The following is a 114,458-nucleotide window of genomic DNA, read 5'->3' as shown; positions in this document are numbered from 1 at the left end:
CGGACTGCGCGAGATCCCCACCGACCGGGTGCAGTTCCTGACGGTGCCGAGAAAGTCGTACATCTACGACGCCAACCGCGATCAACTGGTGGAGCCGGAGGCCGAGAAACTGTTCGGGCGGCTGCGGGACGACCAGCCGGTGGTGGTGGGCCCGGAGAATTCACAGGATGTTCCCGGCGGGGACACAGCCACGGGCGGCGCGGACGGCCCCTCGCCCGCCCCCACCTTCCGCGGAAACACCGCCGCCGACCCCACGTGCAGGTAAGGCGCGTACCAAGAAGGCGAACTTTCGTTCAGAAAATGAGGGGGATTGCCCGTTGTAGGCAGGTGGAATTTGTCACCGACGTCGCTCGACGCTGAACTGGGCGGATAGTGTGAGCGATCCGGTGCACCTGGCCGCGAGGTCCGTCCTGGGTCGTGCACTGATTCACCGAGACCCGAGCGCCTTTGAGGGGGAAGGCGCCGCGTGGCCCCGACGGAGGATTCGGACAACCGTGGACGCGCAAGGCCGTGGGCGGGCGGACAACATCGACCCCGCAGACCAGTGGGTACTCAATCCGAACACCGGCGAATACGAACTGCGACTGAGCCCTTCCGCAGCGCAGTCGCCGGTACCCGGACCGCGCAGACCGTCCTCGGGGGACGGCCCCGGCGGAACGGGCGGACGTACGCGAAGGCCGGCCGGGGAGACCCGGCAGGAGCCCCGGACGGAGACCCGGCAGGAGAGCAGGACGCGCGGCGACGAGGTGCCGCCGCCGCGCTCGGCCCGGCGCCGGGGAGGCGAGCCGGAGGCGCCCCAGGGACGCCGTGCGGCGCGGCGCCCGGTGAAGAAGAAGTCGAAGGCGAAGAAGATACTGCTGTGGACCGGTGGGTCCCTGGCCTTCGTGCTGGTCGCGGCGACCGCCACCGGCTACCTCTACATCAAGCACCTGAACGACAACATCACGTCCGTGTCCGACGACGGCGCCAGTACCGGCGGCTTCAGCAAGGACAAGGCGATCAACATCCTGCTGATCGGCACCGACAAGCGCACCGGCAAGGGCAACGAGGGCTACGGCGACTCGGGCAGCGTCGGGCACGCGGACACCACCATCCTGCTGCACGTCTCGCAGGACCGCTCCAACGCCACCGCGCTGAGCATCCCGCGTGACCTGATCGTGGACATCCCGGACTGCCCGACGACGCAGGAGGACGGCTCCCAGAAGGTCATCGCGGGCACGGACGGCGTCCGGTTCAACACGAGCCTGGGCCAGGACGACCGCACACCGAGCTGCACCATGCGCACGGTGACGCAGCTGACCGGGATCACACCGGACGACTTCATGGTCGCCGACTTCAACGCGGTCAAGACGCTGACCGACGCGGTCGACGGTGTGGACGTCTGCCTGGCCAAGGACATCGACGACGCGGACTCGCATCTGAAGCTGTCCAAGGGCACGCACACGATCCACGGTGAGCAGGCGCTGGCGTTCGTGCGTACCCGGCACTCCGTCGGCTTCGGCGGCGACCTGAGCCGGATCGGGCTCCAGCAGCAGTTCCTGAGCGCGCTGATGCGCAAGCTGAAGGGCAACGCCACGCTCACCAGCCCGACGAAGATGCTGAACCTCGCCGAGACCGCCACCAAGGCGCTGACCGTCGACGACAAGCTGGACAGCATCGGCAAGCTGAAGGACCTCGGTCTGGAGCTGGGCAAGCTCAACCCGAAGAACCTGACCTTCACCACGATCCCGGTGGTGGACAACCCGGCGGAGAAGGTCAAGGCGACCGTGGTCCTGGACCGGACGAAGGCCCCCCCGGTCTTCGAAGCCATCCAGAACGACGTCTCGTTCAGCGACGTGAAGAAGAAGCAGAAGGCGCAGAAGGACGCCCAGGCCGCCCGGCTCAAGGGCTCCAAGGCGGACGCCGCCGACGTGCGGGTGCGGATCCTCAACGGCGGTGCCGAGGGGGGCAGCGCCCAGGCCGAACTCAACTGGCTCCAGAACGACGAGGGCGTGACCAAGTCGGAGAACGGCGGCAACGCCCCCGCCGAGCTGGCCAGGACCACCCTGGAGTACGCGCCGGACCAGGCGGCGCAGGCGCGTCGGCTGGCCGCGATCATGGGCCTGTCCGGGGCCGCGCTGAAGCCGGGCAAGAGCGTGACCAACTCCCAGGGGCTGCCGACGATGACGCTGACCCTGGGCAAGGACTTCAAGGGAGCCGGGGTCTCCCTCACACCGCCGACGAAGGCGCCGGCGGTCGACAAGTCCACGGCCGACAAGGTGAAGTGCGCCGCGTAGGTAACCCTTGGGGCCCGTCGTGCGTCTAACCGGACGCGGGACGGGCCCGTTGGCGTGGCGCAAGGGTGGGGAGGGCAGCGGGTTTGGCGCAGAGCGAGGTGCGCGGGCAGGCTCCGGCGGTCGGGGACACGGTGTCGTCCCCGGCCTCGGACGCGCCGGCGCGATCGGGGCGGCACGGTGGCGGACGGCGGGCAGGGGGCCGGAAGACCGACGGACGGCGGCGGGGACGGCGCGCGCTGCGCTGGTCGGCGACGGTGCTGGCGGTGGTGATACTCGGCACCGCGGGCGCCGGTTATCTGTACTACCGCCATCTCAACGGCAACATCCAGAAGGGTGCGCGCGCCAACGGCGACGACTCCAAGGCCCGCAGGACCGCGCCGAACGCGGCCGGCCAGACCCCGCTGAACATCCTGCTGATCGGCTCCGACAGCCGGAACTCCGCGGAGAACGTGAAGCTCGGCGGCAGCAGGGACCACGCGGGCGATCCGCCGCTGGCGGACGTGCAGATGCTCATCCACCTCTCGGCGGACCGCAAGAGCGCCTCGATGGTCAGCATCCCGCGGGACACCCGGGTGGACATCCCCGAGTGCAAGGACCCCCAGTCCGGCAAGGTCTATCCGCCGACGAACGACATCATCAACGTCACCCTGGCCCGCGGCGGCGCCGGCTGCACGCTGCTCACCTGGGAGAACCTCACCGGGGTCTACATCGACCACTGGATGACGATCGACTTCGCGGGCGTGGTGCGGATGGCGGACGCGATCGGTGGCGTCGACGTCTGCGTCAAACAGAACGTATGGGACCACCCGACCCCGCAGGTGCCCGGCGGGTCCGGGCTGAAGCTGAAGGCCGGCACCCGCAAGGTGAAGGGCAAGCAGGCGTTGCAATGGCTGCGCACCCGGCATGCCTGGGGCGACGACCTGATGCGGGCCCGCGCCCAGCACATGTACCTGAACTCGATGATCCGCACGCTGAAGAAGCAGAACGTGTTCACCGACACCGGGCGGCTGATGGACCTGGCCGAGGCGGCCACCAAGTCGCTGAAGGTGTCGGAGGAGATCGGCACGGTCAAGAAGCTGTACGACCTCGGCATGCAGTTGAAGTCGGTGCCCTCGGACCGCATCACCTCGGTGACCATGCCCAACAGACGGGACCCGCAGGACGGGAACCACGTGGTGCCGGACCAGTCCAACGCCGACAAGATGTGGCAGATGCTCCAGGACGACGTGCCGTTCGACAAGAACGGCGGGGCGTCGGGGTCGAAGGCGGACGCGCACAAGGACAAGCCGGCCAAGAAGCCCTCGGTCGACGCGGGCGGGCTCGGCGTGCTGGTGCAGAACGCCACCCGCGGCTCCACCGAGGCGGCGGTGCCGCAGCGGGCCTCGGCGATCGGCCAGGAGCTGGTGCGCAAGGGCTACGCGCGGGCGCAGGCCGACACCTCCGGGAGCCTGGCCGAGGACAAGACGGTCGTGCGGTATCCGAGCGCGGACCTGGAGGGTGACGCCCAGGCCGTGGCCAAGGCGCTGGGGATCCCGATGAGTTCGGTGCAGAAGTCGACCGACGTGTCGGGGGTCACGGTCGTCGTCGGCGCGGACTGGCGCACGGGGGCGTCGTACCCGAAGAAGTCCGAGCCGAAGGCGGGCGACCTGCCCGAGAACTCCGATGCCGTCAACGGCTCGGACACCTCGAAGTGCATGGATGTGTACAGCGTCTACCGCTGGTAGCCGGTGACATGGGCGAAGGGCCCCTCCGCGGTGCGGAGGGGCCCTTCGGGCGTCCGTCAGGCGGCGTCGACGACCGCCGGCCGCCGGGAGGCGATGACCTTCTTCGCCAGCGCCTTCGGGCTGGTCAGGAAGCCCCAGCCCCAGGACATGTGCATGGTGGCGAGGGCGACCGGGATCTGCAGCCGGGCCTTCAGGGGCAGCCCCCTGCCGGCCGGGACGGAGCCCGCGGCGATCGCGGCCAGATAGCCGCCGGGGACCACGAGGCCCCACGGGGTCAGCGCGGCGCCGACGACCAGGCCCGCGGCGATCGCGCACACCGCCGTGGGCGGGGCGAGGTAGCGCAGGTTGATGGAGCCGGAGTGGTAGCGGGCGACGACGTGCCGCCAGCGGCCGTAGTCCTTGTACTGCTTGGCCAGCGCGCGCACCGACGGGCGCGGCCGGTACGACACCTTCAGCTCGGGCGAGAACCAGATGAGCCCGCCCGCCTCGCGGATGCGGAAGTTCAGCTCCCAGTCCTGGGCGCGGATGAACTCCTCGTTGTACCCGCCCTGTTGCTCCAGGGCGGCGCGGCGGAAGACACCGAGGTAGACGGTCTCGGCGGGGCCGGCCTGGCCGCCGGTGTGGAAGGCCGCGTTGCCGACACCGATCTTGGAGGTCATCGCGGCGGCGACGGCGTGCTCCCAGGCGTTCTCGCCCTCGGCGTGCATGATGCCGCCCACGTTCTGCGCGCCGGTCTCCTCCAGGAGCCGTACGGCGGTGGCGATGTAGTTCGGCGAGAGCATGCCGTGGCCGTCGACGCGGACCACGATCGGGTGCCGGGACGCCTTGATCGCCGCGTTCAGCGCGGCCGGGGTGCGGCCGGTCGGGTTCGGGACGGTGTGTACGCGCGGGTCGTCACGGACCAGCTCGGCGGCGATCTCGTCCGTGCGGTCCGTGGACGGACCGAGGGCGATCACGACCTCCATCTCGCCGGCGTACTCCTGCGCGAGGATCGCTTGGACGGCCCCGCGCAGATGCCGTTCCTCGTTGAGGACGGGCATGATCACGGACACAGCGGGGAGCCGCACGTCGGGCTTGGCGTTCATAGGGGCCTCACGTTACCGCGAACGGGGGACACGGGTGCGCGCCGCCGTGCCTGCGGCGCGGGCTGGAGATCGTATCGGCCTACTGTGCTCCCGGATCCCACGTACGGCCCCGTCCGGAGGTGTCCTCCTTGCCCACCCCGCCCCGGTCCACCGCGCGTCCGCAGCAGCGCGCGCAGCCGCCCCGCCGTGTGCCGCGGCCGCCCGAGCGGCCCGCGCGGTCCGTCCGGCCGCCCAGAAGGCCGCGCTGGGCCATGCGGGCGGTCACCACGCTGTCGGTCGTGGTCCTCGCCTCCGCCGGGATCGGGCACGCGGTCGTCACCAGCCTGGACGCGGGTATCGCCCGGATCGACGCGTTCAAGGACATGAAGAACCGGCCCCGGGCCGGGCACGGCATGAACGTCCTGCTGGTCGGCACCGACGGCCGCGAGAAGATCAGCGAGCGGGACCGGCGCACCTACCGGCTGGGCGGGCAGCCCTGCCACTGCACCGACACGATGATGATCGTGCACATCTCGGAGGACCGGGAGCGGGCCACCGTGGTGAGCCTGCCGCGCGACTCGTACGCCGAGATGCCCGCGCACGTCGACCAGAACACGGGGCAGCGGCACGGCCCGCACCCGGTCAAACTCAACGCGGCCTACGCGGAGGGCGGCCCCCAGCTGACCATCCGCACGGTCGAGAACATGACCCATGTGAAGGTCGACCACTATCTGGAGGTCGACTTCACCAGCTTCATGAAGACCGTGGACGTGCTCGGCGGGGTCAAGGTCTGCACGCCGACGCCGCTGCGGGACCGGTACACCGGGCTCGACCTGGCGCCCGGCACGCACACCCTGGGCGGCGGGCAGGCGCTGCAGTACGTGCGGGCCCGGCACATCGACGGGGCCAGCGATCTGGGCCGGATGAAGCGGCAGCAGCGGTTCCTGGCCGCGCTGATCGAGAAGGCGACCTCCTCGGGGGTGCTGCTGAACCCGATGCGGTTCCGGGACGTGACCCGGGCGGTGCTCGGCTCGGTCCGCGCCGACGCGGGCTTCGGCACCGACGAGCTGCTGGACCTCGGCCGGGCGATGCGGGGCTTCTCGCCGTCCTCGTCCGAGTTCACCACCGTGCCCATCGGGCAGCTGAACTTCCAGGTCAAGGGCATCGGCTCGACCCTGAAGTGGGACCAGGCGAAGGCGGAGCAGCTGTTCGGGGCGGTGCGGGACGACAAGCCGCTCACCGTGGACCGCCCGCGCCGGGCGCCGGGCTCGGCCCCGGCGCCGGTGGAGGTGGCGCCGAGCGCGGTCCGGGTCCAGGTGGCGAACGGCACCGGCACGGTCGGGCTGGCCAAGCGGGTGGACGCGGAGCTGGCGGCGACCGGGTTCGCCACCACCCGCCGGCCGGTGACCGCCCCCGCGCACGTGCCGCGCACGGTGGTCTACTACGACCCCCGCTGGGACCGCTCCGCCCGCACCCTGGCCGCCGCGCTGCCGGGCAGCGAGGTGCGCGCGGTGCCGGGCCAGGGGCCGATGCTGAAGGTGACGGCGGGCGCCGACTTCAAGGCCGTGCGCAAGGTCCGCTTCGAGGACCCGGGGCGGCCGGAGGAGACCGTGGTGCGGGGCAGCGAGGTGGTGTGCTCCGGGAGCGCCTGACCGCACGCCCGGGCGGTTCCCGGGGGCCCGCCCGGTCCGCCCGGACCACTGAGTCCGCCCGGTCCGCTCAGTCCGCGAGGCCCTCCGCGATGCGCTGCTCGCGCAGCTCGCGGATCGCCCGGCGGCGGGCCAGGCGGTGGGTGCGGCGGATCTGGGCCTCCTGGTTGCGGCGGCGGTCGCGCTCGGTCTCCGGGATCACCGGCGGCACCCGGCGCGGCTTGCCGTCGGCGTCGACGGCGGCGAAGACCAGGTAGGCCGAGCCGACCTGGGTGGCCGGGGCCGACTCGTTCCAGCGCTCGGCCAGGACCTTCACGCCGACCTCCATCGAGGTCCGGCCGGTCCAGTTCACCTGCGCCTTCACATGGACCAGGTCACCGACGCGGATCGGCTCCAGGAACGCCATCTCGTCCATGGACGCGGTGACGGCGGGGCCGCCGGAGTGCCGGCCCGCCACCGCGCCCGCCGCGTCGTCGACCAGCTTCATGATCACTCCGCCGTGCACCGTCCCCAGCAGGTTGGTGTCGGCGTGGGTCATGATGTGGCTGAGGGTGGTGCGCGAGGCGGATGTGAGCTTGCCCGGTATGTCCGGCTCCATGTCCGGATCCCTCTCCGTGGCCTGGTCTGTCATGCCCCCACCCTATGCCGTGCCATCGTTCGCGGACTTTGTGTCGGGTTCGCAACAGCAGCGCTCTTATTTTCCGACATCCCTTGTAAGGCCCATGGCGCCTCCCTGCACACTGGGGCGCATGAATGACTGGCCCGAGGGATGGTCCGACGACAACCGCGGCCCCCGCTACGGACGCGGCAGTGCCGGCGCGCAGCCGGAGGGACCCCGCGTGATGCGTCAGGTGCGGCGCGGCCCGGCGGTACCGCCCGGACCGCGCTCGGCGTACGGCACCCCCGGCCCGGCGGCGCCGCCGCACGGGGCCGGCGTGCCGCAGCAGCCGTCGTACGTCGACGGCCGGGGGCACGACGACGGCTCCGGCTACGACGACTACGACAGCGGTTACAACACCGGCCAGGTCTACGGCAGCCCCGGCGGCCGGGGCCCCGGCGGTCCTGGCGACCCCGGGGGCACGCCCACCCGCGCCCCGCGGCCGGCGCCGAACTGGCGGCGGCGGATCAAGTGGACCGCGATCACGGTGGCGACCGTGGTGGTCGTCACGTCCGTCGCGACCTACTTCTGGGCCGACTCCAAGCTGCGCCGCGAGGTGGACCTGTCGACGGTCATCGACCGGCCGGAGGCGGGCGACGGCACGAACTACCTGATCGTCGGCTCGGACAGCCGCGAGGGCATGTCCAAGGACGACGAGAAGAAGCTGCACACGGGCGGCGCCGAGGGCAAGCGCACGGACTCGATGATGATCCTGCACGTCGGCGGCAACGGCGACACGCTGATCTCGCTCCCCCGCGACTCGGACGTCGTGGTTCCCTCCTACAAGGGGTCGACGTCCGGGAAGGTCTACCCGGCGCAGGGGCGGCACGCCAAGCTGAACGCCACCTACGCCGAGGACGGCCCCACGCTGCTGGTGCGCGCGGTCGAGTCCAACACCGGTCTGCACATCGACCACTACGTGGAGATCGGCTTCCAGGGCTTCGCCAACATCGTGGACTCGGTGGGCGGTGTCGACATCGACATCGACAAGGCGTTCAAGGACAAGTGGTCGGGCGCCGACTTCAAGGCCGGCAAGCAGACCCTGAACGGCCAGCAGGCCCTCGCCTTCGTCCGCACCCGGCACGCGTTCGCCGCCTCGGACCTCCAGCGCACCAAGAACCAGCAGAAGTTCCTCGCCGCCCTGGCCCACCAGGTGGCCACCCCGTCGACGGTCCTCAACCCGTTCAAGTTCTACCCGACCATGGGCGCGGGCCTGGACTCCCTGATCGTCGACAAGGACATGTCCCTGTGGGACCTGGCCTCGATGTTCTGGGCGATGAAGGGGGTCAGCGGCGGTGACGGCACCTCGATGAACATGCCGATCTCCGGCTCCGTCGGCGGCAACCTCGTCTGGGACAAGACGAAGGTGAAGACGCTGGTGGACCAGCTGAACAACGACGAGAAGGTCACCGTCTCCGGCAACTGAACCGCACCGCGGCACGGTGCGAGGGCACCCGCACGGGTGCCCTCGGCCGCTGCGGCGCCGGACGTCACATGGTGGCGCCCGCCATCGCCCGACAGGTCTCCGCGCAGCGGCGACACGCCTCGGCGCAGCGCATCATCTGCGGGTCGTCCGGCATCGACATACACGCCTCGGCGCACATGTCGCAGGCCTTGGCGCACATCGCGCACATCTCGGACGACATGGGCGAGCGGCGCATCATCATGTCGGCGCACATTCGGGTCATCTCCGAGCAGTCCATGAGCGCGCGCATGATCTGCATCTGGACCTGCCCGCCCATCTGCATGCAGGAGCTCATGGTCTCCTCGCAGAGGGTGTGGCACTTCATGCAGGCGTCCACGCACTCCTGCATCTGCCGGGTCATGGGGGTCATGGTTCCGGGCTGGGGCATGGCTGCTCCTCGGAGCGCGGGGGCCCGGGCGGGCCCCGTGTGCTTCCGTCCTACGTCGGCCGGCGGGGTCCCGCATGTCGGGCCGAGGCGTCCGTACGACGCAAGAAGGCGCCCCGAGGGGCGCCCTGACATCGCTTGTCACGTGAGGGCGGCCACGGCATCCGCTATCAGGGAACGTGCCGCTGCACCCCTTGCGGCCACCTGCGAGAGCCGGTCAAAGGCTCGGGCGTACAACTCGACCTGGCTGGGCTGCGTGAGGGTGGCAGCAGCGTCCAGGGTGTCCGCGTGCACCCTGGTGTCGTCGAAGATCGTGAAGGTCGGCATCGGCCACACAGTCCGCTGCGCCGAGAACGGCACGATCCCCACGGCAACATTCTGGAGATCCATGGCCCCGAGCAGATGACCAAGCTGCGCTGCCATCGTCTCCGCACTGCACAGCCTGTACCGCAAGACCGACTCCTCCAGTACGAAGGAGAACCGGCGTGCGCCGTTATTCAGCACCGCGTTGCGCCTCATGCGGGCTGCTACAGCATCGCTCACGTCGTCCGGTGTTCCCCGGAAGTCGGCGATGGACGACAGCAGGGCAGCGGCGTACCCGGGTGTCTGGAGGAATCCGGGGATCACGTCGGAAACGTAGACCCTGAACATCTTTGTTTGTTGGTACAGATCACCTGTGGACTCTTGCAGGCGACGAAGACCGCTCCGCTGGAGTCGCCTCCACTGCACATGAGCATCTGCGGACTGTCTGTTGGCAGCGATCAGGTCGGGAGCGTGGTCCTCAGCCGCGCAGGCTCGGCACCACGCTCTGATATCCGCGTCAGAGGGCGGTGTCCTGGCGTTCTCGATCCGGGATGACTTCGACTCCGACCAACCGCACCTGACGGCCAGCTCCCGCCCGCTGATCCCCGCATCCTTCCGGATCTCACGCAGACGGCCGGCCAGCTCTTCGCGGGCCTCCTGAACGCGTGAGGAGGGATGTGGTGGCATGGAGCCGGCTTTCGTCAGATCTCGTACAGGTCGTGCGGGATCGCTCGCTCCCAGACCGCTTCGAAGGCGGCGGAGCACAGCTTCACGGCTTCGGGGTCCGCCGTGATCTCGTTTTCCACCACCACTCCGTCACCTGAGAAGTGATGCACCCGGAGCAGGGTGCCGTCGAAGAGCCAGAAGTCATTGCCCGGCAGGGCGACAGTCGTAGCCCGTCGCCGTGGCAACCACCGCACTTCCTCGCCCGCAGTGACGTTGGCGCGGGTGACGTAGTGCTCCCAGCGGATGTAGTCCGATACAGGCTCGGAGACCACCCGGGCTCGGCGGATCGCCACGCCCCGGGCCACGGTGTCCATGATCAACTGGTCGTAGGAGTGCCACCAGGACGCGCGGTCCTCCCAATCGATCCGCTCGCCCCTCCTCCACGCCTCGAACCGGTCCGTCGGGGCATAGTAGTCACGCAGTTCCAGGTGAACGGCGGACCGCTCGCACTGGCCAAGCAGCTCAGCGAAGCTGGGCACGCTCGACGGCATCACACGCCTCCCTGATCATCGGAATCATCCGGGCCGGAATCCTCACGATGGCCTCGCTGTCGGGCACCGCGCCGTTCGCGGGGCTGCTCGTCTCGCACTCCGCCTGAGTTTCCGCGCTCGGCTTCCACCCCTGCAACAAGATCTCCTGAGCGTCCGCGTCCGCCCACACGGTGGGGCAGTGATCCCGGTCGGTGTCGGGGTCGATTCCGACGAACTCTACGGCCATGGCTGGCTCCCTGATCCAGGCGCTTGCTCGGGCTTGCGTCAGCATCCTTGAACTGCGGAGACAGCGTCAATAGCCCTACCGGCCAACCGAATTGCCGTGCAAGCTCATGCAAGTTCCTAGAGCCCGACACCCGCCGCTTCCTACCGTCGGCACATCGACACGGAATCGATCAGGAGGGTGCGGTGCGATGGGCGAGAAGGCGCAGGACACCGGAGCCGCTGATCATCTGGGCGGCAGTGAGGCCCGGCAGTTCCTCTCCCGTCTGTCCGGAGCGTTCGGCGTCGGCGGCGTGCTCCTGGTGCAGAAGAGCGCCCCTGGCCCCGAGGGTGCGGATATGGCCCCCAGCTCTGCCCTGCACTGGCCTCGGTGCGAGTGCGGGAGCCCGAAGTGCCCGGACTACAGGCTCCCGCCGAATGGCCCATCCCTGAACTCCCGCCCCGAATCGGGCGGCGGCGGTCAGCCATGACCGCGATTAGTTGAGCAGGAAGGTGCAGTGATGCAGAACGGAACCGACCTGTACGCGCTCGATGTCAGCGGGGCCTCGTTCGTCCAGGCGTGCGGCGGCCCCTGCACGGAGGGGTGCGTGACCCTGGCCCGGATCGGCGATGGTCTCTGGGCGCTCGGTGACAGCAAGCGGCCGGAGGCGCAGCCGCTGCGCTTCACCACGGAGGAGCTGGACGCGGCCGGTATCGACCCGGCGCGCTTCGGCCTGAACGTCTGATCCTCCGCATCCCGTCAGCCGGACCGGGCCCGCCCCCCGTCCCTGGGTCCGGCCCGGCTGGCGCTCATGAACGGGACGACTGGTGCACCACCACGGCTATCTATGGACCGGCCCGAAGAAGAGCTTCGACAATGAAGCTCTGCGGCGCCCCCCACACCCTGACCCTCCTCCGGCTCCGGTTTCCGATGAGGACGTCAAGGCGGAGCAGCTGCTCAAGCGCTACCGGGAAGTGACGGCCGAGTTCCCCGTCGCCGACCTCCCGCCGATTGAAACGGCGTACTGGCTCATCAAGCCTCGCTCCCTGGTCCGTGGCACGTGGGATGAATCCAAGGAAGCGGCGGGGTGGATCGGCGAGCGGCTGTCCGAGTACGCGCCCCGGTTCGCCGCGGAGACGGCCCGAGACACCACGCGCCTGGCTCGACTGGTGCACGTTGCCGCCGAGCAACTGCACGCGGGTGCTGATGTGTCGTACGGCTTCTACCTGGAGCGCCCCTCGTATCTGTCCCTGGCGGTGGTGACGTGCTCGCCTAATCTCTCGATGCCTGAACTGGCCTGTCCAGTCGCGTAGTCGAGGCAGCGAGCCGGCCCGGTGACTGGGCTGCAACGCGGAGGACCACCGACCCCGCGGAGGCGTCAGAGGTCGCCTGATCCGCGTACGACAACAGCCCCCGGCGTCGCGCCGAGGGCTGTGTTGTTTGTGCAGGCCAGAAAGCCAAGAGCGCCTCTCGGACCCTTGAAATGGCTTCTGACCTGCAAAAACCCTGCTAGGGAAGGTTCCTTGCCATGACGATCCGCTGGACCTGGTTGGTGCCCTCGTAGATCTGGGTGCTTTACAGGTCATACGGCGTTGACCTGCATGAACAGCCCTCTCCGGGGGTGCCTCCCCAGCATTTCCCCATGATCGCCAGCAGTCTGCGCAGGTCGGCCCAGCCGCCTGAAACCGAGGCTGCGACGGCAACAGACGAGCATGCTTGAAGGGCGTTACGCGGTTTCCCGTTCCGTCAACCGTGATCGCTTGACCCGCTGCCCGGCCGTCGGGAGCATCAACCCAGAAGCAAGTCACTGACAGCGGCATGGGAGGGGAACCCAGACCATGAGGGTCACCAAGCTGGTCAGCACGTGCGACATCAAGGACTGCCCGACGATCTACGAGACGGATCGCGGCACCTTCTTGGTACAGGGCGAGACGCCAACGGACCACGGGCTTCAGATTCCCGCTCACGAAACCCTGGTCGAGATCCCGATGGAACTGCTCCAGAAGGCCATCCGTGACAAGCTCATCTAAGACCCTTGGCGACCTGTTCGACTCCTTCCAGCGTGAGGCTTTCCGTCTGGAAACCCTGGATGACTACAGCAAGTCCGGGAACGTCGACGCGTATCACGCCTACCTGTCAGGGGAGCCACAGCCGGATGACTACAACGCCGGATGGGTGGAAGAACTCCGCTCGCACACCGAAAACGGGAAGCGGATCTATAGGGTGCACGTTCTGTCGCGCCCACTCACGGACTATCTTTGCTTCGAACTTGGGTGGGGCTACAGGAAGAACATGACCGGGGGCGAAGAGTTCTTCATCCTCGACGTCACCGGGGAACCCAATCCTCTGGCCGGCGTACCGGACTTCTGGTGCTTCGATTCCGAGTCCGTGGCCGTGATGAACTACGACGATGCGGGAAAGTACCTGGGCTCAGAAGTGCTGGAGTCGGAACGGGTGGCGGAGTTCACTGGGTACCGTGACACGGCACTCGCCCACGCGGAACCATTCGTCGAATGGTGGGCCAAGTACGGGGCGTGAACAGAGCACAGCTTGGGGCCGCCCTGCGGGCGCTGCGAATGGCATCGGGAAAAGAAGCCAAGGCAGTGGCCCGCAGCGCCCTCATGTCTCCGTCCAAGTTGTCGAAGATCGAGAATGCCAAGCTCGCACCGAGCGCCACGGATGTTGAACGCATCCTGACCGCCATCGGCGTCTCGGATGAAGTCAAGGCCGAGTACACGGAGGCCGCCCGCGCATCGGCGACCGAAGCGACAGCGTGGCGGCTGCTGAAGCGCATCGGCGTCCACAAGGGGCAGCAAGCCGCCAAGGCTCTGGAAGCCCAGATGTCGACGCTGCGGCTCTTTCAACCAGCGCTGGTCCCCGGCCTGCTCCAAACTCCGGAGTACATCCGCGCCGTTCTGAAACGGCACGATCTGAGTCAAGACGCCCTCACACGCACGATCAACGGACGGCTTGAACGGCAAGCGGTTCTCTACGACAACACGAAATCGCTTCAGTTCGTCATCACGGAACCCGTGCTGAGGTGGAAAATCGTCCCGCCGCAGATGATGGCGGCGCAGCTCGACCGCATCGCCTCCATATCGCGTCTACCTCACGTAGATATTCGGGTGGTGCCGCTGACGATTCAGCAGCATGACATCGCCAATCACGCGTTCGTCATTCGTGATGACCACATGGTGACGATAGAGACCGTGCACGCTGAAGTGGTCGTTACGGACCCCAGAGACGTTGGACTGTACGTGGATAAGTTCGACGGGTTCGCGGCCCTAGCTTTGGCGGGTGACAGAATGCGGGGCCTGCTCGAAGATACCCGCAACGACTTCTTGCGGGAACAGGAAACAGCCTAGATTCGTGCTCCCGGTCACCCGAAGATGACGTCATGGGGAGCGAAGAGAGAACTTCCGATCCAGATACGACCGCATCGGCAGTCAGCCTGATAGAGGGGACAAGTGAGCCGTCCCCTAAGCCTGGTTGCCGTGCGTGCCTCTCGCTATCGGTCGCTCGCGAAAACGCGCGATCCGTAGGGGACTACAGCGGGGTTTCAGACGGCAACGTGAGACTCCGTCGCCACCAAGCTGAGGTACACGCGTGACGCGCAAGGAAGCGGCACAGCGGCTCTTCGCTGACCGGCCGCTGATGACCATGCGTGTTTCCCGTGACTCCGGGCGGTCGTGGGAGCCCGAGCGGGCAGTGGCGGCGAGCGAGGATCTGGCACCTCTCATGTCTTCCGCGTGGCCGCCGTGCGAGTGCGCGCGGTGCGCCGAGTCCGGCAAGCGTTCCAACCGCTGAAGCGCGGCTCTCTCCCCTTTAGCTCCCGCCCCTCCGGGCGGCGGCGGTCAGTCATGGCCGCGATTAGTTGAGCAGGAAGGTGCAGTGATGGAGAACGGAACTGACCTGTACGCCCTCGACATCAGCGGGGCCTCGTTCGTCCAGGCGTGCGGCGGCCCCTGCACGGAGGGGTGCGTGACCCTGGCCCAGATCGGCGACGGTCTCTGGGCCCTCGGTGACAGCAAGCGGCCGGAGGCGCAGCCGCTGCGGTTCACCACGGAGGAGCTGGACGCGGCCGGTATCGACCCGGCGCGCTTCGGCCTGAACGTCTGATCCTCCCCCCTCCCGCCAGTCGGGCCGGGTCCCTCCCCCGTCCCTGGGTCCGGCCCGGCTGGCAACACTCGAACGGGAACGACTGGTGCACCACCACGGCTACCTATGGACCGGACCGAAAGAGCGCTTCGACAATGAGGCTCTACGGCGTCCCCCGCATCCTCAGCCTCCACCGGCTCCAGTGTCCGATGAGGACGTGAAGGCGGAGCAGCTACTCAAGCGCTACCGGGAAGTGGTGGCCGAGTTCCCGACATCCGATCTGCCGCCGATCGAAACGGCGTACTGGCTCATCAAGCCCCGTTCCTTAGTTCGTGGCACCTGGGACGAGCCCAAGGAAGCGGCAGCATGGATCGGCGAACGGCTGACCGAGTACGCGCCCCGGTTCGCATCGGCGAGGGACCGAGACACCACGCGCCTGGCCCGACTGGTGAGCGTTGCTGCTGAGCAACTGCACTCGGGTACGGATGTGTCCTACGGCTTCTATCTGGAGCGCCCCTCGTACCTGTCCCTGGCAGTGGTGACGTGCTCCCCGAATCGCTCGAACCCTGAACTGGCCTGCCCGGTCGCCTAGTCGAAGTAACAAAGAAGCCCCGGCTCAAAATGGCCGGGGCTTCGTCAGTTCGTTAGAGCAGCGCCAGGAACGGATTCGCGTCACCGAGCGGTTCCGACCGCTTGGGTTCGGTCGCAGGCTTCGGGGCCTGCTTGGGTGTCTGGCGGTAAGTGTCCAGACGGATGACCCGGGCGCGGTTCTGCTCACACTCCGCGCTTGCCGGCCGCACCTCTGCGTGACTGGAAGGGCTCCCGTTCTGCTCACCCTCCGCGCTGGCCGGCTGCGGCACAGAGTCACCAGAACTGTCCCCGCGGAGCGTGAAAACGGTGGCCGGTCGGCCGCTCCTCCCGGACCGTTCCACGGTTACGACGATGCCGGGCAGTTCCTTGACCTCTGCTGCGGTCGCTCCCACGTACGGGAGCACCTGAGAAGAAGTGGCCCGACCGCCGTGCATCTCGATCCGGGCCCGAACCTTGTCCTCAAGGGTGAGCGGCTGCCGCTTCATCTTGGGGGAGGTCGCTCCCTTGGTGATCCGTACGGCGTCCTGCACCGACCGGCGAACCAAGCTGAATGCGGCCGACAGCATCTCTTCCGTGATCGTCTCCGAGCACTCGGACGCTGCCAGGCAGGCCGCGACTCTGAGCGTCTGCTCTGCCGTCCGCTCGATGAACACTGCCTGCCCTTCGGGCAGAGTCCCACCCAAGATGCGGGCGTACCGGCGAATCACCCGCCACAGCGGCCGGGCATCTTCCGCAAGCGTGATCACACGCGGCCTGGCCGTGGCCCACCCGTAAGCGTCGGCCAGCTCCCGCCCGTCCACGTCGGGCAGGCTCACCCGGTCGTCATCCAAGAGCGGCACCGACCCGAGCAGGAACGGAAGGATGCGGTTGTACGACCCTCCCGCCGCTTCCGACTCACCGACATACTTCGACCAGTCAGACGGCGTGACGTGACAGTGCAGAACCATTGCAGGGTCCCGTATTTCCTGCGCCTCATCCTTGGTCGTGTTCCGCAGCGTCGACCCATCCCATGCGGTCCGCAGCTTGGTCGTAAACGATGCATCCCGCTTCACCCTGCGGAGCACTTCCGACCACTCTTCTTCGACCACGAGAGTCCGCACGTCACGCCCGTGCTCGGTCTCGGCCGTCGCTTCCTGCTGCTCCCACAGGTGGTTCACCATGCTCGCCCCGGACGTGATGCCGGACGTGGTGTGCGTGGCCAGGAAGCGCCCAAGAGCCTTGTCCAGGACGTGATGAGCGGCCCTGAGCGCGGTTCCCTTACCGCGTCCCGTACCGGCCACCAGAGCGGACCACAGCAGCACGGGCCGGGGACCACGGGAGGACACCTTTACCGAGCCACCGATAGCGGCCGACCACATCGACAGGGCGGCCACATACACCCCCAACGGGTCCGCCTCAACGAACGGGGCGATCCTGCGAACCGCGCGACCGATGGGACCGTACAGAACGGGCGTGCTCATGCTGCCTCTATCTCGAACAGGGTTGGTTGGGTGGCCATTGGCCGGGGAGGCCGGGCGCACTCGACGCCCGGCACAAAGGGGGCGGCGGTCAGGCCGCTGCCGCTTTTCCCTCGGATGCGTCCCGATGGGTCAGCTCGTAGGCGTGACGGACATGCATGGGGATGCGTCCCTTCGTGGGCACGGCATAGCCGTTCTCTCGTGCCCATGCCCGGACGGCACGGTTGCGTTCACGCTCGCTCATCCCCGAGCGGTCGACCTTGGCAGGCTCCGGAAGCGGGTCGCCACCGACCAACTCACCCGATCGAACAGCCGACTTGAAGCGTCCCACTTCCCGCACGTCCATCACAGGGATGGCACGCTCGGAAGCATCCCGCAGCTTGGTGGCGTTCCGGTCGCCACCCTCACCCAGGATCAGCAGGACCGTGCTGTCATCGGCACGGCCGACCACCTCATAGCCCAGGTTGCGCACCGCTTCTCGCGCGTCTTCCCAGTCATATCCCGGAACCTCACCAGCGATCATCACGGACGGCACCGGCTCAGGGTCGGGGTCCTCCGCCACGGGCACCGCTTCCGGCTCCGGCTCCGGCTCAACCTCAACGACCGGCACGAACTCAGGCGCAGTCTGTACGGCCTCTCGCTCAGACGGCGCGCCCAAAGCGTCACAGAGGTACCTGCCGAACGAAACATCGTGTTCAAGGCACAGGTGCCAGGTGTCCTTACCCAGTGTCAGTGATGAAGTGGCCTCAACCTCAGAACCGTCACGCGCAATGTGCGCATCGCAAAAGGTGTACTCAACCGGCACAAGCACCGTCTTACGCATAGCGCTGCATTCCTTCGTTAGTACGGAAGTCTGAGGGAGGGTCCGGAGCGTTGCTCTACGGCTTCCCCGCTTGACCACCATTCTTCCGCACCCCTATCACGGAACGGTAACTAACGAATAACTGAAGCATTACTCAAATGTTTATGAATACCGGGGGTAATGCTTGGATTTGATAAATGCACCCCCACCGGGGGTGCTGTCCTTCCATCGTGTACGGGTTTCAAATTTTCGCGGCTCCCCGATTCTCAGGCCCAGGGAATCTGGATTTCCTCAGATTTGGTTCCGCGATAAGGCATTTTGGTGGCCAAAGAGGCGAAAACGAGAGAGGTCCGTCACATTTCTGGCGGCTGGTGTACCAGAAACCAGAAATGGACACCAGTTGCGCATCCTGACTCTTGGTTCTCGTCACAGCGAATCGACGGCCGGCGCGCCTCTCGGTCGACGGATAGTGAGAGGAACGGGCCCCTGCTAGGTACAGGGGCCCGAACTAACCCTGTTTACGCAGTGGGCCAGGTGACAACAGCCTTGACGATTCCCTTAGTGGGCTTGGACTCATCAAAGGTGCTATCCGCCTTCTTGGTATCCAGCTCCGGATAACGCACGATCTTGCCGCCGTACAGGTGCAGGGTGTCGATGTAGTCAGCGCGGTACTTCTCCGACTGTCCCTCGCGGAAGCCGGTGAACTGGCTAGCGTAGGTGGCGAACTCCGAGTGACCTGCCACGATGTCCACACCAGCGGGCATGGCCGTGGTCGTCAGGATGGTGAACCCGGCAAGGCGAGCGACGACGCCATTGGCAGTCACGCCACCTTCGCCGTACGCGGCAGCGTTAGCCACGGCCGGATGCTCGATGAGGTATCGCTTCACACGCGGCGAGACGACCACGTAACGGCCTGCCGGGATGTCGTTGTCATCCAGGGCCAGCATCATGTCCAGGATGGCGCTGTAGAGGCTCTGAGGGACGTTCTCGGCTGTCGGCGTGATGGCCGGAAGCGCCGTCGCCCCGGTGGCGATGATGTTGCCCATGAAGGCGTCAGCCTCGCGGGCCAGGGCCCGGATCATCTGCTGGTTGATCGGCGAGTCAAGGCCGCCAGCCAACTGGACCCGTTCCGCATCTTCCACCAGAACCTGAAGGTACTTCGCCTCAGTAATGGTGAGCTTCTGGTCCACGGTTTCCGGCCGCTGGGCCGTCATCCCATCAGCGATCGTGTAATCGCCCACGGTGGGCCGAAGAAGGCTGTTGATGTGGACCACATCGCCCTTCTGTCGGATCTCCCCGTCGTACTTGTTGTTGGACACGAACGGAGACGCCCAGACAAGAAGTGGGTCAAACTGCGTGAGAAGTTCTGCGTCCCAAATCTCAGGGATGAAAGTGGTGGTGCCGGGCTGCTGATAGGCAAGGCTCATAGAGGTACTCCTAGTTATCGCTTACGAACGTCGAGAGAAACGCGGCGGGGCTCAGGCAGAGGACCGCCACTGCGATTGGGGCTGGAACCGGCAAGATGGGGGAACGCCGGGTCCTTGGGCTTGAAAGGCGCAAGGGCCTTGTCCATCGCCTCGGCTGAGGGCCTGCCGTCTTCACCAAGCAATTTGGAACCATCAAGGTAGTCGGTGAATCCATCCGGGAGAGTTATTCCGGCCTGGGCGGCGTAGCCCTTAAGTTCAGCCCGTGCCAGCTTCCCGGAATACTCCCGCTCGACCTCCGCTCGGACTGAAGGGGAAGGGTCGGCCGGCACGGCCTGGGGGGTCGGTTGTGTGTCGCTCATGGCGACACCTCCTAACTAAGGATTCGGGTTTAGGCAGCCTGGTTGCTCTCTGCCTCACTCATGAGTGAGGACAGGGGGATACGGAGATGCCTGGCGGCCAGTGCAAGAGTGCGAAGACTCGGACACGTCTCACCGGACTCCCAGCGGCGCACTGTGGACGGGGCTACGCGAATCCCCTCAGCCAGGGCTTCGACAGAAAGCCCTAGAGCAGCACGGCGGGCCGCGAAGAAGTGACGATCAAACATTGATGACTCCATTCCAGTCATGCAGGAATGCGCGACGGCAGGCAAAAGGAAAACCCCGGCCTCTGCGGCCGGGGTCGATCAAGTCCCGTGAGGTTGACTCTCACTAATGATGTATGTGTCCTGTCGCGCACTTCCGCCCTAATGAAGGGAGAAGTGAGACGGACCCCACAGCGACCTGCTCTCACTAAAGATGTCGGTGTCAAAGCGTCCGGTCTGGGACAGCACCATCAGCAATTGAGGCGCATGTCACCTGTTTGTAACAGTTACTGGAGGGCAAGTGCCCCTCGTCGGACCGTGGCCGCTCAGGCATACTGCTACTCATGAGTCAAGGTGAGAGGCATGGTGAGCAGGCAGACCCGCAGCTCAGCGGGGCCACTCCGACGTCCGCTGGCGTCGTTCAGTACGAGCTGAACGGGGCGTGGGTAGTCGTCGCTCACGGGGAGTACGACATGAACACGATCGCTCCCCTCGCCGATGCCCTGGAGGCCGCCGCGCGTAAGCATTCGATTGTGGTGCTGGACGTCGCCGGAGTTACCTTCGGAGACTCAACATTCTTGAATCTACTGCTTCGCGTTCACTCACAAACCACTCTTCGGCTCGTTGCTCCCGCACCGCAGTTTCAACGGGTGCTTGAGATTACCGAAGCTGATTCCGTCCTAGATGTACGCGCGTCCCTGGAAGACGCTTCCATGGCCGAGAAGTCTTAGGTGTCGTTGGCAACCAGTTGCCTAACTCCACTTGCCTTGGCTGACTCAGGACCCCGAAGGTCCTGAGCTGAACAGGAAATGAGAGAGGGCCCCGGCAGAGGGGCCCCTACTCACTACTACCTACGCTCTATGAGCTACGTACTACCAACTACTAACTAAGTCCCCGGTTCAACGGGAAAATGAGCACGCTAGACGCCAAGGGCAGCTCGACAGACCACCGGGCCCCAGGGTGGTGCCGCGCTGAACGGGTCGGTGGGATCAGGGCAGTCCCCTCCCGGGTGGGCCGGGCAGACCTCGGCACTTCCCGTCTCGGAGGGTTCAGCCGGCCGTGACGCTCCGTTTTTCGGCGCTGCCTTCTTCCTCGGCTTGCTGGGCTTGATGTCGGTCACGGTGATGACCTCGCCCTGAACGGAGTTCGCCAGCACAGGGTAGGTCTGCTCGTCGTCCAGCAGTGCCACAGGCACCGACGTGTAGAGGTTCGCTGCCCGCCCCACCTTGCCCTCCTGCGTGAAGAACCCGAGTCGTGTAAGGACGTCCCGGCATCGCTTCCCAGGGTGGTCGTTCGTGTTGTAGCCCAGCTCATCCGCGATCTTCGTGTCCCCGGTGAACATCTGCCCGGTACGGCCGTTTGCGTGCCGGAGCTGGGCCAGGGCCCACAGCAGATGTTCACGCCCGAACTCGGGTGCCTCTCGGGCCAGTAGGCCACCCGGCCCGAAGGCATTGAACAGGGCTCGGGTCCACTCGGTCTTCACGTCATGCGTCGCAGCAACCAGGCGGCGCGGATAGACCTCGGTCACTCCGCCCCCTGCTCATCCAGCCAGCGGTCCAGGTCCGCAGGACGGCACCGGAGCGACTGCCCCACCTTGCGGAACGGGATCTGTTCGGCCCTCCAGTTCCCGTACACCCAAGAACGGGGCTTGCTCAGGTAGTCGGCGACATCGTCAACGCTCATCAGCTTGGTCAATGCCTCTCCCTTGCTGGCCGGTGGGCGGTGGTTCCGCCCGTTCTTGTCCGGCCCTACTTCCAGATGTACGCCTGACCACCCTGTCTGTCAAACCTAGGTATGCCCACCCGGGGTGGTATGGTGAGGGTGTGAGTGAATACATCGAGATCACGCAGGACGTAGGGCCGTGGCGGGTGCTCATGCGCTGGGCAGCCGACGCCGACCCGGCCAGCGGCCCCACACGGGTACTGATCACCCCGCACCCGGACGCCGACCCCGCTTCCACGCAGGGCGGCGTGTCCTCCACCGTGCTGCGTCAGGTCGACTTCAAGAAGGCTGGCGACCAGTTCCGCGCCGCCCGGCCGGCCGACCCTGAGCAGCAGGTCACACAGGATGCAGAGGGCAGCGCGCTGCGGTGGCTGCTGGGCTCCGAGGGCATCTCAGATGCCTACCTGGCCTTCCTGGCGGAGTCCTACGTCCGGGCCGTTGCACGGGCCGTGCCCAACGTCACGGCGCACCTGGCCGAACTAACCCAGAAGCGTCCCGAGACGATCCGAAGCCACCTCAAAGAGGCCCGGAAACGGGACCTGCTCACCACCGTGCCCGGCAAGGCCGGGGGGCAGCTCACCGCGAAGGCAAGAGAGATCACGAACGGTGAGTACCTGGACAGAGTGACTGCTCACTTGATGGGCGAATAGCAAAACAGCCAAGGGGAGGGCAAGTGGCAAGGGCATGGGTTGCGCGGTCTACGGACGACCCGAAGAAGTGGACTACTTACTGGTACGACCCGGACGGCAAGCAGCGGCAGAAGACGTTCGAGACCAAGAAGCGAGCCGACGACCAGCGCAAGCGTAAGGAACAGGAACTCGACGCCGGGACCTACCTGGACGACAGGTTGGGCAAGCAACCGGTGACGGCCGTCTGGGAGCAGTGGACGAATCAGAGGAAGCTGGAGAACAGCACCAAGAAGCAGTACCGGTCGATCCTCAACACGACCATTGAGCCGTTTTTCAAGGCGCGTTCCATCGTGTCCCTCAAAGTTGCTGACGTTGAGCAGTGGCTCTTGTGGATGGAGCAGGACCGGAAGCTGTCCGCTCGCACACGGCGTCAGCGGTTCTCGTTCTTCTCCGGGATGATGGACTGGGCCGTCGCCAACGAGATCATCGGCCGGAACCCGTGCAAGAAGGTCAAGGGCGCGGGCAGTCGCGCCAAGGAAATTCGGGAGCACAAGAGCACCGCCCGGCGGCTTACGACGCGGGAAGTCCTGGCGATGCTGGATGCCGCCTCTCCGCGTTACCGCGCGATGCTGTGGCTCATGGCCGGGTGCGGCCTGCGGCTGGGTGAGGCCATGGCGGTGTCCCGCGATCAGATCGACTTCAAGGCCGAGACGCTTCGGGTCGACTTCCAGATTGCGGAGGACGGGGACACCGAGTCGGGGAAGAACAGCGCGATCCAGCGTCGGCACATCAAGGCTCGTGATGAAGGTGAGCCAGGGCGTACCGTCCCCCTCCCGCCGAACGTCGCCTTCGAGCTACGGCGGCACATCAAGAACCACGGCGTATGGGGGCCAGAGCGACTTCTCTTCCCCAACGTGACGCGGACCGGCTACCTCTACGCGTCGTACTTCTACCCGAAAATCTGGATGGAGGCTCTGGGCAAGGGACAGGTGAAGTACTGCAAGGCCCACTCACTCCGGCACTACTACGGATCGCGGCTGCTGTACGCCGGAGTCCCCGAGAATGATGTCGCCGACTGGATGGGCCACAGCAGTACGGACGTGCTCAGGGAGCACTACCACTACATCTTCGAAGGGGCCGAGCAGCGCGGCCGGGCCGCCATCGCGACGATGTTGACGCCCGGAGCCGACGACCCGACGGAGGCATCAGAGGTCGCCTGATGCGCGTACGACAACAGCCCCCGGCGTGACGCCGGGGGCTGTGTTGTTTGTGCAGGTCAGTGGCTGTTTTCAGCCCGGCATCTGCCCAGGATTCCCCCAGCATGACGCCCAGGAACGGCCCTGATCGGGCCACAACGGGCGGGAAGCCGAGGGTGCCCCGCAGGACCTTCGAAACAGCTTCTGACCTGCAAAAACCCTGCTAGGGGAGGTTCCTTGCCATCACGATCCGCTGGACTTGGTTCGTGCCCTCATAAATCTGGGTGATCTTGGCGTCGCGCATCATGCGCTCCACCGGGTAGTCGCGGGTGTAGCCGTAGCCGCCGAGGAGCTGGACGGCGTCGGTGGTGACCTCCATCGCGACGTCCGAGGCGAAGCACTTGGCGGCGGCGCCCAGGTAGGTGAGGTCGGCGTCGCCGCGCTCGGAGGCGGCGGCGGCCTGGTAGGTGAGGGCGCGGGCCGCCGAGATCTTCATGGACATGTCGGCGAGCATGAACTGGATGCCCTGGAAGTCGGCGATGGCCTTGCCGAACTGCTTGCGCTCCTGGACATAGCCCTTGGCGTAGTCGAGGGCGCCCTGGGCGACACCGAGCGCCTGGGCGGCGATGGTGATGCGGGTGTGGTCCAGCGTCTTCATCGCGGTGGCGAAGCCGGTGCCCTCCGCGCCGATCATGCGGTCGGCGGGGATGCGGACGTTGTCGAAGTAGACCTCGCGGGTCGGGGAGCCCTTGATGCCGAGCTTCTTCTCCGGGGCGCCGAAGGACACGCCCTCGTCCGACTTCTCCACGACGAAGGCGGAGATGCCCTTGGAGCGCTTCTCCGGGTCGGTCACGGCCATGACCGTGTAGTACTCGGAGACGCCGGCGTTGGTGATCCAGCGCTTCACGCCGTTGAGGATCCAGTGGTCGCCGTCGCGGACGGCCCTGGTCTTCATGCCGGCCGCGTCCGAGCCCGCCTCCGGCTCGGAGAGGCAGTACGAGAACATCCCGTCGCCCTTGGCCAGCGGGCCCAGGTACTTCTTCTTCAGGTCCTCGGAGCCGGAGAGGATCACCGGGAGGGAGCCGAGCTTGTTCACGGCGGGGATGAGGGAGGAGGAGACGCAGACGCGGGCGACCTCCTCGATCACGATGACCGTGGCGAGCGCGTCGGCGCCGGCGCCGCCGTACTCCTCGGGGACGTGCACGGCGTGCAGGTCGTTCGCGACCAGGGCGTCGTGCGCCTCCTGCGGGAAGCGGGCCTCCTCGTCCACGGCAGCGGCGAACGGCGCGATCTTCGCCTCGGCCAGCGCGCGGACAGCGTCCCGGAGCATGTCGTGCTCTTCGGACGGGCGGTACAGGTCGAAGTCAGCCGATCCGGCCAAGGTCTCTCACGCTCCAAGGACGCAGTGATACTGGCGCTAGTTACCGTTAAGTAACTCAAATTTTAATGGTCCGCCCGCGGCACGCCTACGTGAGCTACACGACAGGCGGGGAAATTGCCCGGTGGGCGGCCCGACTATGCTCGGCTCCGCATCACCGACGTACCCGATCTGGAGCACATCCATGAGCCTGAAGATCACCGTGATCGGCACCGGCTACCTCGGCGCCACGCACGCCGCGGCAATGGCCGAGCTGGGCTTCGAGGTGCTGGGTCTGGACGTGGTCCCCGAGAAGATCGCCCTGCTGGAGCGCGGCGAGACGCCGATGTACGAGCCGGGCCTCGACGAGCTGCTGCGCAAGCACGTGGCCGGGATCGAGGGATCGAGCGGGCGGCTGCGGTTCACCATGGACTGGGCCGAGGCGGGCGCCTTCGGCGATGTGCACTTCGTGTGCGTGAACACCCCGCAGAAGCACGGCGAGTACGCCTGCGACATGTCGTACGTCGACGCCGCGATCGCCTCCCTCGCCCCGCATCTGCGCGGTCCGGCCCTGGTCGTCGGCAAGTCGACCGTGCCGGTGGGCTCGGCCGACCGGCTGGCCGGGTACCTCGCCGAGCACGCCCCGGCCGGCGCCGACGCCGAGCTGGCCTGGAACCCGGAGTTCCTGCGCGAGGGCTTCGCCGTGCGGGACACGCTGCACCCGGACCGGATCGTGGTCGGCGTGCGCAGCGAGCGCGCCGAGAAGCTGCTGCGCGAGGTGTACGCGACGCCGGTGGGCGAGGGCACGCCGTTCGTCGTCACCGACTTCCCGACCGCCGAGCTGGTGAAGACCTCGGCGAACTCCTTCCTCGCGACCAAGATCTCCTTCATCAACGCGATGGCGGAGGTGTGCGAGGCCGCCGGCGGCGATGTGGCGAAGCTCGCGGAGGCCATAGGCCACGACGACCGCATCGGGAAGAAGTTCCTGCGCGCCGGGATCGGCTTCGGCGGCGGCTGCCTGCCCAAGGACATCCGGGCGTTCATGGCCCGCGCGGGCGAGCTGGGCGCCGACCAGGCGCTGACCTTCCTGCGCGAGATCGACTCCATCAACATGCGCCGGCGCGGCCAGATGGTCGAGATGACCCGGGAGGCGCTCGGCGGCGGCTCCTTCCTCGGCAAGCGGGTCGCGGTGCTCGGCGCCACCTTCAAGCCGGACTCGGACGACGTCCGCGACTCGCCGGCGCTGAACGTCGCCGGCCAGATCCATCTCCAGGGCGGCCAGGTGACGGTGTACGACCCGAAGGGCATGGCCAACGCCCGCAAGGTCTTCCCGACCCTGGGCTACGCCGACTCGGCCCTCGCGGCCGTCCGGGGCGCCGATGTCGTGCTGCATCTGACCGAGTGGCAGGAGTTCCGCGAGCTGGACCCGGCGGCGCTCGGCGAGGCCGCGGCGGCCCGGGTGCTCCTGGACGGGCGCAACGCCCTCGACCCGGAGCGGTGGCGCCGGGCCGGGTGGACGTACCGCGCGATGGGCCGGCCCACCGCGTAGCGCTCCGCGTACGTCTCCGGACGGGCGCCGGTTCGGCCGAGGCTCAGTCGGCCGAACCGGCGCCCGTCGGCATTCTGCCGCAAACCACGGGCCTCACGGACCCTTCGCCCGGTACCGGCGCATCTTCGCGCGCGCCCCGCACACCTGCATCGAGCACCAGCGCCCGCGGCCGGCCGGGCTGCGGTCGTAGTACGCCCAGTGGCAGGTCTCGGACTCGCACGCCTTGAGCCTGGCCCAGGTGCCCGCCACGAGCGCCTCGGCCACGGCGGCGGCGACCCGGGAGAGCAGCGGGTCCGCGTCGGTCGGGGCGAGGCGGGCGGAGCCGTCGTGCTCGTCGACGGCGATGTACAGCGGGGCCCGCGCCAGCAGGGCGCCCAGCGGGGTCACCGTACGGTGCGGCGGATGGCCGGCGTGGGCGAGCAGCGCGGCGCGCAGCGACTCGCGCAGCTCCCGGGCGCCGGCGAGGGAGTCCGCCGTGATCCCGAGGGCGCCACGGCCCTCCGGCGTGTCCAGCGCGTCGGCGCCCGACTCGATGTCCAGCGTGTTCACCAGCGACTCGACCAGGGCCAGGCCGCCCGGAGCGGCCGATCTCTCGCTCATGCTTGCGACGTTACCTCTTGTACGGGAGTATGCAGTAACCGTTACTGGTTACCCGCCCTTATGGGTAACGCAAGGAGGTAGTCATGGCACTCGCCAAGCTCGACGTCGTGGTCCTGGACTGTCCCGACCCCCGCGCGCTGGCGGAGTTCTACGCCGGTGTGCTGGGCGGCACGGTGGAGGTGAACGAGGGGGACCAGGAGTGGGTGGACCTGAAGGTGCCCGGCGGGCCCTCGCTCGCCTTCCAGCTGGCGCCCGGGTTCGTGCCGCCCGAGTGGCCCGCGGCGGCCCGCTCCCAGCAGTTCCACCTGGACCTGGCCGTGGCCGACCTGGACACCGCGGAGAAGGGGGTGCTGGAGCTGGGCGCGCGACCGCTGGACACCGAGGACCGCTCCCGCACCTTCCGGGTGTACGCCGACCCGGCCGGGCACCCCTTCTGCCTGTGCGCCTGCTGAACCGGGACGCGCCGGGCGGCTAGGAGGCGTCCAGGTCGCCGATCCGCGCGGTCGACGCCTCCCGGCGGTGCTGTGCGGCGCGGGCCGTGAAGTCCGCGCTGCGCAGCACCCGCTGCACATTGCCCCAGGTCAGCAGGGCCAGCTCGGCCTCGGACCAGCCGCGTCTGAGCAGCTCGGCGATCAGGTGCGGATAGCGGGAGGCGTCGGCGAGGTCACGGGGGTGCACGGCACCGGAGTCATAGGTGCCGGACAGGCCGACGCACTCGGGGCCGGCCACGTCGCGGACGTGGTCGAGATGGTCGGCGACGTCCCGGACCGTCGGCCCGGTCTGCTCGGCGGTCAGCGGCACCATGCACAGGCCCTTCGCCGCGCCCAGGGCGGCGAGCAGGTCGTCGGGGAGATTGGCCGGGTGCGGGCGCAGGACGCGGGCGGCCGAGCGGGAGCACAGCACCGGCGTCTTGGACAGGGCGAGGGTCCGCGCGGCCGTGACCGCCGAGGCGCCGGTGACATCGGCGATCACCCCGAGCCGGTTCATCTCGCGCACCACCTCCTCCCCGAACCGGGTCAGCCCGGACGCACCCGCCCAGGCGGTGCCCGCGAGAGTGAGCACGCGCAGCCCGAGGGTGTGCAGGATCCGCAGGATGCCGAGGGAGTCGTCCACGGCGGCCCCGTGCGCGGGGCCCAGCAGTACGGCGATCCGGCCGCAGTTGCGGGCGTCGATGACCTGCCCGGCGGTGCGCGCCAGCCGCAGCCCCTCCGGGTGGGCCTCGATGACGGCACGCGCCTGGTCCAGCTGCTCCAGGGTCGCCGCCGCCGCGCGCTCGCCGCCTGACCCCTCGGGCAGGTGCAGCGACCAGAACAGCGCGCCGACATGCCCCTCGCGCATCCGGGGCACGTCCGTGTCGATGGCGGCCTCGCCCAGTTCGAGGTCGTACCAGGACAGGTGGCGCAGGGCCCAGGGCAGGCCGCTGTAGCCGTCGGCGACGGGGTGGGCGGCGAGCAGTTCGTGCGCCTGGGCCAGCAGCTCGGCGACGGGCCGCCGCGGGAAGGGGTCGTCCGGCAGGCCGTCGTCCGCGCCCACTTCGATCGTGGGGATGTCGTTCTGGAGGTCGGCCATGGCGGGCTCCGTGCGTCGTCGTGGGCTACGTCGGTCGTGAGCTACGGCGTGGGCTGGCGTACCGACACGGTCGCACGGAGCGGAGGGAGGCTTCCTGATGAATGGGGCGTTCGGGGGTATTCCGACCGACCCGGCACAGGCCCGCGGCAGTCTGGGCAGCCACTTCGGGGGGCGGGTCGGGACAGCCACTCCGGGGAGGGCGCGGTCCCGACAGCCACTCCGGCCGGGGCGCGGTCCCGACAGCCACTCCGGCCGGGGCAGGGTCCGGACAGCCACTCCGGCCGGGGCGCGGTCCGGACAGCCACTCCGGCCGGGGCAGGGTCCCGACAGCCACTCCGGCCGGGGCGCGGTCCGGACAGCCACTCCGGCCGGGGCAGGGTCCCGACAGCCACTCCGGCCGGGGGCGAGGCCCCGACAGCCACTCCGGCCGGGGCGGGGTCCCGACAGCTCTCCGGGGGACGAACGCCGGCCCGGCCACCCCCTCCGGAGCAACCCCGAAAGGCCCCGGACGCCCGTCGGAGGCGAGGCCGGGAAGCCCTTCGGAGGCGGGGCCGGAGAGGCCGGGAAGCCCTCGGAGCCGGGGCGGAACGAGAAACCCGGAAGCCGCCTCATAGGCGAGGCCGGGCGCCGGGCATCCCCTCGCAGGCGACGCCGGGAAGCCCGGACGCCCCCTTGGGAACGGGGGCCGAAAGAGCCCGGAAGCCCCCGCCGAGGCGAGGCCGCGCGCCGGGCATCCCCCTCCGAGGCGAAGCCAGGAGGCCCGGGACACCCCCCCAGGAACGCGGCCGGAAAAGCCCGGAAGCCCCCGCCGAGGCGAGGCCGCGCGCCGGGCATCACCCTCCGAGGCGGGGCCAGGGGGCCCGGGACACCCTCGGTAACGGGGCGGAGGGTCGCGGAAGCCCCGTGCGGTCACGGCCGGTACGGAACCCGGGAGCCGTCTCGGGCGCGAGGCTGGAGGAGCCGGAACCCCCGAGGCGAGGCCGGGCGGCGGGTGTCCGCCTCGGAGGTGGCGCCGGGAGGGGCGGAGGCCGGTTCGTCGCGGCGGGTCAGCCGGTTGTGCCGTCCAGGGCCTCGATGGTGGCGAGGGACGGGGCGCGCGTGGCCTGGAGATCCCGGGCCACGTCCTCCGCAGCGCCCAGCACCCGCACCGCGTTCTGCCAGGTCAGCTTGGCCAGATCGGCCGTGGACCAGCCGCGCTCCAGCAGCTCGGCGAGCAGGTTCGGGTAGCCGGAGACGTCGTTGAGGCCGTCCGGGGTGAACGCGGTTCCGTCGTAGTCGCCGCCGATGCCCAGATGGTCGATGCCGGCCGCCTCGCGCATGTGGTCCAGGTGGTCCGCCACCGTGGACACCGTGGCGACCGGGCGCGGGACGCGCTCCTCGAAGGCCCGGTGGATCCGCATCGCCTCGGGGCTGGTGTCCAGGTGGTGCAGGCCGTGGGCGCGCATGTTCTCGTCCGCCGCGGCCGTCCAGTCCACCGCCGCCTGGAGCACGAACTTCGGTACGAACGTCACCATCGCCACGCCGCCGTTGGCGGGCAGCCGCTCCAGTACGTCGTCGGGGATGTTGCGGGGGTGGTCGCAGACCGCCCGCGCGGAGGAGTGGGAGAAGACCACCGGCGCCGAGGCGGCGTCCAGCGCGTCCCGCATCGTCGTGGCCGCCACGTGCGAGAGGTCGACCAGCATGCCGAGGCGGTTCATCTCGCGGACGACCTCGCGGCCGAAAGCGGACAGGCCGCCCGTGCGCGGCGCGTCGGTCGCGGAGTCGGCCCAGTCCACGTTGGAGTTGTGGGTGAGCGTCATGTAGCGCACACCGAGCGCGTACAGGCCGCGCAGCGTGCCCAGCGAGTTCGCTATGGAGTGGCCGCCCTCGGCACCCATGAGCGAGGCGATCCGGCCGTCCCGGCGGGCCGCCTCCATGTCCGCCGCGGTCAGCGCGGGCGCCAGCTCGGCCGGGTAGCGGTCCAGCAGCCGCCGGACGCAGTCGATCTGCTCCAGCGTGGCCGCGACCGGCTCCGGCTGCTCGGCGGGCACGTACACCGACCAGTACTGGGCGCCGACCCCGCCCGCGCGCAGCCGCGGCAGGTCGGTGTGCAGGTGCTCGTGCTGGTCGCCGGCGATGTCCAGCGCGGCCAGGTCGTACCCGGCCTGCTTGCGCAGCGCCCAGGGCAGGTCGTTGTGCCCGTCGACCACGGGGAACTCGCGCAGCAGCGCGCGTGCTGCGTCCAGGGCGGCCACGGCGGTCACTTCCCGAAGCCGAAGCCGCCGGCGCCCTCGACCTTGGCGCGCAGCCGCTTGCCCTTCTCGGTGGCCTGGTCGTTCAGCTCCTGCTGGAAGTCGCGCATCCGGTGCAGCAGCTCCTCGTCGTGCGCGGCGAGCATCCGGGCCGCGAGCAGACCGGCGTTGCGGGCACCGGCGACGGAGACCGTGGCGACCGGGACACCGGCCGGCATCTGCACGATGGAGAGCAGCGAGTCCATGCCGTCCAGGTACTTCAGCGGCACGGGGACGCCGATGACCGGCAGCGGGGTGACCGAGGCCAGCATGCCGGGCAGGTGGGCGGCACCGCCCGCGCCGGCGATGATCACCTTCAGGCCGCGGTCGGCGGCCTGCTCGCCGTAGGTGATCATCTCGCGGGGCATGCGGTGCGCGGAGACGACGTCGACCTCGTAGGCGATCTCGAACTCGTCCAGGGCCTTGGCGGCGGCTTCCATGACGGGCCAGTCGGAGTCCGACCCCATGACGATGCCAACAACGGGACTCATTCGGTGATCGTGCCTCTCAGATAGCCGGCTGCGTGACGGGCGCGCTCCAGCACGTCGTCCAGGTCGTCGCCGTAGGTGTTGACGTGTCCGACCTTGCGGCCGGGCTTCACATCCTTGCCGTACATGTGGATCTTGAGCTTGGGGTCGCGGGCCATGCAGTGCAAGTACGCGGAGTACATGTCCGGGTAGTCGCCGCCCAGGACGTTGACCATCACGGTCCACGGGGCGCGCGGGCGCGGGTCGCCCAGCGGCAGGTCGAGGACCGCGCGGACGTGGTTGGCGAACTGCGAGGTGACCGCGCCGTCCATGGTCCAGTGGCCCGAGTTGTGCGGACGCATGGCCAGCTCGTTCACGAGGACGCGGCCGTCGCGGGTCTGGAACAGCTCTACGGCGAGGTGCCCGACGACGCCCAGTTCCTTGGCGATGGTCAGGGCCAGCCGCTCGGCGTGCAGGGCCAGCTCGTCGGGCAGGTCGGGCGCGGGCGCGATCACGGTGTCGCAGACGCCGTTCACCTGCCGCGACTCCACCACCGGGTAGGCGACGGCCTGGCCGTGCGGGGAGCGTACGACGTTGGCGGCGAGCTCGCGGACGTAGTCGACCTTCTCCTCGGCGAGGACCGGGACGCCGGCCCGGAAGGGGTCGCTGGCCTCCTCGGCGGTCTCCACGACCCACACCCCCTTGCCGTCGTAGCCGCCGCGGACGGTCTTGAGGACGACCGGGAAGCCGTCCCCCTCCGCCGCGAACCGGACGACATCCTCCGGGTCGGCCACGATCCGGTGCCGGGGGCACGGGATACCGATCGCGTCGAGCTTCGCGCGCATCACGCCCTTGTCCTGGGCGTGCACCAGCGCGTCAGGTCCCGGGCGGACGGGGATGCCGTCCGCCTCCAGGGCCCTGAGGTGCTCGGTGGGTACGTGTTCGTGATCGAAGGTGATCACGTCGCAACCGCGCGCGAACTCACGCAGCGTGTCCAGGTCGCGATAGTCGCCGATGACGACATCGCTCACGACCTGCGCCGCTGAATCCTGCGGGGTGTCACTGAGGAGCTTGAACCTGATGCCCAACGGGATGCCCGCTTCGTGCGTCATACGCGCGAGCTGCCCCCCGCCGACCATGCCGACTACCGGGAACGTCACACCCCTAGGGTATCGGCCACGCCGGGGAGGCCGGTTCGCGTCCCTCCCGCGGACTCTTACCGGGCGCTTCCCCGCGTCTTTCCGAGCTGTTTCCGAACGGTGGCCCGGTCCACGAGCACGGCTGGTTCCGCCCGGCTAGCATGGCGTGGTTGACGAAACCTACCGACGGGAGCTGCACAGCCATGGAACCTCGTTCCTCGGGGCTGCAACGGCTCGTACGCGAGGTGGTCAAGTTCGGCGCCGTCGGCGGCGCCGGCGTCCTGGTCAATCTCGGTGTGTTCAACCTGGTCCGGCACGTCTCCGACCTGCCCGTGGTGCGCGCCAGCGTCATCGCGACCGTCGTGGCCATCGTCTTCAACTACGTCGGCTTCCGCTACTGGACGTACCGGGACCGCGACAAGGGCGGGCGCACCAAGGAACTCACGCTGTTCCTGCTGTTCAGCGCGGTCGGCCTGGTGATCGAGAACGGCCTGCTGTACCTGGCGACCTACGGCTTCGGCTGGGACAGCCCGCTGCAGAGCAACGTCTTCAAGTTCGTCGGCATCGGCGTCGCGACCCTGTTCCGGTTCTGGTCGTACCGCACCTGGGTGTTCCGGACGCTGCCCGCCCGGGAGGCCGTGGCGAGTGCCGAATCGATTCTGAAGCAGGAGTCCGGGCGGCCGGCCCCGAGCCAGCGCGTCCCGTAGATCCCTCCTGCGCCCGGGCTCCGGCTAGCGGACCGTCGGCTGCTCCTCGTCCTGCTTGCGCGAGGGAGCCGTGCGGGAGAGGAAGAGGCCGAAGACCGGGGGCTGCGCCTGGAGCAGCTCCAGACGGCCGCCGTCGGCCTCCGCGAGGTCCCGGGCGACGGCCAGGCCGATGCCCGTGGAGTTCCGCCCGCTGATCGTGCGCTCGAAGATCCGCGCGCCGAGGTCGGCCGGCACCCCGGGCCCCTCGTCGGTGACCTCGATCACGGCCTGGTTGCCGGTGACCCGGGTGCGCAGGGCGACGGTGCCGCCGCCGTGCATCAGCGAGTTCTCGATCAGCGCCGCCAGCACCTGGGCGACCGCGCCCGGTGTGCCCACCGCCGTCAGATGCCGCTTGCCGGAGCTGACGATGGCCCGGCCCACGCCGCGGTAGGCGGGCCGCCACTCGGCGAGCTGCTGCTGGATGACCTCGTCCAGGTCGAAGGAGACAGCGGAGCCGGTGCGCGGGTCGCGCGAGTTGGTCAGCAGCCGCTCCACCACGTCGGTCAGCCGCTCCACCTGCGTCAGCGCGATGGTCGCCTCGTCCTTCACCGTGTCCGGGTCGTCGGTGAGGGTGATCTCCTCAAGACGCATGGACAGCGCGGTCAGCGGCGTGCGCAGCTGATGGGAGGCGTCGGCGGCGAGGCGCCGCTCGGCCGTCAGCATGCGCCCGATCCGCTCGGCGGAGGAGTCCAGCACATCGGCGACCCGGTCCAGCTCGGGGACGCCGTACCGCTTGTGCCGCGGGCGCGGGTCGCCGGAGCCGAGGCGCTCGGCGGTCTCGGCGAGGTCGGTCAGCGGGGAGGCGAGCCGGTTGGCCTGGCGCACGGCGAGCAGCACGGCGGCGACCACGGCGAGCAGCGCGACCAGACCGATGATCAGCAGGGTGCGGCCGACCTCGCGGGTCACCGCGGAGCGGGGCTCCTGCACGGTGACCGTCTCCCCCTCCTCGCCGTGCTGCGTGGAGTGGATGGTGTCGCCCTCGGGCTTGCTGCCGATCTCGATGGGCGCCCTGCCGGGCATCCGGATGACCGCGTACTGCTCCTTGCTGACCGGGTTGCGCAGCACGTCCGCGTTGACGTTCTCCGCGGCGAGGATCCGGCTGTCCACGATGCTGGCCAGCCGCACCGCCTCGGACTCCACCCGCTCCTGGGCGCTGTTGCTGATCGTCCGGGTCTCGACGATCACCAGGGAGACGCCGAACACGGCGATCACCACGAGGACGACGGCGAGGGTGGACTGGATGAGACGTCGGCGCATGCTCCGCTACCTGTGGTGATCGCCGGGGGCCCGGCTCAGCTCTTCTCGAAGCGGAAGCCCACGCCGCGCACCGTCGCGATGTACCTCGGGTTCGCCGCGTCGTCGCCGAGCTTCTTGCGCAGCCAGGAGATGTGCATGTCGAGGGTCTTCGTCGAGGACCACCACGTGGTGTCCCAGACCTCGCGCATCAGCTGGTCGCGGGTCACCACCCGGCCGGCGTCGCGCACCAGCACCCGCAGCAGGTCGAACTCCTTGGCGGTCAGCTGGAGTTCCTCGTCGCCCATCCAGGCGCGGTGCGACTCGACGTCGATCCGCACCCCGTGCGTGGCCGGCGGCTGCTGCGGCTCGGCGGCGCCGCGGCGCAGCAGCGCCCGCACCCGGGCGAGCAGTTCGGCGAGCCGGAAGGGCTTGGTGACGTAGTCGTCGGCGCCCGCGTCGAGACCGACGACGGTGTCCACCTCGTCGGCCCGCGCGGTCAGGATGAGGATCGGGACGGTGTGGCCGTCGGCACGCAGCCGGCGGGCGACCTCCAGGCCGTCCATGCCGGGCAGGCCCAGGTCCAGCACGACCAGATCGACGCCGCCCTGCATTCCGGCGTCGAGCGCGGCGGGTCCGTCCTCGCGCACCTCGACCTCGTAACCTTCCCGGCGCAGGGCGCGGGCCAGCGGCTCCGAGATGGACGCGTCGTCCTCGGCGAGCAGTACACGGGTCATGAGGTGATGGTAGACCGCCCGCGTGCGGTGCCGGGGTGTGATGCGTTCCAGGGATTCTTACCTGGGCACCCGGCTGGTCCGAACCATTGACCTGGGGATGCGATCGTAGAGGAGACCTTCGAATCCCGTTGCGCGGTTCCCGCGACACCTGTGATCCGCGTCTCAAGTCCTTCCATTTCCGGCGGTGTCCTGCCGTATGGTGACCTGAACGCCTGTAGTACACACGGGGACCTTCGGCGGGACAAGCGCTGAAGGTCTCTTTTGTGTACGGGCTGATCCCGATCAGCCTTGAAAGGAATGACCTCTGGCCGGGCTCCGGACGCACTGACGCGTCGTGGGGCGTGGATCCCGGTGGTCGCCGTCCACCGCTCCGTGATCCGGGGCGGACTCCCCCTGGGCGTGGGGGTGGCCGGCCGACCCTGCCGGTGCCGGCCGACCACACCGGGCGCGCAACGCTCCAGCCGCGCGTCCCGATCAGCAAGGAACGACCATGGCGTCCAGCCTGACGAAGGACTCGGTCCGCCCGGGCACCCCCGGTTCCGAGAAGACCTTCTTCGGCCACCCCCGCGGACTGGCCACTCTCTTCATGACCGAGATGTGGGAGCGCTTCAGCTTCTACGGCATGAGGGCCCTGCTCGTCGTCTACCTGCTCTCCGGCGGCCCCGACGCCGACAAGGGCAGCATGGGCGGCGGCCTGGGCATGGACCTGGCCACGACGACCGCGATCTACTCGGTCTACCTGTCGATGGTGTACCTGCTCGCCATGCCCGGCGGCTGGCTGGGCGACCGCGTCTGGGGCCCCCGCAAGACCGTCACCGTCGCGGCGGTCACGATCATGGCGGGCCACCTGGTGCTGGCGCTGCCCGGCGGCCAGGCGCCGTTCTTCGCCGGTCTCGGCCTCGTGGCGCTCGGCTCCGGTCTGCTGAAGGCCAACATCTCCACCATGGTCGGCCACCTGTACAACGGGCCGGACGACCCGCGCCGTGACGGTGGCTTCACGATCTTCTACATGGGCATCAACCTGGGTGCCTTCTTCGCGCCGCTGATCATCGGCACGGTCGGCCAGGAGGTCAACTGGCACCTCGGCTTCGGCCTCGCCGCGGTCGGCATGGCCATCGGTCTCGCCGCGTTCCTGCTCGGCACCCGCAACCTGAGCCCGCAGAGCAGCGTCGTCCCGAAGCCGCTGGCGTCCGAGGAGCGCGCGTCCTGGCTGCGCAAGGGCCTGATCTGGCTGGCCGTCGCCGCCGTCTTCTACGGCATCGTCGGCTTCACCGGTCACTTCACCCTGAACTGGGCGATGATCCCGCTGACCGTGATCGGTCTGATCATCCCGGCCGGTGTGCTGCTGCGCATCAAGCGGGACAAGGACCTCTCGGACGTCGAGCAGTCCAAGATGACCGGCTACATCTGGTTCTTCGTGGCCGCCGCCGTCTTCTGGATGATCTACGACCAGGGCGGTTCCACCGTCCAGGCGTTCGGTGAGAAGAAGGCCGCCGGCTCCCTGTTCGGCCTGGACTTCCCGTCCTCGTGGTACCAGTCGCTGAACCCGGTGTTCATCATGGCGCTGGCGCCGGTCTTCGCCTGGGTCTGGCTGTGGCTGGCCCGCAAGGGCAAGGAGCCGAGCACGGTCGCGAAGTTCGCCGCCGCCCTGTTCTTCATCGGCGTCTCGTTCTTCTTCTTCCTGCTGCCGCTGGGCATGGCCTCCGACGGCACCAAGGTCAGCCCGATGTGGCTGGTGGGCATCTACCTGATCCAGACCGTCGGCGAGCTGTGCCTGTCGCCGGTCGGCCTGTCGGTCACCACCAAGATGGCTCCGGCCAAGTACGCCAGCCAGATGATGGGTGTCTGGTTCCTCGCGGTCACCGCGGGCGACTCGATCACCGGCCTGCTGTCCAACTCGGCCATCGCCGGCGTCGACCTGAACGGGTCAGGCGCGGTCCTGGTGGAGGCGATCCTCGCCGCCGTCGCGGGCGTCGCGGTCTACATGTACCGCCGCAACGTGAAGTCCCTGATGGGCGACGTGCACTGACCTGATACGGGTTCCGCGAGGGCCGCCGCATCCTCGGATGCGGCGGCCCTTCCGCGTTGTCGGGTGCGTTGTCGGGTGCGCGTCGTCCGGGGCTACCGCGTCCCGCGCTTGGGCAGGAACGTGAACACCACGCCGCCCAGCAGGATCGCCGTGCCCGCCACCAGGCCCAGGGCCTTGAGCGCGCCGTGGTCGCCCGCGCCGGTCTCGGCGAGGCCGCCGGCACCGCCGGAGGCGTCACCCGAGGTGCCCCGTGACGACGCCGAACCGCCGGACGCCGAGCCGCCCGTGGAGGTGCCGCCCGCCGCGCCGCCGGGCTGCGCGGTCGTGTCCAGGGTGAGCGAGACCTCCGTCTTGACCGGCGTGCAGGTCGTGGTCGTACCGAGCGCCTTGACCGTCAGCACGCCCGGGGACAGCGTGGCGGAGCCGCTCGCGCCGGGCTTGTAGGTGCCGGTGAGGTCGGGGATCGCGATCGGCTCACCGGACTTGATGGGGCCCGCGTTCGCCGGGCCCTCCACGTGCACCGTGCCCTTGTCGGCGCCGCCGAGCGCCACCTCCATGGACGGCTTCACGGAGTCCTTCGGGATGTCGGCGGGGCTGTCCATCACCGACTTCTTGAACCGCACGGTGAGGGCGTAGCTCCCGCCGTCCTTTTTCGCGTCGATCTGCACCGGCGAGGTCGCGTTCTTGTCGCCGATCGGCGTCTTGCAGGCGTACGGGATCAGCACCTCCTTGCCGGTGAAGTCGGTCTGCCCGGTACCGCCGGTCGCCGTCGGGGTGGGTGTCGGCGTGGGCGTCGGGGTGGGGGTGGGTGTCGGGGTGGGCGTGCCGCCGCCGGCCGCCGTCACCTGGATGGTCGCCGCCTTCTGCACGGCCTCCTTCGGCGTGCACTTGGTGTCGGTCGACATCGCGTTGACGGTGTACGCGTCCGGTGTGAGCGTCACCTCGCCGGCCGCCGTCAGCTTCAGGCTGCCCTTCATGTCGGACAGCACCATGGCCCCGCCCTTGGGGATCGCGGGGTTCTCCCGCGGACCTTGCAGCGTGACGTCGGCGGTCTGCGCGCCGGCCGCCTTCAGCACGCCGGACGGCTGGACCGAGTTCGCGGGCAGGTCGATGATGTCCGGGTTCTTGGAGGCGGCCTGGGCGAACTTCCACACGATGTCGACCGTGTCGCCCACCTTCGCCGTGGCCGGCGCGCTGATCTCGACCTTCGTGGTGCCGTCGACGGGGTCGATGCCCGCGGGCGGCACGCAGTGGGTGGCGTACGACACCTCGGCGGCCTGCGCGGGTGCCGCGGCCGCACCCAGCAGGACACCCGCACCGCCCAGCGCCAGCGCGGCCCCCGCCGCCGCCAGTCTGCGTCCCCCGGCCGCTGTGCCTCTCCTTCGCATGCTCACGTGGGTCCCTTCGTCGTGGGAGTCGTGGGAGTCGTAGGACTCGTCGGGCTGTCGTCGTGCGGTGCCAAGGGCCGGCCGGCCGGTGCGTCCGGAGCGGCGTCCGGGGTGAACCAGGGCAGGGCCGGAGTGGGGGCGGCCGGACCGGCCGCGGGGTCGGGGGGCCCGGCGGTGCGCGGGCGGGACAGGCGCGGGCGGAGGGCGGGGCGGGGCAGGCGGCGGTGGCGGACGGCGCCCGGGCGGCGCGGCCTCACCCGGTCGACCACGGCCATGCCGAGGCGGAACAGGGCGGCGGGCACGACCAGGCAGAGCAGGATCCAGAACAGCGTCACGCCCCACGGCCGGCCCACGCCCCACGGCTGCTCGGCCAGCACCCGGCCGGTGTACCTCAGCGTCACGGTGTAGTCGCCGTGCGCCCCCGCCGACAGCTCGACCGGCAGCTTGATCTGCGCCTTCTTCCCGGGCGCCAGGGTGCCGCGCCACTGCTGTTCGTCCCACTCGGGGGCGAACACGCCGTGCGCGGTGCCGACCTGGAACACCGGGTTCTCGATGGCGCCGGTGCCGGTGTTGCCGACGGTGAGGACCAGCGTGCGGCCCGGCGGCGCCCCGAACCAGGTCAGCAGGCCGCTCGACCCGGTCAGCCGGGTGTCGGAGAGCACGGCGAGCCGGCCGGCGGAACGCTCGGCGGGCAGCGGGGCCACCGGATGCCCGGCGACCTCCAGGACGGCGTCCGCCCGTGCCTCGGCACCGGTGACGGTGGCCACGTGCACCACGCAGGGGCAGGGCACGGGTGGTTCGGCGACCGGCAGCCGACGGCTGAAGGCGCCGTCGGCGCCGGTGGTCACGGCCCGGCCGTCGCCGTTGGCACAGGAGTTGGTGCCGCCGATGACTCCCCGGGCGGGGGTGGCCCGCCCGCAGACCAGCAGCATCAGCAGGGTGCGGGGGCGCCAGCCGCTGCCGTCGACGGTGAGGGAGCCGCCGGTGCCCGCCTGGGACGCCGACAGCCGTACGGCGGGTCCGCCGGCCGCCCTCGCCGGGCCGGCCGGCCCGGCGAGGGCCAGCAGCAGCCCGACGACCACGGGCAGCACGATCCGCTTCACGACACCGCTCCCGTCAGCTCGGCCTCGGCGGGCCGGGGGGCGGCGGGCACCGCCCGGCGCCCGCGCCGCGCCCGCCGCAGGAGTACGGCCGTGCCCGCGGCCACGACGCCGGCGCCGCCGGCCACCGCGCCCCAGGGCACGTACGCGGCCGAGGTGTCCGCCGTGCCGTGCGCCCCGCCCGCCGCCGTCACCGTCAGCCGCACCCGCACCCGGTCCGGCACCGGCCGGCCGGGCCACGGCTCGCTGAGCGTGCGCCGGGCGCCCGGGGCCAGCCGGACCGGCAGGGTGCGCGGGGCCCGGTCGAGGACCCGGCCGAAGACGCCGTCGGCGCGTACCGCGAGCCGCGGCACGAGGACGGTCGTGCCCCGGTTGACCAGCTCGTAGCTGATCCGGTCCGGGTGCACGGCGAGGTGTTCCACCGTCAGCGCGGCCACCGCGGGGCCGCCGACGCGCAGCCGGACCGGCACGGTCGCGGTACGGCCGCGGCTGTCGCGCGCGACGATCGTGCCCGTACGGTGGCCGGGCGCCGCCTCCCGCGGCACGGTCACCGTGAAGGGCACCTCGGCCCGGGTTCGGGCCGGGATCCGCAGGCCGCTGCGGGCGAACACCGCCGGCAGGCCGGTGGCGTGCAGGCGGACCGTGACCGGTGTCCGGCCGCGGTTGGTCACGGACACGGTGTCCCGCAGGACGGTCCCGGGGGTGCCCTCGGCGTAGAACGCGGGGCGCCCGCCGCCCAGCGGCGCGAGCGACCAGCCGGCGGGTTCCGCGGCGGCGCGCGGGGCGGCGGTCAGCAGCGCGAGCGGCAGCAGCGCGAGCGGCAGCAGCAGAGTGACGAGGGCGAGCGCGCGGGGGGTGCGCGCGGGCGGCCCGGGGGCGCGTGCGGCGGGCGGCATGGGCGGCTCCAGCGGTGGTGGCCGGGCGGTGCGGCGGGGGCGGCGGTCTGGCCGGCCGGTCAGCGGCGGGGGTCAGCGGTGGGCGGTCCGGTCCCGCCGGGACAGCCACAGGGCGCCCGCGGCGCCGGCGAGGAGCACCGTGCCGCCGAGCGTGCCGAGGGCGACGGCGGAGTCCTCGGGACCGGTCTGCGGGAGCTGCCCGCCCGCGGACGAACCGCCGGAACTCCCGGACCCCCCTGAGCCCCCGGAACCGCCTGAGGAGCCCGAGCCGCCGCCCGTCGAGCCGCCGCCGGCCGCCGTCACGTCCAGGGTCAGGGACGCCTTCGGGCTGTTGGTCGGCGTGCAGGTCGTCGTCGTACCGAGCGCCTTGATGGTGAGCGTGCCCGCCGTGAAGGTGACCTTGCCGCTCTTCCCCGGCGTGTAGGTGCCGCTCAAGTCGCTGATCTTGATGGGGGTGTTGGCGGGGATGGCGGCGGCGTTGGCGGGACCGCTGACGGCGAGCGTGCCGCTGTCGGCGCCGCCCAGCTTGATGGTGGCGCTCGGGCTCATCGCCCCCTTGCCCAGTTCGACCGGACTGGAGGAGACACCCTTCTGCCAGGACATGGTGATCTTGTAGCCGCCGCCGCTCTCGACGCCCTTGATGTCGATGGGCGACACGGCGCTCTTGACGCCGATCGGCGTCTGGCACCGGTAGTTGACGTCGACGACGTCGGCGTGGGCCGCCGGCGCGGCCAGCAGCACCGCCGAGCCGGCCAGGGCCGCGGCGGACGCGAGCGCGGCGGTTCGTTTCGGGTACGACACGGTCGGTCCACCCCATTCGGTCACGACTTCGGTGACGGGTCGGATTCCTGACGGCACATCAGATTCGGCCGTCAAGGTACGCCCGGGGTCGTGAGGAAGGAAGACACGTCACACGCCGGAGTTTGTGGCGATCCGGCGTGCGCGGCGGGGGGCGGGAGTGGAGGCGGGGGCTCGGGTGCCCTTCGGAGGCGGTCGGGCCGAGGCGGTCGGGCGGGGGCGGTCGGGCGGGGGCGGTCGGGCGGGGGCGGTCGGGCGGGGGCGGTCAGGCGGGGGCGGTCAGGCGGGGGCGCCCAGCTCCGCCCACACCGTCTTGCCGGGCGTGCCGGGGGTGCGCACGACGCCCCAGTCCAGGCACAGCCGCTGCACGATGAACATGCCGTGGCCGCCGGGGCGCCCGGCGCGGTGCGGGGTGCGCGGAGCCGGCTGGCCGGTGCCACGGTCCGAGACCTCGACCCGGATCACCTTGTTGTCGCAGGCGAGGAACAGCGCGTCGGGGCCCTCGGCGTGCAGGCAGGCGTTGGTGACCAGCTCGGAGACGACGAGCAGCACGTCCTCGGCGGCGGCGCGCTGGTCGGCGGAGGCGGCGGGCAGCCAGCCCCACGCGTACAACGCCTGCCGGGCGAAGTCGCGGGCCATCGGGACGACGCCGCTCTCGCCCGCGAGGCGGAGACTGCGTACCTGCCTGCCGCGGGGCTGCGGGGCGCCGTCGGTCGGCACGGACGGCGCGGCTGTCCCCGTGGCTGCGCCGCTGCCCGGCGCATCCCCCTCGGACGCCCCTGAAGCGCCGCTCGGCTCCGGGCCGCGGTCGCCCGGCGAGTAAGGCCGGGTGGTGCTCATCAGCGCTTCACCTCACCGATTCACCAGTTCACGATTCAATGAGTCCGGGCCTGACCCGGACTGCGGTTCCATTCGATGGTCCGGTGCCGCTCCGGCACCGCCGGCGCCTTCCGGTCGTACGCCGTCCGGTCGCCGTACGGGCGTGTCCGCCCGTTGCTCGGGCAGGGCCCGTGCCCACCCCCTCCTGCCCTCTCCTGCCCGGCCGATCCGGCGGAACACCCCTGCGTCCGATGTGACGCACACAATGTCCACAGGGCCGTCACGGACCGGTCGGCCGGAGCGGGCGACAGGTCAGTCGGCACCGTCGGCCAAGGCCGCCTCCACGGAGTCGTGGACGGTGAAGACCGCCCCGGCTCCGGTGATCTCGAACACGCGGGCCACCACCGGCAGCATCCCTGCCAGGTGGACACCGCCACCGGCGGCCTCTGCCTTCAGGCGGGCACCGAGCAGAACGTTCAGCCCCGTGGAGTCGCAGAACTCCAGGCGTGAACAGTCCACCACAAGCCGCGCGAAGCCCTTGGCGAGGAGGTCGTCGAGGGGATCGCGCAACAGATCGGCGGTGTGGTGATCGAGCTCACCCGCCGGTGTCACAACGGCGCTGGAGCCCTCTTCCCGCACCTCCACCAGAAGCCGGCCCGACTGTGCGCTGCCGACCGTCCCGTGGTCCATGCCGTCTCTCTCCCGAGGTCGTGGCTGCTGATGCCCCCGAACATTACGCCTTCCATGCGCACTCTGACACTCGAACATCCGCACACAATCGGACATATAGCCACGGAACGCACTTGCGACCCACTCGGTGCACCGGGTAGGGCTAGTAAGGACACACATCCCTACACGCCGGCTTCGGAGGCGCCGCACACCGCAGTGCACCTATTGGCTTCGGCAGCCATAAGCCGAGAACGATGGAGGACACCCATGTCACCCCGGCTCGACGCATCGCCTACCCCGTTCGCGACGTCGACACCCCCACCGGAACAACTGGATCATCCCATCGACCCCTTCGACCCCGTCGAGGGACTCCCGGAGATCCCCCCGTACGACGAGATCGGCCCGGTCGACGCGCGGGCCCTGTCCAAGACCCTCTTCGAGCGCCTGGAGGCGCTGGAGGAAGGGACCCACGAGTACGCCTACGTCCGCAACACCCTCGTCGAGCTGAACCTCGCGCTCGTGAAGTTCGCCGCCTCCCGCTTCCGCTCCCGCAGCGAGCCGATGGAGGACATCATCCAGGTCGGCACCATCGGCCTGATCAAGGCGATCGACCGCTTCGAGCTGTCCCGCGGTGTGGAGTTCCCCACTTTCGCGATGCCGACCATCATCGGCGAGATCAAGCGGTTCTTCCGTGACACCTCGTGGTCCGTGCGCGTCCCGCGCCGGCTCCAGGAGCTGCGGCTCGACCTGGCCAAGGCCGGCGACGAACTGGCGCAGCGGCTGGACCGCGCCCCCACGGTGGCGGAACTCGCCGAGTGCCTGGGCATCTCCCGGGACGAGGTCGTCGAGGGCATGGCCGCCTCGAACGCGTACACCGCCTCCTCGCTGGACGCCCAGCCCGAGGAGGACGACTCCGAGGGCGCGCTCGCGGACCGCATCGGGTACGAGGACCACGGCCTGGAAGGCATCGAGTACATCGAGTCGCTCAAGCCCTTGATCGCCGAACTCCCCTCCCGGGACCGGAAGATCCTCTCCCTGCGTTTTGTGGCGAATCTCACCCAGTCGGAGATCGGCGAGGAACTCGGCATCTCCCAGATGCACGTGTCCCGGCTGCTCTCGCGCACGCTGGTGCGGCTGCGCAAGGGGCTGACAGTGGAGGAGTGACCCTCCGTGAACCTCCGTCAGGACCACGAACGGCGGCCCGGGCATCGACGCCGGGCCGCCGTACCGTTCCCGGAGCGGCCGGCGGCACCGGCTGCCGGGCCGGCGGCCCGCCCGGGACGGAGGGTGCCGCACGGCCGTGCAGGACCGCGCCACGGCGGGGAGCCGCCGGGCGGCACCGGACGCACGGCTGACCGGGCCGCCGCGGAGCTGCTGCGCCCCGCCACGCCCACGGCGCACCCGGCGCGGCGGGAGCCGCGCGGGCGCCCCCGCCCCGCCGCCCTGCGCCCCGCCCGGCCGTACGCGGCGGGCGAGCCCCCGGCCCGCCGGCCGGCGGCGGAGGCGTTCACCGCGGCGGCCCGCGAGACGGCAGGGCCGTCTGTCCCGCCGTCCTCCGCCCTGCGCCGCCGGCTGCCGCCGCTCACCGCCCGGCCGCGACCGGCCGCGCGGCCGACGAGCGCCCGGTGGGCGCCGACCCGGTCCTGCCACCGCCGCTGAACACGGCCGGCCTGCCCGAGAGCCCGCCCGCCCCCGCCCCCGCTGCTCCCGGCCGCCCGGTCGCTGCCGTGCGCGCCCAGGCCCTGCTCCCGTACGGCGGCCCCGACAGGGAATCCGAGGGCCCGGCCGCGACCGGCCGCGCGGCCGACGAGCACCCGGTGGGCGTCGCCCCGGGCCTGCCACCGCCGCTGAACACGGCCGACCTGCCCGAGAGAGCGCGCCGCCGCCTTCGCCGGGCTGAGCGCGCGAAAGCCGCCCGCGGCACCCCGCGGGCGGTCCAGGCCCTGCCCTGCCCTGTGAGCGGCGCCGACCGGCCGCCTCCCACGATCCGCGCCGCGGGGTCTTGCGGCGGCTCTTCGAGGGGCGTCGCCCGGGCGGTACCTGACGGAACAGCGCGCCGGAGTCCGCCCGACCGGCTCGCGGCCGGGCGGGCGGACTCCGTGCCGGGCCGGGTCAGGCGACGCGCACGCCCGCGCGCCACACCTCGTCGACCAGCGGTACGCCCGGCCGGTAGGCCAGGTGCACATGGCTCGGGGCGTCGAGGAGGACGAGGTCGGCGCGGGCGCCGGGGGCGAGGCGGCCGATGTCGGTGCGGCGCAGGGCGGCGGCACCGCCCGCCGTGGCCGACCAGACGGCCTCGTCCGGGGTCATCCGCATGTCGCGGACGGCCAGGGCGATGCAGAAGGGCACCGACGAGGTGAACGACGAGCCCGGGTTGCAGTCGGTGGAGAGGGCGACCGTCACGCCCGCGTCCAGCAGCCGGCGGGCGTCGGGCCACTCGGCGCGGGTGGAGAACTCGGCGCCGGGCAGCAGGGTCGCGACCGTGCGGCTGTTCGCCAGGGCGTCGACGTCGGCGTCCGTGAGGTGGGTGCAGTGGTCGGCGCTGGCCGCGTCCAGCTCCACGGCCAGCTGGACGCCGGGGCCGTAGGAGAGCTGGTTGGCGTGGACGCGCGGGTGCAGGCCCTTGGCCTTGCCCGCCGTGAGGATCGCGCGGGCCTGGTCGCCGTCGAAGGCGCCCTTCTCGCAGAAGACGTCGATCCAGCGGGCGTGCGGCGCGCAGGCGTCCAGCATCTCGCCGGTGACCAGGGCGACATAGGCCGCCGGGTCGTCGGCGAAGTCGGGGGAGACGATGTGCGCGCCGAGGTAGGTCACCTCGTCCGTGTGCCGGGCCGCGACGCGCAGGGCGCGGGACTCGTCCTCGACCGTCAGGCCGTAGCCCGACTTGGTCTCGAAGGTGGTGGTGCCCTGGCGGAGCGCCTCGGCGAGGTAGTGGGTGAGGTTCGCCTCCAGCTCCGCGTCGGTGGCCGCGCGGGTGGCCGCGACCGTGGTGCGGATGCCGCCGGCGGTGTAGGAGCGGCCGGACATCCGGGCGTTGAACTCCTGCGTCCGGTCACCGGCGAAGACCAGGTGGGAGTGGGAGTCGACGAAGCCGGGCAGGACCGCGCGTCCGCCCGCGTCGATCCGGTTGTCAGTGGCGGGTGCTTTGCTGGATTCACCGGTCCACACGATGCGGTCGCCGTCGACGACGACCGCCGCGTCCCGGACCAGACCGAGAGGGGAACCGTCGCCGAGGGAGGGGTCGTTGGTGACCAGCGTGGCGATGTTGGTGATGGCGGTGCTGCTGCTCATGGTGTCGTCCTCGTGGGGTTCGGCGTTCCTCAGCCCCGCAGGGCTTCGACGGCGGCGGCCAGCGCCTGCGGTACGTCCGGCACGCGCGTGTGCGCCCCGTCGCGTACGACGTGCCGGCCGCCCACGACCGTGTGCCGTACGTCGGCCGCGCCCGCCGCGAATACGGCCGTCTCGGCGCCGAGCCTGGGCAGCGGGCCGGCCGTCCTGACCGAGTCCAGGGCGATCGTCGTCAGGTCGGCGAGCGCGCCGGTCTCGATGGTGCCGGCCTCGTCCCAGCCGAGGGCGGCGTGGCCGTCGGCGGTGGCCGCGCTCAGCAGTGCGGCGGCCGTCCAGTGGCCCCGGGTGCGGGTGCGCAGCCGCTCGTTCAGCTCCATCGCGCGCGCCTCTTCGAGCAGGTCGATGACGGCGTGGCTGTCGGAGCCGAGGGAGAGCGGGGAGCCGGCCCGCTGGAGGGCGGCGGCCGGGCCGATGCCGTCGGCCAGGTCCCGCTCGGTGGTGGGGCACATGCAGGTGCCGGTGCCCGAGCGGCCGAGCAGGGCGATGTCCTCGTCGGTGAGGTGGGTGTTGTGCACACCGGTGGTGCGCGGCCCGAGGACACCGTGGTCGGCGAGGAGCCGGGCGGGCGTGCGGCCGTGGGCGGCGAGGCAGGCGTCGTTCTCGGCGGTCTGCTCCGACAGGTGCACGTGCAGCGGTGCCCGCCGCTCCTCGGCCCAGCGGGCCACGATCCCCAGCTGCCCCGCGGGGACGGCCCGTACGGAGTGGATCGCCGCCCCGATCCGTGCGTGATCCCGCTCCTTGAGAACTGCACAGCGTTCGGCCCAGGCCTCCGCGCTGCCGTCGGAGAAGCGCAGCTGGTGGGTGGTGGGCGGCTCGCCGAAGCCGGCCGAGAGGTAGCAGGTGTCCAGCAGGGTGATCCGGATGCCGGCCTCGGCGGCGGCGGCGATCAGCGCCTCGCCCATGGCGTTGCGGTCGGCGTAGGGGGTGCCGCCGGGCGCGTGGTGCACGTAGTGGAACTCGCCGACGCAGGTGATGCCGGCCAGCGCCATCTCGGCGTACACCGCGCGGGCGAGGGCGTGATAGGTCTCCGGGGTCAGCCGCTCGGCGACGGAGTACATCACCTCGCGCCAGGTCCAGAAGGTGCCGGAGCCGACCTGGACCGTGCCGCGCAGCGCCCGGTGGAAGGCGTGGCTGTGGGCGTTGGCCAGGCCCGGCAGGGTCAGCCCGCGCAGCACCTCGGCGCCGGGCGGCGGCGCGGGGACGTCGGTGCGGACGGCGGTGATCCGGCCGTCCGCCGTGTCGAGGGCCACGCCCGGCTCGACATAGCTGCCGAGCCAGGCGTGCTCCAACCAGTAGGTCGCCTTGGTCACCTGCGGGCCAGCCCTTCCAGTACGTCGGCGAGTGCGTGCACCCCGGCCACGCAGTCGTCCTCGGCCGCTGACTCGGCCGGGGAGTGCGAGACACCGGTGGGGTTGCGTACGAACAGCATGGCGGTCGGGATGCGCCCGGAGAGGATCCCGGCGTCGTGTCCGGCGCCGGTGCCGAGGACGGGCACCTTCAGGCCGGTGTCCAGGGCGAGGATGCGGCCGAGTTCGTCCCGCAGGGCGTGGTCGAACTCCACGACCGGCGTGAAGGACTCCCGGACGACGTCGAGATCGATGCCGTGCGCGGCGGCGTACTCGCGCGCGGCCTTCTCCACTCCCCCGACGACCGTGTCCAGGGTCTCCTGGTCGGCGGCGCGGGAGTCGAGCCAGCCGCGCACCAGGGAGGGGATGGCGTTGACGCCGTTCGGCTCGACGGCGATCTTCCCGAAGGTGGCGACGGCGCCGGCGAGCGCGGCCTCCCGGCGGGCGGCGAGCACGGTCTCGGCGTACGACAGCATCGGGTCGCGCCGGTCGGCGAGCCGGGTGGTGCCGGCGTGGTTGGCCTCGCCGCGGAAGTCGAACCGCCACCGTCCGTGCGGCCAGATGGCGCTGGCGATGCCGACCGGGTCGCCGGAGAGGTCCAGCGCGCGGCCCTGTTCGACGTGCAGCTCCACGAAGGCGCCGATCCGGGCCAGCCGTTCGGGGTCGGGCCCGATGGCCTCGGGGTCGTACCCGGCGTCGGCCATGGCCCGCGGCAGGCTGATCCCGTCCCCGTCGGTGAGCCGGTGCGCCTGCTCGGCGGTGAGCTGCCCGGCGGTGAGCCGGGAGCCGACACAGGCGAGCCCGAACCGGGCGCCCTCCTCGTCGCCGAAGTTGACGAGGGCCAGCGGCCTGTCGAACCGGGCTCCCCTGCCGCGCAGTTCGTCCAGCGCGGCGAAGGAGGACACGACACCGAGGGGCCCGTCGAAGGCGCCGCCGTCCGGCACCGAGTCCAGGTGGGACCCGGTGACGACGGCGTCGCCCGCGGCCGGGTCACCGAGCCAGGCCCACTGGTTCCCGTTCCGGTCGACCTCGTAGCCGAGCCCGCGCGCCTCGGCCTGCGCCTTGAACCAGTCCCGGCACTCGGCGTCGGCACCGGTCCAGGCGTAGCGCCGGTAGCCGCCGGAGTCGCGGTGGCGTCCGATCGGGAGCAGGTCGGCCCACATCTCCTGGAAGGAGGGTGCGCCGGGCGGCGGCGGGACCTCCACCGCCGGAGCGTCGCCGTGCCGTCCTTCGCTGACGGTCACGCCTGCTCGTCCTCACGCATCGGCACCCGGACCCCGCGCTCCTGCGCGACGGACTCCGCGATGTCGTACCCGGCGTCCACGTGCCGGATGACGCCCATGCCGGGGTCGTTGGTGAGCACGCGCCGGATCTTCTCGCCGGCGAGCTCGGTGCCGTCGGCCACCGTGACCTGGCCGGCGTGGATGGAGCGGCCCATGCCGACGCCGCCGCCGTGGTGGATGGAGACCCAGGACGCGCCGGAGGCCACGTTGACCATGGCGTTCAGCAGCGGCCAGTCGGCGATCGCGTCGGAGCCGTCGAGCATGGCCTCGGTCTCGCGGTACGGGGAGGCGACGGAGCCGCAGTCCAGGTGGTCGCGGCCGATGGCCAGCGGGGCCGCCAGCTCACCGCTCGCCACCATGTCGTTGAAGCGCTCGCCGGCCTTGTCCCGCTCGCCGTAGCCGAGCCAGCAGATGCGGGCGGGCAGGCCCTGGAAGTGGACGCGCTCGCCGGCCAGCTTGATCCAGCGGTGCAGCGACTCGTTCTCCGGGAAGAGGTCGAGGATCGCCTTGTCGGTCTTGTGGATGTCGGAGGCCTCGCCGGACAGGGCGGCCCAGCGGAAGGGGCCCTTGCCCTCGGAGAAGAGCGGGCGGATGTAGGCGGGGACGAAGCCGGGGAAGGCGAACGCCCGGTCGTACCCGGCGAGCTGGGCCTCGCCGCGGATCGAGTTGCCGTAGTCGAAGACCTCGGCGCCGGCGTCCATAAAGCCGACCATGGCCTCGACGTGCTTCGCCATGGCCTCGCGGGCGCGGGCGGTGAAGCCCGCCGGGTCCTTGGCGGCGGCGTCGGCCATGTCCTCGAAGGCGATGCCGACGGGGAGGTAGGCGAGCGGGTCGTGGGCCGAGGTCTGGTCGGTGACGATGTCGATGGGCGCGTTCATCGCGAGCAGCTGCGGGACCAGCTCGGCCGCGTTGCCGAGGACGCCGATGGACAGCGGGCGGCGGGCGTCGCGGGCCTCGGTGGCCAGCTGGAGCGCGTGGTCGAGGCTGTCGGCCTTGACGTCCAGGTAGCGGTGCTCGATGCGGCGGTCGATGGCGCGCGGGTCGCAGTCGATGCAGATCGCGACGCCGTCGTTCATGGTCACGGCGAGGGGCTGGGCGCCGCCCATGCCGCCGAGTCCGGCGGTGAGGGTGATGGTCCCGGCGAGGGTGCCGCCGAACTTCTTCGCGGCGACGGCGGCGAAGGTCTCGTAGGTGCCCTGGAGGATGCCCTGGGTGCCGATGTAGATCCAGGAGCCGGCGGTCATCTGGCCGTACATGGTCAGGCCGAGGGCCTCAAGACGGCGGAACTCCTCCCAGTTGGCCCAGTCGCCGACCAGGTTGGAGTTGGCGATGAGGACGCGCGGGGCCCACTCGTGGGTCTGCATCACGCCGACCGGGCGGCCGGACTGGACCAGCATGGTCTCGTCCTGCTTGAGGGTCCGCAGGGTGCGGACCATGGCGTCGAAGGAGCGCCAGTCACGGGCGGCCTTGCCGGTGCCGCCGTAGACGACGAGCTTGTCGGGGTGCTCGGCGACCTCGGGGTCGAGATTGTTCTGCAGCATGCGCAGAGCCGCTTCCTGCTGCCATCCCAGGGCGCTCAGTTCCGTGCCGCGCGGTGCTCGTACGGGGCGGGGTCCCGACATCGTCTGCCTCCTCCTGTGCCTACGTCTATTCACATCCTGTCCTTCTGAATAGAGCTAGTCAATACAGTGGCGCGGCCCCGTCGGCGCGCGGCGGGTGTTTGGCTGGACGCACGGGTAGCCGACACGGGACGGAGCAGCCGTGGAGCAGGAGCACACGCAGGAGCGCGAGCGGGAGCGGGAGCAGGGGCGCGAGCGGGGGCGGACGGCCGGGGACGCGGCCCGGGAGCGGGCGGACCGGCGGGACCGGGCGGTGCGGGCGGCCGTCGGGCAGGGCCTGCTGGGACCGGAGGCGGCCGTGGTGGGGCTGCTGGACGTCACCGGCATCCGGGAGTCGGCGGCGGCGCTGCGGGCGGCCTTCGACGCGGTGACCGCACCGGGCACCCCGGTGCTGCACGCCTTCGCGGTGAAGGCGACCCCGCTGGTGCCGGTGGTGCGGCTGCTGCACGAGGCGGGCATCGGGGCGGAGGTGGCGAGCCCCGGGGAGCTGGCGCTGGCACGGGCGGCCGGGGTGCCGCCGGAGCGCACGGTGCTGGACTCCCCGGCGAAGACCCCGGCGGAGCTGCGCGAGGCGCTCGCCCTCGGGGTCGCCGTGAACGCGGACAACCCGCAGGAGCTGGCCCGGCTGGACGCCCTGGCCGGCGCGGCCCCCACCCGGTCCCCGCTCGGGCTCCGGGTCAACCCGCAGATCGGCGGCGGCACGATCGGGGCGACCTCCACGGCGACCCGGACCTCGAAGTTCGGGGTGGCGCTGCGGGACGAGGGGGCGCGCGCCTGGGTGGTCCAGGCGTACGCGGCGCGGCCCTGGCTGACCCGGCTGCACGCGCACACCGGTTCGCAGGGCATCCCGCTGCCGCTGCTGGCCCAGGGGGTGGCGGAGGTGTACGCGCTCGCGGAGGAGATCAACGCGGCTGCCGGGCGGCGGCAGGTCGACACCGTCGACATCGGCGGCGGGCTGCCGGTGAACGTCGCCTCGGAGGAGACGGCGCCGACGTACGCGCGGTACGCGCGGCTGCTGGCCGCCGAGGTGCCGGGGCTGTTCGACGGGCGGTACGGCCTGGTGACCGAGTTCGGGCGGTCGCTGCTGGCCAAGCACGGGACGGTGGTGGCCCGGGTGGAGTACGCCAAGCGCGCGGGCGGCCGGCGGATCGCGGTGACGCACGCGGGCGCGCAGGTGGCGGCGCGGACGGTGTACGCGCCGCAGGCGTGGCCGCTCAGGATCGCCGCGTACGACGGCGCGGGGCGGCCGAAGACGGGGCCGGGGACGGTCCAGGACGTGGCGGGGCCCGCCTGCTTCTCGGGCGACCTGCTCGCCGAGGGACGCACCCTGCCCCCGCTGGAGCAGGGCGACTACGCGGCGGCACTGGACACGGGCGCGTACTACTTCGCCCACCACTACGCCTACAACTCCCTGGCCCGGCCGGGCGTCTACGGCTTCGCGCCGGACGGCGCGGGGGGCGTCGCCTTCGCGGCTGTACGGGAGCCGCAGACCATCGCGGAGGTGGTGGCGGAGTCCGGCGGGGCGCACGCGTCCGCGCTCACCACCCTGTAGGCGCCCGGGAGCCGTTGACACACCCCGGCCGCCTCTCGAACAAATGGATCAACGGCCCGGGAACACACGTCAGTTGAGCAACACTAGTACGCCGGACGCATGTTCCACCGGAAAATGCCAAAGGCCTCACTCCCCGCGCACACGTTGCGTAGTGTCGGCGTCACTCAGCCGGAGTCCCAGGCGGGAGGGGAGCCACGGTGCCCGGAATCGACGAGTGCTTACTGGAAGCGATGCGGCTGCCCGGTGCCCGGGGGGCCGCGCTGGTGGACTGGACGAGCGGACTGGCCCTCGGCACGGTCGGGGAGGCGCCCGGCGGCGACCATGAGACGACCGCCGCCGAGGCCGCCGAACTGGCCCGGATGGCGGCCGAACACGGCACCTTCGCGGCGCGCGGCGACGCGCCGCAGCCCGTGGAGGACGTGATCATCAGCAACGGGGACAGCTACCACCTGCTGCGCTTCGTGGACACGTCCTTCGACAGCAGCGTGTTCCTGCACCTGTGGCTGGGCCGCGAGGAGGGCAATCTCGCGCTCGCCCGGATCCGGCTCGGCGAGATGGCCGCCCGGCTGGTGCTGGGATGACCGTGGTCAGGACCCCGCCGCCGGCCCTGCCGGTACGGGACAAGCGGGCCCCGCGCGCGCTGTCCCCGATGCTGACCCGGCTCGCCGAGGAACGGGCCACCGGCGTCCTGGTCCGCGAGCACGGCGTCCTGCATCTCGCCGAGGGCCGGGTGGTGCACGCCGAGAGCCCGCTCGCCCCCGGCATCGACGTGCTCCTCACGGCCCACGGCACCCTCGCCGGCGCCGCCTGGCAGCAGGCGGCGGCCCGTACCCCGGGCCCGCCGCACGCGGCCGAACTCCTGCTGCGCTCCGGGGTGCTGCCCACCGGCGCGCTGGAGCTGTGCCACCTGGACGCGCTGTACGACGCCGGCTACTTCGCGCTGGCGCCGAGCAGCACCCCGGGCCGGTTCCGCTACGACCACACGCCCCGGCTCGGCCCGCTGCCCTCGGTCCCGGTCGTCGCGCTGGAGCGCGAGACGCTGCGCCGCCGGCTGCTGCTGCACCGGCTGTGGCCCGACCCGGCCGCCGACAGCGCCCCGCTGATCCGCGCGGACCCGGCGGCGGGCCGCGCGCGGGCCGTGCCGGTCACGCCCCGGCAGCGAGCGGTCCTGGACCGCGTGGACGGCGTGCGCACGGCCACCGACATCGCCAGGAACCTGGGCCGGCAGGCGTTCCACACGCTGGTCGACGTGCGCCGGCTCATCGCGGCCGGACATGTCGCGCCGGCCGCACCGGCCGCACCGGCGCCGCCCGTCCCCGTACCGCCGCCGGTCCACCAGGTCACCACCGACCCCGACATCGCGCTGCTGAAGAGGCTCAGGGATGCGCTGGAGGCGCTTTGAACGGCACCGCCCCGCCGAGAGGAGACACCTGATGGTGGCCGAAGACGACCTGCGCACCGTCCTGGACGAACTGCTCCGGCTGCGCACCCGGGTACCGCAGCTCACCGGCGCCCTCGCGGCCGGCGTCGACGGGCTCGTCGTCGCCCACGACACCCCCGGGGTCGATCCGGACGGCCTGGCCGCGCTGACCGCCGCGTCGCTCGGCGTCGCCGTCCGGGTCACCGACGCCACCGGGCACGGCGGCTTCCGGGAGCTGCTGGTGCGCGGCGAGCGCGGCTACATCGCCACCTACGCGGCCGGCCGGACCGCCGTCCTGACGCTGCTCGCCCAGGACCGGGTCAACGTCGGCCGGCTGCACCTGGAGGGCCGCCGGGCCGGCGCCCGCATCGGGGAGCTGCTGGACGCCGCCGAGGCCGCGGCCCGGGCCGTGTCCACGCCCGCCAGGACCCCACCCGTACGAACCCGCACCCCCCGCGCGCCCCGCACGGCGGCCGCCGAACCACGCACCACGACGGACAGCTGAGAGGACCACCATGGCCAACACCGAGACCGCACTGAAGGAAGCGCTCACCTCCATCGAGGGCGCCACCGGCGCCGCGCTCGTCGACTACACCAGCGGGATGGCGCTGGGCACGATGGGCGGCAGCAAGAGCTTCGACCTGAACGTGGCCGCCGCCGGCAACACCGATGTGATCCGCGCCAAGATGCGCACGATGGAGCACCTCGGCCTCAAGGCCGAGATCGAGGACATCCTGATCACGCTGTCGGACCAGTACCACCTGATCCGCCTGCTCAAGGGCCGCGGCGGCAACGGCCTCTTCCTCTACCTGGTCCTGGACGCGAGCCGGGCCAACCTCGCGATGGCCCGGCACCAGCTGAAGAGGATCGAGGAGGACCTGGAGGTCTGACGGCCTATCGGGCCGGCTCGGCGGTACGGCGGCGGGCCCCGCCCGGGGCGGCGTCGCCGGCCGCGACGCCCGTACCGCGCAGGCCCTTCACGGCCTTGCCCACCGGGCCGCCGCCGCGCCGGCCGAGCCAGTCGACGCGCACCCACAGCAGCGTCTGGCCGGCCCGCTCCAGCCGCCCGAGCCAGGCGGCCTTCAGCCGCAGCCCGGTGCCGAGCCCGGCCAGCAGCATGCCGCCGGCCGCGGGCACGGCGAAGGCGGAGCCGAGCGCGACCGCCCAGCCGAGCAGCAGCAACCAGCGGTGCCCCCGGCGCCAGACGCGCACGGTCACCGCCCGGTCCTGCAGCACGTCGTACTTGCCCGCGCGGGCCGCCCCGCGGGCGAGGGCGGTGTACCGGCCGCGCCGGGCCAGCGCCACGGCGGCGGCGCCGACCAGGAACAGCGCCGCTCCGGCCAGCACCCCGATCCGGCGCCCGGTCACGCCCTGCGGCGCCAGACCGATCCCGGCGGCGGCCACTCCGAGCCACCACAGCGGGGCGGCCCCCGCCCGTACGACGACGGCCAGCCGGGCCAGCCCCTGTCCTCCGCGCGCCACGTCACCCTCCCGTGTCACGTATCCACTCGGTCCTGTGTCTCGCACGGAACCTAGCGGCACAACGTGAGACGAGTCTGAGAGGACGGGCCCCGGAGTGTCACTCCACGAACAGCCCCCGGGCCGCCGCCCGTGTGTCGAACTCCTCCAGGCGGGCCTGGGCGTCCGGCAGGTCGTCGCAGAGCGCCTCCAGCAGCACCCGCCCGAGCAGCATCGGCGCGCACGCGGTGTCGAAGGCGAGCCCGGTGCCGACGGCGGCGGGCAGCAGCAGATCGGAGTACTTGGCGACCGGCGCGAACGCCGAGTCGGCGACCGTGACCACCGTCAGGCCCGCGTCCTTGGCGTAGGCGAGGCAGTCCACGACCTCGCGCGGATGCCGGGGCAGCGCGAAGCACAGCAGGGCGTCGGCACCGGCCCGGACGGCGGCGTCGATGCGGTCGTGGATCATCGTGCCGCCCTCGTTCAGCAGCCGGACGTCCGGGTGGACCTTGGCGGCGAAGTAGGCGAAGCCGTAGGCCTGGGAGGCGGCGGCGCGCAGGCCGAGCACCGGCAGCGGGCGGGAGGCGGCGAGGATCCGGCCGGCCCGCTGCACCGGGCGCGGGTCGGCGAGCAGCTCGGCGAGGTGCCTCAGGTTCTCGATCTCGGCCTCGACGGCCTGCTGGTACTCGTTGAAGGCCCCGGCGCCGGCGGCCGGTTCGGCCGGGACGACCTCGCGCAGGTGCCGGCGCAGCGCGGGATAGCCGTCGAAGCCGAGGGCGACCGCGAACCGGGTCACCGACGGCTGGCTGACCCCGGCCAGTTCGGCCAGCTCCACGCTGGACAGAAAGGGCACGTCGGCGGCCCGGCGCACCATGCTGTGCGCGATGCGGCGCTGGGTCGGCGTGAGCCGGTGGCCCTCGAAGAGCGCCTGCAACCGGTTGGCAGGGCTGTCGGTCGCGCTCATCACGTACTCCCCCTCCAGATCTCCTCGGACGCCCCGGGAGAGTACAGCGCCGAGGCATTGACAAACACCGGCCGCCTATTCAGACAGTGTGTCGCTGCATACCGTTATACAGCCCAGTGTGGGGAGAACGCATGGCACAGCTCGTGGAACTGCGCTCCATCGACGTCGTCCCGGACGACGAACGGCACGGTACGGCCTTCAGCCAGTTCACCCTGTGGCTCGGCGCCAACCTGCAGATCACGGCCGTCGTCACGGGCGCCCTCGCGGTCGTCTTCGGCGGCGACGTGGTGTGGTCCCTCGCCGGTCTGCTGCTCGGCAACCTGCTCGGCGGCGCGGTGATGGCCCTGCACTCCGCCCAGGGTCCGCGCCTCGGCCTGCCGCAGATGATCCAGTCGCGGGCCCAGTTCGGGGTGCGCGGGGCGGTCGTCCCGCTGCTGCTGGTGGTCGTGATGTACGTCGGCTTCTTCGCCTCGGGCAGCGTGCTCGCCGGGCAGGCGGTGGGCGAGCTGACCCATACGAACGACACCACCGGGATCATCGTCTTCGCGGCCGTCACGGCGGTCACGGCGACGGTCGGCTACCGGGTCATCCACACCCTCGGCCGGGTCGCCAGCGCGGTCTGCGCACTCGCCTTCGTCTATCTCGCCGTACGCCTCCTGGAGCGCGCCGACACCTCCGCGCTGCTGCACGACGCGCACTTCTCGCTGCCGATGTTCCTGCTGGCGATGTCCCTGTCGGCGTCCTGGCAGCTGGCGTTCGGGCCGTACGTGGCGGACTACTCGCGCTACCTGCCGCGCACGACGTCCACGAAGGCCACCTTCTGGTGGACCCTGTCCGGGTCGGCGCTGGGCAGCCAGTGGTCGATGACCTTCGGGGTGCTGGTCGCGGCCACGGCGGGCGAGAAGTTCCTGGACAGCCAGGTCGGCTATGTCGTCGCCCTCGGCGGCACCGGCCTGGTCGCGTCCTTCTTCTACTTCGTCATCGCGCTCGGCAAGCTCACCGTCAACGTCCTCAACACCTATGGCGGCTTCATGTCGATGGTGACCAGCGTGAGCGGCTTCCGGGGGCAGCGGCAGCTGTCCCGCGCCGGCCGCGCCGGGTACATCGCGCTGGTCATGGTCGCCGGCACGGCGGTGGCCCTGCTCGGCAAGGACAGCTTCCTGTCCTCCTTCAAGGACTTCCTGCTGTTCCTGCTGACGTTCTTCACGCCCTGGTCGGCGATCAACCTGGTCGACTACTACCTGATCTCCAAGGAGCGCTACGACCTCGTGGCCCTCTGCGACCCGCACGGCCGCTACGGCGCCTGGCGCTGGGACGCCCTCGCCGTCTACGCCGCCGGCCTCCTCGCCCAGCTGCCCTTCCTCGCCACCAGCTTCTACACCGGCCCGCTGGTGGACCCGCTCGGCGGCGCGGACATCTCCTGGATCATCGGCCTCGCCGTGCCGGCGCTGCTGTACTGGCTGGTCGCGCGCCGGAACGCGGGGGTCCTCCCTGACCCGGACCGGGGGGCTAGCCCCAGTGCGGCCCGGCACACGGTTCCCTAGGCTGACCGGCATGACCACACTCGATCCGCGGAACGTCGAACTCGACCTCGGGAAGGACCTCGACGCGACCGTGCGGGCCCGCAGGGAACTGGGCGAAGACTACGACTCCGCCCTGGTGGACTCCTTCCTTGAGAAGGTCGGGCAGCGGATCGACGACACGGTGGACCGCCGGGTGCGCCGCCGCCTCGCCGAGCAGCAGATGGCGACGGCCCGCGAGACCCGGCGGCCGAAGGCCGCCGACACCTGGCCCGAGCGCTACGGCTTCGCGCTGATCACGCTCGTCCTGGCGATCCCGCTGTCCGCGATCTCCGGCGCCTTCGCCGGGATGTCCGGGATGGTGGCCACCTGGATCGGCATCGTCGGCGTCAACGCGGTGCAGGCCGTGCGGCTCAACCCCGAGCTCCTCACCGGACGCTCCGGCCCGGACCGGTCCGCCGGGGACGACTGAGCGGACCGGCCGGCCCGGCACTCACGCCTGCCGGGTCGGCAGCACCATGATCTGGCGGAGGTTGACGTGCCGGGCGCGGCTGGTCACGTAGGCGACGACGTCCGCGACCTCCGCCGCCGAGAGCGCGCCGACCTCCGCCAGCATGCCGTCCAGCTGCCCGGTCAGCTCCGCGCTGTCGATGTGCGACTTCAGCTCGGTCTCGGTCAGCCCCGGCTCGATGTTGGTGACCCGCACGTCCCGCGGCCCGAACTCGCCGCGCAGGGACTGCGAGAGATAGGTGACGGCCGCCTTGGTCGCCCCGTACACCGCGTAGTTGGGGAAGGGGATGTGGGCGCCGATGGAGGAGATGTTGACCAGGTCGGCGGTGTGCCCGCCGGCCGCGGCGGCCAGCAGGTCGGCGCTGAAGGCGCGGACGACCCGCAGCACCCCGGCCACGTTGGTGTCGAGCATCCGCTGCCACTCGTCGAGCCGGCCCTCCTCGACCGGGTTCGGCAGCATGACTCCGGCGTTGTTGACGACGAGGTCGACGGGCCCGAACGCCTGATGGATCCGGTCCCGGGCGGCCTGCACGGAGGCGTCGTCGGTGACGTCGGCGGCCACGGCGAGCGCTCGGCCGCCGCCGGCCGCGATCTTCTCCGCCAGCGCGTCGAGCCGGTCGGTACGCCGGGCGAGCAGCGCCACCCGGGCGCCCTCGGCGGCGAGGTGCAGGGCGACGGCCTCGCCGATGCCGCTGGCGGCTCCGGTGACGACGGCGGTACGGCCGGACAGGTCGGTGTACGACATGGGAGTTCCCTCGGGGAGTGCTGGCCGGGGCGGCTCCCCGGCGGCTGACACCACTGTCACCGCGTCCCGCCGCCGCACCCAGGGATGCGCTTTTCCTGGGTACGGCAGTACCAGGACGGGACGGCGCGGCTCCCCTACGCTCGAAGACATGACGACCGGGGACTGGACCGAAGCCGAGGCGGGCGACTTCCTGCGCTCGCGCCGCGCACGCATCAGGCCCGAGGAGGTGGGGCTGCCCGCGCACGGGCGGCGCCGGGTGCCGGGCCTGCGCCGCGAGGAGGTGGCGCAGCTCGCGGGCGTCAGCGTCGACTACTACATCCGGCTGGAACAGGGCCGGGGGACGAGCGTCAGCGACGCCGTCCTGGACTCGGTCGCGCGGGTGCTGCGGCTGGACGAGACCGAGCACGCGTATCTGCGTACGGTGGCGCGTCCGCGCAGGCGGCGCGCGAAGCCGGATCCCGCGCCCCGCGTGCGCCCCGGCGTCCAGGCCCTCCTCGACGGCATGGACCGCACCCCGGCGCTCGTGCTGGACGCCCGCATGGACGTCCTGGCCTGGAACGCGCTCGGCGACGCGGTGAACGGCTTCAGCCGGATGACGGCGGCCGGGCGGAACATGCCGCGGCAGGTCTTCCTCGACCCGGGCGCCCGGGACCTCTACCCCGAGTGGACGGCGGTGGCCGCCCAGACGGTGGCCCATCTGCGGCTGAACGCGGGCCGGTACGCCGACGACCCCGTCCTGTGCGCGCTGGTCGGCGAACTGTCGCTGAAGAGCGAGGACTTCCGCCGGCTGTGGGCGGACCACGAGGTCAGGGAGTGCGCGTACGGCGTGAAGCAGATCCGGCACCCGGTCGCGGGCCTGCTGACCCTGCCGTACGAGACCCTGACGGTCCCGGCGGAGCCGGCCCAGACGATCGTGGCGTACGTCCCGCGGGCCGGCTCGGAGACGGCGGAGCGGCTGGCGCTGCTGGCGAGTTGGGAGTCGGCGGGCGCCCGCTGAGGGCCCGGCCGAAGAGCGCCGGCGGGAGCCGGGCGGAGCGGGGAGGAGTTTGCGCGGGGACCGCCGCACCCCCGTTGCCGGGGGGCGGGACGACGGCGGTCCCCGCGAGGGACGCGGGCCGGGTCAGGCCGGGCTTGCGCGTCCGTGGCGTCCATGGAGGTCCGGGAGCCGCTCCGGAGGTCCTTGGCGCCGTTCGGTGCCGGTCCGGGCGGGGAGCCGATCCCGCCCTGCCGACACCTCTACTGTGCCGGACCCGTGTTAAGCGGGTGCTGCGCGCACATGACACGCTCGTACCGCTTACGGAACGGCTCGATCGGCCCAGGTCACCGTAAGTTCGCCGGGGTCACGGACGGTTCACCGGGCGTTTGCTACTTGTTGCCGCCCTTGGCCAGGAACGCCAGCAGGTCCTGCCGACTGATCACGCCGGTCGGCTTGCCCTCGACCAGGACGATCGCCGCGTCCGCCGTACCCAGCACCTGCATCAGGTCGCCGACCGGCTCGCCGGAGCCGACCTGGGGCAGCGGGGCGCACATGTGCTTCTCCAGCGGGTCCTCCAGCGAGGCGCGCTTGCTGAACAGGGCGTCCAGCAGCTCCCGTTCCACCACGGAGCCGACGACCTCGGCGGCCATCACGTCCGGGTGGCCGGCGCCGGGCTTGACGACCGGCATCTGCGAGACGCCGTACTCGCGCAGCACCTCGATGGCCTCGCCGACGGTCTCCTCCGGGTGCATGTGCACCAGGGACGGGATGGAGCCGCCCGCCTTGTCGCTGAGGACGTCGCCGACGCGGGCGCTGGGGCCCGTGTCCTCCAGGAAGCCGTAGTCGGCCATCCACTCGTCGTTGAAGATCTTGCTCAGGTAGCCGCGCCCGCTGTCCGGGAGCAGGACGACCACGACGTCGTCCGGGCCGAGCCGCTCGGCGACCCGCAGCGCGGCCACGACGGCCATGCCGCAGGAGCCGCCCACCAGCAGGCCCTCCTCCTTGGCCAGGCGGCGGGTCATCTGGAAGGAGTCCTTGTCGGACACGGGGACGATCTCGTCCGCGACGGTGCGGTCGTAGGCGGTCGGCCAGAAGTCCTCGCCGACGCCCTCGACCAGGTAGGGCCGCCCGGAGCCGCCGGAGTACACCGAGCCCTCGGGGTCGGCGCCGATGACCTTGACCCGGCCTTCGCTGGCGTCCTTCAGATAGCGGCCGGTGCCGGAGATGGTGCCGCCGGTGCCCACGCCCGTCACGAAGTGGGTGAGCTTGCCCTCGGTCTGCTCCCACAGTTCGGGGCCGGTCGAGTGATAGTGGGAGAGCGGGTTGTTGGGGTTGGAGTACTGGTTGGGCTTCCAGGCACCCGGGGTCTCACGGACCAGCCGGTCGGAGACGTTGTAGTAGGAGTCCGGGTGCTCGGGCGCCACGGCGGTCGGGCACACGACGACCTCGGCGCCGTACGCGCGCAGCACGTTGATCTTGTCGGTGCTCACCTTGTCGGGGCACACGAAGATGCACTTGTAGCCCTTCTGCTGGGCCACGATGGCGAGGCCCACACCGGTGTTGCCACTGGTCGGCTCGACGATCGTGCCGCCCGGCTTGAGCTCGCCGCTCTGCTCGGCCGCCTCGATCATGCGCAGGGCGATGCGGTCCTTCACGGAGCCGCCCGGGTTGAAGTACTCCACCTTGGCCAGGACGGTGGCCTGGATGCCCTTGGTCACGTTGTTGAGCCGCACCAGCGGGGTGTTGCCGACGAGGCTGATCATCGAGTCGTGGAATTGCACCGTTGTCTCCGGTCGCTGCAAAAGGTGTGTTTGTAGTGGTGTCGCCAGCCTAAGGCCAGCGGTGTGGCCGGTGTGGCCGTTCACTCCCCGTTGAGATTGGCACACGGCCTGTACGGGGCAAGGAGTGGATGTAGGGCTACGAGGAGGTGGCGGCGACGCATGACGAGCATGTCGAGGGCACGGGTGGCCCGGCGTATCGCGGCCGGGGCGGCGTACGGCGGCGGCGGCGTGGGGCTCGTCGGCGCGGCGGCCGTCGGCCTGGTGCTGGCGGAGGTGCGGCTGGCGCGGCGCCATGTGGGCAACGGCAGCAGCGGCCGGGTACCGGCGGCCGACGGGGTGTACGGCCACGCGTACGACATCCCCGGCGAACCACCGCTGCGCCTCGCCCTGCTCGGCGACTCCACGGCCGCGGGACAGGGGGTGCACCGGGCGGGCCAGACGCCAGGGGCGCTGGTGGCCTCCGGGCTCGCGGCGGTGGCGGAGCGGCCGGTGGACCTGCGGAACGTGGCGCAGCCGGGGGCCCAGTCCGACGACCTGGACCGCCAGGTCGCGCTGGTGCTGTCCTCCCCGTTCCCCGTCCCCGACGTGTGCGTGATCATGATCGGCGCGAACGACGTGACCCACCGGATGCCGCCGACCCGCTCGGTACGGCACCTGTCGGCGGCGGTACGGCGGCTGCGCACGGCCGGTGCCGAGGTGGTGGTGGGCACCTGTCCCGACCTCGGCACGATCGAGCCGGTGCAGCAGCCGCTGCGGTGGCTGGCCCGGCGGGCGTCGCGGCAGCTGGCGGCGGCCCAGACGATCGGGGTGGTGGAGCAGGGCGGGCGCACGGTGTCGCTGGGTGACCTGCTCGGCCCGGAGTTCGAGGCGAATCCGCGGGAGCTGTTCGGGCCGGACAACTACCACCCGTCGGCGGAGGGCTACGCCACGGCGGCGATGGCCGTCCTGCCCACGGTGTGCGCGGCACTGGGGCTGTGGCCCGCCGAGGAGGAGCGGCCCGACCTGTCCCGCCGCGAGGGCTTCCTGCCGGTGGCCCGCGCCGCGGCGGAGGCCGCCTCGGAGGCCGGCACCGAGGTCACGGCGGCGATGCCGACGGGCCCCCGCGGACCATGGGCCCTCCTCAAGCGCAGGCGCCGGCGCCGCGTGCCGGAGGCCGAACCGGCGACCCCGTCCCTCTGACCTGGCTTTTCCCTTCGGCCAGCGGTCCCGGGCGGCCGAACCCGCGCCGTCCGGGTCCCGGGGCGTCCGCATCGACCAAGCAAGCGCTTAGAAAACTGCGGTCAGTGTCACACCACCGCACCGGTGACCTGGACCATACGTACGGGTAACTTCCGAACCGGCCTTGCCCGAAATCCCCGTTCACTGGAGCCGTGATGCCCGAAGCCGTCATCGTCTCGACCGCCCGCTCCCCCATCGGCCGCGCCGGCAAGGGTTCCCTCAAGGACCTGCGCCCCGACGACCTGACCGCGACCATCATCGAGGCGGCGCTCGCCAAGGTCCCCGAGCTGGACCCCAGGGACATCGACGACCTGATGCTCGGCTGCGGCCTGCCCGGCGGCGAGCAGGGCCACAACCTCGGCCGGATCGTCGCCGTGCAGATGGGCATGGACCACCTGCCGGGCTGCACGGTCACCCGCTACTGCTCCTCCTCGCTGCAGACCTCCCGCATGGCCCTGCACGCCATCAAGGCCGGCGAGGGCGACGTCTTCATCTCGGCCGGTGTCGAGACGGTCTCCCGCTTCGCCAAGGGCAGCTCCGACGGCCTCCCGGACACGCACAACCCCCTCTTCGCCGAGGCCGAGGCCCGTACCGCCGCCGTGGCCCAGCAGGAGGGCACCACGTGGCACGACCCGCGCGAGGACGGGCTGGTCCCGGACGCCTACATCGCGATGGGCCAGACCGCCGAGAACCTCGCCCGCTGGAAGGGCATCAGCCGCGAGGAGCTTGACGAGTTCGGCGTCCGCTCGCAGAACCTCGCCGAAGAGGCCATCAAGGCCGGCTTCTGGGAGCGCGAGATCACTCCGGTGACCCTCCCCGACGGCACGGTGGTCAGCAAGGACGACGGCCCGCGCGCCGGCGTCACCCTGGAGGGCGTGGCGGGCCTCAAGCCGGTCTTCCGCCCGGACGGCCTCGTCACCGCCGGCAACTGCTGCCCGCTCAACGACGGCGCCGCCGCCCTCGTGATCATGAGCGACACCAAGGCCCGCGAGCTGGGCCTGACCCCGCTCGCCCGGATCGTGTCCACCGGCGTCTCGGGCCTGTCCCCCGAGATCATGGGCCTCGGCCCGGTCGAGGCGAGCAAGCAGGCCCTGCGCCGCGCCGGCCTGACCATCGACGACATCGACCTGGTCGAGATCAACGAGGCCTTCGCCGCCCAGGTGATCCCCTCCTACCGCGACCTCGGCATCGACATCGACAAGCTGAACGTCAACGGCGGCGCCATCGCCGTCGGCCACCCCTTCGGCATGACGGGCGCCCGGATCACCGGCACGCTCATCAACTCGCTCCAGTGGCACGACAAGCAGTTCGGCCTGGAGACGATGTGCGTCGGCGGCGGCCAGGGCATGGCGATGGTCATCGAACGCCTGAGCTGACCCACCGTCCGTGGCGGGCCGGGCACGCCCCGTCGTGGAAGGGCCCGCGATCGCGGAAACCCCGCGGTTCTGGGCCCTTCTGTGATCCAATCTCCCCCAGGATGTGACCTATCTCGCCCACCGGGCACATCGGTGCAGGTCAACGCAGTTCAGCACGGCCCACGACGAAACCATGAGGGCAAAGTCCTGTCCGATTCGTGACGTTACGCACTGACAGCTGGATAGTCCGCCCTTCAAGCTGATGTAGGAAGTCGGGGGTCGACTTTGAACCGGGAGTATGTCAGTGAGCGCCATGCCGATCGCCCTGCTGCTCACCACGGCTGCCACGGGCGCCGTGGGCGTCGCCGTCCTGCGCACCGTGCTGAAGCTGCGCCGCCAGCTCACCGAGTTGCAGCGGCAACTCGCTGAGAACCAGGCGGCCACCACGCGTGCCCTGCTGCCGAACGCCCGCTCCACCGCCGACGCCGAGCAGATACGCGCCGCGGTGGCCGAGGCGCTCGCCGAGGAGCGGGAGCGCGAGCTGGCCGAGGCGCGCGCCTTCTGGGCGGCGCAGGAGGCCCGTGACGCCTCCGACGCGCCCTCGCTGTTCGGCCTGCCCGAGACCGAGATGTTCCTGCCCCGGCAGGCGGATTTCGTGGGCGTGGAGTCGCTGGAGCCGGTGGCCGAGCCGAGCGTCGAGGCCGACGAGTTCTCCGGGGACTCCCCCGAGCTGGCCGCGGCCCGCCGCCGGCACCCCTCGCACCCCGACTTCGTCCCGGTGCAGTCGCCGGTCGTGAACGACCACGAGCGCACGGTGACCGCCCTGGAGCAGCTCGCCGCCGACCAGGTCGGACTCTCCGATGTCCGCCCCGGCCCGCTGGGCACGCTCGACGTCTATGTCTTCGCCGACGGCACCACCCTGTGCATGACCCCGGGCCACCGCGAGACGGCGGAACGTCTGGCGGCGGCCCTGAAGTCGGGCGAGGCCCCGTACCTGCTGGGCGGCTCGGGCATCGCCGGCGCCTACACGCTGACCTTCGCCTGCGGCGAGGAGATGGTCTACGTCCTGGCCGACCGGGTCATCGCGTCCCTCTGACGGCCCTCACACCCCCGCCCGCTGCCGCGCCTCCTCCACCAGCCGCACCGCCTCGGCGACTTGCTCGTCGCTCTCCAGCACGACGGCCAAGTCGTGCGCGGCCACCAGGATCTGGTCGGCCACGGCGAACATTCCCGCGTCCGGCATCTCCCGGGGCTCGGCCCCGGGTGCCTCGACACGCTGGGCCCAGCCGGCCAACTGCCGGGCCAGTCCGAGCGCCTCCGCCGCCGCGCTGCGTTGCAGCCGGCTCTGCGGTGCCGCCCGCAACCGGTCGGCGAAGTGATCCACTGCTTTGGTCAAGGGCGTCGTATCAACCACGCGCCGAGCGTAACGCGCCGCACTGTTGCCAATACGCGAACGCTCAGGCACGGTGACGTGAAGGACCGGCCTACATCCCCTTTGCGTTCGGAGGCGCCGATGTCCCACGTCCTGTCCGAGGAGACCCACCGCAATCTGATCGCCCGCATTCCGCACTGCACCGGTCGTGAGATCTCCGACTGGCTGCGCACCGTCGAGGAAGGCCCCGCCCTCATCCGCTTCGAGGAGAAGGTCAGCTGGCTCCGGCACGAGTACGACCTGGCGTACGGACACGCCAAGGCGATCGTGCACGAGTACGACCTGAGGCGAGCGGCCCGCAACCTGCTGTGAACGCCGAAGGGCCCCGGGCGGTCGCCCGGGGCCCTGTGCACCGCCGGCGGTCACGCCGGCCGCCGGTGCGTCAGTCGTTGCTGCTGAAGATCGCCACCAGCCGCAGCATCTCCACGTAGATCCACACCAGGGTCATGGTGAGACCGAACGCGGCGAGCCAGGACTCGCTGCGCGGGGCGCCGTAGGCGATGCCGTCCTCGATCTGCTTGAAGTCGAGCGTCAGGAAGAACGCGCCGAGCACGATCGCGATGATGCCGACGAGCGCGCCGAGCGGACCGAAGCTGCGCAGTCCGCCGTCGTCGGCGACACCGAAGGCGACCAGCAGCAGGTTGACCGCCATGACCACCAGGAAGGCCATCGCGATGGCGAGACCGATGCGGGCGTAGCGTGCGGTGACGCGGATCCAGCCGGCCTTGTAGATCAGCAGGGTCGCGCCCGAGACCGCCATGGTGCCGAGCACCGCCTGGAAGGGGGCGCCGCTCCAGCGGCTGTTGTACATCTCGCTGATGACGCCGAGGAAGACGCCCTCGAAGGCGGCGTACCCGAGGATCAGCGCGGGCGACGGGGTCCGCTTGAAGCTCTGGACCATCGCCAGGACGAACGCGATCAGCGCGGCGCCGATCGCCAGCCCGTAGCTCGTGCCCGAGACCGGCAGCAGCGCCCAGGCGAGGACCGCGCCGACGGCGACCGTGCCGAGCGTGATGGCCGAGCGGACGACGACGTCGTCCATGGTCATCCGGTCGGTGGTGGCCGGGGCCTGCGGCGGTGCGCCGTGCTGGACGTCCGTCTGTGCGTAGGGGTTCTGCGCGTAGGGATTCTGCGCGTAGGGGTTGCCCTGCGCGTGCCCGGCCTGCGGTGCGGTGTTGAAGCCGGCGTAGCCGTTGTCGCGGCTGAACCCCCGTCGCGAGAAGACCGGGTTGCTGCTCCTCATTTCACTCCTCCATGGCTGCCGAGCGCAGCGTTGGCCTCAAGAGTAATGGATTGGCAAAGGGCGGACCATGATACTTGAGGAGGATCTTTCCCCTGCCGTGCTGGGCAACACGCTACGCGGACGGCTGATTCCCGGCCATGGACGGGCCCCTAACCGGGCGGGAATCCCGTGTACGCCTCGGCCAGGTCGGTCTCGGCCGCGCGCGAGGAGGCGATCCGCTCCAGCCGGGCCAGCTGGAGACGGAGATCGAACGCGGTGGCGTCCGGGGGGCGGTGCAGCAGGGTCGTCATCTCGCAGGAGAACCGCTCGGCCTGCCAGACCCGGCGCAGACAGGTCGCCGAGTAGGCGTCGAGCAGTCCGGCGGATCCGGTCTCCTTCTCATGGACGAGCGCACGGGCGAGGGTCACCACATCGCCGACGGCGAGATTCAGCCCTTTGGCTCCGCTCGGCGGCACGATGTGCGCGGCGTCGCCGGCCAGGAAGAGCCGGCCGTGCCGCATCGGCTCGTGCACGAAGGAGCGCATGGGCGTGACCGACTTCTGGATGAGGGGGCCGCGCGCGAGGCGCCAGTCGTCGCCGGTCTCGAAGCGGCGCTCCAGCTCGTCCCAGATCTCCCGCTCGCTCCACCGCCCGGCGTCCGTCCCGGCGGGCACCTGGAGATAGAGCCGGGAGACGGAGGGCGACCGCATGGAGAGCAGGGCGAAGCCGCGCTCGTGGCGGGCGTAGACGAGTTCGTCGTGCGAGGGCGCGACATCGGCGAGGACGCCGAGCCAGGCATAGGGGTACGTCCGCTCGTACACCCGGCGGACCTCGGCGGGGAAGGCCGAGCGCGCCACGCCCCAGAAGCCGTCGCAGCCGACGGCGTAGTCGCACTCCAGCACCTCCTCGCGCCCCTGGTGCCGGAAGGAGATCCGCGGCCGGCCGCGCTCCGCGTCCCGCACGGCCAGCGCCTGCGCCTCGAACAGCAGCGGCCCGCCCTCCTTCAGCTGGAGCGCGATGAGGTCCTTGCAGACCTCCGTCTGGGCATAGACGGTCACGGAGCGGCCGCCGGTGAGCGCGGGCAGGTCGACGCGGTGCCGGCGCCGCTCGAAGCGCAGCTCGATCCCGTCGTGCCGCAGCCCCTCCCGGTCCATCCGCTCCCCGGCGCCGACGGCACGCAGCACGTCGGCCGTGCCCTGCTCCAGGACCCCGGCCCGCTGCCGGTGCTCGACATAGGCGCGGTCGCGGCTCTCCAGGACGACCGACTCGATCCCGGCGCGGTGCAGCAGCCGCGCGAGCAGCAGCCCGGCCGGCCCCGCTCCGATGATCCCGACGGTGGTGCGCATCGCCCGTCCCCTTCCACCCTGCTGTTCGCCTGGTGAAATTTCCTTCACTGACCGCCGAGCGTGAGTCTCCGGCCGCACGGGCACCGCTGTCAACGGTCCTGCGGCTGTTCTCAAGGGGGGGGTCGGAGGCGGAAGGTGCCCGGAGCCGGACTTGAACCGGCACGCCCGCGAAGGGGCAGCGAGGTTTAAGCTCGCCGTGTCTGCATTCCACCATCCGGGCAGGCCGTGGGCTCCGCATCGAGATTCCGAGCCTATCGGGACCCCTCCCCCGAACAGCGGACGGGTGGACCGATGTTGTCTTATTTTATTGAGGTCTGAGGGTGCATCAGCCCCCGGAACACGCCGTCCGCACTTGCCATCAGCGTGACGTGACGGGTGTGCGCCCGTACGCGAAATGACGGAATTTCACCGTCCGAACAAGGGCGCTCCACCTGTTCTCGACAGAGCCGCCCGCGCCGTCCGGCGCGAACGCCCTCTCAGGGTCGGCCGTCCTCCCCAGGTATGACACGGCGGCGTCCCGTCCGACCCCAGTCGCCCCCCGGAACGGGAGCAGCGGCTGACTCCGCGCGCGTTTCGCGCCGAGACGATGGAGCGGTCCCCAGGAACACACGCCGTCCCGACAGGAGCACCCTCCCGTGACCACCACACCCACCGCAGGCCGGACCACCGCCGTGGCCGCGCGCGCCACGGAGCTGTCGAAGATCTACGGGCAGGGTGAGACCCGGGTGGTCGCCCTCGACCGGGTCTCCGTCGACTTCCGGCAGGCGGAGTTCACCGCGATCATGGGCCCCTCCGGTTCCGGCAAGTCCACGCTGATGCACTGCGTGGCCGGCCTCGACACCTTCTCCTCCGGTTCGGTGCGCATCGGCGACACGGAGCTGGGCTCGCTGAAGGACAAGCAGCTCACCAAGTTGCGCCGGGACAAGATCGGCTTCATCTTCCAGGCGTTCAACCTGCTGCCGACGCTGACCGCCCTGGAGAACATCACCCTCCCGATGGACATCGCGGGCCGGAAGCCCGACCGGGCCTGGCTCGACCAGGTCATCCAGATGGTCGGACTCTCCGGGCGGCTGAGCCACCGGCCCTCGCAGCTCTCCGGCGGCCAGCAGCAGCGCGTGGCGGTCGCCCGTGCGCTCGCGTCGAGGCCGGACATCATCTTCGGTGACGAGCCGACCGGAAACCTGGACTCGCGCTCCGGCGCCGAGGTGCTCGGCTTCCTGCGCAACTCCGTGCGCGAGCTGGGCCAGACGGTGGTCATGGTGACCCATGACCCGGTGGCCGCCGCCTACGCGGACCGGGTGATCTTCCTGGCGGACGGCCGGGTCGTGGACCAGATGTACGCGCCCACGGCCGACTCCGTACTCGACCTCATGAAGCAGTTCGACGCGAAGGGCCGTACCAGCTGATGTTCCGCACCGCCCTGCGCAACGTTCTCGCGCACAAGGCCCGGCTCCTGATGACCGTGCTCGCCGTCATGCTCGGCGTCGCGTTCGTCTCCGGGACGCTGGTCTTCACCAACACCATCTCCGACGCCTACCAGAAGAGTTCCGCCAAGGGCTTCGACCGGGTCGACGTCGCCGTACGGGCGCAGTACCAGCACTCCGAGGGCGACAGGGTCGGCAAGGACCCCGAGCTGACCCAGGCCCTGCTCGACAAGGCCGCCAAGGTCCCCGGGGCCGCCTCCGCCACCGGTGTGGTCAGCGGCTTCACCGCTGTCGCCGACAAGGACGGCAAGCTCCTCGGCGGCGACTGGCAGTCCGCCGGCGGCAACTACTGGGGCACCCAGGATCCTCGTTACCCGCTGGTCAGCGGCCACGCCCCGCACGGCAGGGGCGAGGTGCTGCTCGACTCCAGGACCGCCGAGCGCGCCGGCTACAAGGTCGGCGACACCGTGCGGGTCTCCGTCGACGGGCCGGTCCTCGAACCGACCGTCAGCGGCATCTTCACCACCGACGACGGCAACGTCGCAGCGGGCGGCAGCCTCGCCCTGTTCGACACGCCGACCGCGCAGTCGCTGTTCGGCAAGAAGGGCACGTACGACGAGATCGACGTGCGGGCGGCGGCCGGCACCACCCAGGGCGCGCTCAAGGCCGCCCTGGACAAGGCGCTGCCGGCGAAGCTGGTGGAGACCACCACCGGCAAGCAGCTCGCCGACGACCAGGCCGAGACGATCGCCTCGTCGATGAGCGGTCTGAAGCAGGGCCTGCTGGTGTTCGCCGGGATCGCCCTGTTCGTCGGTACGTTCATCATCGCCAACACCTTCACCATGCTGGTCGCCCAGCGCACCAGGGAACTGGCCCTGCTGCGGGCCGTCGGCGCCTCCCGCCGGCAGGTCACCCGCTCGGTGCTGATCGAGGCGTTCGCGGTCGGCGCGGTCGCCGGTGTGACCGGTCTGGCCGCCGGCGTCGGCATCGGCGCGGGGCTGCGGAGCCTGCTGGGCTCCTTCGGCGCCGCCATGCCGGACGGGCCGCTGGTGATCACGCCGGGCACCGTGGCGACCGCGCTCGCGGTCGGCGTCCTCATCACCATGCTGGCCGCCTGGCTGCCCGGCCGCCGGGCCGCGAAGATCCCGCCCGTTGCGGCGATGAGCAGCGTGCACGCCAAGGCGACCGCCAAGTCGCTGGTGCTGCGCAACACGCTCGGCGCGCTGTTCGCCGCGGCCGGCATCGCGGTGGTCCTCGCGGCCACCTCGATGGACGGCTCGGACGGCCAGGCCCCCATGGGCATCGGCGCGGTCCTGCTCATCATCGGCGTGTTCATCCTGACCCCGCTGCTGTCCCGCCCGCTGATCGCGGCCGCCGCCCCGGTGCTGCGCGCGTTCGGTGTCTCGGGCAAGCTGGCCCGGCAGAACTCGGTGCGCAACCCGCGCCGTACGGCGGCCACCGCGTCCGCGCTGATGATCGGCCTGACGCTGATCACCGGTATGACGGTGATGGCGGGCAGCCTGCAGACGGCGATCGACAAGATGGCCAGCTCGGCGATCCGCGCGGACTACGTCGTCTCGATGGCCAACCGCGGCCCGCTCTCCCCCGACGTGGAGAAGAAGATCGCCGCGACCGACGGCGTCACCCTCAGCAGTCCGCTGCGCAACGCCGAGTCCCGCATCGACGGCGAGACCGAGTACCTGACCGGCGTCAACGGCGCGGCCATCGGCAAGCTCACGGACCTGAAGGTGGACGACGGTTCCTTCACGGTGGGCGGCACGCGGGTCGTCGTCGACAAGGACCGGGCCAAGTCGTTCGGCTGGAAGGCCGGTTCCCGGTTCACCGCCCACTTCGAGGACGGCAAGGCGCGGCAGCTGACCGTCGCCGGGGTCTACGAGGGCAACGACATGCTCAACGGGATCATCCTCGACAACAAGACCCTGACCCCGCACCTGAGCGACCCGTCCGACATGCAGGTCATGGTCAAGACGGCGGACGGCGCCAGCGCCGCGGCCAGGGACTCGCTGGAGAAGGCCCTCGGCACCAACCCGGCGATCAAGGTGCAGGACAAGCAGGACATCTCCAATGAGATCGGGCAGATGTTCACGATGATGCTGAACATGCTCTACGGCCTGCTCGGCATGGCGGTGATCGTCGCGGTGCTCGGCGTCATCAACACCCTGGCCATGTCCGTCTTCGAGCGCGCGCAGGAGATCGGCATGCTCCGGGCGATCGGCCTCGACCGCAAGGCGGTCAAGCGGATGGTCCGCCTGGAGTCCCTGGTGATCTCCCTGTTCGGCGGGGTGCTCGGCATCGGCCTCGGCGTGTTCTTCGGCTGGGCGGCCGGTCAGCTGCTGGGCACGAAGATGCCGACGTACGAACTGGTCCTGCCCTGGGCCCGGATCGCGGTCTTCCTGCTGCTGGCGGGCGCGGTCGGTGTCCTGGCCGCCCTGTGGCCGGCCCGCCGGGCGGCCCGGCTGAACATGCTGACGGCCATCAAGGCCGAGTAGCGCCACGGCGCCGAAGGGCCCCGCTCCGCCGACGCGGAGCGGGGCCCCTGCCGTACCGGGGCCGGCCGGTCAGCCGTGCCAGGTGCGGGGCCGCGGCGGGAGGCCGGAGGCGCCGGACTCGGGGGTGCGGATCGCGAGGACCTGGTTGACGCCGATGCGGTTGCGCTCGAAGGCGAGCGCGCAGGCGGCCATGTAGAGCCGCCAGACCCGGGCGCGGCCGGGGCTGGTGAGCCGGACCGCGCGGTCCCAGCCGGCCTCCAGGTTGGCCACCCAGCCGCGCAGGGTGCGGGCGTAGTGCTCGCGGATGGCCTCCACGTCCCGCACCTCGAAGCCGGCCCGCTCCAGCTGGGTGACGGTGGTGCCGACGGGGGCGAGTTCGCCGTCGGGGAAGACGTAGGCGTCGATGAAGTCGTCCACCTCGTACGCCGACTCGTCCCGCTGCGGGCGGCGGGCGATCTGGTGGTTGAGCAGCCGCCCCCCGGGCTTGAGCAGGGCGTACAGCTGGCGGGCGTACTCCAGGTACGGCTCGGCGCCGACGTGTTCGGCCATGCCGATGGAGGAGATCGCGTCGAAGGGGCCGTCCACGACGTCCCGGTAGTCCTGGACCCTGATCTCCACCCGGTCGGTCAGCCCCGCGTCGGCGACGCGCTTGCGGGCGTACGCCGCCTGCTCCTGCGACAGGGTGACCCCGACGACGCTCACGCCGTACTCGCGGGCCGCGTGGATGGCCATGGAGCCCCAGCCGCAGCCCACGTCCAGCAGCCGCTGACCCTCCTTCAGGCCCAGCTTGGCGCAGATCAGTTCGAGCTTGTCGCGCTGGGCGCCCTCCAGGGTCGCCCCCTCCCCGGCCGCCCAGTAGGCGCAGGAGTACACCATGGAGGGGCCGAGGACGATCTCGTAGAAGTCGTTGCCGACGTCGTAGTGGTGGCTGATGGCCCGTCTGTCGGTACGGCGGGTGTGCAGCCCGCGCCGGGGGCGGCGGACCTCCTCGCGCGGCGGGGCGGGCGGGACGGGGGGTCCGGCCAGCTTCAGCAGATCGCGGGCCGCGGCCCGGACGGCGGGGTCGCGCAGGGCCTGGACCAGGCCGCGGGCGTCCTCGTCGCGCTCCCAGACGAGGCCCGCCACGAGGTCAAGCGCGGTGTACAGGTCGCCCTCGATGTCCAGGTCGCCGGAGACCCAGGCACGGGCGAGGCCCAGCTCGCCCGGCTTGAACAGGATGCGGCGCAGGGCGCGGCGGTTGCGCACGACGAGCGTGGGTGCGTCCGGCGGTCCCGCCTGCGACCCGTCCCACGCCTTCAACCTCACCGGGAGCGGGGCTCCCAGCATCTGCTCGGCAAGACTCCTCAGCCGCTGCGCGGCGTCGGCCATGGCGCACACCTCCAAGACGACGATCCCGGATGCCGGTTACCACGTAAACACCGTGCGGTCCCCGGTGCAGTCCCGCAACGGAGTTACGACTGGGCAAAACAGTTGTACGGCCCATGCAGCGAGCCGGGGCCGGAAACGCCGAAGGACCTCCCGCACCACGGATGGCGGGAGGTCCTTCTTCGGTTCGGAAGACCGGGAGGGTCAGGAGGCCTTGGCCTTCTCCTCGGTCTTGCCGGCGGCGACCGGCGCCGGCTTGGCGGCCTCGTAGAACTCCTCGCGCGGGTTCTCCATGGCGCCGAGGGAGACGACCTCGCGCTTGAGGAACATGCCGAGGGTCCAGTCGGCGAAGACGCGGATCTTGCGGTTCCAGGTCGGCATCGCCATGCCGTGGTAGCCGCGGTGCATGTACCAGGCGAGGCGGCCCTTGACCTTGATCTTCATCTTGCCCATGACGATCATGGCCACGCCCTTGTGCAGGCCGAGACCGGCGACCGCGCCCTTGTTGGCGTGCTCGTACTCCTTCTGCGGGAAGCCCCGCATACCGGAGATCACGTTGTCGCCGAGGACCTTGGCCTGGCGCAGCGCGTGCTGGGCGTTCGGCGGGCACCAGGCGTTCTCGTTGCCCGCCTTGCGGCCGACGAGGTCGGGGACCTGGGCGTTGTCACCGGCGGCCCAGATGTAGTCCGTGCCCTTGACCTGGAGGGTCGGCTCGCAGTCGACGTGACCGCGGGGGCCGAGCGGCAGACCGAAGCGGCCGAGGGCCGGGTTCGGCTTGACGCCCGCCGTCCACACGATGGTGTTGGCGTCGACCTCGAGGCCGTTCTTGAGCACCACGTGACCGTCGACGCAGGAGTCCATCGAGGTGGAGAGGTAGATCTCCACACCGCGGCTCTCCAGGTGCTCCTTGCCGTACTGGCCGAGCTTGGGGCCGACCTCGGGAAGGATCTTGTCGGCGGCGTCGACCAGGATGAAGCGCATGTCCTCGCGGGACACGTTCTTGTAGTACTTGGCCGCGTCCCGGGCCATGTCCTCGACCTCGCCGATGGTCTCGGCGCCCGCGAAGCCACCGCCGATGAAGGCGAAGGTGAGCGCCTTGCGGCGGATCTCCTCGTCGGTCGTGGAGTCGGCCTTGTCCAGCTGCTCCAGCACGTGGTTGCGCAGGCCGATGGACTCCTCGACGCCCTTCATGCCGATGCCCTGCTCGGCGAGACCGGGGATCGGGAAGGTGCGGGAGACCGCGCCGAGCGCGATGACGAGGTAGTCGAAGGGCAGCTCGTACGCCTCGCCCACCAGCGGGGCGATCGTGGCGACCTTGCGGTCCTGGTCGATGGTGGTGACCCGGCCGGTGAGGACCTCCGCCTTCGGCAGCACGCGTCGCAGCGGGACGACGACATGGCGAGGGGAGATGTTGCCGGCGGCGGCTTCGGGGAGGAAGGGCTGGTAGGTCATGTACGACCGGGGGTCGACGACCGTGACGGTCGCCTCGCCGTAGCGCATCTTCTTGAGGATGCGCCGAGCTGCGTACAGGCCTACGTACCCACCGCCTACTACGAGGATCCTGGGACGCTCCGTGGTGCTCATGCCATCGAGTATCCACCCGCCCCCGGGGGGTCGCTCGTGCGCCCCTTCACAAGGTCTGACAGGCCCTGTGTTATCCTCCGCCACTCGCGTGACGCAGGTCATGCGATCAAGGGGGAACCGCGGGGCGGTTCGCCCCGTTGTCAATGCCGCGTGAGCTGCTCCTCCGGGCCGTTCGGGCGACCGCGAGGGCGTCACGGCACGCTCGGAACCAGCCACTCCGGGGCCCCTTCGCACCCCTCATCTGAACATGTTCAAACGGCCTTTGGGCCCCCGGAAGGGCCATTCGGACCCCTTCCAGGGGTCGGCCGGACGGAATTCCTTGTGAAGAACTTCACGAACTTTTCCGCGCGCTCATGCCGGAGGGCCCCTCCAGGGGGCCCTCGGCACGCTCAAACGTTATCCAACCTGCTCAGCAGGTGGCTACTGGCTAGTAATAAATGAGGCTCACGCCACCGACCACGCGATGCCGTCGAGGATGTCGTGCTCGCTCACGACGACCTCCTCGGCGCCGGTCCGCTCCATGATCGCGAGCAGCACCAGGGCGCCCGCCCCGATGACGTCGACCCGGCCCGGGTGCATGGACGGGACCGCGGCGCGCTCGGCGTGCGTGGAGCGCAGCAGCCACTCGGTGATCTCGCGCACCCGGTCCCGGGAGATCCGGGAGTGGTGGATGCGCGCGGAGTCGTACGCGGGCAGCTCCTGGGCGATCGCGGACACCGTGGTGACGGACCCGGCAAGGCCCACCAGGGTGCGCGCCTCGCGCAGCGGGACCGTCCGCTCGGCCAGATCTAGGGCGGCCTCGATGTCGGCCCGCACGGCGGCGATCCGCTCTTCGGCGGGCGGGTCGGTGACCCGGCCGTCGTGCACCAGGTGCCGCTCGGTCATCCGCACACAGCCGACGTCCACCGACCGTGCCGCGCGCACCCGGTCGTCGCCGACGACGAACTCGGTGGAGCCGCCGCCGATATCCACGACGAGATACGGCTTGGCGAGGTCGTCGCGGCCGGTGAGTTCCCTGGTCGCCCCGGTGAAGGAGAACTCCGCCTCCTGGTCCCCGGTGATGACCTCGGGCTCGACGCCGAGGATGTCCAGCACCCCGCGCACGAAGTCGTCGCGGTTCTCGGCGTCCCGGGAGGCGGAGGTGGCGACGAAGCGGAGCCGCTCGGCGCCGTGCTCCTTGATGACGGCGGCGTACTCGCGGCAGGCGGCGAAGGTGCGCTCCAGCGCCTCGGGCGCGAGCCGGCCGGTGCGGTCGACCCCCTGGCCGAGCCGCACGATCGTCATCCGGCGGTCCAGCTCGGTCAGTTCGCCCGTCGCGGGGTCGGCGTCGGCGACCAGCAGCCGGATGGAGTTGGTGCCGCAGTCGACGGCGGCCACACGGGTCACTGCTCGTCCTCCCCTGCGGTGCCGGCCGCAGCGCGGCCCGCGCCGTCCTCCGCGTCCTTCGCGTCCTCCGCCTGGCACCCGGCGCCGGGCGGCGTCACGCACGCGCCCTTGCGCCACCACTCCGGCAGCATCGCCAGGGCCTCGTCGCCGAGCGGGTTCACGCCCGGTCCCGCGGCCAGGGAGTGGGCGACCAGCACGTGCAGGCACTTGACCCGGTCCGGCATGCCGCCCGCGCTCGGGAAGCCCGCGAGGACCTCGATCTCGTCCCGGCGCCGGATGTAGTCCTCGTGCGCGGCCCGGTACGCGGCGGCCAGCTCGGGGTCGGTCCCCAGCCGCGCCGTCATCTCCTTCATGACGCCGTCCGCCTCCAGCGTGCCGATGGCGGAGGCCGCCTTCGGGCACGTCAGGTAGTAGACCGTCGGGAACGGCGTGCCGTCGGGCAGGCGCGGCGCCGTCTCCACGACGTCGGGCTGACCGCACGGGCAGCGGTGCGCGATGGCCCTCAGGCCCCGCGGCGGACGGCCCAGCTGCTGCTTGAAGGCCGCTACGTCCGCGTCGGTGGGCTCGGTGCGCGGAGTGGGCGGCGGAGGCGTTTCCATGACTGCTTCCAGAATGGCTTTCTGTCGGATTCCCGGCCCGGCGGGCCGGTCACTGGTCGGAGGCGTCGGACTTGTCGACCCCGTCCCAGACGTTCGCGTACCAGGGCCGCTGGGCGGCCCCGAGGTCGGCGCGGGAGGGCCGGGCCGCGCCGGGGTCGACGACCACGTACCCCGTCTCGCCGGGCATCACGTAGTGCAGCCGGCGGCGGATCTGCTGCTCGGCGTAGGCGTCGTCCTGCCAGCGGGCCTTCAGGTCGCGCAGCTGCTCGACGCGCTCGCGTGCCTGCTCCTGCTTGCGCCGGACGTCGGCGATCTCCGCGCGCTGCGAGACGTACTGCCGCATCGGGTAGGCGAGGGCGACGACCAGCGAGCACAGCACCAGCGCGAGCAGGGCCGCGCGGCCGGTGAGCCGGGAGCGGCGGACCTGCCGTTTGGCCTGGGAGCGGTAGACCCGGGCCGCCGTCTGCTCGCCGAGCAGCCGCAGCCTGGTCGCGGTGGAGAACCGGTCACGGTCCTTCACGGCCATCTTCCCCGCCTCCCGTTCCACGCGCGTACGTCCCCGCACACGGTACGGGACCGAGTACGGGGACGTACGTACGACTGGCTCAGCTGTGACCCTGTACGGCTCAGCCCTTGAAGCGCGGGAAGGCGCTGCGGCCGGCGTACACCGCGGCGTCGTCGAGGATCTCCTCGATGCGCAGCAGCTGGTTGTACTTGGCGACGCGCTCGGAGCGGGCCGGGGCGCCGGTCTTGATCTGGCCGCAGTTGGTGGCGACGGCCAGGTCGGCGATGGTGACGTCCTCGGTCTCGCCGGAGCGGTGGGACATCATGCACTTGAAGCCGCTGCGCTGGGCCAGCTCGACGGCGTCCAGGGTCTCGGTGAGCGAGCCGATCTGGTTCACCTTGACCAGCAGGGCGTTGGCGGCGCCGTCCTCGATGCCGCGGGCCAGGCGCTCCGGGTTGGTGACGAACAGGTCGTCGCCGACCAGCTGGACCTTGTCACCGAGACGGTCGGTGATGACCTTCCAGCCGGCCCAGTCGTCCTCGAACAGCGGGTCCTCGATGGAGACGAGCGGGTAGGCCGCCACCAGCTCCTCGTAGTACTCCGTCATCTCGGCGGCGGAGCGCTCCTTGCCCTCGAAGAGGTACTTGCCGTCCTTGTAGAACTCGGAGGCGGCGACGTCGAGCGCGAGGGCGATCTGCTGGCCGGGGACGTAACCGGCCTCCTTGATGGCCTCGAGGATGAGGTCGAGGGCGGCGCGGTTGGAGTCCAGGTTCGGGGCGAAGCCGCCCTCGTCGCCGAGACCGGTGGACAGGCCCTTGCCCTTCAGGACCTTCTTGAGGGTGTGGTAGACCTCGGTGCCCCAGCGAAGGGCCTCGGAGAAGGACTCCGCGCCGATCGGGGCGATCATGAACTCCTGGATGTCCACGTTGGAGTCGGCGTGCGAGCCGCCGTTCAGGATGTTCATCATCGGCACCGGCAGCAGGTGCGCGTTCGGGCCGCCCAGGTAGCGGAAGAGCGGGAGGTCGCTGGCCTCGGAGGCGGCGTGGGCGACGGCGAGCGAGACGCCGAGGATGGCGTTGGCGCCGAGCGAACCCTTGTTGTCGGTCGCGTCCAGGTCGAACATGGCCTGGTCGATCAGGCGCTGCTCGGTGGCGTCGTAGCCGACCAGCTCGGGGCCGATCTGCTCGATGACGGCGAGGACGGCCTTCTCGACGCCCTTGCCCTGGTAGCGGTTCGGGTCACCGTCGCGCAGCTCGATGGCCTCGAAGGCACCGGTCGAGGCGCCGGACGGGACGGCGGCACGACCCGTGCTGCCGTCGTCGAGGCCGACCTCGACCTCGACCGTGGGGTTGCCTCGGGAGTCCAGGATTTCCCGGGCTACGACGACGTCGATGGACGGCACGAGCATCTCCTTCGTGGATGTGACGCTGGTTGTGCGGGGCTGGTGTGCCTTGCGACTAGAGCCTAACCGTCCCTGAGGCGTCGGCCACCGACCGACCGTCCCGTGGACAGGCCGACGGTACCTTTTGTTTCTTCACGAAACAAAGGGAAGGGGCGCGGCGGACGCGAAAAAGCCCCGCCCCGGTGCGTACGGGGGAACACGCACCGGGGCGGGGAGCCCGTGGGGACGGGGGTGGCCCGCACGGGGCCCTGCGGCGGGGCCCGCGGAAGGGTGCGGGCCCGTGGTCCGGCCGGAGCCGGAGGTCACTTCAGGTGCAGCTGCTGACCCGGGTAGATGAGGTCGGCGTCCTGGACGATGTCCTTGTTCAGCTCGAACAGCTTCTGCCAGCCGCCCTTGACCTTGTGCTTCTCGGCGATGGTGCTGAGGGTGTCGCCCGCGGCCACCTTGTACTCGCCGTCGCCCTTCTTGACCGTCTTGCCGGTCGGGGTGGTGACGGTCTCGCTCTTGGCGGAGGCGGCCGGGCGCTCGGCGGAGCGGGAGGCGGCCTGCCCGTCGGAGGAGCGGGTGGTGGTGCTGCCCGAGTCCGGCGTGGAGGTCGACGGGGTGGACGGGGCCGACGGGGTCGTCGGGGCGGAGCCGCCATTGGGGGTGCTCGACAGGCCCGTGCCGCAGACCGGCCAGGCGCCCTTGCCCTGCGCGGCGAGGACCTTCTCGGCCACGGCGATCTGCTGGGCCTTGGTGGCCTGGTTCGCCTGCGAGGCGTAGGCGGTGCCGCCGTACGCGGCCCAGGTGGAGGCGGAGAACTGCAGACCGCCGTAGTAGCCGTTGCCGGTGTTGATGGACCAGTTGCCGCCGGACTCGCACTGGGCGACGGTGTCCCACTCGGAGGTGGTGGCCGCGGAGGCGTTGCCGGCCGCCATCAGCGGGGCGGCGACGGCGGCGCCGGTGACACCGGCCAGCGCGACGGCGCGGACGGCCTTGGACGGACGACGGTGCTTGCCCTTGCCGGAAAACAGCATGGATCGATCCCCTCACCGACGCCTGCGAGGTGAGCTGTCGGGTTCGGGCCGGTTGAGTTGCCCGGCCGCACCTCCCGCTTGCGCGGAGTGCGGCTTCACCCCCAGCCGGTTCCAGCCTCAAGTGCTGGTTCCGGCGCCTACCTTGGGTCCCCCGCTCCTGCCTACGGCGCTTGACGCGTCGACTGTTCCCGGACGGCCGCTGGCAGGATTCGGCGTTGCGGCACCGGGGCCCGTGGTGACGAGCGGCCTTGACCGTAGGCAGGCGATCGCCGGAATTTCAAAGACGATCAGGGCTTCTGAGACTCATCCCACACTTTCGCCAAATCGGACATTAGGCTCTAAGTGGGGCGTCAACTCCCGCTACTTACCGCCTGTTTCGTCCCCAACTTCCAGGGTCTGACCGGCGGAGATGTGGTTCGGGTCGGACCCGACGGACTCCTTGTTCCCCGCGTACAGCGCCCGCCATCCGCCGTCGACGTCAAGGGAGTCGGCGATGGAGCAGAGGGTGTCGCCCTCGCGGACGGTGTAGGTGCCGGGCTCACGGGAGGCGTGCCGGCCCGAGGAGGCGGCCTCCTGTCCGTTTCCCGCACCTTCGTCCGCACTCGCACCCCGGTGCCGTCCGCCGCTGGCGAGGGACCCGGTGTCGACCAGGCTCCAAGCACCGGCGGCCTGCTGGGGGTTGTCGGCGATCCCGGCGTCCGGGGTGGCCGTGGGGGACCCCTCGGTCTCCCGCGGGCCGCCGGTCGCCGGCGGGGTGGACTTGCCCGACTCGGGCGTGTCGCTCCCGCTGGAACCGGTGTCCTTGCCGGAGCCCTTGCCCGCGTCCTTGCCGGAGTCCTCGCCCGGCTTCGCGGACGGCTTTCCGGTCTCCTTCGAGGAGGAGCCCGTGCCGGAGCCGGAGTTGGCGTCGGAGTCGGCATCCGTGGAGGACGGAGAATCGGGCGAACCGGACGAGTCGGAGCCGTGGGAGTCGTCCGACGAACCGGAGTCGCCGGCCCCGGACGTGTCTCCCGAGCCGCTGCCGCCCCCGGAGCCGCCGACGCCCGTGTCGACGTCCACGGAGCTTGAGTCCGAGGTCAGGCCGGACAGCAGGGCGCAGGTGGCCCAGGGCGTCGTGCCCCGGTCGGCGAGGATCTTCTCGGCCACGGAGATCTGCTGGAGGCGGCTGGCCTGGTCGGCGCTGCCCGCGTACTGCCCGCCGCCGTACGTGTCCCAGTCGTCCTGCGAGATCTGCAGGCCGCCGTAGTACCCGTTGCCGGTGTCGGCGCTCCAGGAGCCGCCGCTCTCGCATTCGGCCACCTTGTCCCACGTGGTGCCCTCGGCCGCGTTGGCGCTCGCCGCGCCGAGGAGCGGGATGGCGATGGCGGAGCCGGTCACTCCGGCCGCGACGAGGAGGGCCGGAGCCTGACGGGGGCGACGGTGTCGACCGTTCCCGGAGAGCATGCGGAAGCCTTTCGAGCGACAGCTGGAGCGGTGGGCGCCGAAACTCCGCGCCACACTGAGGGGTGAACGTATAGGCAGACGATCACTTGTCACAAGTTAATGCCGCGCAGATCACGTGAAGATCACAGAAGTGAACGTCTCCGGTTCACGCGGTGGGTGTGAACTCGACCGGGAGCGTGCGCAGGCCGCGCATGATGAGTCCGCCGCGCCAGCGCAGGTCGGCCGGGTCGGCGGCGAGCCGCAGGTCGGGCAGCCGGGTGAGAAGGGTGGCCAGCGCGGTCTGGCCCTCCAGGCGGGCGAGCGGGGCGCCGAGGCAGTAGTGGATGCCGTGGCCGTAACCGAGGTGCTGGTTGTCGCGGCGGGCGAGGTCCAGCACGTCCGGATTGGCGAACCGCTCCGGGTCCCGGTCGGCGGCGGCGAGGACGACGAGCACCGGATCGCCCGCCGCGATGTCCTGGCCGCCGAGGGTGAGCGGCTCGGTGGCGAACCGCCAGGTGGCCAGCTCCACCGGGCCGTCGTAGCGCAGGAGTTCCTCGACGCCGGTCTCCAGCAGGTCCCGCTCGCCCGCGGCCAGGGACCGCTGCAGCCGGTGGCGCTGCCCGGGGTGGGTGAGCAGGGCGTAGGTGCCGTTGCCGATGAGGTTGACGGTGGTCTCGAAGCCGGCGAAGAGAAGGATGAAGGCCATCGCGGCGGCCTCGTTCTCGGTGAGGTGCTCGCCGTGGTCGGAGGCGCGGATCAGGCCGGAGATCAGGTCCTCGCCGGGAGCGGGCTCGGCGGGCAGCGCCTCCCGCTTCTTGTGGATCAGCTCGGCGAGGTAGCCGCGCATCTTCTTCACCGACCGGGCGACCCCGCCGCGCGGCCCTCCCCCGTGCCGGATCATCATGCCCGCCCAGTCCCGGAAGTCGTCCTGGTCCTCGCGCGGCACACCGAGCAGATCGCAGATGGCGTAGATGGGCAGCGGGAAGGCGAACTCGTGGATGAGGTCGGCGGAGCCCGTCTTCGCGAACCCGTCGATGAGCTGGTCGGTCAGCTCCCGCACCCGGGGCGCGAACTCGGCGACCCTGCGGGGCGTGAACGCCTTGCTGACCAGCCGGCGCAGCCGGGTGTGGTCCGGCGGGTCGATGTTCAGCAGATGCGTCATCAGCTCGGCCTTGCGCTCGCCCGGGATGCCCGTCTTGCCCTTGGCGTGCGCGGGCTCGTCGTGATGCGCCGGGTTCTTGCTCAGCCGCTGGTCGGCGAGGGCCTGCTTGGCATCGCCGTACCGCGTGACCAGCCACGCCTCGACCCCGCTGGGCAGCCGCGTCCGGTGCACGGGCGCGTGCTCCCGCAACCAGGCGTACGCGGGGTACGGGTCGGTGGCGAACTCCCAGGTGAAAAGGGCCGGGGGCGGGGGCGGGGTGGAGGGCGGGGTGGAGGGTGCGTCGGCCGGGTGGGGGGACGCGGAGTGGGGGGACGCGGAGTGGGGGCAGGGCTGGGTGGCGGAGGCCGGGGACGGTGGGCCGGGGCGGGGGGCCGGGGCGGCGGGGTCGCCGGGGTCGCCGGCGGGCGGGTCCGGAGGGGAACTCGGGGCACCGGAGTGGGGAGCCGGGGCGGCGGGGTCGCCGGCGGGCGGGTCCGGAGGGGAACTCGGGGCACCGGAGTGGGGAGCCGGGGCGGCGGGGTCGCCGGCGGGCTGGCCCGGACGGGAACTCGGGGCACCGGAGTGGGGAGCCGGGGCGGCGGGGTCGCCGGCGGGCTGGCCCGGAGGGGAACTCGGCTGGTCGGGGGTGGGGCCCGGCTGGTCGGGGTGGAGCTGCTCGGTCACTCCTCGACCGTATCCGGCTTGCGGGCGGGCGTCCGTCCGGGTGGCGGGGCGGGGGCGTCGGACGGGGGCCGGCGCGGCGTGGGCCTCGCGGGTGTCGCCGGTGTCCGGCCGGGACCCTGCGTGCGACGTCCAGCCCGGTGGCCGCCTGTGCCGGCACCTCCCCGGCTCGCACCTTCCCGGCCCGCGCCTGCTCTGCCCCCGCCTTCCCGGCCCGCCGTTCCACGGCCCGTGAGCGTCAGGACGTGCCCGGCAGCTCGTGCCGGGGCTCCTCCGGGCTCCTCCGGCTCCGCTGTCGCGCCCTGCCCCGACGCCCCGCCTCCGCCCGTAGTGCGGCGCGGTACTAAGAGGACAGCCCCTCGGCAGCCCGTATCGCGTCCCGGTACGCCCGTGCCGCCGCACGCAGCGCCGCCTCCGGGTCGACACCGTCCGCCTCGGCGCGGGCCGCCAGCGCCAGCAGTTCGTAGCCGATGCCCTCCCCCTGCGGCAGGGGCACCGCCAGGCCCGCCGTACGGGTGCGGGAGGCGAGCTTGGCGGCGAGGGCCAGGCCGGGCTGGCCGAGCGGGACGCCGTCGGTGACCGAGCTGCGCTGCTTCTCCTCCGCCTTGGTGCGCAGCCAGTGCGCCTTGACGTCCTCCGGGGTCTCGGCCTGCTCGTCGCCGAAGACATGGGGGTGCCGGTGGATGAGCTTGGCGACGATGCCACCGGCGACGTCGTCGATGGAGAACGGCGCGTCCTGGTCCTCCTCGGCGATCCGGGAGTGGAAGACGACCTGGAGGAGGACGTCGCCCAGCTCTTCGCGCAGCTCGGTGCGGTCACCCGCCTCGATCGCCTCGACCAGCTCGTACGCCTCCTCGATGCCGTACTTCGCGAGGCCCTCGTGGGTCTGCCGGGAGGACCACGGGCACTCGGCGCGGATGCGGTCCATCACCTGCACGAGGTCCAGCAGGCGGGCGCCCGGCAGATCGTAGGAGGCGGGGAGCAGCTCCAGCTCCGGCATGGCGACCCGGCCGGAGCCGGCCAGCCGGGCGAGGCCGTCGGTGAGCGCCGGCTCGCCCTCGCCCATGGCCACGACCACCACCGTCCGCCCGCCGGCGCAGGCGTCGACCAGCCCCTGCGCGGTGGGGGACGCCTCCGCCACCGCTATCCCGGCCTCGCGCAGATAGGGCAGCTGCGGATGCGTGCCGTCGGCGCACAGCACGGCGTCGGCGGAGCGCAGGGCCTGCCAGGCGGGCCAGGACAGCAGGCCGGGGGCGACGCGGTGGCTGGTGGTGAGCAGGACGATCCGGCCGGTGGCGGCTTCCTGGCCGGGCTCGGGGCGGGAGGCGGGGCTGGTTCCGGGGCTGGTTTCGTTCACCACCCGAACGTAACCCACGGGGCGAGGGAGCGGATTGAGTTATCCACAGGGCCAAGGGGCCGTGCCGCCGGCTACGCCGTCAGCGGCCGGTCGGCCGCGGTCGTGACCTCCCGCACCCACGGTGTCTCGGCGTCCACCCGGCTGCTCTTCCGCACGTCCCAGGAGCCGTAGCGCGGGTTGAGGTCGATGTGGAGTTCCCCGGAGGCCTTGGACAGGGCCTTCCAGAAGGCGGGCTGGCTGGTGTCGGTGCCGAGCTTCTCGGCGAGCTTCTGCGCCTCCAGCTGGAGGCGCAGGTTGTCGTCGAGGCGGCCGGGGGCGATGCCGTACTTCTGCAGCCAGGCCGTCTTCAGGCCCTTGCTGCCGCCGGCCTGCTGCTCCAGGCCCGCGCGCATCTGCTGGATCTCCTTGCGGGTGACCGAGACGCCGGCGTCCTGCGCGGCGCGGTGCAGGACCCGGTCGAGCACCATGTTGTGCAGGGTGTCGCGGGTGAGGCTGCTGGTGGAGGAGAGGACCTGCTGGTACTGGGTCTCGTCCGGTACCGCGGCCCGCTGGGCCCGGCGGACCTCGTCGACCCGGTTCTCCAGCTGGGCGACGGTGATCCGCTGGCCTCCGACGACGGCGGCGGCGCCCGGGTGGGCGTCGTTCCCGCAGGCGGTCAGCAGGGGTGCCGCGGCGGCGATCGCGGCGGTGAGGACGAGCGCGGTGCGACGGCGGCGGTGCAAGGAAACCTCCCGAGGAGATTGTGCGACGGTGCACAAAGTCTTGCGGTGATCGATGGTAGGCAGTGGGCAGGCTGCGGCCAACCCATTCGACCAACGATTCGCGGGCGCTTCGGGCACCGCCGCGCCGCCGAGGGAAGCGGGCGCCGGGTCAGCCGACGAGGGCCACCGGCGCGTCCCAGGCGTTCCGGTCCACGGTCAGCGTGACACCGCCCAGCGTCTCCTTGCTGTTGACCATGTACTGGTGGGCGCGGCTGTGGTTCGTGAACTGGCCCGAGCCCCACGGCCAGTCCGCGGTCGTCGTGTTCTTCTTGTCCCACAGCGCGTACCAGAGATTGCCCGGCAGGTCCGTCTTGTCGGACGCCGTCGCGATGGCCTTGGCGCTGGAGCTGCTGAAGCCGTAGTAGCCGCCGCGGTACGTCTTGGTGCGCAGCGTCTTCATGAAGGAGCGCACATACGTCAGCACGGCGCCGTTGCACGCCTTGTCGCCGATGTCGTACGGCTCCATGTCCAGGTAGATCGGGCTGCCGGCCTTCATGCCGAGCGCGGACGCCTTGGCCACGGCGTCGGCGGCGTCCTTCGCGCCCAGGGAGGCGGCCGTGCCCGCGGTCAGCTTCTCGGGGCTCGCGCTCTTCTGGCAGGGCGGCTGGGCGCCGACGTAGAGCGGTATGAGCTTCCAGCCGAGGGAGTTGACCGACTTCACCCAGGAGGCGGTGAGGTTGGGCTGGGCGCAGCCGCGGTTCTTGCCGCCCACGTAGACGGCGGCGGCGCCGTAGAAGCCGGTGTGCCATGCCTTCATGGCGGACAGCGAGGGCGCGGTGCAGGTGTCGAACGCGCGGCCGGTGAAGGTCTTCTGCGCGGGCCACGCGGTGGCGGCCATGGAGGTCTGCGCGGCGATGCCGCCCCCGGCGACGACGGCCGCTCCGGCCACCGCCCAGCTGATGTACTTGCGCTTCTTCGACTGCCGATGACCGGCCATCCATCCCACCCCTGGTCGTGCACTGTGCCCCACGCACGTGCGTGCTTGGCGAAAACGAAGCGCACCGTATCGAACGCCGGGTCCGCCCTTGGAAAACTCAAGCCCCTGCGGTCCACAAGAATCTCTCAGGGACCGGCAAAATCTACCCGCGCACCTGCCCCAGCCACTGCAGGGTCCGCCGGACCTCGACGGCCAGCGGATGTCCGGGGCCGTGCAGCCGCTCGACGTCCACCACCAGCCGGGCGAGCACGTCATGGGCGGCCGGCCGGTCGCCCAGGGCGAGCAGCAGATGGCCGATGCGGCGGCGGACGTCGTGCGCGAGCTGCGGGTCCCCGGAGACGTACTGGTTCTCGTAGTACGGCAGCAGCGCGCGGTACTCGGCGAGCGCCGCCGCCGGTTCGCCCAGCTGCTCGAGGCACTGCGCGGCCTCGTAGCGGTAGCGCAGCGACTGCGGGTCGGCGTGGCCCGCCTCGGCGGCGCGTTCGTCGGCGAGGCGGCGCAGTTCGGGCAGCGCGCGCCGGTACTGGCCGTCGTCCATGAGCGTGGCCGCGTACTGCTTGCGCAGGGTGCGCACGACCGCTGAGTGCTCGCCGTGCTGCTCGGCGGCGGTCGGGAGGATCGCGCCCAGGATGTCCACGGCCTGGGTGATACGGCCCTCGCCCAGCAGCCGCTTGACGTCGTCGACGGCGGCGGCGACATCGGGCTTCTCGGCCACCGGCGGTGCCGGGGTGACGGAAGCGGGCTGGGGCGCGGGGGTCCGCGCGCGGTCCGGCCAGGGAGCGTGCGGGCGCAGGAAGGGGCGCGTGGGGTCCAGGGGCGACCCGGTGGGTATCCCGCGCGCGGGCAGGAGCGGCGCCAGGTCCTCGTACACCTCCTGCGCGGACGCGGGCCGGTGCTGCGGGTCCTTGGCGAGCAGGCGCAGCACCAGGCTTTCGAGCGCCTCGGGGACCTCGGGGCGGATCCGGCGCACGGGCAGCGGGGGCTCGTACAGGTGCCGGTGCAGCACGCCGAGCGCGGTGGAGCCGGCGAACGGCACCTCGCCGCTGAGCAGTTCGTGCATCAGCACGCCGAGCGCGTACAGATCCGTGTACGGGCCGACCGCGCCGCCCATCGCCTGCTCCGGCGCCATGTAGGCGGGCGAGCCGATCGGGGAGCCGGTGTGGGTGAGGCGGGTGGTGTCGGTGTCCATCACCGAGGCCACGCCCAGGTCGAGGACGGTGACCGTGCCGTCCTGCTTCACCATGACGTTGCGCGGCTTGAGGTCGCGGTGGACGATCGGCACGGCGTGCACGGCGCTCAGCACGGCGCACAGCTGCGCGGCCACCGCGACCGCCCACTGCCACGGGTACGGGTCGTGCTCGGCGAGGTGGTCGGAGAGGTCGGCGCCGTCGACGTACTGCATGACGAGGAACAGCTCCTCGCCCTCGCTGCCCGCGTCGTGCACCGTCACCAGGCCGGGGTGGTCCACCTGCGCGGTCACCCGGCACTCGCGCAGGAACCGGCGGCGCAGCTCGTCCGCCTCGTGCCCCGCCACCTTGTCGGGGCGCAGCAGCTTCACCGCCACGCGCCGGTCGAGTCTGCGGTCGTACGCCGTCCAGACCTGGCCCATGCCGCCCTGTCCGATGAGCGTGGACAGTTCGTAGCGGCCGGCGACGACACGTCCCGTCGCCACGCTCACCGTCCGCCCTCGTGGCCGTCCTGCTTGCGCAGGTAGTCGCTCAGCTCGTCCAGCTCGGCCCGCACCTGGTCGATCCGCGCGGGCGCCGGGCGCTGCGGCGGCGGGGCGACCGGCGGCGGCTGGGGCACGCGCGCGTGCGGCATCGGGGGCGGGGTGTGCGAGACGTGCGGCATCGGGGGCGGGGTGTGCGCGGCGAGCGGCGGCACGGAGGGCATCCCGTGCGTGGCCGGCCGGGTGGGTACGGTCGTCGAGCCGTACGGCGGCGCCGCCGGGCCCGGGTAGCCGTAGGCCGGCGCCGGATGCCGCGCCTCGTACGCCTGCTGCAGCAGGAGGTGGTGGCGGATGTCGGCGGCGAGGTAGTACGCGATGGTGCCCACGAGCGTGCACATCAGGAGCAGGATGCCCACGTAGCCGCCGGTGGTGTGGATCTCGTCGCCGGGCTCGGCCGCCACCAGCGTGATGCTGAGGATGTCGGCGGCGAGCACCGCCACGAACAGCCCCCAGTCGAGCGACCGGCGCGTGACGGCGGCGAGCCGCAGCATCATCACCCAGGTCAGGAAGCCGATGGACAGGATCCCCAGCGCCACGAACAGCACGCGCAGGAAGACCAGCCACGCGGTGTGCGGCGGCTGCTTCACCGGCTGTCCGTAGCCGTGGCCTTGCATGGCTGCTCCTGATCCTGAAAGTGCGTACGCCTGCCCGTCCGGCGTGGTCCGCGCGGGCACGGACAACGCCGGTCGTGTGATTGTCGCTTCGAGCATATGGCCCGGCAGGGACATGCGGTCCGGGTTGTACCGAACCGTTGTCCGGGGGCCGGCACGGGATCAGGGTGCGAGGTCAGGGCACGAGGTCAGGGTGCGGGATCGGGCGGGGCGGGGCTGAGGCGGACAGGGGCGGGGCCGGGCGGTACGGGGGCGGGTTCGGGCGGTACGGGGTCGGGCGGGGCCGGGTCACTCGGGGGCGACCGTGCCGTCGGTGAGGCCGTCGTACATCCCGCGCACGAGCTGCTCCCCGAGCCGGCTCGCCTGCCGGAGCGCCCGCTCGAACTCGTCGAGCGCGCGGAAGCGCGCGCCGTAGCGCCGCTGTTCCTCCAGCGGGAGCCGGGGCAGCTGCAGGCGGCGCACGTCCAGCCGGGTCGCCGTGGAGGCGTAACTGCTGGCCTGCCGGTTGTTGGCGGTGCCGCGCAGGAACCCGGCGAGGAACCACGGGTCGAGCGCCGTGCGGTCCGGGCGCAGCAGCGCGAGGTTGCGCCCCAGGGCGGCGCCCCCCGTCGCCTCGTCGATCACGCGCGCCACCGATCCTCCGCCCAGCACCGGTACGACGACATCGCCCGGCTCGGTCAGCACGGCCTCCTCCTCGCTCTCGGGGAGCGAGCCCGAGGGCGCCGTCCCGGCGAGCACGTCGTGATCGGTGAGTACCGGCACGCGCGCGTGGCCGCCGTTTCCGCCGGTGCGCATCACCAGCGCGCCCCCGCGCGCGAGTTCGCCGACGGTGGTGAGCGGCCAGCGCGCGGGCGGCGCGGGGTCGGCGGGCGGCGGGGTGAGGTCCGCGGTCAGCCGCAGGGTCGCGCCCAGGCGCTCACGCATCTCAGCGAGCTGCCCCGCGCCGTCGGCCGGCGCGGCCGGCGGCAGATGGCGGGCGGGAGCGAGGTCCACGTCGTCGTCGAGGAGTTCGATGACCGGCACCGTACGGGCGAGCCCCGGCCGCTCCGCCAGCCGCCCCGCGCGCGCGTGGGCACGCCAGGCGTCCGTCACGGCCTCGCGCACCGCCTCCCAGTCCGGACCGCCCCGCCCCTCGCCCGCGAACCTCCCCGTGTCCACGAGCAGCACCTCGGGCGTCACCGGGGCCCGGTCGGGCCGGCGCAGCACCCACAGGTGCAGCGGGATGTTGTACGGCGGTGCCGCGCCGATCGGCAGCGCGATCACGGCCCGGAGCGCGCCCCGGCGCAGCAGGTCGGCACGGATCCGGCGCCCGGAACGGCGGGAGGCGGCGGCCGGCGGCATGAGCAGCACGGCGGTGCCGCCGTCGGTCAGCCGGGCCAGCGCGTGCTGCACCCAGGCCAGCTCGGACTCGGTGCGCGCCGGGAAGCCGTACTCCCAGCGGGGGTCGTAGGCGAGTTCGTCATGGCCCCAGTTGCGCTCGTTGAACGGCGGATGGCACAGGACCGCGTCGGCACGCAGCCCGGGGTGCGCGTCGGCGCGCAGGGTGTCGCCGGCGGCGGCGCGCACGGCGGCCCTGCTGTGCAGCGCGAGGCGCAGCGCGGTGAGCGCGGCCAGTTCGGGGGCGCTGTCCTGGGCGCACAGCTCCTGGCCGGGACGGGGGTCCACGGCACGCAGCAGGGCGCCGGTACCGCAGGCCGGGTCCAGGACGGTACGGGCCGGTCCGGCGAGGTCGGCCATGAGACCGGCCAGCTCGGCCGGGGTGAGCGTGTACTGGCGCGGGTTGGCGTCCAGGTGCCGGCCCAGCAGGAACTCGAACGCCTGCCGCGCCCCCACCTCGGCGGCCAGCTCGGCGGCACCGCGCAGGAGGGGGGTGGAGGGGAGGAGTTGGGGGCCGGTGGGGGTGGAGAGGGCGGGGCTGGAGGTGGGGGTGGGGGTGGGGGTGGGGGTGGTGTTGCGAGTGGGAGTGAGGGGGCCGGGCTGGGCGGCGTGGGCCGTCGGTGACGAGTTCACAGCGAGGGGCGTGCGTGGTGCGTTCACAGCTTCGGCGTCGGTCGTGGCGTTCACACCGGAATGAGTCCGCCCCCGGTGGCCGTGGGGCGCCGCACGGCCCGGTGTCGTGCCGCCGAGACGCGGCATCAGTACCTCGTCCAGCGCTCCGGGCAGCATCGCGGCCAGCCGCGCGTCGGAACCGGCGCTCGCGTCGAGCCAGACGGTCGGGCGCTCGTGGATGAGCAGCAGTGCGCAGCCGGTGTGCACCAGGGCCGTCAGCGGGCCTTCCGGGTGGCCGGCGAGCTGCTGCCAGACCCGTTCGCGCAGCGGCACCTCGGCGAGTTTGCCCTGCTTGCGCAGCCAGTTCTCGACTTCGGTGAGTGCGAAGGACGGGCTGGTCTCAGTGCCGCCGACCGGTTTCGGGAAGTCGGCGTGCCGGCGGCGCCAGTTGCTGACGGCGGCACGGCCCACTCCGGCGAGCCGTGCGATTCCGGCTGCGGTCACCTCTGTTGTGTTGTCCTGCACCGGTTCCGCTCCCCTCGTCCCATGTGTGCGCTGAGCATACCGACGTACACAAGCTCCGGGGATTCACGAGCGTGTATCGACTCGTAACTGTGAACCGTGTTGACTCGGTTCACAGGCTCTGCTCTTATTGACCCAGCGGAACGAGCGGTCACCGAAGGGGGAGGCCGCATCGCCAGCACCACTGGCGACAGCAACAACACCAGCACCAGCAAGACCCACCCCATGGAGCCCTTCGGCTCCCCGCTCAACAGACACTTCTCTCAGCAAGGAACTGCCATGCGCCGTACCGCACTTGCCGCCCTCTGTCTCGCCGCCGCGGCCACAGCGGGACTCACCACCGGTTGCCAGCCGGGGCAGAACTCGGCGGACAGCAAGCCGAAGGGGCCCTTCGCCGGACAGAGCGGCAATGAGATCGTCGAGCGCGCGATGAAGGCCACCACCGGTGCCTCGTCCGTGCGGATGAAGGGCCGGATCGCCGACGACGAGAGCAAGGGCACCATCGAGATCGACATGGCGCTCAACCGGAAGGGCGAGTGCGCCGGCACGATGAGCATGGGCGGCCAGGGCAAGGCCGATCTGATCAAGACCGGCAGTGTCGTCTACATGAAGTACGACGAGGCGTTCCTGCGCGCCCAGAGCGAGGGCGAATCCAAGGCCGACACGGACGCGGCCGTGAACATGCTGGCCGGGAAGTGGACCCAGATGTCCGCGAAGGGCCAGGACGCCAAGGACATCGCGAGCTTCTGCGACCTGGACTCGCTGCTCGGCGATGTGCGCGACGGCGACGCCGCGGGCACCACCCGCGGGAAGACCACGCGGATCGACGGCACGCCCGCGATCACCCTGCACGAGAAGGACGGCAAGGAGCGCTACACGGCGTATGTGGCGACCGAGGGCAAGCCCTACCTGCTGAAGATCGACAGCGCGTCCGGCGCCAAGGAGCCGGAGCACCTGACGTTCGGTGACTACGGCCGGCCGGTCTCCGCGAAGAAGCCCGCGGGGAAGATCATCGACCTGGACGCACTGGGCGGCTGACACCTGGCGGCGCCGATACCGGGCAGCACTCGACAGCGGGCGGTGCTCGACAGCGGGCGGCGCTCGACACCGGGCAGGGGCCCGGCGCGGGGTCAGAGCGGGTGGCGCACCCATACGTTGGGTTCGACGTAGACGGCGTACCCGCGCTCCGGTTCGCAGCGGACCGGGACCAGCGCGCCGGGCACCTCGATGTCGCCCGCCGCGTCGAAGGGCAGCCCGGTCCAGTTGCGCCACTCCTCCAGGGAGCCGCTCACGGTCATCGAGGCCGGGGCGATGGAGTCGATGGTGGCGCCGGCCCGGGCGTGGACGCGCAGCCACGGGTCCTCGGGCAGCCCGTCGGGGCGGACCCGGCGGGCGTACTCGGTGATCGGGGTCCGCGGTTCGCGGTGCTTGGCGTTCGGACGGACGGGGGCGACGACCTCGCCGAAGCCGCGGGCGCGGGCGTTGTCCCGCATCGCCGAGAGCATGACGGCGGACAGGCCGCGGCCCTGGGCGTGCGGGGCGATGGTGACCGAGATGGCGCTGACGGTGTCCGGGCGGGTGCCGCTGCGCAGGTCGGCGAAGGCCCAGGCCAGCACTTGGTCCCAACCGCGGGCGGGCAGGGTGCGCCGGCCTTCCGTGTCGAGGGCGAACGGCACGCTGTAGGCGTGGGCGGCGATCCGGCCGTGCTCGTCCTCGGCGAACAGCGCGTACTCCGGCAGTTCGGTGGGGATGCGACCGTAGTGGGTGGTGCCCACGGGGTCGTGGGTGACGAACTCGGGCCAGGTGTCGGCCATCTCGCGCACCGCCGGCAGCCGGTCGGGCCGCTCGGCGAGGCTGCTCACCTTGATGTCCATGGCGGTCACCGTAGGCGGACCGGCCCGGGCCCGGTAGCGAATTACCGGGTCAGCGAATGAGCGGGTCAGCGAGTTACCGGGCCGGCGAGTGGTCAGCGGGCGCGGAAGCGCTCGGGTGCCTTGGTCGGGTTGCCGCCGGTGGGGAGCTTCTGGCGGGGACAGGTGGCGAGGACCTTCTTCATGGCCGCCTGTTCGGCGGCGGTGACCCACAGGCCGTACTTCTTCTTGACCGCGACCTGGGCGGCGACATAGGTGCACCGGTAGCCGCTGTTGGGCGGGAGCCAGGTGGCCGTGTCGCCGTCTCCCTTGCCGCGGTTGGTGCTCGCGTCGACCGCGATGAGGTTGAGCGGGTCGTTGGCCAGGGCTATGCGCTTGCTGGGGGCCCAGTACTTCGCGCCCTTCTGCCAGGCGTCGGAGAGGGCGACGACGTGGTCGATGTCGACCTGGCTGCGACCTCGCCGGTAGGTGATCTCCTTGCCGGAGTAGGGGTCGGGCTCCAGCAGCCCGTAGGTGACCTTGCAGGTGCCGCCGGTGAACTTCACCTTCTTCAGGTCGCGCTTGAGTATGTCGTCGCGGGTGTCGCAGGAGTTGGAGTCGGTGTCCGCCCAGGCGGTGCCGAACCGGGCCCGGGAGTAACCGGTCTTCGGCGCCCTGCCCTTGACGGTCAGTGAGCCGGCGGCGGTCAGGGCCGCGCCCCCGCCTCCGGTCTCCTCGGGCCCGGAGGCCCCGTCGGTCCGCTCGACCGTGCAGCCGGTCACGGCGACCAGCACGGCCACCGCGGTGACCGCTCCGCCCCTCAGACGCGTCACGCGTCCCCCTTGTTCGCCCTGGTCCGCTCCTCGGGTGCGGGGCGGATCGTTCCGCTCCCACGGTAACGTCCCCGCACCGCCCGCCAGATAGGGCATTAAGGGGTGATCGGCGGGCAATCAGGGCTCGACCTGGGGCATGTGACGCCCACGCAGGGGGAGTGCGGCGCCCGGGCCGGTGCGCCCGTGCGCCTCTCACCCGCCTCCGCGCGTCCGACGAGGACGAGGCGGCCCTGCCGGCGCTGCTCGTCCACTCGCCGGCCCCGGACGCCGACCGGACTTGACCCTGCCACTGGCGTCAGGGTCCGACGATCCCGGCATGAGCGAGAACAGCCTTCCCCAGGGTCCCCGTACCGTCATCGTGACCGGCGCCGGCACCGGCATCGGCCGCGCCACCGCACGCGCGTTCGCCGCCGAGGGCGCCCAGGTCGTCGCCGTCGGCCGCCGGGCCGCGCCCCTGGCCCAGACCGCCGAGGGGCACCCCGGGATCACCCCGCTGACCGCCGACCTGACCGCCGAGGACGGCCCCGGGACCGTCGTACGGGCCGCGCTGGAGCGGTACGGCCGGATCGACGTGCTCGTGCACAACGCGGGCGTCGTATCCGCCGACTCCCTGCGCGGCTACACGCGCGCGTCGGTACGTCCGCTGCTGGAGACCAACCTCCTGGCACCCGTGCTCCTCACCCAGGCCGCGCTGCCCGCGCTGGAGGAGAGCCGGGGCGTCGTGGTGAACGTGACGACGTCGGTGGGCCAGCGGGCCTGGCCGGGCAACTCCCTGTACGCGGCGGGCAAGGCGGCCCTGGAGGTGCTGACCCGCAGCTGGGCGGTGGAGCTGGCGCCGCACGGCATCCGGGTGGTCGCCGTGGCCCCGGGCGCGATCGAGACGCCGATCGCCGAGCACTCCGGGTTCACCCCCGAGCAGCGCGCCGCCCTGCGCGCATGGCAGCTCGACCACACCCCGCTCGGCCGGATCGGCCGCCCCGAGGAGGTCGCCTGGGCCATCACCGGGCTCGCCTCCCCGCAGGCGTCGTTCGTGACGGGCGTGGTGCTGCCCGTGGACGGCGGGGCGGTCGTCGCCTGACCGCCGGGCCGCCGAGCCGCCGCCCGCGACGACACCGGCCGACACCGGACGGCACCGGCGGCCCGTGTCCTCGGCACCCACCGCCGATCTCCCCTGCGGGGTGCTCGCCCGGTGCCACCGGCCGACGGGCACCCCTGACACGCACCCCTGACACGCGCCCCTGACACGCACCCCAGGGGCCGGCCGGCTCCCTGAACGCGTCAGACGCTCTCGCCCGCCTCCCGCAGCGCCGTCGCCAGTCGGTCCCGCAGCGCCGTCTGGGCGGCGATGCGGGCGTCGAGCACGGCCAGCCGGTCCCGGGCGACCCTCAGCCCCTCGGCGGAGGGGGGACCGGCGGTGACGTCGCCGTCCAGGCAGGTGAGGAACGCCCGTACGTCGTCCAGGGTGAGGCCGGCCTCCAGCAGCCGGCGGATGTTGCGGACCCGGACCGCCGTACGGGCGTCGTACGCGCGGTAGCCGTTGGCGGCGCGCGCCGAGCCGATCAGGCCCTGCTGCTCGTAGTGGCGCAGGGCGCGCGGTGTCGTTCCGGTCGCCTCGGCCAGTTCACCGATCCGCACGCGCGCCCCCGTCCCCGCTCACGCCCCCGTCCCTCGTCCGCTAGCCCAGGATCGAGGTGAGGAACTCGCCGACCCAGGCCAGCAGTTCGCGGCCGACCAGCGGCTTGCCGCCCACCTTCGCGGTCTTCGGGCGCGGGATCAGCACCTGGTGCGCGGCCGGCTTGATGACCGTGCCCGGGTAGAGCCGCTTGACCCGCAGCTCCTGCGACTCGCGCAACTCCACGGGGGCGAAGCGGATGTTGGTGCCCTGCAGGACGATCTCGCCGACGCCGCACGCGCGCGCGAGCATCCGCAGCCCGGCCACCAGCAGCAGGTTCTCCACCGGCTCGGGCAGCTTGCCGTAGCGGTCGGTCAGCTCCTCGCGGACGGCCTTGACGTCCTCCTCGCTGTTGGCGGAGGCGATGGCCCGGTACGCCTGGAGGCGCAGCCGCTCGCCGGGGGCGTAGTCGTGCGGGACGTGCGCGTCGACGGGCAGCTCGATCTTGACTTCGAGCGGCTGCTCCTCCTCGGCCCCGCCGTCCTCCAGCTGGCGCCGGTAGTCCGCGACCGCCTCGCCGACCATGCGGACGTACAGGTCGAAGCCGACGCCGGCGATGTGCCCGGACTGCTCGCCGCCGAGCAGGTTGCCGGCGCCGCGGATCTCCAGGTCCTTCATCGCCACGTACATGCCCGCGCCCATCTCGGTGTGCTGGGCGATCGTCGCCAGACGCTCGTGCGCGGTCTCCGTCAGCGGCTTCTCCGGCGGGTACAGGAAGTACGAGTAGCCGCGCTCGCGGCCCCGGCCGACCCGGCCGCGCAGTTGGTGCAGCTGGGACAGGCCGAAGGTGTCGCCGCGCTCCACGATCAGCGTGTTGGCGTTGGAGATGTCGATGCCGGACTCCACGATCGTGGTCGACACCAGCACGTCGAACTTCTTCTCCCAGAAGTCGACGACGACCTGCTCCAGCGCCGATTCCGACATCTGGCCGTGCGCCGTGGCGATGCGCGCCTCGGGGACGATCTCGCGCAGTCGCGCCGCCGCGCGGTCGATGGACTCGACGCGGTTGTGGATGTAGAAGACCTGGCCCTCGCGCAGCAGTTCGCGGCGGATGGCCGCGCCGATCTGCCGCTCCTCGTACGGCCCGACGAAGGTGAGCACCGGGTGGCGCTCCTCCGGGGGCGTGGTGATCGTGGACATCTCGCGGATGCCGGTGACCGCCATCTCCAGGGTGCGCGGGATCGGGGTGGCGGACATCGTCAGCACGTCGACGTTGGCGCGGAGCTTCTTCAGCTGCTCCTTGTGCTCGACGCCGAAGCGCTGCTCCTCGTCCACGATGACCAGGCCCAGGTCCTTGAACTTGGTCTCCGAGGAGAACAGGCGGTGGGTGCCGATGACGACGTCCACCGCGCCCTCCTTCAGCCCCTCCAGGACGGCCTTGGCCTCGGTGTCGGTCTGGAAGCGGGAGAGCGCCCGCACGTTCACCGGGAACTGCGCGTACCGCTCCGAGAAGGTGCCGAAGTGCTGCTGCACCAGGAGGGTCGTGGGGACGAGGACGGCCACCTGCTTGCCGTCCTGTACGGCCTTGAAGGCGGCCCGCACCGCGATCTCGGTCTTGCCGTAGCCGACGTCGCCGCAGACCAGGCGGTCCATGGGGACCGTCTTCTCCATGTCCTCCTTGACCTCGGCGATGGTGGTGAGCTGGTCCGGGGTCTCCGCGTAGGGGAAGGCGTCCTCCAGCTCGCGCTGCCAGGGGGTGTCGGAACCGAAGGCGTGGCCGGGGGCGGCCATGCGCGCGCTGTACAGCTTGATCAGGTCGGCCGCGATCTCCTTGACGGCCTTCTTCGCGCGGGCCTTGGTCTTCGTCCAGTCCGCGCCGCCCAGGCGGTGCAGGGTGGGTGCCTCGCCGCCGACGTACTTGGTGATCTGCTCCAGCTGGTCGGTCGGGATGTAGAGCCGGTCGCCCGGCTGGCCGCGCTTGGCGGGCGCGTACTCGACGACCAGGTACTCGCGCGTGGCGCCCTGCACGGTGCGCTGGACCATCTCGATGTAGCGGCCGACGCCGTGCTGTTCGTGGACGATGTAGTCGCCCGGTTCCAGGGTGAGCGGGTCGATGGTCTTGCGGCGGCGGGCCGGCATGCGGGCGCCCTCGCGGCCGGTCGCGCGCTGCCCGGACAGATCGGTCTCGGTGAGTACGGCGAGCTTGAGCGCCGGGTCCACGAAGCCGTATTCGATCGAGCCGCAGGAGACGTGCACCACGGAGGGGCTCAGCTCGCCGAGGTCGGAGTCCTGGCGGGCCGCGATGCCCTCGCCGCCGAGCACCTCCACGGTGCGCGCGGCCGGGCCGTGGCCCTCGGTGACGTACACCGTGCGCCAGCCGTCGGCGAGCCAGCCCTTGGTGTCGGCGAGGGCCCGCGCGGTGTCGCCGCGGTAGGTCTCCGGCGCGTGCATGCCGAGCTTGAGGGTGTCCGCCTCCAGTTCGAGGTCGGCGGCGAACGGGGACACCGACCACCACATCATGTCCAGCTCGCGCGCGTGGTCGCGGATGTCCGCGATGGACCGCAGGGAGGCCGCGCCGACGTCGATCGGGGCCTCGCCGCCGCCCGCGGTGGCCGCCCAGGACGCCTGGAGGAACTCCTGCGAGGTCGCCACGAGGTCGGCGGCGCGCGTACGGACCCGCTCCGGGTCGCAGACGACGGCCATCGCGCCCTTGGGCAGCACGTCGATGAGCAGTTCCATGTCGTCCACCAGGACCGGGGCCAGGGACTCCATGCCCTCGACCGCGATGCCCTCGGCGATCTTGCCGAGCAGTTCGCCCAGCTCGGGGTGGTGCTCGGCGAGGTCACGCGCGCGGGCGCGCACGTCGTCGGTGAGCAGCAGCTCGCGGCAGGGGGGCGCCCACAGGCCGTGCTCGGCGACTTCGAGGGAGCGCTGGTCGGCGACCTTGAAGTAGCGGATCTCCTCGACGTCGTCGCCCCAGAACTCGATGCGCAGGGGGTGTTCCTCGGTGGGCGGGAACACGTCCAGGATGCCGCCGCGCACGGCGAACTCGCCGCGCTTCTCGACCAGCTCCACGCGCGCGTAGGCGGCAGCGGCGAGGGCTTCGACGACGGCGTTCAGATCGGCGCTCTGGCCGGTCCTCAGGGCTACGGGTTCCAGGTCGCCGAGGCCCTTGACCTGGGGCTGGAGCACGGAGCGCACGGGGGCGACGACCACCGACACCGGGCCGGTCTCGGGGTCGTCGGGACGGGGGTGGGCCAGGCGCCGCAGCACGGCCAGGCGGCGGCCCACGGTGTCGCTGCGCGGGCTGAGCCGCTCGTGCGGGAGGGTCTCCCAGGAGGGGTACTCCACGACGCCCTCTTCGGGGAGCAGGGAGCGCAGCGCGGCGGCGAGGTCCTCCGCCTCCCGGCCGGTGGCCGTGACCGCCAGCACCGGGCGGCCGGCCTCGCGGGCCAGGGCGGCGACCGCGAAGGGGCGGGCCGCCGGGGGGCCGACGAGGTCGACGTGCGGGCGGTTGCCGTCCGCCGCCGCCACGATCGCTTCCGCGAGGGCGGGGTCCTTGACGACGGCGTCGAGCAGACCGTGCAGGCTCATGGGGAGGCTTTCCGTCCGGGTGTGGGCAACGCGAACAGCCCGACTCGGATGACGGGCCGGGGGGTCTCCAGCGTACGACGGTGTCGGCGGCGGCGCGGGAGGCTGTGGACAACGCCCGTGCGCCACGGCGGCCGATCCCCCGTAAGCCCCGGCGGCCGATCCCCCGTGAGCCCCGGCGGCCGATCCGGTCGCCCGCCCCGCAGAGCCGCCCCGCCGCACCCCCCCGACCGCAGACCTGTCCCCGCGTACCCGCACCCCCGTCCCCACGGCCCTGTCCCCACGGCCCTGTCCACGCCCGGTGCACCTCCGTGCACCTCCGTGCACCCCGGCACCCACAGCCCCCCGGCCACCCCGGCTGCGCCCCGGCACCCACGGCCCCGGCCGCCCCCGGCCGCCCCCGCTGCGCCCCGGCGCCCCCGGACGCGGTCGGCCGTCGCTGTGTGCCCCGCCCCCCGGCGGACCCGCACAGCCCGGCGCCGGGGAGTCCCCCAAGACTCCCCGGCGCCGGGTTCTCCCCCGCAACCCCCGTATGCGGTGGTCGTCGGTCCAGCCCGCGCGGCTAGTCCGTCGCGATCGCGTTCAGCACGTTCATCCGGCCGGCCCGGAAGGCCGGGATCAGCGCGGCGAACAGGCCCACGAAGGCCGAGCCGATGAACACCCCGGTGATCGTCGGCCACGGGATCTCCAGGACCTTGAGGCCCTCCAGGGCGAGCAGCTTCTGGGCGGTCGCGCCCCAGCCCATGCCCAGGCCGAGGCCGAGCAGGGCGCCGAAGACGGCGATCACCACGGACTCCAGGCGGATCATGCGGCGCAGCTGGCGGCGGGAGAGGCCGATGGCCCGCATGAGGCCGATCTCCCGGGTCCGTTCGACCACGGAGAGCGCCAGGGTGTTCACCACACCGAGGATCGCGACGATGATCGCGAGCGCCAGCAGGCCGTAGATCATGTTCAGCAGCTGGCCGATCTGGTCCTTCAGCTCCTGCTTGTAGTCGGTCTGGTCGCGCACGGTGTACTGCGGGTAGTCGTGCAGGGCCGACTTCAGCGCCGCGTAGGCGGTCTTCTCCTGGCCGTCGTCGGCCGTGGCGAAGAGCAGGTCGTCGAGGGGCATGTCGCCGGCGGGCACGTACTTGGCGGCCGTTGCGATGGACGCGTACATCGCGCCCTTGTCGATGACGGCGTCGTCGCTGGTGATCGCGCGGACGGTCAGCCTGGCCGTCGTGCCGTCCTTGAAGTCGACCGCGACCGTGGAACCGACCTTGATGCCGTGCTTCTCGGCGAAGCCTTCGAAGACGGACATCGAGTCGGGCTTGTAGGCGTCGGCGAGATCGCCGGCCACGGTCTTGGTGCGCAGGTCCTGTGCGTAGGTCGGGTCGGCCGCGTTGATCGTCTCGCCGTCCGAGACACGGCCGTCGGGTGTGGTCAGCTTGGCGTCGAGCAGCTTGTACTCGGTGACCCGGGCGAGGCCCGGCGTGTCCTTGACGGCCTTGACCGCCTGCTTGGTGAGGACGTCGCCGTTGTCGTTCTGGATGATGAAGTCCGTGCCCACGGTCTTGTCCAGCTGGTCGGTGGCGGAGGCCACCATGGAGGAGCCGACCACCGACAGGCAAGCCACCAGGGCGAGGCCGATCATCAGGGCGGCGCCGGTGGCGCCGGTGCGGCGCGGGTTGCGCAGTGCGTTGCGCTCGGCCATGCGGCCCACGGGTCCGAAGATCCGCAGGATGATCAGGCCGAGGACGCGGACCAGGCCGGCGGCGAGCAGCGGGCCGATGATCACGAAGCCGATCAGGGTGAGCACCACGCCCAGGCCCAGCCAGCCCGACCCGGCCTTGGCCTCGTCGGCGGTGCCGGCGACGTAGAGGCCGTAACCGCCCGCGCCGGTGAGGAGCAGGCCGATGACGGCCCGGACGGCACCCGCCTTGGCGTCGGCCGGGGCGCCCGCTTCGCGCAGGGCGGCCATCGGGGAGACCTTGCCGGCGCGGCGGGCGGGCAGGTAGGCGGCGAGGACGGTGACGACCACGCCGAGGGCCAGGCCGATCGCGGGCGTGGTCCAGACGACCGTCAGATCGTCGGTGGACAGGTGCATGTCCATCAGGCCCATGAGCTTCATCAGGCCGACCGCGATGCCGACCCCCGCGCCGACGCCGAGCACCGAGCCGACCACGCCGAGCAGCAGCGCCTCGACCAGCACGGACCGGTTGATCTGCTTGCGGGAGGAGCCGATGGCGCGCATCAGGCCGATCTCGCGGGTGCGCTGGGCGACCAGCATGGAGAAGGTGTTGATGATCAGGAAGATGCCGACCAGGAAGGCGATCCCGGCGAAGCCGAGCATCGCGTACTTCATGACGTTCAGGATGTCCCCGAGGTCCTTCCGGTTGGCGTCGGCGACCTCCTTGGCGGTCTGCACCTTGTAGCCGTGCCCGAGGGCGGCGGTGACGTTCTCCTTCAGCCGCGCGTCGGTCACCCCCTTGGCGGCGGTGACGTTGACGCCGGTGTAGACGCCGCTCTCGCCGACCAGGGCCTGCTGGGCGGTCCTGGTGTCCAGGTAGAAGATCGCCGCGCCGGGGTTGGTGACCTGGAAGGAGGCGATGCCGGACACGTGCGCCCGGTGCGTGCCGACGGCCGTGATCACACCGATCTCGTCGCCGAGCTTCAGGTGGTGCCGGTCGGCGGTGTCGGCGTCGACCATCACCTGGTCCGCGCCCTTGGGCGCCTTGCCGGAGGTGATCTCCATGGTGCGGGCGTCGTTGGCGTTCCAGTTGCCGACGATGGTCGGGGCGCCGCTGCCCGGCGACAGCTTGTCCTTGTCGGCGTCGACGACGGTCGCGGAGGTGGAGAACACCGTGCCCTCGGCGGAGCGCACGCCCTCGGCCTTGCGGACCTCGCCGAGGACGGCGGCCGGCATGACCGGCGGCTTGCCGGTGCGGGAGGTGGTCCGGCCGCTGTCGGAGGAGCCCTTGGCGCTGACCGTCACGTCCGAGGAGGTCGCCTGGAACAGCTTGTCGAAGGTGGTGTTCATCGTGTCGGTGAACACGAGGGTGCCGCACACGAACGCCACCGACAGCATGACCGCCACGGCGGACAGCGCCATGCGCCCCTTGTGCGCGAAGAAGTTGCGCATCGAGGTCTTCAGGACCGTCATGACGTGCGCCCCCGGGCGTCGAAGTCCTTCATGCGGTCCAGGACCTGGTCGGCCGTCGGCTGGTACATCTCGTCGACGATGCGGCCGTCGGCGAGGTAGAGCACGCGGTCGGCGTAGGAGGCGGCCACCGGGTCGTGGGTCACCATGACGATGGTCTGGCCGAGTTCGTCCACCGAGCGGCGCAGGAAGCCCAGAACCTCCGCCCCCGCGCGCGAGTCGAGGTTTCCGGTCGGCTCGTCCCCGAAGATGATCTCCGGGCGGGCGGCGAGCGCGCGGGCCACGGCGACGCGCTGCTGCTGGCCGCCGGAGAGCTGGGTCGGCCGGTGCTTGAGGCGCCCGGCGAGCCCGACGGTCTCCACCACCCGGTCCAGCCAGGCCCGGTCGGGCTTGCGGCCGGCGATGTCCATGGGCAGCGTGATGTTCTCGATCGCGTTCAGCGTGGGCAGCAGGTTGAACGCCTGGAAGATGAAGCCGATCCGGTCCCGGCGCAGCTGGGTGAGCTTCTTGTCCTTCAGGCCGGTGATCTCGGTGTCGTCCAGGTGGATCTGACCGCTGGTCACGGTGTCGAGACCGGCGAGGCAGTGCATCAGGGTGGACTTGCCGGACCCCGAGGGGCCCATGATCGCGGTGAACTGACCGCGGGCGATGTCCACGTCGACGTGGTCGAGGGCGACGACACGGGTCTCGCCGGACCCGTACGCCTTCACGACCTGCCGCGCCCGAGCGGCAACGGCCGTACGCCCTCCAGTGCCCCCGTGCCTGGGAATGGTCACAGCCGATGTCACTGTATGTCTCCTATGTCGGTTGACAGGTCGAGAACGGTCGCCCGGTCCCGGGTGTCGTGTGCGGTACGTCGTCGAGTCTCGCGGCCGGCCGGGGGCTCGCGCGCTGGTGCGAAGCCCCGTCTTTCCGGGGGGAAAACCCCACCCCGGCCGGTGCGGCCCACCGCCCCCCAGCGGTGTAAAGCCAGGTTAAGGAGCACCCCGGCCCGGTCTCGTCCTCCGCCGGGACGACCCCTCCCCGAGTCATAGGACGGAGGTACCCCTAGGGGTGCTCCACCGGCGGGTGGAGCCCTTCTCGGGGCCGGCTCCACCCTTCGACGCGGAAAGGCTCCACCCTGCCGTCGCGTCAGGGGCAAGTCCGGGCACCGCCTGACGTCCCGTGGGAAGCTGGCGTCGCGCACATAGGTGCAGGGGGCAACGGGGTAGCTTCCCGCGGGGAGCACGGGAGGGGTGTGCGGTGGGGAGTACGACACCGGCGATACGGGGCACCGCCGGCAGGCGGGACAGCGGACGGCGCGGTGCGGTGGTCGCCGCGCTCATGCTGGCGATGGCACTGGCGGCGCTCGATTCCACCGTCGTCTCCACGGCCGTACCGCAGATCGTCGGCGACCTCGGCGGGTTCTCCGTCTTCTCCTGGCTGTTCTCCGGCTATCTGCTCGCCGTCACCGTCACGCTCCCCGTCTACGGCAAGCTGTCCGACACCTTCGGCCGCAAGCCGGTGCTGGTGGTGGGCGCGGCCGTGTTCCTGCTGGGTTCACTGCTGTGCGCGGCGGCCTGGAACATGGGGACCCTGATCGCGTTCCGGATCGTGCAGGGCCTGGGCGGCGGGGCGTTGCAGGGCACCGTGCAGACGCTGGCCGCCGATCTGTACCCGCTGGCGGAGCGCCCGAAGATCCAGTCCAAGCTGTCCACGGTGTGGGCGGTCTCCGCGGTGGCCGGGCCCGGGCTCGGCGGGGTGCTCGCCGCCTACGCCGACTGGCGCTGGATCTTCCTGATCAACCTGCCGATCGGCGCCGCCGCGCTGTGGCTGATCGTCCGCCATCTGCACGAGCCGGAGCGGGAGAGGGCGCCCCGCGCGCGCGTGGACTGGGCCGGCGCGCTCGCGGTGTTCGCGTGCGGCGGGGTGCTGCTGACCGCGATGGTGCAGGGCGGGGTCGCGTGGCCGTGGGTGTCGGTGCCGTCGCTGGCCCTGTTCGGCACGGGCCTGTTCCTGGCCGTCGTGGTGGTGGCGGTGGAGCGGCGGGCCGCCGAGCCGATCATCCCGGGGTGGGTGTGGCGGCGCCGTACGATCGCGGCCGTCAACCTCTCGCTCGGGGCGCTGGGGCTGCTGATGGTGGCGCCGTCGGTGTTCCTGCCGACGTACGCGCAGTCGGTGCTCGGACTCGCGCCGGTGGCCGCGGGGTTCGTGCTGTCGGTGTGGACGCTCAGCTGGCCGGTGACCGCGGCGCTGAGCCAGCACGTCTACCGGCGGATCGGCTTCCGGGACACCGCGCTGCTCGGCATCGGCCTGGCGTCGCTGATCCTCTTCGCGTTCCCGTTCCTGCCCTACCCCGGCTCCTGGTGGCAGCCGACGCTGCTGATGCTGCTGCTGGGCGGGGCGCTCGGACTGTTCCAGCTGCCGCTGATCGTCGGCGTGCAGTCGACCGTGGGCTGGTCGGAGCGCGGCACCACGACCGCGTCGGTCCTGTTCTGCCGGCAGACCGGCCAGACCCTCGGCGCGTCCCTGTTCGGCGCCGTCGCCAACGGGGTGCTGGCGGCACGGCTCGGCGGCGCGGGCGACCTGGACTCCATCACGCGCGCCCTGGACGACGGTACGGCCCCGGAGGCGACCCGGCGGGCGATCGCCGACGCGGTGCACGCGGTCTACCTGGGGGCGGCGGGCGCGGCGGCACTGGCGTTCGTGGTGCTGCTGCTGGTGGCACCCCGACGGTTTCCGGTGCTTCAGGAGTGACGTTTCCGCGGGCGCTTCCGGCAGGTGACGTTTCCGCAGGTGCTCCCGGCAGCCGACGTTTCCGCGGGGGCTCCCGGCGGGTGACGTTTCCGCGGGCGCTTCCGGCAGCTGACGTTTCCGCAGGTGCTCCCGGCGGGCGCCGCCTCGGCGGGCGTCCTCGGGTCTCCGTGAGCGCTCCGGCCGGCGGCCGGGGCCGCTACTCCATGGACACCCGGCCGGTCAGCGTGATGAGACTGTCGCGGACGGAGTCCATGTGCGCCTGGACGTCGTCCCAGGTCTCGCTGTGCTCACGCAGCATCCGCTCGGTCTCCACGGCGATGCACTCCTCACGCACCCGCGCCTCGGCGATGATCTCGGCGGCACGCGCGTGTGCCTCCTCCTCGGAGCGGCGCGCGAACTCCCCGGCCTCGCCGAGGGCCCGCTCGGCCTCGGACAGGGCCGTCTCCGCCCGGCTCACCCGGTCGGCGTCCCCGGCGTCCAGCGCCGCCGCCGCCTCCGCCTCCGCGCGCTGGACCTCGGACAGGCGCGCGGCGTGTTCGCGGGACTGCTCGGCGAGCAGGGCCGCCGTCCGCCGGCGCACCTCGCGCAACGCGGTGAGCGCGTCTCCGCGCCCGTCCTTCACATCGCGCCGGGCGCCGATGCGGAGGTCGTCGGCCTCGGTCTGTGCGGCGAGGAGCCGCTGACGGGCGTGTTCGTCGGCCTCCGCGCGAAGCGCGTCCGCCGCTTCGCGCGCCTTCTCGCGCACGCCCTCGGCGCTCGCCTCCGCCTGTGCGATCTGCTCGCGAGCTTCACGCCGGGTGCGCTCCAGGAGGTCCGCCGCCTCTTCCCGCACGCTCTGGAACAGGCGCCGCGCGCCCTCCCCGAGCGTCTCGTACTCCTGCGGCGCGAGCTGGGCGACGGCCTCGCGCAACCGCACGGCCTCCGCCTCCATGTCCTTGGCGAGCACGGTCAGCCGGGCCGCGCGCTCCCAGCCGGCGTCCCGGTTCTCGGACAGCGCCTCCATGTACGCGTCGACCTGGTCGGGGCGGTAGCCGCGCCCCCGGACGGTCACGAAGCCGTGGGGCGGCATCGCTGCGCTGCTCACCGTGGGGTCCCCTTCCACCGGACGTACACGACGGGATGATTGCGCGCACATCTTGATGGATCGGATGTAAGGGTGCATAACGCGACACTCCGCAGTTGCGTCACGCTCGGAACGCCGCACGTCGCCCCCGGCGTGGCGGACACGGCCACTCGGAGCCCACCCCGGGCCCCCTTGGAGTCTCTCCGCGGCCCCCGCGGAACGAACCCACCGCAAGGGTGATGAACGTGCTCCGAACGGCGCCACCCACCGGCCCGGGAACCACACTCGCGAACGACGGCGGGCCCTTCACGCGCGCGCGTGAAGGGCCCGAGGTCTCACACCCGGCCGGCGGGCGGGCGACGGACGCGCTACAGCAACCCGTCCCACATCTGCTCCAGCAGCACCGACCACCAGCTCTCCGGCGAACCGAGCGCCGCCGGGTCGAGTGCGGCCAGCTGCGCCTGGAAGTCGACCGTCCAGCGGCCCGCCTGCTCCTGGTTCAGCCCGAACCGCAGCCGCCACATCCGCCCCAGCAACGCCAGGCACCGCGCGAACTCCGGCAGCCCGGTGTTCACGAACTGCGGCGGTACCGGCGCACCGCCCGGGCCCGCCTCCACCGGCACGGCCACGATGTTCGCCGTCCCGTACTGCACACAGAGCGCCTTGCCGAAGTCGGTGCCCATGACGAGGTACGAGCCCGCGTCAGGCGCCGGCTGCACCCCGCGTTCGGCCGCGAGCTCCGCCAGCGTCGGCACCGGGCGGCCCGGCTGCGCCTGCGCCCAGAAGAACGGGCCCATGTCCAGCGGCAGTCCGGCCACGACCAGCGTGTGCGCCACGACGGGCGGCACCCCCTGCCGGGACACCGCCTGCTGCTCGAACCGGAAGATCCCCGGACCGAACGCCGCGGCCAGCTCCTGCGCGATGGCCTCCGGCGGCACCGGCGGCACGGCCTGCACCGGCGGCAGCGGCGCCCGTACCGGCGCGGGCCGCGCGGGACCGTCCGCCACCTGGTGCAACTCGCCCTGATGCGCGAGCAACTGCTGCATGCCCTGCTGCCGGCTCGCGTGGTCAGCGCCGTACGGGGCGATGCTCGCGATCCGCGCCTGCGGCCACTGCTCACGGATCATCCGCGCGCAGTAGGCGCCCGGCAGCTCACACGACTCCAGCTCCGTGTGCAGCTCGAGCACCTGGCCCGGCGGCACGTTCATGGCCCGCAGCTCGTGGAAGATCTGCCACTCCGGGTGCGGCGTGCCCGGCGCCGAACGCCGGATCAGCTGCTGCTCGGAGCCGTCCTGGGCGCGGTAGCGCAGCACCGCCTGGTAGCCGGGGCCCACCGTCGGCTGCCCCTGCTGCGGATACCCGTACGCCGGAGCCTGCCCCGGCACCGGCCCGCCGGGCGGCGGCATCGCACCCGGGGGCATGGCGCCCGGCGGCACAGCGCCCCGCGGCATGGCGCCGGGCGGCATCCCACCGGGCGGCATCGGCGAGTGGGCACCCGGGACGCCCGGAGGCATACCGGGGGCGCCCGGCGCCCCGAGAGCGCCGGGGGCGGGGGGCGGCGGGGGTGCTCCCGGGCCGGCCACCGGCGGAGCGGCCAGCATGGTCTCGGCGTGGTGCACGGCACCGGAGGCGCCTTGGGCACCGGGGGCGCCCGGCGGCTGCGTGACGCCCGGCATGCCGGGGGCGCCCGGCATACCAGGGGCGCCCGGGGCGGCGGGGGCACCCGGACGGGGGGGCGCACCCCCGCCCATGCCGCTCGGATCGGCCAGCATCGTGGCCGCGTGGTGCACGCCGCCCGGCGGCGTACCACCGGGCGCACCCGGCGGCGCGGCGGGCGGGTTGGGGGCGCCCGGAGCGTTCGGCACGCCCGGCGCCTGAGCCCCCTGGGCACTCCCCGGAGCCCCTGGACCGGCCGGCGCACCCGCACCGCCCGGCCCCTCGGGCCCCTCAGGACCCAGCGCCGACACGAGCTGCGTCGGCACGTACCCGCCCGCAGGCGCACCCGGTGCGGGCGGCGGCGTCGCGGTCCCCGGGCGCGCGCCCGGCAGGCCCGGCACGCCCGGCGGCGGAGGCGGCGCACCCACTCCGCCGCGCGCCTTCTTCGGCGGCGGCGCCGCCTTGCTGGTCGCGGCGTCCGCGATGTCCCCGGCGTTCGGCGCGAGCGGCCGCGCGGGCGCACCCGGGCCCGCCGGAGGCTGCGGCGCGTCCTGCGCACCGCCCGGCGTCTGCGGATAGCCGTACCCCTGGGCGCCCTGCGGAGCGCCGGGCCCCTGCGGGTAGCCGTACGGCCGAGGCGGAGGCGGGGTGTTCTGCTGCGGAAGACCCGGCGCACCGGGAGTCATGGGGGGCGCGGGAGCCATGGGGGGCGCGGGAGCCATGGGGGGCGCGGGCGGAGTGCCGTGCGCCGGAGGGTAGGGCGCCACGCCCGCCGGGGGGGTGCCCGGGGCCGCCGGAGCCTGCGGATGGCCGTACGCCGGTGTGCCCGGTGGCGGCGGGGGCGTGTGGCCCGGGCCGGCGCCCGGCGCACCAGGCGGAACGGGCGCACCGGGCGCACCGGGCGCACCGGGCGCGAAGCCCTGCGCTCCCGGCGCGTCGGGTACATCGAGCGCCGGCGCGACCGCCGTGGGCGGCAACTGGCTGCCGCCCGACATCAGCGCCGTCGGCGCGTCGGCCGCCACCGCCGGCGGACGCCGCGCGTCGTCCGGGTCGGTCAAGGGCGGCGCGAACACCGTCGCGGGCAGCGGCACGGAACGGTCGTCCTCACCGTTGTCCGCGTTCGTGTCGGTGCCGGCCCAGGGCGTGGCCCCGTCGGGCACGTCCGCCGGAGCGGGCACCCCGGCCTGCGTCTCGGCCGGCCCGCCTCCACCGGAGGCAGCCCCACCCGCAGAGGCAGCCGCCCCGCCGGAGGCACTCGCGCCCCCGGCCGGCCCCGCCCCGCCGGCAGAAACCGACGGCCCATCGGAAACCGGACCCCGGCCAGAAGCAGACTCGACAGACTCGTCCGAAGCCGCACCCGAAACCGCACCCGCGCCCCCGGCACCCGTGCCCTCCGGCCGCCGCTCCCCCAGCCCCAGCTTGTCCGCCGCCTCCTGCAACCACTCCGGAGGAGTCAGCAGGAACGACGTCTGATTGAGGTCAAGCCGGGCCGGAGCAGGCGCGGGCACCGCGTCCCGCGGCTCGTCGGCGCGGCCGTACTCCTCCTCGTACCGGCGGATCACCTCGCCCACCGGCAGCGCGGGCCACAGCGTCGCCTCCCCGCTGTCCCGGGCGATGACGAGCCGCTGCCCGCCCGCGTCCGAACGCGGCCCCTCCGCCCGGTCCTCGCCCCACACCACGAACCCCAGCTCGAACTCCCGCACCCGCACCTCACGGTGCTGGTAGGCGGGCACATCGCCGTTGATCCACTCCTCGGCGCGCTCCTGCGCCTGCGCGTACGTCACCATCGCCTGCAGCTCACTCCCCCACCGGGCCGGAAGACGCCGAGCCGGAAGACACCGGGACGACACGGGCGAAACCGCCGTCCACCATCAGATTGGCCACCGTCTCCAACTCCGGCGGGCTGCCCGCGAGCCGGGACAGGAAGGCATCGAAGTCGTCACCGCACGGCAGCAGCAGACGCTCCACCCGCTCCGCCGGCGACCACGACGGATCCACGTCCCGCACATCGTCGTACGCGCAGAACCACACCGAACCGGTCCGCTCGCCCTTCGCCTTCACCGCGAGCAGGCCGCCCTGCACGAAGGCCACACCGAGGTAGTCCTTCGTCAGGTGGTCGCGCAGACACTTGTTCACGTACACCAGGTCATTGACCGCGGCCTCGTCCCGCACGGTGAAGAACGGCTGGTCCACCAGCAGCCCCAGCTCGGCGGCGAGCGCCGTGCCGGCCGGCGCGCAGCCGCCCGCCGCCTTCAGGAACGAGCGGTAGGCGCCGGGCAGCCGGTACCCCAGGTCCTCCTCGACCCCCTGCACCTGCGCCTCCGTCACCGCGACACCCGACTTCGGCAGCCCAAAGTGGGCCGGACGCGACTCCTGCAACGGCCGCGTACCCCGCTTGGCGTGGTCCACCTGCGCCGTCGCCACCCCGCCGTGATGCCGCAACAGCGCCTTCACGTCGACCGGGATCAGCTCAAGGCGCCGGGTGCCCGCCACGTGGTGCCACGTCCAGCCGTGCGGCGTCGCCACATCCGGCACCGTGTCCCACAACTCGTGCCCCGCCGCGGCCAGCGCCGCGTTCGCCGACACGTAGTCCGTCAGCCGCAGCTCGTCGACCCCGAAACCCTCCGGCGGCTCGGCGATCTCCACCGCCACGCGCGCGTACGGGGAGAAATCGGGGTGACCGCGCTCATCGACCCGTACCCCTCTCGGGTGACGTGCCGCCCGGACCGGATCCGGGAAGTGCACGACCTGCCCGGCGTAGGCCGCGTTCGGCGGCGCGGCTTGCTGCCCGAGCCGACCTGTCGTCATGGCGGTTGCCCCCTGCGGCGTTCTCTTGGGCCTGAACGGCGGTGTCGATCGCGGATGGCGACAGCCTATGCGGTACGCGCACCCCGGTCACCGGCCCACCGCATCCCCGCGTCCGGCCCCCCGCCCCGCCCCGCCGGGGCCGTCGCACCACCACCGTGACCAGCCGTCACCCCACCGTCACACCCCGCCCCGACCGGGCGTGTCGCAGCGCCCCAGCTTCCGCACGAGCCACGGCATTTGGCACCCTGTGTCCTTCGGGGGGATGCCCGGGGAGGGAAGAAGATCATGAACGCCTTGCAGACCGGAGGTGCCGACGTGCGGGCCGGTGACCCACGCATCGACTGGAGCGGAACCGACACACCCCCCGCCCCCGCCCTCCGGCAACGCCGCGACGGCATCCTGCCCACCGTCGCCGCCGCCCTCTCCGTCCGCGGCGCCACCCTCACCGGCACCGCCGCCCGCAGCGACCAGCCCCCGGCCCTGCACGCCCTGGTCCAGGACTTCCTCGACGCCCTGACCAGCGCCCAGCGCGACCGCTTCACCGGCCGCTGCGCCGAGACCATCCTCATCTCCCGGCACATCGCCGCCGCCGACGCCGCACGCAGCAAACGCGCCGCACGCAGACCCATGACCAACGGCGAAGCCCGCAAAGCGCTCAAACACGCCAAACTCACCGCCCGCCGTATACGCGAGGACGGCGACCCCCTCCACGGCAGCTTCGCCACCCCGTGCCGCACCTGCACCGCGCTCAGCGCCCACTTCGGCGTCCGCATCGTCGACCCCGCCGCAACCGACGACTGACCGCACCCGTCAACACCGACGACACCGACACCACCCGCACCGCCACGTGAGCACCCGCACGAGTACCACCACGCGTACGAGCGCACGCACACGCACGACGAACGAAGGGCAGATGCACGCCGACCGCACCTCCACCACGCGCTTCCCCGTACCCGTCGACGCCGCCCTGCGCGGCGCCGGCTGGCAGCCCGGGCGCTGGGACATAAAGCAGGCCGAGATCTGGGCCGACACCCTGCGCGAACACACCTCGCCCGCCGGACACCGGCACACCGTGTTCCCCGCCGCCGTCGAAGCCTGGGCCGAGTTCGGCGCCCTCCGCATCTCCCCCGCGGGCCCCGGCCGCCAGATCGCCCCGGCCGCCCTCCACCTCGACCCCCTGCACGGCCTGCACCTGGCCCGCACCCTCGGCGACCTCGGCCGCGCCCTCGGCACGGAGCTGAGCCCCCTCGGCGAGGAGACCGACACCGCCGCCCTGCTCGCCATCGACGCCGAAGGCCGCGTCTACACCATCGACCACACCGGCGACTGGTACGTCGGCCCCGACATCGACCACGCCCTGACCACCCTGATCACCGGCATCCCACCGGTACGCCTCACCGCGGGCTGACCGCCGGGGACCGCGCCCCCGCGCCCCGCCCCGGTCGCCTACACCGCCGGAATCACCGCGGACACCCGGAACCCGCCCGCGTCCGTCGGCCCCGACACGAACACTCCGCCCAGCGCGACGACCCGCTCCCGCATCCCCACCAGGCCGTTCCCGCCCGACGGCAGCCCCGCGGCCCGTGCGGACGCCGGCTCCGGCGGCGGCTCGTTCTCCACCTGCATCGCGATCTCCGACCCGCGATGCGCCAGCCGCACATGCGTCTTGGCGCCCGCCGCGTGCTTGTGGACGTTCGTCAGCGCCTCCTGCACCACCCGGTACGTCGTCTGCTCGATCTCCGCCGCGTACGGCCGCTCGTCGCCCTCCACCGACAGGTTCACCACCATCCCGGCGGCGGCCGACTGCGCGATCAACTCGTCCAGCTCCGACAGATACGGCCCGTCCGCCACGCCCGCCTCGACAGCCGCCCGGGACGCCGCCTCCGCCGCGGCCTCGCCCACCGCCGCCAGCGACACCTCGGCAGCACGCAGGCCCGCGTCCGTGCCCGCCCGCAGCACCCCGAGCATCTCCCGCAGCTCGGTCAGCGCCTGCCGGCCCATGTCACCCACGAGCGCGGCATTGCGCACCGCCTTCTCCGGATCCTTCCGCGCGACCGCCTGCAACGCCGCCGCGTGCACCACCATCAGGCTCACCCGGTGCGCGACCACGTCGTGCATCTCCCGCGCGATCCGCGTCCGCTCCTCGTTGCGCGCCCACTCGGCCCGCTCCTCCGCCCGCTCCGCGAGCAGCTGAAGCTCCCGCTCCAGGGAATCCGCCCGCTCCCGCAGGCTCTCCATCAGCCGGCGCCGCGCCCCCACGTACAGGCCCAGCAGCACCGGCGGAGCCGTCAGCCCCAACGCCGTCGTGACGGCCGCGAACGGCACGAACCAGTCACCCAGCGTCAGATCCCCGCGGGCCATCTCCTGCCGCACCCGTACGAACGTCACGATCGCCGTACCGAGCAGCGACATCCCCGCCAGCGACCCGATCACCCGCCGGGGCAGCTCGGCCGCCGCCAGCGTGTACAGACCGACCACGCCCATCAGATAGCCCATCTCGGCGGGCGTGACGGCGATCGCCACCAGCACCACGGCGATCGGCCACTTCCGGCGCACCAGCAGCACCGAACCGGCGAGGAGCCCGAACACGATCCCCACGGACACCGGGATCCCCGCGTCCCGGGCGAACGGAATGCCCTCCGCCGCGCACTCCACGGCGGACACCAGCGCGAGAGCCCCGTCGAACACCGCACTGCGCCGCCTGGCCCACCACCAGGGGCCGGTCAGCTCCCTGGCGTGCTCTTCCCCCGTCGTGGTCATGTCTCCAGCCTACGGGCGACAGGTACGGCTTTTCCGGTGACTTTCACCTACCTCCACACACCACACCCAGTGACCGGACGACCTCGAAACCCACCGGAATCCCTCGAACTGGCGAACCTTTCCCGTTCGATTCCCCGTCCCCGCCGATCCGGCCACCCCATGATCCACATCCGGCAGCGCATGACCCTGTACCGTCGCGTGGAAGGCGCCTGGTGCGGCATAGTAGGAGGCGCCGCTCGGCAACCAGACCGAATGTCCGGTTTAGTCGAGACGTTCCCCCGTGGTGTAATTGGCAGCACTGTGGCTTTTGGTGCCATCTGTCCGGGTTCGAGTCCTGGCGGGGGAGCAGCTGCTCCATACGGGCCCTGACCGGTGACCACCGTCAGGGCCCGCACTCATGTCCCCCACACCACCCCCCGGTATCCTGCGGCTGTCACCCCCACCCATCCAGAGCCGAAGGGCAACCCCGTGAGCGCCATTCGCCCGGCCGCCGTCGTCGTTCTCGCAGCGGGTGAGGGCACCCGTATGAAGTCGGCCACGCCGAAGGTCCTGCACGACATCTGCGGCCGTTCCCTGGTCGGTCATGTGCTGGCCGCCGCCCGTGAGTTGGACCCGCAGAACCTGGTCGTCGTGGTGGGCCACGCCCGTGAGCAGGTCGCCGCGCACCTGACCGAGATCGACCCCGGCGTGCGGACGGCCGTACAGGCGGAGCAGAACGGCACCGGGCACGCCGTGCGGATGGGCCTGGAGGAGCTGGGCGGGACGGTGGCCGGGACCGTGGTCGTGGTGTGCGGGGACACCCCGCTGCTCACCGGCGACACGCTGACGCGGCTCGCCGGGACCCACGAGTCGGACGGCAACGCCGTGACGGTGCTGACCGCCGAGGTGCCGGACGCGACCGGTTACGGCCGGATCGTGCGGGACGAGGCGACGGGCGCGGTCACGGCGATCGTGGAGCACAAGGACGCGAGCGAGGCCCAGCGGGCGATCCGGGAGATCAACAGCGGGGTGTTCGCGTTCGACGGCGAGCTGCTGGCGGACGCGCTGAAGAAGGTGCGCACGGACAACAGCCAGGGCGAGGAGTACCTCACCGACGTGCTGGGGATCCTGCGGGAGGCCGGGCACCGGGTGGGGGCGTCGGTGGCCGGTGACCACCGGGAGATCGCGGGGATCAACAACCGGGTGCAGCTGGCCGAGGCCCGGCGGATCCTGAACGACCGGTTGCTGACGCGGGCGATGCTGGACGGCGTGACCGTCGTGGACCCGGCGTCGACCTGGGTGGATGTGACGGTCACGTTCGAGCGGGACGCCCTGGTGCATCCGAACACGCAGCTGACCGGGGCGACGCGGCTCGGCGAGGGCGCCGAGGTGGGTCCGAACAGCCGGCTGAACGACACGTCGGTGGGCGCCGGGGCGCGGGTGGACAACACGGTGTCGGACGGGGCCGTGGTGGGCGCGCGGGCGAGCGTGGGGCCGTTCGCGTACCTGCGGCCGGGCACCCGGCTCGGCGCCAAGGGCAAGATCGGCACGTACGTGGAGACGAAGAACGCGTCGATCGGGGAG

At 71.7% G+C, this 114,458-nt stretch carries 103 protein-coding genes, 2 tRNA genes and 1 riboswitch (2 of these 106 only partly in view); of the genes, 42 read left to right on the top strand and 63 right to left on the bottom strand.

The annotated features are described in order from the left end of the window. The 3 genes from ACF073_RS17800 to ACF073_RS17790 all read left to right on the top strand — a co-directional run. Positions 1–265: the 3' portion of an LCP family protein gene (locus ACF073_RS17800; RefSeq protein WP_392070915.1), read on the top strand. Its footprint begins 917 nt before the window's first position; 265 of the gene's 1,182 nt are visible here — the last part of the coding sequence; its start codon lies beyond the left edge, outside the window; its stop codon occupies positions 263–265. A 229-nt stretch (positions 266–494) separates the two neighbouring features. Next, positions 495–2,276, top strand: coding sequence for an LCP family protein (locus tag ACF073_RS17795; RefSeq protein ID WP_392070913.1), 1,782 nt, complete (start codon positions 495–497; stop codon positions 2,274–2,276). Between the two features lie 83 nt (positions 2,277–2,359). Further along, complete coding sequence (locus tag ACF073_RS17790) at positions 2,360–4,000, top strand: LCP family protein (RefSeq protein ID WP_392070911.1); 1,641 nt, start codon at positions 2,360–2,362, stop codon at positions 3,998–4,000. A gap of 56 nt (positions 4,001–4,056) precedes the next feature. On the opposite strand, the gene ACF073_RS17785 is transcribed toward ACF073_RS17790, so the two are convergent. Beyond that, positions 4,057–5,085: a glycosyltransferase family 2 protein gene (locus ACF073_RS17785; protein ID WP_392070909.1), complete on the bottom strand. Its 1,029-nt coding sequence runs from the start codon at positions 5,083–5,085 to the stop codon at positions 4,057–4,059. A 251-nt stretch (positions 5,086–5,336) separates the two neighbouring features. Between ACF073_RS17785 and ACF073_RS17780 the strand changes: the two genes are divergently transcribed. Then, complete coding sequence (locus tag ACF073_RS17780) at positions 5,337–6,716, top strand: LCP family protein (protein ID WP_392070988.1); 1,380 nt, start codon at positions 5,337–5,339, stop codon at positions 6,714–6,716. Between the two features lie 67 nt (positions 6,717–6,783). On the opposite strand, the gene ACF073_RS17775 is transcribed toward ACF073_RS17780, so the two are convergent. Next, on the bottom strand, positions 6,784–7,344 hold the full coding sequence (locus ACF073_RS17775; RefSeq protein ID WP_392070907.1) for an acyl-CoA thioesterase: 561 nt from the start codon (positions 7,342–7,344) through the stop codon (positions 6,784–6,786). 118 nt (positions 7,345–7,462) lie between these two features. Between ACF073_RS17775 and ACF073_RS17770 the strand changes: the two genes are divergently transcribed. Beyond that, positions 7,463–8,797, top strand: a complete 1,335-nt coding sequence (locus ACF073_RS17770) for an LCP family protein (protein WP_392070906.1) — start codon at positions 7,463–7,465, stop codon at positions 8,795–8,797. A gap of 64 nt (positions 8,798–8,861) precedes the next feature. Here ACF073_RS17770 and ACF073_RS17765 read toward each other — a convergent pair whose 3' ends face one another. The 4 genes from ACF073_RS17765 to ACF073_RS17750 form a co-directional block, all read right to left on the bottom strand. Next, a complete protein-coding gene (locus ACF073_RS17765; protein ID WP_392070904.1) occupies positions 8,862–9,224 on the bottom strand; it encodes a four-helix bundle copper-binding protein in 363 nt (120 codons plus the stop codon). A gap of 138 nt (positions 9,225–9,362) precedes the next feature. Next, a complete protein-coding gene (locus ACF073_RS17760; protein WP_392070902.1) occupies positions 9,363–10,211 on the bottom strand; it encodes a helix-turn-helix domain-containing protein in 849 nt (282 codons plus the stop codon). Positions 10,212–10,225: 14 nt separating this feature from the next. Then, positions 10,226–10,741, bottom strand: a complete 516-nt coding sequence (locus ACF073_RS17755) for a DUF6879 family protein (protein WP_392070901.1) — start codon at positions 10,739–10,741, stop codon at positions 10,226–10,228. Continuing rightward, the gene (locus tag ACF073_RS17750; RefSeq protein ID WP_392070899.1) at positions 10,713–10,967 is read right to left on the bottom strand and encodes a hypothetical protein; all 255 of its coding nucleotides are present in this window, start codon (positions 10,965–10,967) and stop codon (positions 10,713–10,715) included. The genes ACF073_RS17755 and ACF073_RS17750 overlap by 29 nt, the downstream gene beginning before the upstream one ends. Positions 10,968–11,463: 496 nt before the next feature. On the opposite strand from ACF073_RS17750, the gene ACF073_RS17745 reads away from it, so the two are divergent. The 7 genes from ACF073_RS17745 (at position 11,464) to ACF073_RS17715 (ending at position 15,633) form a co-directional block, all read left to right on the top strand. Next, entirely contained in the window at positions 11,464–11,688 is a 225-nt protein-coding gene (locus ACF073_RS17745) for a DUF397 domain-containing protein (RefSeq protein WP_392070898.1), read from the top strand. Between the two features lie 82 nt (positions 11,689–11,770). Continuing rightward, positions 11,771–12,256 carry a hypothetical protein gene (locus tag ACF073_RS17740; RefSeq protein WP_392070896.1) on the top strand — a complete coding sequence of 162 codons (486 nt, stop codon included), beginning with the start codon at positions 11,771–11,773 and terminating at the stop codon, positions 12,254–12,256. Between the two features lie 525 nt (positions 12,257–12,781). Continuing rightward, positions 12,782–12,973: a hypothetical protein gene (locus tag ACF073_RS17735; protein WP_392070894.1), complete on the top strand. Its 192-nt coding sequence runs from the start codon at positions 12,782–12,784 to the stop codon at positions 12,971–12,973. Beyond that, positions 12,957–13,481: a DUF6879 family protein gene (locus ACF073_RS17730; protein ID WP_392070892.1), complete on the top strand. Its 525-nt coding sequence runs from the start codon at positions 12,957–12,959 to the stop codon at positions 13,479–13,481. The genes ACF073_RS17735 and ACF073_RS17730 overlap by 17 nt, the downstream gene beginning before the upstream one ends. Further along, positions 13,478–14,308 carry a helix-turn-helix domain-containing protein gene (locus ACF073_RS17725; RefSeq protein WP_392070891.1) on the top strand — a complete coding sequence of 277 codons (831 nt, stop codon included), beginning with the start codon at positions 13,478–13,480 and terminating at the stop codon, positions 14,306–14,308. The genes ACF073_RS17730 and ACF073_RS17725 overlap by 4 nt, the downstream gene beginning before the upstream one ends. A 529-nt stretch (positions 14,309–14,837) precedes the next feature. Next, on the top strand, positions 14,838–15,062 hold the full coding sequence (locus tag ACF073_RS17720; protein ID WP_392070890.1) for a DUF397 domain-containing protein: 225 nt from the start codon (positions 14,838–14,840) through the stop codon (positions 15,060–15,062). Between the two features lie 85 nt (positions 15,063–15,147). Continuing rightward, entirely contained in the window at positions 15,148–15,633 is a 486-nt protein-coding gene (locus tag ACF073_RS17715; RefSeq protein ID WP_392070888.1) for a hypothetical protein, read from the top strand. A 52-nt stretch (positions 15,634–15,685) separates the two neighbouring features. Here ACF073_RS17715 and ACF073_RS17710 read toward each other — a convergent pair whose 3' ends face one another. From ACF073_RS17710 to ACF073_RS17695, 4 genes are all read right to left on the bottom strand, one after another. Further along, positions 15,686–17,092: a DUF3987 domain-containing protein gene (locus tag ACF073_RS17710; protein ID WP_392070887.1), complete on the bottom strand. Its 1,407-nt coding sequence runs from the start codon at positions 17,090–17,092 to the stop codon at positions 15,686–15,688. Between the two features lie 88 nt (positions 17,093–17,180). Next, positions 17,181–17,912 (bottom strand): histone-like nucleoid-structuring protein Lsr2, encoded by a 732-nt coding sequence (locus tag ACF073_RS17705; protein ID WP_392070885.1) that lies wholly within the window; start codon positions 17,910–17,912, stop codon positions 17,181–17,183. 497 nt (positions 17,913–18,409) lie between these two features. Beyond that, positions 18,410–19,318: a hypothetical protein gene (locus tag ACF073_RS17700; RefSeq protein WP_392070883.1), complete on the bottom strand. Its 909-nt coding sequence runs from the start codon at positions 19,316–19,318 to the stop codon at positions 18,410–18,412. 388 nt (positions 19,319–19,706) lie between these two features. Further along, positions 19,707–19,922 carry a helix-turn-helix domain-containing protein gene (locus tag ACF073_RS17695; protein WP_392070881.1) on the bottom strand — a complete coding sequence of 72 codons (216 nt, stop codon included), beginning with the start codon at positions 19,920–19,922 and terminating at the stop codon, positions 19,707–19,709. Between the two features lie 320 nt (positions 19,923–20,242). Here ACF073_RS17695 and ACF073_RS17690 point away from each other — a divergent pair, with 320 nt between their 5' ends. Beyond that, a complete protein-coding gene (locus tag ACF073_RS17690) occupies positions 20,243–20,629 on the top strand; it encodes an STAS domain-containing protein (protein ID WP_392070879.1) in 387 nt (128 codons plus the stop codon). A 188-nt stretch (positions 20,630–20,817) separates the two neighbouring features. Here the strand turns inward: ACF073_RS17690 and ACF073_RS17685 are convergent, their stop codons facing one another. Further along, positions 20,818–21,426: a hypothetical protein gene (locus tag ACF073_RS17685; protein ID WP_392070877.1), complete on the bottom strand. Its 609-nt coding sequence runs from the start codon at positions 21,424–21,426 to the stop codon at positions 20,818–20,820. Next, positions 21,423–21,593, bottom strand: coding sequence for a helix-turn-helix domain-containing protein (locus ACF073_RS17680; protein WP_392070875.1), 171 nt, complete (start codon positions 21,591–21,593; stop codon positions 21,423–21,425). Before ACF073_RS17680 ends, ACF073_RS17685 begins: the two co-directional genes overlap by 4 nt. A 128-nt stretch (positions 21,594–21,721) precedes the next feature. Between ACF073_RS17680 and ACF073_RS17675 the strand changes: the two genes are divergently transcribed. Beyond that, positions 21,722–22,270 (top strand): hypothetical protein, encoded by a 549-nt coding sequence (locus ACF073_RS17675; protein ID WP_392070873.1) that lies wholly within the window; start codon positions 21,722–21,724, stop codon positions 22,268–22,270. A 23-nt stretch (positions 22,271–22,293) separates the two neighbouring features. Further along, positions 22,294–23,469 (top strand): tyrosine-type recombinase/integrase, encoded by a 1,176-nt coding sequence (locus tag ACF073_RS17670; RefSeq protein WP_392070872.1) that lies wholly within the window; start codon positions 22,294–22,296, stop codon positions 23,467–23,469. Positions 23,470–23,668: 199 nt separating this feature from the next. Here ACF073_RS17670 and ACF073_RS17665 read toward each other — a convergent pair whose 3' ends face one another. After that, positions 23,669–24,826, bottom strand: a complete 1,158-nt coding sequence (locus tag ACF073_RS17665) for an acyl-CoA dehydrogenase family protein (protein ID WP_392070870.1) — start codon at positions 24,824–24,826, stop codon at positions 23,669–23,671. A gap of 181 nt (positions 24,827–25,007) precedes the next feature. Between ACF073_RS17665 and ACF073_RS17660 the strand changes: the two genes are divergently transcribed. Further along, positions 25,008–26,351, top strand: a complete 1,344-nt coding sequence (locus tag ACF073_RS17660; protein WP_392070868.1) for a UDP-glucose dehydrogenase family protein — start codon at positions 25,008–25,010, stop codon at positions 26,349–26,351. A 93-nt stretch (positions 26,352–26,444) separates the two neighbouring features. Here the strand turns inward: ACF073_RS17660 and ACF073_RS17655 are convergent, their stop codons facing one another. Further along, a complete protein-coding gene (locus ACF073_RS17655; RefSeq protein ID WP_392070866.1) occupies positions 26,445–26,951 on the bottom strand; it encodes a CGNR zinc finger domain-containing protein in 507 nt (168 codons plus the stop codon). Between the two features lie 83 nt (positions 26,952–27,034). Between ACF073_RS17655 and ACF073_RS17650 the strand changes: the two genes are divergently transcribed. Then, entirely contained in the window at positions 27,035–27,403 is a 369-nt protein-coding gene (locus tag ACF073_RS17650; RefSeq protein WP_392070865.1) for a VOC family protein, read from the top strand. Positions 27,404–27,422: 19 nt separating this feature from the next. Here the strand turns inward: ACF073_RS17650 and ACF073_RS17645 are convergent, their stop codons facing one another. The 4 genes from ACF073_RS17645 to ACF073_RS17630 all read right to left on the bottom strand — a co-directional run bounded on the left by ACF073_RS17645 (position 27,423) and on the right by ACF073_RS17630 (position 32,417). Then, on the bottom strand, positions 27,423–28,520 hold the full coding sequence (locus ACF073_RS17645; protein ID WP_392070863.1) for a dipeptidase: 1,098 nt from the start codon (positions 28,518–28,520) through the stop codon (positions 27,423–27,425). A gap of 1,046 nt (positions 28,521–29,566) precedes the next feature. Beyond that, positions 29,567–30,754 (bottom strand): dipeptidase, encoded by a 1,188-nt coding sequence (locus tag ACF073_RS17640; RefSeq protein ID WP_392070987.1) that lies wholly within the window; start codon positions 30,752–30,754, stop codon positions 29,567–29,569. Positions 30,755–30,759: 5 nt separating this feature from the next. After that, the gene (gene purE / locus ACF073_RS17635) at positions 30,760–31,281 is read right to left on the bottom strand and encodes a 5-(carboxyamino)imidazole ribonucleotide mutase (RefSeq protein WP_392070862.1); all 522 of its coding nucleotides are present in this window, start codon (positions 31,279–31,281) and stop codon (positions 30,760–30,762) included. After that, entirely contained in the window at positions 31,278–32,417 is a 1,140-nt protein-coding gene (locus ACF073_RS17630; RefSeq protein WP_392070860.1) for a 5-(carboxyamino)imidazole ribonucleotide synthase, read from the bottom strand. The genes purE and ACF073_RS17630 overlap by 4 nt, the downstream gene beginning before the upstream one ends. A 182-nt stretch (positions 32,418–32,599) precedes the next feature. Between ACF073_RS17630 and ACF073_RS17625 the strand changes: the two genes are divergently transcribed. Then, a complete protein-coding gene (locus tag ACF073_RS17625; protein WP_392070858.1) occupies positions 32,600–33,103 on the top strand; it encodes a GtrA family protein in 504 nt (167 codons plus the stop codon). A 24-nt stretch (positions 33,104–33,127) separates the two neighbouring features. Here ACF073_RS17625 and ACF073_RS17620 read toward each other — a convergent pair whose 3' ends face one another. Both ACF073_RS17620 and ACF073_RS17615 read right to left on the bottom strand, forming a co-directional pair. Next, positions 33,128–34,399, bottom strand: coding sequence for an ATP-binding protein (locus tag ACF073_RS17620; protein ID WP_392070856.1), 1,272 nt, complete (start codon positions 34,397–34,399; stop codon positions 33,128–33,130). 35 nt (positions 34,400–34,434) lie between these two features. Beyond that, a complete protein-coding gene (locus ACF073_RS17615) occupies positions 34,435–35,112 on the bottom strand; it encodes a response regulator transcription factor (protein ID WP_030653180.1) in 678 nt (225 codons plus the stop codon). 490 nt (positions 35,113–35,602) lie between these two features. Here ACF073_RS17615 and ACF073_RS17610 point away from each other — a divergent pair, with 490 nt between their 5' ends. Next, on the top strand, positions 35,603–37,141 hold the full coding sequence (locus ACF073_RS17610; protein WP_392070854.1) for a peptide MFS transporter: 1,539 nt from the start codon (positions 35,603–35,605) through the stop codon (positions 37,139–37,141). 92 nt (positions 37,142–37,233) lie between these two features. Here the strand turns inward: ACF073_RS17610 and ACF073_RS17605 are convergent, their stop codons facing one another. The 6 genes from ACF073_RS17605 to ACF073_RS17580 all read right to left on the bottom strand — a co-directional run bounded on the left by ACF073_RS17605 (position 37,234) and on the right by ACF073_RS17580 (position 42,832). Next, positions 37,234–38,529 carry a hypothetical protein gene (locus tag ACF073_RS17605; RefSeq protein ID WP_392070852.1) on the bottom strand — a complete coding sequence of 432 codons (1,296 nt, stop codon included), beginning with the start codon at positions 38,527–38,529 and terminating at the stop codon, positions 37,234–37,236. A 2-nt stretch (positions 38,530–38,531) separates the two neighbouring features. Further along, complete coding sequence (locus ACF073_RS17600; protein WP_392070850.1) at positions 38,532–39,632, bottom strand: hypothetical protein; 1,101 nt, start codon at positions 39,630–39,632, stop codon at positions 38,532–38,534. Then, complete coding sequence (locus ACF073_RS17595) at positions 39,629–40,525, bottom strand: hypothetical protein (protein WP_392070848.1); 897 nt, start codon at positions 40,523–40,525, stop codon at positions 39,629–39,631. The genes ACF073_RS17600 and ACF073_RS17595 overlap by 4 nt, the downstream gene beginning before the upstream one ends. Positions 40,526–40,597: 72 nt before the next feature. Beyond that, a complete protein-coding gene (locus ACF073_RS17590) occupies positions 40,598–41,326 on the bottom strand; it encodes an LPXTG cell wall anchor domain-containing protein (RefSeq protein ID WP_392070846.1) in 729 nt (242 codons plus the stop codon). Between the two features lie 276 nt (positions 41,327–41,602). After that, the gene (locus ACF073_RS17585) at positions 41,603–42,163 is read right to left on the bottom strand and encodes an ATP-binding protein (protein WP_392070844.1); all 561 of its coding nucleotides are present in this window, start codon (positions 42,161–42,163) and stop codon (positions 41,603–41,605) included. A 291-nt stretch (positions 42,164–42,454) separates the two neighbouring features. Beyond that, complete coding sequence (locus ACF073_RS17580; protein ID WP_392070842.1) at positions 42,455–42,832, bottom strand: STAS domain-containing protein; 378 nt, start codon at positions 42,830–42,832, stop codon at positions 42,455–42,457. 246 nt (positions 42,833–43,078) lie between these two features. Between ACF073_RS17580 and ACF073_RS17575 the strand changes: the two genes are divergently transcribed. Further along, the gene (locus ACF073_RS17575) at positions 43,079–43,975 is read left to right on the top strand and encodes an RNA polymerase sigma factor SigF (protein WP_392070840.1); all 897 of its coding nucleotides are present in this window, start codon (positions 43,079–43,081) and stop codon (positions 43,973–43,975) included. Between the two features lie 6 nt (positions 43,976–43,981). Next, a complete protein-coding gene (locus ACF073_RS17570; RefSeq protein ID WP_392070838.1) occupies positions 43,982–44,470 on the top strand; it encodes a hypothetical protein in 489 nt (162 codons plus the stop codon). 453 nt (positions 44,471–44,923) lie between these two features. Here the strand turns inward: ACF073_RS17570 and hutI are convergent, their stop codons facing one another. The 4 genes from hutI to hutU form a co-directional block, all read right to left on the bottom strand. Next, a complete protein-coding gene (gene hutI / locus ACF073_RS17565; RefSeq protein WP_392070836.1) occupies positions 44,924–46,099 on the bottom strand; it encodes an imidazolonepropionase in 1,176 nt (391 codons plus the stop codon). A gap of 29 nt (positions 46,100–46,128) precedes the next feature. Then, positions 46,129–47,466: a formimidoylglutamate deiminase gene (locus ACF073_RS17560; RefSeq protein ID WP_392070834.1), complete on the bottom strand. Its 1,338-nt coding sequence runs from the start codon at positions 47,464–47,466 to the stop codon at positions 46,129–46,131. Further along, entirely contained in the window at positions 47,463–48,665 is a 1,203-nt protein-coding gene (locus ACF073_RS17555; RefSeq protein WP_392070985.1) for an allantoate amidohydrolase, read from the bottom strand. Before ACF073_RS17555 ends, ACF073_RS17560 begins: the two co-directional genes overlap by 4 nt. Before the next feature lie 77 nt (positions 48,666–48,742). Beyond that, a complete protein-coding gene (gene hutU, locus ACF073_RS17550) occupies positions 48,743–50,407 on the bottom strand; it encodes a urocanate hydratase (protein WP_392070832.1) in 1,665 nt (554 codons plus the stop codon). A 250-nt stretch (positions 50,408–50,657) separates the two neighbouring features. Between hutU and ACF073_RS17545 the strand changes: the two genes are divergently transcribed. The 5 genes from ACF073_RS17545 (at position 50,658) to ACF073_RS17525 (ending at position 54,266) form a co-directional block, all read left to right on the top strand. Beyond that, positions 50,658–51,956 carry a diaminopimelate decarboxylase gene (locus tag ACF073_RS17545; RefSeq protein ID WP_392070983.1) on the top strand — a complete coding sequence of 433 codons (1,299 nt, stop codon included), beginning with the start codon at positions 50,658–50,660 and terminating at the stop codon, positions 51,954–51,956. 197 nt (positions 51,957–52,153) lie between these two features. Beyond that, positions 52,154–52,537 (top strand): hypothetical protein, encoded by a 384-nt coding sequence (locus tag ACF073_RS17540; RefSeq protein WP_392070830.1) that lies wholly within the window; start codon positions 52,154–52,156, stop codon positions 52,535–52,537. Continuing rightward, positions 52,534–53,358, top strand: a complete 825-nt coding sequence (locus ACF073_RS17535) for a transcriptional regulator (protein WP_392070828.1) — start codon at positions 52,534–52,536, stop codon at positions 53,356–53,358. The genes ACF073_RS17540 and ACF073_RS17535 overlap by 4 nt, the downstream gene beginning before the upstream one ends. A 31-nt stretch (positions 53,359–53,389) precedes the next feature. Next, entirely contained in the window at positions 53,390–53,881 is a 492-nt protein-coding gene (locus tag ACF073_RS17530) for a roadblock/LC7 domain-containing protein (protein WP_392070826.1), read from the top strand. 10 nt (positions 53,882–53,891) lie between these two features. Then, a complete protein-coding gene (locus tag ACF073_RS17525) occupies positions 53,892–54,266 on the top strand; it encodes a hypothetical protein (RefSeq protein ID WP_392070824.1) in 375 nt (124 codons plus the stop codon). A 4-nt stretch (positions 54,267–54,270) separates the two neighbouring features. Here ACF073_RS17525 and ACF073_RS17520 read toward each other — a convergent pair whose 3' ends face one another. Together ACF073_RS17520 and ACF073_RS17515 are read right to left on the bottom strand one after the other, a co-directional pair. Next, complete coding sequence (locus tag ACF073_RS17520) at positions 54,271–54,858, bottom strand: hypothetical protein (protein ID WP_392070822.1); 588 nt, start codon at positions 54,856–54,858, stop codon at positions 54,271–54,273. Positions 54,859–54,955: 97 nt separating this feature from the next. After that, positions 54,956–55,798 carry a MurR/RpiR family transcriptional regulator gene (locus ACF073_RS17515; protein ID WP_392070820.1) on the bottom strand — a complete coding sequence of 281 codons (843 nt, stop codon included), beginning with the start codon at positions 55,796–55,798 and terminating at the stop codon, positions 54,956–54,958. 131 nt (positions 55,799–55,929) lie between these two features. Here ACF073_RS17515 and ACF073_RS17510 point away from each other — a divergent pair, with 131 nt between their 5' ends. After that, the gene (locus ACF073_RS17510; RefSeq protein ID WP_392070818.1) at positions 55,930–57,342 is read left to right on the top strand and encodes a purine-cytosine permease family protein; all 1,413 of its coding nucleotides are present in this window, start codon (positions 55,930–55,932) and stop codon (positions 57,340–57,342) included. A gap of 10 nt (positions 57,343–57,352) precedes the next feature. Next, positions 57,353–57,790 carry a hypothetical protein gene (locus ACF073_RS17505; protein WP_392070816.1) on the top strand — a complete coding sequence of 146 codons (438 nt, stop codon included), beginning with the start codon at positions 57,353–57,355 and terminating at the stop codon, positions 57,788–57,790. Positions 57,791–57,811: 21 nt separating this feature from the next. Here the strand turns inward: ACF073_RS17505 and ACF073_RS17500 are convergent, their stop codons facing one another. Beyond that, a complete protein-coding gene (locus ACF073_RS17500; RefSeq protein ID WP_392070814.1) occupies positions 57,812–58,573 on the bottom strand; it encodes an SDR family oxidoreductase in 762 nt (253 codons plus the stop codon). A gap of 148 nt (positions 58,574–58,721) precedes the next feature. On the opposite strand from ACF073_RS17500, the gene ACF073_RS17495 reads away from it, so the two are divergent. Beyond that, on the top strand, positions 58,722–59,570 hold the full coding sequence (locus ACF073_RS17495) for a helix-turn-helix transcriptional regulator (protein ID WP_392070812.1): 849 nt from the start codon (positions 58,722–58,724) through the stop codon (positions 59,568–59,570). A 368-nt stretch (positions 59,571–59,938) separates the two neighbouring features. Here ACF073_RS17495 and ACF073_RS17490 read toward each other — a convergent pair whose 3' ends face one another. Then, a complete protein-coding gene (locus tag ACF073_RS17490; RefSeq protein WP_392070810.1) occupies positions 59,939–61,330 on the bottom strand; it encodes a cystathionine beta-synthase in 1,392 nt (463 codons plus the stop codon). Positions 61,331–61,489: 159 nt separating this feature from the next. On the opposite strand from ACF073_RS17490, the gene ACF073_RS17485 reads away from it, so the two are divergent. From ACF073_RS17485 to ACF073_RS17475, 3 genes are all read left to right on the top strand, one after another. Further along, entirely contained in the window at positions 61,490–62,509 is a 1,020-nt protein-coding gene (locus ACF073_RS17485) for an SGNH/GDSL hydrolase family protein (RefSeq protein WP_392070808.1), read from the top strand. 194 nt (positions 62,510–62,703) lie between these two features. Further along, a complete protein-coding gene (locus ACF073_RS17480; RefSeq protein ID WP_392070806.1) occupies positions 62,704–63,924 on the top strand; it encodes an acetyl-CoA C-acetyltransferase in 1,221 nt (406 codons plus the stop codon). A 283-nt stretch (positions 63,925–64,207) separates the two neighbouring features. After that, positions 64,208–64,999 carry a hypothetical protein gene (locus ACF073_RS17475; protein ID WP_392070804.1) on the top strand — a complete coding sequence of 264 codons (792 nt, stop codon included), beginning with the start codon at positions 64,208–64,210 and terminating at the stop codon, positions 64,997–64,999. Positions 65,000–65,005: 6 nt separating this feature from the next. Here ACF073_RS17475 and ACF073_RS17470 read toward each other — a convergent pair whose 3' ends face one another. Next, positions 65,006–65,317, bottom strand: a complete 312-nt coding sequence (locus tag ACF073_RS17470) for a hypothetical protein (RefSeq protein WP_392070802.1) — start codon at positions 65,315–65,317, stop codon at positions 65,006–65,008. Between the two features lie 99 nt (positions 65,318–65,416). Between ACF073_RS17470 and ACF073_RS17465 the strand changes: the two genes are divergently transcribed. Continuing rightward, on the top strand, positions 65,417–65,647 hold the full coding sequence (locus tag ACF073_RS17465; RefSeq protein WP_392070800.1) for a DUF4287 domain-containing protein: 231 nt from the start codon (positions 65,417–65,419) through the stop codon (positions 65,645–65,647). Positions 65,648–65,717: 70 nt separating this feature from the next. On the opposite strand, the gene ACF073_RS17460 is transcribed toward ACF073_RS17465, so the two are convergent. From ACF073_RS17460 to ACF073_RS17450, 3 genes are all read right to left on the bottom strand, one after another. Continuing rightward, on the bottom strand, positions 65,718–66,578 hold the full coding sequence (locus ACF073_RS17460; protein WP_392070799.1) for a Bax inhibitor-1/YccA family protein: 861 nt from the start codon (positions 66,576–66,578) through the stop codon (positions 65,718–65,720). Positions 66,579–66,727: 149 nt separating this feature from the next. After that, positions 66,728–67,903, bottom strand: a complete 1,176-nt coding sequence (locus ACF073_RS17455) for a 4-hydroxybenzoate 3-monooxygenase (RefSeq protein WP_392070797.1) — start codon at positions 67,901–67,903, stop codon at positions 66,728–66,730. A gap of 136 nt (positions 67,904–68,039) precedes the next feature. Further along, positions 68,040–68,123 (bottom strand) — tRNA-Leu (locus ACF073_RS17450). Between the two features lie 415 nt (positions 68,124–68,538). Here ACF073_RS17450 and ACF073_RS17445 point away from each other — a divergent pair. Together ACF073_RS17445 and ACF073_RS17440 are read left to right on the top strand one after the other, a co-directional pair. Further along, a complete protein-coding gene (locus ACF073_RS17445) occupies positions 68,539–69,309 on the top strand; it encodes an ABC transporter ATP-binding protein (protein ID WP_392070796.1) in 771 nt (256 codons plus the stop codon). After that, positions 69,309–71,837: an ABC transporter permease gene (locus ACF073_RS17440; RefSeq protein WP_392070794.1), complete on the top strand. Its 2,529-nt coding sequence runs from the start codon at positions 69,309–69,311 to the stop codon at positions 71,835–71,837. The genes ACF073_RS17445 and ACF073_RS17440 overlap by 1 nt, the downstream gene beginning before the upstream one ends. Before the next feature lie 69 nt (positions 71,838–71,906). On the opposite strand, the gene ACF073_RS17435 is transcribed toward ACF073_RS17440, so the two are convergent. The 15 genes from ACF073_RS17435 to ACF073_RS17365 form a co-directional block, all read right to left on the bottom strand. After that, a complete protein-coding gene (locus tag ACF073_RS17435) occupies positions 71,907–73,205 on the bottom strand; it encodes a class I SAM-dependent methyltransferase (protein ID WP_392070792.1) in 1,299 nt (432 codons plus the stop codon). 201 nt (positions 73,206–73,406) lie between these two features. Continuing rightward, positions 73,407–74,786, bottom strand: a complete 1,380-nt coding sequence (locus ACF073_RS17430; protein WP_392070790.1) for an NAD(P)/FAD-dependent oxidoreductase — start codon at positions 74,784–74,786, stop codon at positions 73,407–73,409. A 444-nt stretch (positions 74,787–75,230) separates the two neighbouring features. Further along, on the bottom strand, positions 75,231–76,172 hold the full coding sequence (locus ACF073_RS17425) for an exopolyphosphatase (RefSeq protein WP_392070788.1): 942 nt from the start codon (positions 76,170–76,172) through the stop codon (positions 75,231–75,233). After that, entirely contained in the window at positions 76,169–76,771 is a 603-nt protein-coding gene (locus ACF073_RS17420) for a DUF501 domain-containing protein (protein WP_392070786.1), read from the bottom strand. Before ACF073_RS17420 ends, ACF073_RS17425 begins: the two co-directional genes overlap by 4 nt. Before the next feature lie 49 nt (positions 76,772–76,820). Next, positions 76,821–77,297 (bottom strand): septum formation initiator family protein, encoded by a 477-nt coding sequence (locus ACF073_RS17415; protein ID WP_392070784.1) that lies wholly within the window; start codon positions 77,295–77,297, stop codon positions 76,821–76,823. Between the two features lie 100 nt (positions 77,298–77,397). Beyond that, positions 77,398–78,684, bottom strand: a complete 1,287-nt coding sequence (eno, locus tag ACF073_RS17410; protein WP_392070783.1) for a phosphopyruvate hydratase — start codon at positions 78,682–78,684, stop codon at positions 77,398–77,400. Between the two features lie 296 nt (positions 78,685–78,980). Next, entirely contained in the window at positions 78,981–79,697 is a 717-nt protein-coding gene (locus tag ACF073_RS17405; RefSeq protein WP_392070781.1) for a transglycosylase family protein, read from the bottom strand. A 4-nt stretch (positions 79,698–79,701) separates the two neighbouring features. Beyond that, positions 79,702–79,876: riboswitch (cyclic di-AMP (ydaO/yuaA leader) on the bottom strand. A 181-nt stretch (positions 79,877–80,057) separates the two neighbouring features. After that, the gene (locus tag ACF073_RS17400) at positions 80,058–81,140 is read right to left on the bottom strand and encodes a transglycosylase family protein (RefSeq protein WP_392070779.1); all 1,083 of its coding nucleotides are present in this window, start codon (positions 81,138–81,140) and stop codon (positions 80,058–80,060) included. Positions 81,141–81,285: 145 nt separating this feature from the next. Next, entirely contained in the window at positions 81,286–82,944 is a 1,659-nt protein-coding gene (locus ACF073_RS17395) for a cytochrome P450 (RefSeq protein WP_392070777.1), read from the bottom strand. Between the two features lie 340 nt (positions 82,945–83,284). After that, entirely contained in the window at positions 83,285–84,298 is a 1,014-nt protein-coding gene (locus tag ACF073_RS17390; RefSeq protein WP_392070775.1) for a nucleoside triphosphate pyrophosphohydrolase, read from the bottom strand. 71 nt (positions 84,299–84,369) lie between these two features. Next, a complete protein-coding gene (locus ACF073_RS17385; RefSeq protein WP_392070774.1) occupies positions 84,370–85,020 on the bottom strand; it encodes a SurA N-terminal domain-containing protein in 651 nt (216 codons plus the stop codon). Positions 85,021–85,168: 148 nt separating this feature from the next. Then, positions 85,169–85,996 carry a glycoside hydrolase domain-containing protein gene (locus tag ACF073_RS17380; protein ID WP_392070772.1) on the bottom strand — a complete coding sequence of 276 codons (828 nt, stop codon included), beginning with the start codon at positions 85,994–85,996 and terminating at the stop codon, positions 85,169–85,171. 142 nt (positions 85,997–86,138) lie between these two features. Beyond that, positions 86,139–87,632 carry a protein kinase gene (locus ACF073_RS17375; protein ID WP_392070982.1) on the bottom strand — a complete coding sequence of 498 codons (1,494 nt, stop codon included), beginning with the start codon at positions 87,630–87,632 and terminating at the stop codon, positions 86,139–86,141. 38 nt (positions 87,633–87,670) lie between these two features. Further along, positions 87,671–88,339: a hypothetical protein gene (locus ACF073_RS17370; protein ID WP_392070770.1), complete on the bottom strand. Its 669-nt coding sequence runs from the start codon at positions 88,337–88,339 to the stop codon at positions 87,671–87,673. Between the two features lie 285 nt (positions 88,340–88,624). Beyond that, positions 88,625–90,850, bottom strand: a complete 2,226-nt coding sequence (locus ACF073_RS17365; RefSeq protein ID WP_392070768.1) for an N-6 DNA methylase — start codon at positions 90,848–90,850, stop codon at positions 88,625–88,627. A gap of 276 nt (positions 90,851–91,126) precedes the next feature. Here ACF073_RS17365 and ACF073_RS17360 point away from each other — a divergent pair, with 276 nt between their 5' ends. Then, the gene (locus ACF073_RS17360; protein ID WP_392070766.1) at positions 91,127–91,885 is read left to right on the top strand and encodes a hypothetical protein; all 759 of its coding nucleotides are present in this window, start codon (positions 91,127–91,129) and stop codon (positions 91,883–91,885) included. A 92-nt stretch (positions 91,886–91,977) separates the two neighbouring features. Here the strand turns inward: ACF073_RS17360 and ACF073_RS17355 are convergent, their stop codons facing one another. Both ACF073_RS17355 and ACF073_RS17350 read right to left on the bottom strand, forming a co-directional pair. Continuing rightward, positions 91,978–92,721 (bottom strand): N-acetyltransferase, encoded by a 744-nt coding sequence (locus ACF073_RS17355; RefSeq protein WP_392070764.1) that lies wholly within the window; start codon positions 92,719–92,721, stop codon positions 91,978–91,980. Positions 92,722–92,813: 92 nt separating this feature from the next. Next, complete coding sequence (locus ACF073_RS17350) at positions 92,814–93,530, bottom strand: HNH endonuclease family protein (RefSeq protein ID WP_392070762.1); 717 nt, start codon at positions 93,528–93,530, stop codon at positions 92,814–92,816. A 316-nt stretch (positions 93,531–93,846) separates the two neighbouring features. Here ACF073_RS17350 and ACF073_RS17345 point away from each other — a divergent pair, with 316 nt between their 5' ends. After that, the gene (locus tag ACF073_RS17345) at positions 93,847–94,608 is read left to right on the top strand and encodes an SDR family NAD(P)-dependent oxidoreductase (RefSeq protein ID WP_392070760.1); all 762 of its coding nucleotides are present in this window, start codon (positions 93,847–93,849) and stop codon (positions 94,606–94,608) included. A 200-nt stretch (positions 94,609–94,808) separates the two neighbouring features. Here ACF073_RS17345 and ACF073_RS17340 read toward each other — a convergent pair whose 3' ends face one another. From ACF073_RS17340 to ACF073_RS17325, 4 genes are all read right to left on the bottom strand, one after another. Beyond that, complete coding sequence (locus ACF073_RS17340; RefSeq protein WP_392070758.1) at positions 94,809–95,165, bottom strand: MerR family transcriptional regulator; 357 nt, start codon at positions 95,163–95,165, stop codon at positions 94,809–94,811. Positions 95,166–95,205: 40 nt separating this feature from the next. Continuing rightward, positions 95,206–98,736 (bottom strand): transcription-repair coupling factor, encoded by a 3,531-nt coding sequence (gene mfd / locus ACF073_RS17335; protein WP_392070756.1) that lies wholly within the window; start codon positions 98,734–98,736, stop codon positions 95,206–95,208. 559 nt (positions 98,737–99,295) lie between these two features. Then, complete coding sequence (locus ACF073_RS17330; RefSeq protein WP_392070754.1) at positions 99,296–101,875, bottom strand: ABC transporter permease; 2,580 nt, start codon at positions 101,873–101,875, stop codon at positions 99,296–99,298. Then, the gene (locus tag ACF073_RS17325; protein WP_392070752.1) at positions 101,872–102,660 is read right to left on the bottom strand and encodes an ABC transporter ATP-binding protein; all 789 of its coding nucleotides are present in this window, start codon (positions 102,658–102,660) and stop codon (positions 101,872–101,874) included. The genes ACF073_RS17330 and ACF073_RS17325 overlap by 4 nt, the downstream gene beginning before the upstream one ends. Before the next feature lie 454 nt (positions 102,661–103,114). On the opposite strand from ACF073_RS17325, the gene ACF073_RS17320 reads away from it, so the two are divergent. Further along, positions 103,115–104,608 (top strand): MFS transporter, encoded by a 1,494-nt coding sequence (locus ACF073_RS17320; protein WP_392070750.1) that lies wholly within the window; start codon positions 103,115–103,117, stop codon positions 104,606–104,608. 196 nt (positions 104,609–104,804) lie between these two features. On the opposite strand, the gene ACF073_RS17315 is transcribed toward ACF073_RS17320, so the two are convergent. The 3 genes from ACF073_RS17315 to ACF073_RS17305 all read right to left on the bottom strand — a co-directional run bounded on the left by ACF073_RS17315 (position 104,805) and on the right by ACF073_RS17305 (position 110,135). Next, positions 104,805–105,692 carry a DivIVA domain-containing protein gene (locus ACF073_RS17315; RefSeq protein ID WP_392070747.1) on the bottom strand — a complete coding sequence of 296 codons (888 nt, stop codon included), beginning with the start codon at positions 105,690–105,692 and terminating at the stop codon, positions 104,805–104,807. Positions 105,693–106,039: 347 nt separating this feature from the next. Next, entirely contained in the window at positions 106,040–109,114 is a 3,075-nt protein-coding gene (locus tag ACF073_RS17310) for an SUKH-4 family immunity protein (protein ID WP_392070745.1), read from the bottom strand. A gap of 10 nt (positions 109,115–109,124) precedes the next feature. After that, on the bottom strand, positions 109,125–110,135 hold the full coding sequence (locus ACF073_RS17305; protein ID WP_392070743.1) for an SMI1/KNR4 family protein: 1,011 nt from the start codon (positions 110,133–110,135) through the stop codon (positions 109,125–109,127). A 285-nt stretch (positions 110,136–110,420) separates the two neighbouring features. On the opposite strand from ACF073_RS17305, the gene ACF073_RS17300 reads away from it, so the two are divergent. Both ACF073_RS17300 and ACF073_RS17295 read left to right on the top strand, forming a co-directional pair. Further along, positions 110,421–110,936, top strand: coding sequence for a YwqJ-related putative deaminase (locus tag ACF073_RS17300; RefSeq protein WP_392070742.1), 516 nt, complete (start codon positions 110,421–110,423; stop codon positions 110,934–110,936). A 112-nt stretch (positions 110,937–111,048) separates the two neighbouring features. Continuing rightward, positions 111,049–111,543, top strand: a complete 495-nt coding sequence (locus ACF073_RS17295; RefSeq protein WP_392070740.1) for an SUKH-3 domain-containing protein — start codon at positions 111,049–111,051, stop codon at positions 111,541–111,543. A gap of 38 nt (positions 111,544–111,581) precedes the next feature. On the opposite strand, the gene ACF073_RS17290 is transcribed toward ACF073_RS17295, so the two are convergent. Beyond that, positions 111,582–112,895: a sensor histidine kinase gene (locus ACF073_RS17290; RefSeq protein WP_392070738.1), complete on the bottom strand. Its 1,314-nt coding sequence runs from the start codon at positions 112,893–112,895 to the stop codon at positions 111,582–111,584. A 274-nt stretch (positions 112,896–113,169) separates the two neighbouring features. Between ACF073_RS17290 and ACF073_RS17285 the strand changes: the two genes are divergently transcribed. Both ACF073_RS17285 and glmU read left to right on the top strand, forming a co-directional pair. After that, a tRNA-Gln gene (locus ACF073_RS17285) sits at positions 113,170–113,241 on the top strand. Positions 113,242–113,363: 122 nt separating this feature from the next. Next, positions 113,364–114,458 carry the 5' portion of a bifunctional UDP-N-acetylglucosamine diphosphorylase/glucosamine-1-phosphate N-acetyltransferase GlmU gene (gene glmU, locus ACF073_RS17280; RefSeq protein WP_392070736.1) on the top strand. It continues 354 nt past the right edge of the window, so only the first 1,095 of its 1,449 coding nucleotides appear in the window; its start codon is at positions 113,364–113,366; the stop codon falls past the right edge of the window.

The organism is Streptomyces sp. NPDC015171 (assembly GCF_043079545.1).
In the GTDB taxonomy this organism is placed as follows: domain Bacteria; phylum Actinomycetota; class Actinomycetes; order Streptomycetales; family Streptomycetaceae; genus Streptomyces.
This window is presented reverse-complemented; position numbering and strand designations above follow the sequence as displayed.

Bases quoted from the DNA above. Each gene is read 5' to 3' on its own strand.
- ACF073_RS17785 (WP_392070909.1), bottom strand. From the start codon at position 5,085: ATGAACGCCAAGCCCGACGTGCGGCTCCCCGCTGTGTCCGTGATCATG.
- ACF073_RS17780 (WP_392070988.1), top strand. From the start codon at position 5,337: ATGCGGGCGGTCACCACGCTGTCGGTCGTGGTCCTCGCCTCCGCCGGG.
- ACF073_RS17775 (WP_392070907.1), bottom strand. From the start codon at position 7,344: ATGACAGACCAGGCCACGGAGAGGGATCCGGACATGGAGCCGGACATA.
- ACF073_RS17770 (WP_392070906.1), top strand. From the start codon at position 7,463: ATGAATGACTGGCCCGAGGGATGGTCCGACGACAACCGCGGCCCCCGC.
- ACF073_RS17765 (WP_392070904.1), bottom strand. From the start codon at position 9,224: ATGCCCCAGCCCGGAACCATGACCCCCATGACCCGGCAGATGCAGGAG.
- ACF073_RS17760 (WP_392070902.1), bottom strand. From the start codon at position 10,211: ATGCCACCACATCCCTCCTCACGCGTTCAGGAGGCCCGCGAAGAGCTG.
- ACF073_RS17755 (WP_392070901.1), bottom strand. From the start codon at position 10,741: ATGCCGTCGAGCGTGCCCAGCTTCGCTGAGCTGCTTGGCCAGTGCGAG.
- ACF073_RS17750 (WP_392070899.1), bottom strand. From the start codon at position 10,967: ATGGCCGTAGAGTTCGTCGGAATCGACCCCGACACCGACCGGGATCAC.
- ACF073_RS17745 (WP_392070898.1), top strand. From the start codon at position 11,464: ATGCAGAACGGAACCGACCTGTACGCGCTCGATGTCAGCGGGGCCTCG.
- ACF073_RS17735 (WP_392070894.1), top strand. From the start codon at position 12,782: ATGAGGGTCACCAAGCTGGTCAGCACGTGCGACATCAAGGACTGCCCG.
- ACF073_RS17720 (WP_392070890.1), top strand. From the start codon at position 14,838: ATGGAGAACGGAACTGACCTGTACGCCCTCGACATCAGCGGGGCCTCG.
- ACF073_RS17710 (WP_392070887.1), bottom strand. From the start codon at position 17,092: ATGAGCACGCCCGTTCTGTACGGTCCCATCGGTCGCGCGGTTCGCAGG.
- ACF073_RS17705 (WP_392070885.1), bottom strand. From the start codon at position 17,912: ATGCGTAAGACGGTGCTTGTGCCGGTTGAGTACACCTTTTGCGATGCG.
- ACF073_RS17700 (WP_392070883.1), bottom strand. From the start codon at position 19,318: ATGAGCCTTGCCTATCAGCAGCCCGGCACCACCACTTTCATCCCTGAG.
- ACF073_RS17695 (WP_392070881.1), bottom strand. From the start codon at position 19,922: ATGTTTGATCGTCACTTCTTCGCGGCCCGCCGTGCTGCTCTAGGGCTT.
- ACF073_RS17690 (WP_392070879.1), top strand. From the start codon at position 20,243: ATGAGTCAAGGTGAGAGGCATGGTGAGCAGGCAGACCCGCAGCTCAGC.
- ACF073_RS17660 (WP_392070868.1), top strand. From the start codon at position 25,008: ATGAGCCTGAAGATCACCGTGATCGGCACCGGCTACCTCGGCGCCACG.
- ACF073_RS17655 (WP_392070866.1), bottom strand. From the start codon at position 26,951: ATGAGCGAGAGATCGGCCGCTCCGGGCGGCCTGGCCCTGGTCGAGTCG.
- ACF073_RS17650 (WP_392070865.1), top strand. From the start codon at position 27,035: ATGGCACTCGCCAAGCTCGACGTCGTGGTCCTGGACTGTCCCGACCCC.
- ACF073_RS17645 (WP_392070863.1), bottom strand. From the start codon at position 28,520: ATGGCCGACCTCCAGAACGACATCCCCACGATCGAAGTGGGCGCGGAC.
- purE (WP_392070862.1), bottom strand. From the start codon at position 31,281: ATGAGTCCCGTTGTTGGCATCGTCATGGGGTCGGACTCCGACTGGCCC.
- ACF073_RS17625 (WP_392070858.1), top strand. From the start codon at position 32,600: ATGGAACCTCGTTCCTCGGGGCTGCAACGGCTCGTACGCGAGGTGGTC.
- ACF073_RS17620 (WP_392070856.1), bottom strand. From the start codon at position 34,399: ATGCGCCGACGTCTCATCCAGTCCACCCTCGCCGTCGTCCTCGTGGTG.
- ACF073_RS17615 (WP_030653180.1), bottom strand. From the start codon at position 35,112: ATGACCCGTGTACTGCTCGCCGAGGACGACGCGTCCATCTCGGAGCCG.
- ACF073_RS17610 (WP_392070854.1), top strand. From the start codon at position 35,603: ATGGCGTCCAGCCTGACGAAGGACTCGGTCCGCCCGGGCACCCCCGGT.
- ACF073_RS17605 (WP_392070852.1), bottom strand. From the start codon at position 38,529: ATGCGAAGGAGAGGCACAGCGGCCGGGGGACGCAGACTGGCGGCGGCG.
- ACF073_RS17595 (WP_392070848.1), bottom strand. From the start codon at position 40,525: ATGCCGCCCGCCGCACGCGCCCCCGGGCCGCCCGCGCGCACCCCCCGC.
- ACF073_RS17585 (WP_392070844.1), bottom strand. From the start codon at position 42,163: ATGAGCACCACCCGGCCTTACTCGCCGGGCGACCGCGGCCCGGAGCCG.
- ACF073_RS17580 (WP_392070842.1), bottom strand. From the start codon at position 42,832: ATGGACCACGGGACGGTCGGCAGCGCACAGTCGGGCCGGCTTCTGGTG.
- ACF073_RS17575 (WP_392070840.1), top strand. From the start codon at position 43,079: ATGTCACCCCGGCTCGACGCATCGCCTACCCCGTTCGCGACGTCGACA.
- hutI (WP_392070836.1), bottom strand. From the start codon at position 46,099: ATGAGCAGCAGCACCGCCATCACCAACATCGCCACGCTGGTCACCAAC.
- ACF073_RS17555 (WP_392070985.1), bottom strand. From the start codon at position 48,665: ATGTGGGCCGACCTGCTCCCGATCGGACGCCACCGCGACTCCGGCGGC.
- hutU (WP_392070832.1), bottom strand. From the start codon at position 50,407: ATGTCGGGACCCCGCCCCGTACGAGCACCGCGCGGCACGGAACTGAGC.
- ACF073_RS17535 (WP_392070828.1), top strand. From the start codon at position 52,534: ATGACCGTGGTCAGGACCCCGCCGCCGGCCCTGCCGGTACGGGACAAG.
- ACF073_RS17530 (WP_392070826.1), top strand. From the start codon at position 53,390: ATGGTGGCCGAAGACGACCTGCGCACCGTCCTGGACGAACTGCTCCGG.
- ACF073_RS17525 (WP_392070824.1), top strand. From the start codon at position 53,892: ATGGCCAACACCGAGACCGCACTGAAGGAAGCGCTCACCTCCATCGAG.
- ACF073_RS17515 (WP_392070820.1), bottom strand. From the start codon at position 55,798: ATGAGCGCGACCGACAGCCCTGCCAACCGGTTGCAGGCGCTCTTCGAG.
- ACF073_RS17510 (WP_392070818.1), top strand. From the start codon at position 55,930: ATGGCACAGCTCGTGGAACTGCGCTCCATCGACGTCGTCCCGGACGAC.
- ACF073_RS17505 (WP_392070816.1), top strand. From the start codon at position 57,353: ATGACCACACTCGATCCGCGGAACGTCGAACTCGACCTCGGGAAGGAC.
- ACF073_RS17500 (WP_392070814.1), bottom strand. From the start codon at position 58,573: ATGTCGTACACCGACCTGTCCGGCCGTACCGCCGTCGTCACCGGAGCC.
- ACF073_RS17495 (WP_392070812.1), top strand. From the start codon at position 58,722: ATGACGACCGGGGACTGGACCGAAGCCGAGGCGGGCGACTTCCTGCGC.
- ACF073_RS17485 (WP_392070808.1), top strand. From the start codon at position 61,490: ATGACGAGCATGTCGAGGGCACGGGTGGCCCGGCGTATCGCGGCCGGG.
- ACF073_RS17480 (WP_392070806.1), top strand. From the start codon at position 62,704: ATGCCCGAAGCCGTCATCGTCTCGACCGCCCGCTCCCCCATCGGCCGC.
- ACF073_RS17465 (WP_392070800.1), top strand. From the start codon at position 65,417: ATGTCCCACGTCCTGTCCGAGGAGACCCACCGCAATCTGATCGCCCGC.
- ACF073_RS17460 (WP_392070799.1), bottom strand. From the start codon at position 66,578: ATGAGGAGCAGCAACCCGGTCTTCTCGCGACGGGGGTTCAGCCGCGAC.
- ACF073_RS17455 (WP_392070797.1), bottom strand. From the start codon at position 67,903: ATGCGCACCACCGTCGGGATCATCGGAGCGGGGCCGGCCGGGCTGCTG.
- ACF073_RS17440 (WP_392070794.1), top strand. From the start codon at position 69,309: ATGTTCCGCACCGCCCTGCGCAACGTTCTCGCGCACAAGGCCCGGCTC.
- ACF073_RS17435 (WP_392070792.1), bottom strand. From the start codon at position 73,205: ATGGCCGACGCCGCGCAGCGGCTGAGGAGTCTTGCCGAGCAGATGCTG.
- ACF073_RS17430 (WP_392070790.1), bottom strand. From the start codon at position 74,786: ATGAGCACCACGGAGCGTCCCAGGATCCTCGTAGTAGGCGGTGGGTAC.
- ACF073_RS17420 (WP_392070786.1), bottom strand. From the start codon at position 76,771: ATGGAAACGCCTCCGCCGCCCACTCCGCGCACCGAGCCCACCGACGCG.
- ACF073_RS17415 (WP_392070784.1), bottom strand. From the start codon at position 77,297: ATGGCCGTGAAGGACCGTGACCGGTTCTCCACCGCGACCAGGCTGCGG.
- eno (WP_392070783.1), bottom strand. From the start codon at position 78,684: ATGCTCGTGCCGTCCATCGACGTCGTCGTAGCCCGGGAAATCCTGGAC.
- ACF073_RS17405 (WP_392070781.1), bottom strand. From the start codon at position 79,697: ATGCTGTTTTCCGGCAAGGGCAAGCACCGTCGTCCGTCCAAGGCCGTC.
- ACF073_RS17400 (WP_392070779.1), bottom strand. From the start codon at position 81,140: ATGCTCTCCGGGAACGGTCGACACCGTCGCCCCCGTCAGGCTCCGGCC.
- ACF073_RS17380 (WP_392070772.1), bottom strand. From the start codon at position 85,996: ATGGCCGGTCATCGGCAGTCGAAGAAGCGCAAGTACATCAGCTGGGCG.
- ACF073_RS17370 (WP_392070770.1), bottom strand. From the start codon at position 88,339: ATGCAAGGCCACGGCTACGGACAGCCGGTGAAGCAGCCGCCGCACACC.
- ACF073_RS17360 (WP_392070766.1), top strand. From the start codon at position 91,127: ATGCGCCGTACCGCACTTGCCGCCCTCTGTCTCGCCGCCGCGGCCACA.
- ACF073_RS17355 (WP_392070764.1), bottom strand. From the start codon at position 92,721: ATGGACATCAAGGTGAGCAGCCTCGCCGAGCGGCCCGACCGGCTGCCG.
- ACF073_RS17345 (WP_392070760.1), top strand. From the start codon at position 93,847: ATGAGCGAGAACAGCCTTCCCCAGGGTCCCCGTACCGTCATCGTGACC.
- mfd (WP_392070756.1), bottom strand. From the start codon at position 98,736: ATGAGCCTGCACGGTCTGCTCGACGCCGTCGTCAAGGACCCCGCCCTC.
- ACF073_RS17330 (WP_392070754.1), bottom strand. From the start codon at position 101,875: ATGACGGTCCTGAAGACCTCGATGCGCAACTTCTTCGCGCACAAGGGG.
- ACF073_RS17310 (WP_392070745.1), bottom strand. From the start codon at position 109,114: ATGGTGACGTACGCGCAGGCGCAGGAGCGCGCCGAGGAGTGGATCAAC.
- ACF073_RS17305 (WP_392070743.1), bottom strand. From the start codon at position 110,135: ATGACGACAGGTCGGCTCGGGCAGCAAGCCGCGCCGCCGAACGCGGCC.
- ACF073_RS17300 (WP_392070742.1), top strand. From the start codon at position 110,421: ATGAACGCCTTGCAGACCGGAGGTGCCGACGTGCGGGCCGGTGACCCA.
- ACF073_RS17295 (WP_392070740.1), top strand. From the start codon at position 111,049: ATGCACGCCGACCGCACCTCCACCACGCGCTTCCCCGTACCCGTCGAC.
- ACF073_RS17290 (WP_392070738.1), bottom strand. From the start codon at position 112,895: ATGACCACGACGGGGGAAGAGCACGCCAGGGAGCTGACCGGCCCCTGG.